General features: G+C 43.9%; 125 protein-coding genes and 4 tRNA genes (2 of these 129 cut by a window edge). 81 read left to right on the top strand and 48 right to left on the bottom strand.

Annotated features, from left to right (window positions below; all coding sequences use genetic code 11):
• Positions 1-596, bottom strand: the start of a protein-coding gene (locus QUE65_RS02430; RefSeq protein ID WP_286281658.1) for an Rne/Rng family ribonuclease. 1,969 nt of this gene lie to the left of the window's left edge; the window shows 596 of its 2,565 coding nt (coding positions 1-596); it begins with the start codon at positions 594-596; its stop codon lies off the left edge, out of view.
• 386 nt (positions 597-982) lie between these two features.
• Between QUE65_RS02430 and QUE65_RS02435 the strand changes: the two genes are divergently transcribed.
• From QUE65_RS02435 to QUE65_RS02445, 3 genes are read left to right on the top strand one after another with little or no spacing between them, the layout of a single operon-like run.
• Positions 983-2,038 (top strand): RluA family pseudouridine synthase, encoded by a 1,056-nt coding sequence (locus QUE65_RS02435; protein WP_286281660.1) that lies wholly within the window; start codon positions 983-985, stop codon positions 2,036-2,038.
• Entirely contained in the window at positions 2,035-2,742 is a 708-nt protein-coding gene (locus QUE65_RS02440) for an HAD-IA family hydrolase (RefSeq protein WP_286281662.1), read from the top strand. The genes QUE65_RS02435 and QUE65_RS02440 overlap by 4 nt, the downstream gene beginning before the upstream one ends.
• 4 nt (positions 2,743-2,746) lie before the next feature.
• Positions 2,747-3,706, top strand: coding sequence for a S49 family peptidase (locus QUE65_RS02445; protein WP_286281664.1), 960 nt, complete (start codon positions 2,747-2,749; stop codon positions 3,704-3,706).
• Here QUE65_RS02445 and QUE65_RS02450 read toward each other — a convergent pair.
• On the bottom strand, positions 3,703-4,467 hold the full coding sequence (locus tag QUE65_RS02450) for an SAM-dependent methyltransferase (protein WP_286281666.1): 765 nt from the start codon (positions 4,465-4,467) through the stop codon (positions 3,703-3,705). The genes QUE65_RS02445 and QUE65_RS02450 overlap by 4 nt on opposite strands.
• A 4-nt stretch (positions 4,468-4,471) precedes the next feature.
• Positions 4,472-5,068 carry a Maf family nucleotide pyrophosphatase gene (locus QUE65_RS02455; RefSeq protein WP_286281668.1) on the bottom strand — a complete coding sequence of 199 codons (597 nt, stop codon included), beginning with the start codon at positions 5,066-5,068 and terminating at the stop codon, positions 4,472-4,474.
• Positions 5,069-5,198: 130 nt separating this feature from the next.
• Between QUE65_RS02455 and QUE65_RS02460 the strand changes: the two genes are divergently transcribed.
• The 17 genes from QUE65_RS02460 (at position 5,199) to nagZ (ending at position 20,376) form a co-directional block, all read left to right on the top strand.
• Positions 5,199-5,663 carry a YceD family protein gene (locus QUE65_RS02460; RefSeq protein WP_286281669.1) on the top strand — a complete coding sequence of 155 codons (465 nt, stop codon included), beginning with the start codon at positions 5,199-5,201 and terminating at the stop codon, positions 5,661-5,663.
• Positions 5,664-5,736: 73 nt separating this feature from the next.
• Complete coding sequence (gene rpmF, locus QUE65_RS02465; protein ID WP_108507995.1) at positions 5,737-5,916, top strand: 50S ribosomal protein L32; 180 nt, start codon at positions 5,737-5,739, stop codon at positions 5,914-5,916.
• Between the two features lie 72 nt (positions 5,917-5,988).
• On the top strand, positions 5,989-6,999 hold the full coding sequence (gene plsX, locus QUE65_RS02470) for a phosphate acyltransferase PlsX (RefSeq protein WP_286281671.1): 1,011 nt from the start codon (positions 5,989-5,991) through the stop codon (positions 6,997-6,999).
• Positions 7,000-7,001: 2 nt separating this feature from the next.
• The gene (locus QUE65_RS02475) at positions 7,002-7,988 is read left to right on the top strand and encodes a beta-ketoacyl-ACP synthase III (protein ID WP_286282400.1); all 987 of its coding nucleotides are present in this window, start codon (positions 7,002-7,004) and stop codon (positions 7,986-7,988) included.
• Between the two features lie 15 nt (positions 7,989-8,003).
• Complete coding sequence (gene fabD / locus QUE65_RS02480) at positions 8,004-8,942, top strand: ACP S-malonyltransferase (RefSeq protein WP_286281673.1); 939 nt, start codon at positions 8,004-8,006, stop codon at positions 8,940-8,942.
• An 18-nt stretch (positions 8,943-8,960) separates the two neighbouring features.
• Entirely contained in the window at positions 8,961-9,704 is a 744-nt protein-coding gene (fabG, locus tag QUE65_RS02485) for a 3-oxoacyl-ACP reductase FabG (RefSeq protein WP_286281675.1), read from the top strand.
• Between the two features lie 79 nt (positions 9,705-9,783).
• The gene (gene acpP, locus QUE65_RS02490; RefSeq protein ID WP_108508000.1) at positions 9,784-10,026 is read left to right on the top strand and encodes an acyl carrier protein; all 243 of its coding nucleotides are present in this window, start codon (positions 9,784-9,786) and stop codon (positions 10,024-10,026) included.
• A 19-nt stretch (positions 10,027-10,045) separates the two neighbouring features.
• Complete coding sequence (gene fabF / locus QUE65_RS02495) at positions 10,046-11,293, top strand: beta-ketoacyl-ACP synthase II (RefSeq protein ID WP_286281676.1); 1,248 nt, start codon at positions 10,046-10,048, stop codon at positions 11,291-11,293.
• A 47-nt stretch (positions 11,294-11,340) separates the two neighbouring features.
• Complete coding sequence (locus QUE65_RS02500) at positions 11,341-12,810, top strand: DegQ family serine endoprotease (protein ID WP_286281677.1); 1,470 nt, start codon at positions 11,341-11,343, stop codon at positions 12,808-12,810.
• Between the two features lie 197 nt (positions 12,811-13,007).
• Positions 13,008-14,816 (top strand): translation elongation factor 4, encoded by a 1,809-nt coding sequence (gene lepA / locus QUE65_RS02505; protein ID WP_215372506.1) that lies wholly within the window; start codon positions 13,008-13,010, stop codon positions 14,814-14,816.
• Positions 14,813-15,616 (top strand): signal peptidase I, encoded by an 804-nt coding sequence (lepB, locus tag QUE65_RS02510; protein WP_286281678.1) that lies wholly within the window; start codon positions 14,813-14,815, stop codon positions 15,614-15,616. Before lepA ends, lepB begins: the two co-directional genes overlap by 4 nt.
• The gene (rnc, locus tag QUE65_RS02515) at positions 15,616-16,407 is read left to right on the top strand and encodes a ribonuclease III (protein WP_215371693.1); all 792 of its coding nucleotides are present in this window, start codon (positions 15,616-15,618) and stop codon (positions 16,405-16,407) included. Before lepB ends, rnc begins: the two co-directional genes overlap by 1 nt.
• Before the next feature lie 43 nt (positions 16,408-16,450).
• On the top strand, positions 16,451-17,371 hold the full coding sequence (gene era, locus QUE65_RS02520; protein WP_458574776.1) for a GTPase Era: 921 nt from the start codon (positions 16,451-16,453) through the stop codon (positions 17,369-17,371).
• Positions 17,372-18,106 (top strand): DNA repair protein RecO, encoded by a 735-nt coding sequence (gene recO / locus QUE65_RS02525; RefSeq protein ID WP_286281681.1) that lies wholly within the window; start codon positions 17,372-17,374, stop codon positions 18,104-18,106.
• 26 nt (positions 18,107-18,132) lie between these two features.
• Positions 18,133-18,864 (top strand): pyridoxine 5'-phosphate synthase, encoded by a 732-nt coding sequence (gene pdxJ / locus QUE65_RS02530; protein WP_286281682.1) that lies wholly within the window; start codon positions 18,133-18,135, stop codon positions 18,862-18,864.
• On the top strand, positions 18,861-19,295 hold the full coding sequence (gene acpS / locus QUE65_RS02535; protein WP_286281683.1) for a holo-ACP synthase: 435 nt from the start codon (positions 18,861-18,863) through the stop codon (positions 19,293-19,295). Before pdxJ ends, acpS begins: the two co-directional genes overlap by 4 nt.
• Before the next feature lie 4 nt (positions 19,296-19,299).
• Positions 19,300-20,376: a beta-N-acetylhexosaminidase gene (gene nagZ / locus QUE65_RS02540; protein WP_286281684.1), complete on the top strand. Its 1,077-nt coding sequence runs from the start codon at positions 19,300-19,302 to the stop codon at positions 20,374-20,376.
• On the opposite strand, the gene efp is transcribed toward nagZ, so the two are convergent.
• Entirely contained in the window at positions 20,373-20,933 is a 561-nt protein-coding gene (efp, locus tag QUE65_RS02545; RefSeq protein WP_286281685.1) for an elongation factor P, read from the bottom strand. The two genes, nagZ and efp, sit on opposite strands and share 4 nt — an antisense overlap.
• A gap of 79 nt (positions 20,934-21,012) precedes the next feature.
• Complete coding sequence (gene earP / locus QUE65_RS02550; protein WP_286281686.1) at positions 21,013-22,056, bottom strand: elongation factor P maturation arginine rhamnosyltransferase EarP; 1,044 nt, start codon at positions 22,054-22,056, stop codon at positions 21,013-21,015.
• On the opposite strand from earP, the gene uvrC reads away from it, so the two are divergent.
• The 5 genes from uvrC to QUE65_RS02575 all read left to right on the top strand — a co-directional run bounded on the left by uvrC (position 22,055) and on the right by QUE65_RS02575 (position 25,362).
• Complete coding sequence (gene uvrC, locus QUE65_RS02555) at positions 22,055-23,935, top strand: excinuclease ABC subunit UvrC (protein WP_286281688.1); 1,881 nt, start codon at positions 22,055-22,057, stop codon at positions 23,933-23,935. The genes earP and uvrC overlap by 2 nt on opposite strands.
• Positions 23,936-23,965: 30 nt before the next feature.
• Positions 23,966-24,535, top strand: coding sequence for a CDP-diacylglycerol--glycerol-3-phosphate 3-phosphatidyltransferase (pgsA, locus tag QUE65_RS02560; RefSeq protein ID WP_215371710.1), 570 nt, complete (start codon positions 23,966-23,968; stop codon positions 24,533-24,535).
• A gap of 65 nt (positions 24,536-24,600) precedes the next feature.
• Positions 24,601-24,676, top strand: a tRNA-Gly gene (locus QUE65_RS02565).
• Between the two features lie 72 nt (positions 24,677-24,748).
• Positions 24,749-24,822 (top strand) — tRNA-Cys (locus QUE65_RS02570).
• An 81-nt stretch (positions 24,823-24,903) separates the two neighbouring features.
• On the top strand, positions 24,904-25,362 hold the full coding sequence (locus tag QUE65_RS02575) for a hypothetical protein (protein ID WP_215371712.1): 459 nt from the start codon (positions 24,904-24,906) through the stop codon (positions 25,360-25,362).
• Here QUE65_RS02575 and lexA read toward each other — a convergent pair.
• Entirely contained in the window at positions 25,359-26,063 is a 705-nt protein-coding gene (gene lexA / locus QUE65_RS02580; RefSeq protein WP_215371714.1) for a transcriptional repressor LexA, read from the bottom strand. The two genes, QUE65_RS02575 and lexA, sit on opposite strands and share 4 nt — an antisense overlap.
• A 64-nt stretch (positions 26,064-26,127) precedes the next feature.
• Between lexA and QUE65_RS02585 the strand changes: the two genes are divergently transcribed.
• From QUE65_RS02585 to dnaB, 6 genes are all read left to right on the top strand, one after another.
• Positions 26,128-27,117, top strand: a complete 990-nt coding sequence (locus QUE65_RS02585) for an asparaginase (RefSeq protein WP_286281692.1) — start codon at positions 26,128-26,130, stop codon at positions 27,115-27,117.
• 102 nt (positions 27,118-27,219) lie between these two features.
• Entirely contained in the window at positions 27,220-27,591 is a 372-nt protein-coding gene (gene rpsF, locus QUE65_RS02590) for a 30S ribosomal protein S6 (protein WP_215371718.1), read from the top strand.
• 45 nt (positions 27,592-27,636) lie between these two features.
• Positions 27,637-27,939 carry a primosomal replication protein N gene (gene priB / locus QUE65_RS02595; protein ID WP_286281693.1) on the top strand — a complete coding sequence of 101 codons (303 nt, stop codon included), beginning with the start codon at positions 27,637-27,639 and terminating at the stop codon, positions 27,937-27,939.
• A 12-nt stretch (positions 27,940-27,951) separates the two neighbouring features.
• On the top strand, positions 27,952-28,233 hold the full coding sequence (rpsR, locus tag QUE65_RS02600) for a 30S ribosomal protein S18 (RefSeq protein ID WP_215371720.1): 282 nt from the start codon (positions 27,952-27,954) through the stop codon (positions 28,231-28,233).
• 13 nt (positions 28,234-28,246) lie between these two features.
• Positions 28,247-28,699, top strand: coding sequence for a 50S ribosomal protein L9 (gene rplI / locus QUE65_RS02605; protein ID WP_286281694.1), 453 nt, complete (start codon positions 28,247-28,249; stop codon positions 28,697-28,699).
• 64 nt (positions 28,700-28,763) lie between these two features.
• Positions 28,764-30,167: a replicative DNA helicase gene (dnaB, locus tag QUE65_RS02610; protein ID WP_286282401.1), complete on the top strand. Its 1,404-nt coding sequence runs from the start codon at positions 28,764-28,766 to the stop codon at positions 30,165-30,167.
• On the opposite strand, the gene QUE65_RS02615 is transcribed toward dnaB, so the two are convergent.
• The 10 genes from QUE65_RS02615 to QUE65_RS02660 form a co-directional block, all read right to left on the bottom strand.
• A complete protein-coding gene (locus QUE65_RS02615) occupies positions 30,164-30,697 on the bottom strand; it encodes a C40 family peptidase (protein WP_286281695.1) in 534 nt (177 codons plus the stop codon). The two genes, dnaB and QUE65_RS02615, sit on opposite strands and share 4 nt — an antisense overlap.
• Positions 30,678-32,342: a PhoH family protein gene (locus QUE65_RS02620; protein WP_286281697.1), complete on the bottom strand. Its 1,665-nt coding sequence runs from the start codon at positions 32,340-32,342 to the stop codon at positions 30,678-30,680. The genes QUE65_RS02615 and QUE65_RS02620 overlap by 20 nt, the downstream gene beginning before the upstream one ends.
• A 220-nt stretch (positions 32,343-32,562) precedes the next feature.
• On the bottom strand, positions 32,563-33,030 hold the full coding sequence (locus QUE65_RS02625) for a peroxiredoxin (RefSeq protein WP_286281698.1): 468 nt from the start codon (positions 33,028-33,030) through the stop codon (positions 32,563-32,565).
• 21 nt (positions 33,031-33,051) lie between these two features.
• Complete coding sequence (locus tag QUE65_RS02630) at positions 33,052-33,987, bottom strand: polysaccharide deacetylase family protein (RefSeq protein WP_286281699.1); 936 nt, start codon at positions 33,985-33,987, stop codon at positions 33,052-33,054.
• A gap of 11 nt (positions 33,988-33,998) precedes the next feature.
• The gene (locus QUE65_RS02635) at positions 33,999-35,039 is read right to left on the bottom strand and encodes a bifunctional UDP-4-keto-pentose/UDP-xylose synthase (protein ID WP_286281700.1); all 1,041 of its coding nucleotides are present in this window, start codon (positions 35,037-35,039) and stop codon (positions 33,999-34,001) included.
• Between the two features lie 37 nt (positions 35,040-35,076).
• The gene (locus QUE65_RS02640) at positions 35,077-35,979 is read right to left on the bottom strand and encodes a formyltransferase (RefSeq protein WP_286281702.1); all 903 of its coding nucleotides are present in this window, start codon (positions 35,977-35,979) and stop codon (positions 35,077-35,079) included.
• 3 nt (positions 35,980-35,982) lie between these two features.
• On the bottom strand, positions 35,983-36,945 hold the full coding sequence (locus QUE65_RS02645) for a glycosyltransferase (RefSeq protein ID WP_286281703.1): 963 nt from the start codon (positions 36,943-36,945) through the stop codon (positions 35,983-35,985).
• A gap of 28 nt (positions 36,946-36,973) precedes the next feature.
• Entirely contained in the window at positions 36,974-38,122 is a 1,149-nt protein-coding gene (locus QUE65_RS02650) for a DegT/DnrJ/EryC1/StrS family aminotransferase (protein ID WP_286281704.1), read from the bottom strand.
• A 4-nt stretch (positions 38,123-38,126) separates the two neighbouring features.
• The gene (locus QUE65_RS02655) at positions 38,127-39,821 is read right to left on the bottom strand and encodes a glycosyltransferase family 39 protein (RefSeq protein ID WP_286281706.1); all 1,695 of its coding nucleotides are present in this window, start codon (positions 39,819-39,821) and stop codon (positions 38,127-38,129) included.
• Positions 39,822-39,825: 4 nt separating this feature from the next.
• On the bottom strand, positions 39,826-40,203 hold the full coding sequence (locus QUE65_RS02660; RefSeq protein ID WP_286281707.1) for an Mth938-like domain-containing protein: 378 nt from the start codon (positions 40,201-40,203) through the stop codon (positions 39,826-39,828).
• Positions 40,204-40,287: 84 nt separating this feature from the next.
• Here QUE65_RS02660 and QUE65_RS02665 point away from each other — a divergent pair, with 84 nt between their 5' ends.
• The 6 genes from QUE65_RS02665 to moaE are packed head-to-tail and all read left to right on the top strand — an operon-like array spanning position 40,288 to position 46,301.
• Positions 40,288-41,544 (top strand): pyridoxal phosphate-dependent aminotransferase, encoded by a 1,257-nt coding sequence (locus QUE65_RS02665; RefSeq protein ID WP_286281709.1) that lies wholly within the window; start codon positions 40,288-40,290, stop codon positions 41,542-41,544.
• Positions 41,544-42,854 (top strand): homoserine dehydrogenase, encoded by a 1,311-nt coding sequence (locus QUE65_RS02670; RefSeq protein WP_286282402.1) that lies wholly within the window; start codon positions 41,544-41,546, stop codon positions 42,852-42,854. The genes QUE65_RS02665 and QUE65_RS02670 overlap by 1 nt, the downstream gene beginning before the upstream one ends.
• A 15-nt stretch (positions 42,855-42,869) precedes the next feature.
• Complete coding sequence (thrC, locus tag QUE65_RS02675) at positions 42,870-44,312, top strand: threonine synthase (protein ID WP_286281711.1); 1,443 nt, start codon at positions 42,870-42,872, stop codon at positions 44,310-44,312.
• Positions 44,313-44,314: 2 nt separating this feature from the next.
• On the top strand, positions 44,315-45,577 hold the full coding sequence (locus QUE65_RS02680; protein WP_286281714.1) for a molybdopterin molybdotransferase MoeA: 1,263 nt from the start codon (positions 44,315-44,317) through the stop codon (positions 45,575-45,577).
• A 9-nt stretch (positions 45,578-45,586) separates the two neighbouring features.
• Complete coding sequence (gene moaD, locus QUE65_RS02685) at positions 45,587-45,844, top strand: molybdopterin converting factor subunit 1 (protein ID WP_215371747.1); 258 nt, start codon at positions 45,587-45,589, stop codon at positions 45,842-45,844.
• 1 nt (position 45,845) lies between these two features.
• Positions 45,846-46,301, top strand: a complete 456-nt coding sequence (gene moaE, locus QUE65_RS02690) for a molybdopterin synthase catalytic subunit MoaE (protein WP_286281718.1) — start codon at positions 45,846-45,848, stop codon at positions 46,299-46,301.
• Positions 46,302-46,305: 4 nt separating this feature from the next.
• Here the strand turns inward: moaE and QUE65_RS02695 are convergent, their stop codons facing one another.
• The gene (locus QUE65_RS02695; protein WP_286281719.1) at positions 46,306-46,545 is read right to left on the bottom strand and encodes a GIY-YIG nuclease family protein; all 240 of its coding nucleotides are present in this window, start codon (positions 46,543-46,545) and stop codon (positions 46,306-46,308) included.
• Positions 46,546-46,639: 94 nt separating this feature from the next.
• Between QUE65_RS02695 and clpB the strand changes: the two genes are divergently transcribed.
• The 4 genes from clpB to QUE65_RS02715 all read left to right on the top strand — a co-directional run bounded on the left by clpB (position 46,640) and on the right by QUE65_RS02715 (position 52,631).
• Positions 46,640-49,243 (top strand): ATP-dependent chaperone ClpB, encoded by a 2,604-nt coding sequence (gene clpB / locus QUE65_RS02700; RefSeq protein ID WP_286281722.1) that lies wholly within the window; start codon positions 46,640-46,642, stop codon positions 49,241-49,243.
• A 40-nt stretch (positions 49,244-49,283) separates the two neighbouring features.
• Positions 49,284-50,531: an MFS transporter gene (locus QUE65_RS02705; protein WP_286281723.1), complete on the top strand. Its 1,248-nt coding sequence runs from the start codon at positions 49,284-49,286 to the stop codon at positions 50,529-50,531.
• Between the two features lie 273 nt (positions 50,532-50,804).
• Positions 50,805-52,103, top strand: a complete 1,299-nt coding sequence (gene aceA, locus QUE65_RS02710; protein ID WP_251371910.1) for an isocitrate lyase — start codon at positions 50,805-50,807, stop codon at positions 52,101-52,103.
• 99 nt (positions 52,104-52,202) lie between these two features.
• Positions 52,203-52,631: an HIT family protein gene (locus tag QUE65_RS02715; protein WP_215371758.1), complete on the top strand. Its 429-nt coding sequence runs from the start codon at positions 52,203-52,205 to the stop codon at positions 52,629-52,631.
• Positions 52,632-52,641: 10 nt separating this feature from the next.
• On the opposite strand, the gene QUE65_RS02720 is transcribed toward QUE65_RS02715, so the two are convergent.
• The 5 genes from QUE65_RS02720 to QUE65_RS02740 are packed head-to-tail and all read right to left on the bottom strand — an operon-like array spanning position 52,642 to position 56,918.
• The gene (locus QUE65_RS02720) at positions 52,642-53,064 is read right to left on the bottom strand and encodes a DUF1841 family protein (RefSeq protein WP_286282403.1); all 423 of its coding nucleotides are present in this window, start codon (positions 53,062-53,064) and stop codon (positions 52,642-52,644) included.
• Complete coding sequence (nth, locus tag QUE65_RS02725) at positions 53,057-53,713, bottom strand: endonuclease III (RefSeq protein WP_215371759.1); 657 nt, start codon at positions 53,711-53,713, stop codon at positions 53,057-53,059. Before nth ends, QUE65_RS02720 begins: the two co-directional genes overlap by 8 nt.
• Positions 53,714-53,718: 5 nt before the next feature.
• Positions 53,719-54,390 carry an electron transport complex subunit RsxB gene (gene rsxB, locus QUE65_RS02730; protein WP_286281727.1) on the bottom strand — a complete coding sequence of 224 codons (672 nt, stop codon included), beginning with the start codon at positions 54,388-54,390 and terminating at the stop codon, positions 53,719-53,721.
• Positions 54,391-54,411: 21 nt separating this feature from the next.
• Positions 54,412-55,683, bottom strand: a complete 1,272-nt coding sequence (locus tag QUE65_RS02735) for a polyhydroxyalkanoate depolymerase (RefSeq protein WP_286281728.1) — start codon at positions 55,681-55,683, stop codon at positions 54,412-54,414.
• Positions 55,684-55,712: 29 nt separating this feature from the next.
• Positions 55,713-56,918 carry an amino acid aminotransferase gene (locus QUE65_RS02740; protein WP_286281730.1) on the bottom strand — a complete coding sequence of 402 codons (1,206 nt, stop codon included), beginning with the start codon at positions 56,916-56,918 and terminating at the stop codon, positions 55,713-55,715.
• Between the two features lie 232 nt (positions 56,919-57,150).
• Between QUE65_RS02740 and uvrB the strand changes: the two genes are divergently transcribed.
• The 9 genes from uvrB to QUE65_RS02785 all read left to right on the top strand — a co-directional run bounded on the left by uvrB (position 57,151) and on the right by QUE65_RS02785 (position 65,037).
• Positions 57,151-59,214: an excinuclease ABC subunit UvrB gene (gene uvrB, locus QUE65_RS02745; protein ID WP_286282404.1), complete on the top strand. Its 2,064-nt coding sequence runs from the start codon at positions 57,151-57,153 to the stop codon at positions 59,212-59,214.
• Between the two features lie 149 nt (positions 59,215-59,363).
• On the top strand, positions 59,364-59,933 hold the full coding sequence (locus tag QUE65_RS02750) for a Fe-S cluster assembly transcription factor (protein ID WP_286281732.1): 570 nt from the start codon (positions 59,364-59,366) through the stop codon (positions 59,931-59,933).
• A gap of 2 nt (positions 59,934-59,935) precedes the next feature.
• Entirely contained in the window at positions 59,936-61,195 is a 1,260-nt protein-coding gene (locus QUE65_RS02755) for an IscS subfamily cysteine desulfurase (protein ID WP_286281734.1), read from the top strand.
• 33 nt (positions 61,196-61,228) lie between these two features.
• Positions 61,229-61,615 (top strand): Fe-S cluster assembly scaffold IscU, encoded by a 387-nt coding sequence (gene iscU, locus QUE65_RS02760; protein WP_215371770.1) that lies wholly within the window; start codon positions 61,229-61,231, stop codon positions 61,613-61,615.
• A gap of 7 nt (positions 61,616-61,622) precedes the next feature.
• Entirely contained in the window at positions 61,623-61,946 is a 324-nt protein-coding gene (iscA, locus tag QUE65_RS02765; RefSeq protein WP_108508050.1) for an iron-sulfur cluster assembly protein IscA, read from the top strand.
• Positions 61,947-61,983: 37 nt separating this feature from the next.
• Positions 61,984-62,448 (top strand): Fe-S protein assembly co-chaperone HscB, encoded by a 465-nt coding sequence (gene hscB, locus QUE65_RS02770; RefSeq protein ID WP_286281735.1) that lies wholly within the window; start codon positions 61,984-61,986, stop codon positions 62,446-62,448.
• 11 nt (positions 62,449-62,459) lie between these two features.
• Positions 62,460-64,322 carry a Fe-S protein assembly chaperone HscA gene (hscA, locus tag QUE65_RS02775; RefSeq protein ID WP_286281736.1) on the top strand — a complete coding sequence of 621 codons (1,863 nt, stop codon included), beginning with the start codon at positions 62,460-62,462 and terminating at the stop codon, positions 64,320-64,322.
• 17 nt (positions 64,323-64,339) lie between these two features.
• Positions 64,340-64,678, top strand: a complete 339-nt coding sequence (gene fdx / locus QUE65_RS02780) for an ISC system 2Fe-2S type ferredoxin (RefSeq protein WP_215371775.1) — start codon at positions 64,340-64,342, stop codon at positions 64,676-64,678.
• Positions 64,679-64,689: 11 nt separating this feature from the next.
• Positions 64,690-65,037, top strand: a complete 348-nt coding sequence (locus QUE65_RS02785; protein WP_215371776.1) for an HNH endonuclease — start codon at positions 64,690-64,692, stop codon at positions 65,035-65,037.
• Between the two features lie 2 nt (positions 65,038-65,039).
• Here the strand turns inward: QUE65_RS02785 and lysS are convergent, their stop codons facing one another.
• From lysS to QUE65_RS02805, 4 genes are all read right to left on the bottom strand, one after another.
• Positions 65,040-66,584, bottom strand: coding sequence for a lysine--tRNA ligase (lysS, locus tag QUE65_RS02790; protein WP_286281738.1), 1,545 nt, complete (start codon positions 66,582-66,584; stop codon positions 65,040-65,042).
• Positions 66,585-66,593: 9 nt separating this feature from the next.
• Positions 66,594-67,698, bottom strand: a protein-coding gene (gene prfB, locus QUE65_RS02795) for a peptide chain release factor 2 (RefSeq protein ID WP_286281739.1) whose coding sequence is annotated in 2 segments (ribosomal slippage) — positions 66,594-67,625 and positions 67,627-67,698 — 1,104 coding nt in all. Because the reading frame shifts where the segments join, the coding sequence is not laid out codon by codon here.
• A 23-nt stretch (positions 67,699-67,721) separates the two neighbouring features.
• The gene (recJ, locus tag QUE65_RS02800) at positions 67,722-69,464 is read right to left on the bottom strand and encodes a single-stranded-DNA-specific exonuclease RecJ (RefSeq protein ID WP_286281742.1); all 1,743 of its coding nucleotides are present in this window, start codon (positions 69,462-69,464) and stop codon (positions 67,722-67,724) included.
• The gene (locus QUE65_RS02805) at positions 69,461-70,363 is read right to left on the bottom strand and encodes a hypothetical protein (RefSeq protein WP_286281744.1); all 903 of its coding nucleotides are present in this window, start codon (positions 70,361-70,363) and stop codon (positions 69,461-69,463) included. The genes recJ and QUE65_RS02805 overlap by 4 nt, the downstream gene beginning before the upstream one ends.
• A 68-nt stretch (positions 70,364-70,431) precedes the next feature.
• Between QUE65_RS02805 and QUE65_RS02810 the strand changes: the two genes are divergently transcribed.
• From QUE65_RS02810 to QUE65_RS02820, 3 genes are read left to right on the top strand one after another with little or no spacing between them, the layout of a single operon-like run.
• Positions 70,432-71,694 (top strand): lipoprotein-releasing ABC transporter permease subunit, encoded by a 1,263-nt coding sequence (locus tag QUE65_RS02810; protein WP_286282406.1) that lies wholly within the window; start codon positions 70,432-70,434, stop codon positions 71,692-71,694.
• Entirely contained in the window at positions 71,687-72,373 is a 687-nt protein-coding gene (locus QUE65_RS02815) for an ABC transporter ATP-binding protein (protein WP_286281746.1), read from the top strand. Before QUE65_RS02810 ends, QUE65_RS02815 begins: the two co-directional genes overlap by 8 nt.
• Before the next feature lie 6 nt (positions 72,374-72,379).
• Positions 72,380-73,195, top strand: coding sequence for a TatD family hydrolase (locus QUE65_RS02820; RefSeq protein WP_286282408.1), 816 nt, complete (start codon positions 72,380-72,382; stop codon positions 73,193-73,195).
• A gap of 30 nt (positions 73,196-73,225) precedes the next feature.
• On the opposite strand, the gene QUE65_RS02825 is transcribed toward QUE65_RS02820, so the two are convergent.
• Complete coding sequence (locus QUE65_RS02825; protein ID WP_286281748.1) at positions 73,226-73,840, bottom strand: nitroreductase family protein; 615 nt, start codon at positions 73,838-73,840, stop codon at positions 73,226-73,228.
• Positions 73,841-73,986: 146 nt separating this feature from the next.
• Here QUE65_RS02825 and QUE65_RS02830 point away from each other — a divergent pair, with 146 nt between their 5' ends.
• Genes QUE65_RS02830 through QUE65_RS02840 form a run of 3 tightly spaced genes read left to right on the top strand, consistent with a single transcriptional unit; the run spans position 73,987 to position 76,690 of the window.
• Positions 73,987-74,673, top strand: a complete 687-nt coding sequence (locus QUE65_RS02830) for a phosphoribosyltransferase (protein ID WP_286281749.1) — start codon at positions 73,987-73,989, stop codon at positions 74,671-74,673.
• A complete protein-coding gene (locus tag QUE65_RS02835) occupies positions 74,670-75,368 on the top strand; it encodes a dienelactone hydrolase family protein (protein WP_286281750.1) in 699 nt (232 codons plus the stop codon). The genes QUE65_RS02830 and QUE65_RS02835 overlap by 4 nt, the downstream gene beginning before the upstream one ends.
• Positions 75,365-76,690 (top strand): erythromycin esterase family protein, encoded by a 1,326-nt coding sequence (locus tag QUE65_RS02840; RefSeq protein WP_286281751.1) that lies wholly within the window; start codon positions 75,365-75,367, stop codon positions 76,688-76,690. Before QUE65_RS02835 ends, QUE65_RS02840 begins: the two co-directional genes overlap by 4 nt.
• Positions 76,691-76,701: 11 nt before the next feature.
• Here the strand turns inward: QUE65_RS02840 and QUE65_RS02845 are convergent, their stop codons facing one another.
• The 3 genes from QUE65_RS02845 to QUE65_RS02855 all read right to left on the bottom strand — a co-directional run bounded on the left by QUE65_RS02845 (position 76,702) and on the right by QUE65_RS02855 (position 77,577).
• Positions 76,702-77,115: a c-type cytochrome gene (locus tag QUE65_RS02845; RefSeq protein WP_286281753.1), complete on the bottom strand. Its 414-nt coding sequence runs from the start codon at positions 77,113-77,115 to the stop codon at positions 76,702-76,704.
• A gap of 72 nt (positions 77,116-77,187) precedes the next feature.
• Positions 77,188-77,508: a hypothetical protein gene (locus QUE65_RS02850; RefSeq protein WP_286281754.1), complete on the bottom strand. Its 321-nt coding sequence runs from the start codon at positions 77,506-77,508 to the stop codon at positions 77,188-77,190.
• Positions 77,504-77,577 (bottom strand) — tRNA-OTHER (locus QUE65_RS02855). The genes QUE65_RS02850 and QUE65_RS02855 overlap by 5 nt, the downstream gene beginning before the upstream one ends.
• A 234-nt stretch (positions 77,578-77,811) precedes the next feature.
• On the opposite strand from QUE65_RS02855, the gene QUE65_RS02860 reads away from it, so the two are divergent.
• The gene (locus QUE65_RS02860) at positions 77,812-78,234 is read left to right on the top strand and encodes a c-type cytochrome (protein WP_286281755.1); all 423 of its coding nucleotides are present in this window, start codon (positions 77,812-77,814) and stop codon (positions 78,232-78,234) included.
• A 285-nt stretch (positions 78,235-78,519) separates the two neighbouring features.
• Here the strand turns inward: QUE65_RS02860 and QUE65_RS02865 are convergent, their stop codons facing one another.
• Positions 78,520-79,740, bottom strand: a complete 1,221-nt coding sequence (locus QUE65_RS02865) for a pilus assembly protein TadG-related protein (protein ID WP_286281757.1) — start codon at positions 79,738-79,740, stop codon at positions 78,520-78,522.
• Positions 79,741-79,964: 224 nt separating this feature from the next.
• Here QUE65_RS02865 and QUE65_RS02870 point away from each other — a divergent pair, with 224 nt between their 5' ends.
• From QUE65_RS02870 to QUE65_RS02925, 12 genes are all read left to right on the top strand, one after another.
• Complete coding sequence (locus QUE65_RS02870; RefSeq protein WP_286281758.1) at positions 79,965-80,423, top strand: hypothetical protein; 459 nt, start codon at positions 79,965-79,967, stop codon at positions 80,421-80,423.
• Entirely contained in the window at positions 80,416-81,714 is a 1,299-nt protein-coding gene (locus tag QUE65_RS02875; protein WP_286281760.1) for a hypothetical protein, read from the top strand. The genes QUE65_RS02870 and QUE65_RS02875 overlap by 8 nt, the downstream gene beginning before the upstream one ends.
• A gap of 66 nt (positions 81,715-81,780) precedes the next feature.
• Positions 81,781-81,990 carry a Flp family type IVb pilin gene (locus QUE65_RS02880; RefSeq protein WP_353506670.1) on the top strand — a complete coding sequence of 70 codons (210 nt, stop codon included), beginning with the start codon at positions 81,781-81,783 and terminating at the stop codon, positions 81,988-81,990.
• A gap of 9 nt (positions 81,991-81,999) precedes the next feature.
• Positions 82,000-82,176, top strand: coding sequence for a Flp family type IVb pilin (locus QUE65_RS02885; RefSeq protein ID WP_458574765.1), 177 nt, complete (start codon positions 82,000-82,002; stop codon positions 82,174-82,176).
• A 12-nt stretch (positions 82,177-82,188) separates the two neighbouring features.
• Complete coding sequence (locus QUE65_RS02890) at positions 82,189-82,665, top strand: A24 family peptidase (protein ID WP_286281762.1); 477 nt, start codon at positions 82,189-82,191, stop codon at positions 82,663-82,665.
• Positions 82,662-83,447 carry a Flp pilus assembly protein CpaB gene (cpaB, locus tag QUE65_RS02895; protein ID WP_286281766.1) on the top strand — a complete coding sequence of 262 codons (786 nt, stop codon included), beginning with the start codon at positions 82,662-82,664 and terminating at the stop codon, positions 83,445-83,447. Before QUE65_RS02890 ends, cpaB begins: the two co-directional genes overlap by 4 nt.
• Positions 83,448-83,461: 14 nt before the next feature.
• Positions 83,462-84,898 (top strand): type II and III secretion system protein family protein, encoded by a 1,437-nt coding sequence (locus tag QUE65_RS02900; protein WP_286281767.1) that lies wholly within the window; start codon positions 83,462-83,464, stop codon positions 84,896-84,898.
• Positions 84,891-85,238 carry a hypothetical protein gene (locus QUE65_RS02905; RefSeq protein WP_286281768.1) on the top strand — a complete coding sequence of 116 codons (348 nt, stop codon included), beginning with the start codon at positions 84,891-84,893 and terminating at the stop codon, positions 85,236-85,238. Before QUE65_RS02900 ends, QUE65_RS02905 begins: the two co-directional genes overlap by 8 nt.
• Before the next feature lie 6 nt (positions 85,239-85,244).
• A complete protein-coding gene (locus QUE65_RS02910) occupies positions 85,245-86,450 on the top strand; it encodes an AAA family ATPase (protein ID WP_286281770.1) in 1,206 nt (401 codons plus the stop codon).
• 2 nt (positions 86,451-86,452) lie between these two features.
• The gene (locus QUE65_RS02915) at positions 86,453-87,799 is read left to right on the top strand and encodes a CpaF family protein (protein WP_286281771.1); all 1,347 of its coding nucleotides are present in this window, start codon (positions 86,453-86,455) and stop codon (positions 87,797-87,799) included.
• A 1-nt stretch (position 87,800) separates the two neighbouring features.
• A complete protein-coding gene (locus QUE65_RS02920; protein ID WP_286281772.1) occupies positions 87,801-88,778 on the top strand; it encodes a type II secretion system F family protein in 978 nt (325 codons plus the stop codon).
• A gap of 13 nt (positions 88,779-88,791) precedes the next feature.
• A complete protein-coding gene (locus tag QUE65_RS02925; RefSeq protein WP_286281773.1) occupies positions 88,792-89,703 on the top strand; it encodes a type II secretion system F family protein in 912 nt (303 codons plus the stop codon).
• Positions 89,704-89,727: 24 nt separating this feature from the next.
• Here QUE65_RS02925 and QUE65_RS02930 read toward each other — a convergent pair whose 3' ends face one another.
• Entirely contained in the window at positions 89,728-90,162 is a 435-nt protein-coding gene (locus QUE65_RS02930) for a TadE/TadG family type IV pilus assembly protein (RefSeq protein ID WP_286281774.1), read from the bottom strand.
• A gap of 159 nt (positions 90,163-90,321) precedes the next feature.
• On the opposite strand from QUE65_RS02930, the gene QUE65_RS02935 reads away from it, so the two are divergent.
• Positions 90,322-90,759: a hypothetical protein gene (locus QUE65_RS02935; RefSeq protein ID WP_286281776.1), complete on the top strand. Its 438-nt coding sequence runs from the start codon at positions 90,322-90,324 to the stop codon at positions 90,757-90,759.
• A 140-nt stretch (positions 90,760-90,899) separates the two neighbouring features.
• On the opposite strand, the gene QUE65_RS02940 is transcribed toward QUE65_RS02935, so the two are convergent.
• Together QUE65_RS02940 and QUE65_RS02945 are read right to left on the bottom strand one after the other, a co-directional pair.
• Positions 90,900-91,745, bottom strand: a complete 846-nt coding sequence (locus QUE65_RS02940) for a Crp/Fnr family transcriptional regulator (RefSeq protein WP_286281777.1) — start codon at positions 91,743-91,745, stop codon at positions 90,900-90,902.
• Positions 91,746-91,791: 46 nt separating this feature from the next.
• Positions 91,792-92,028 carry a hypothetical protein gene (locus QUE65_RS02945; RefSeq protein ID WP_286281779.1) on the bottom strand — a complete coding sequence of 79 codons (237 nt, stop codon included), beginning with the start codon at positions 92,026-92,028 and terminating at the stop codon, positions 91,792-91,794.
• A gap of 567 nt (positions 92,029-92,595) precedes the next feature.
• On the opposite strand from QUE65_RS02945, the gene QUE65_RS02950 reads away from it, so the two are divergent.
• On the top strand, positions 92,596-93,153 hold the full coding sequence (locus QUE65_RS02950) for a hypothetical protein (protein ID WP_286281781.1): 558 nt from the start codon (positions 92,596-92,598) through the stop codon (positions 93,151-93,153).
• 68 nt (positions 93,154-93,221) lie between these two features.
• Here QUE65_RS02950 and QUE65_RS02955 read toward each other — a convergent pair whose 3' ends face one another.
• Entirely contained in the window at positions 93,222-93,872 is a 651-nt protein-coding gene (locus QUE65_RS02955; RefSeq protein ID WP_286281782.1) for a BON domain-containing protein, read from the bottom strand.
• Between the two features lie 30 nt (positions 93,873-93,902).
• Positions 93,903-94,070: a hypothetical protein gene (locus tag QUE65_RS02960; protein ID WP_286281786.1), complete on the bottom strand. Its 168-nt coding sequence runs from the start codon at positions 94,068-94,070 to the stop codon at positions 93,903-93,905.
• A gap of 156 nt (positions 94,071-94,226) precedes the next feature.
• Here QUE65_RS02960 and QUE65_RS02965 point away from each other — a divergent pair, with 156 nt between their 5' ends.
• Entirely contained in the window at positions 94,227-94,796 is a 570-nt protein-coding gene (locus QUE65_RS02965; RefSeq protein WP_286281787.1) for a nitroreductase family protein, read from the top strand.
• Positions 94,797-94,807: 11 nt separating this feature from the next.
• Here QUE65_RS02965 and QUE65_RS02970 read toward each other — a convergent pair whose 3' ends face one another.
• Positions 94,808-95,248: a universal stress protein gene (locus QUE65_RS02970; protein ID WP_286281789.1), complete on the bottom strand. Its 441-nt coding sequence runs from the start codon at positions 95,246-95,248 to the stop codon at positions 94,808-94,810.
• A 127-nt stretch (positions 95,249-95,375) separates the two neighbouring features.
• Between QUE65_RS02970 and QUE65_RS02975 the strand changes: the two genes are divergently transcribed.
• Positions 95,376-95,642, top strand: a complete 267-nt coding sequence (locus QUE65_RS02975; RefSeq protein WP_286281791.1) for a hypothetical protein — start codon at positions 95,376-95,378, stop codon at positions 95,640-95,642.
• Between the two features lie 234 nt (positions 95,643-95,876).
• On the opposite strand, the gene QUE65_RS02980 is transcribed toward QUE65_RS02975, so the two are convergent.
• Positions 95,877-96,356 (bottom strand): Hsp20/alpha crystallin family protein, encoded by a 480-nt coding sequence (locus QUE65_RS02980; protein WP_286281793.1) that lies wholly within the window; start codon positions 96,354-96,356, stop codon positions 95,877-95,879.
• Between the two features lie 145 nt (positions 96,357-96,501).
• Between QUE65_RS02980 and QUE65_RS02985 the strand changes: the two genes are divergently transcribed.
• Together QUE65_RS02985 and QUE65_RS02990 are read left to right on the top strand one after the other, a co-directional pair.
• Positions 96,502-97,809 carry a glycosyltransferase family 2 protein gene (locus QUE65_RS02985; protein ID WP_286281795.1) on the top strand — a complete coding sequence of 436 codons (1,308 nt, stop codon included), beginning with the start codon at positions 96,502-96,504 and terminating at the stop codon, positions 97,807-97,809.
• Positions 97,806-98,768, top strand: a complete 963-nt coding sequence (locus QUE65_RS02990; RefSeq protein WP_286281797.1) for a hypothetical protein — start codon at positions 97,806-97,808, stop codon at positions 98,766-98,768. Before QUE65_RS02985 ends, QUE65_RS02990 begins: the two co-directional genes overlap by 4 nt.
• Here QUE65_RS02990 and QUE65_RS02995 read toward each other — a convergent pair.
• Both QUE65_RS02995 and QUE65_RS03000 read right to left on the bottom strand, forming a co-directional pair.
• Positions 98,755-99,624 carry a GGDEF domain-containing protein gene (locus tag QUE65_RS02995; RefSeq protein WP_286281800.1) on the bottom strand — a complete coding sequence of 290 codons (870 nt, stop codon included), beginning with the start codon at positions 99,622-99,624 and terminating at the stop codon, positions 98,755-98,757. The two genes, QUE65_RS02990 and QUE65_RS02995, sit on opposite strands and share 14 nt — an antisense overlap.
• The gene (locus QUE65_RS03000) at positions 99,624-100,634 is read right to left on the bottom strand and encodes an HD-GYP domain-containing protein (protein WP_286281802.1); all 1,011 of its coding nucleotides are present in this window, start codon (positions 100,632-100,634) and stop codon (positions 99,624-99,626) included. Before QUE65_RS03000 ends, QUE65_RS02995 begins: the two co-directional genes overlap by 1 nt.
• Positions 100,635-100,757: 123 nt before the next feature.
• Here QUE65_RS03000 and QUE65_RS03005 point away from each other — a divergent pair, with 123 nt between their 5' ends.
• Positions 100,758-101,201 carry a baeRF12 domain-containing protein gene (locus tag QUE65_RS03005; RefSeq protein ID WP_286281804.1) on the top strand — a complete coding sequence of 148 codons (444 nt, stop codon included), beginning with the start codon at positions 100,758-100,760 and terminating at the stop codon, positions 101,199-101,201.
• A 356-nt stretch (positions 101,202-101,557) separates the two neighbouring features.
• Here the strand turns inward: QUE65_RS03005 and QUE65_RS03010 are convergent, their stop codons facing one another.
• Positions 101,558-101,935 carry a c-type cytochrome gene (locus QUE65_RS03010; protein ID WP_286281806.1) on the bottom strand — a complete coding sequence of 126 codons (378 nt, stop codon included), beginning with the start codon at positions 101,933-101,935 and terminating at the stop codon, positions 101,558-101,560.
• Between the two features lie 326 nt (positions 101,936-102,261).
• On the opposite strand from QUE65_RS03010, the gene cfa reads away from it, so the two are divergent.
• Positions 102,262-103,485 carry a cyclopropane fatty acyl phospholipid synthase gene (gene cfa / locus QUE65_RS03015; protein WP_286281808.1) on the top strand — a complete coding sequence of 408 codons (1,224 nt, stop codon included), beginning with the start codon at positions 102,262-102,264 and terminating at the stop codon, positions 103,483-103,485.
• Positions 103,486-103,547: 62 nt separating this feature from the next.
• Here cfa and QUE65_RS03020 read toward each other — a convergent pair whose 3' ends face one another.
• From QUE65_RS03020 to QUE65_RS03030, 3 genes are all read right to left on the bottom strand, one after another.
• A complete protein-coding gene (locus QUE65_RS03020; RefSeq protein WP_286281809.1) occupies positions 103,548-103,829 on the bottom strand; it encodes a cupin domain-containing protein in 282 nt (93 codons plus the stop codon).
• 34 nt (positions 103,830-103,863) lie between these two features.
• Positions 103,864-104,289, bottom strand: a complete 426-nt coding sequence (locus QUE65_RS03025; protein ID WP_286281810.1) for an organic hydroperoxide resistance protein — start codon at positions 104,287-104,289, stop codon at positions 103,864-103,866.
• A gap of 67 nt (positions 104,290-104,356) precedes the next feature.
• On the bottom strand, positions 104,357-104,851 hold the full coding sequence (locus QUE65_RS03030; protein ID WP_286281812.1) for a hypothetical protein: 495 nt from the start codon (positions 104,849-104,851) through the stop codon (positions 104,357-104,359).
• Between the two features lie 410 nt (positions 104,852-105,261).
• Here QUE65_RS03030 and QUE65_RS03035 point away from each other — a divergent pair, with 410 nt between their 5' ends.
• On the top strand, positions 105,262-106,284 hold the full coding sequence (locus QUE65_RS03035) for an HD domain-containing phosphohydrolase (protein WP_286281814.1): 1,023 nt from the start codon (positions 105,262-105,264) through the stop codon (positions 106,282-106,284).
• Between the two features lie 159 nt (positions 106,285-106,443).
• Here QUE65_RS03035 and QUE65_RS03040 read toward each other — a convergent pair whose 3' ends face one another.
• Positions 106,444-107,316 (bottom strand): Crp/Fnr family transcriptional regulator, encoded by an 873-nt coding sequence (locus tag QUE65_RS03040; protein WP_286281815.1) that lies wholly within the window; start codon positions 107,314-107,316, stop codon positions 106,444-106,446.
• Positions 107,317-107,851: 535 nt separating this feature from the next.
• Here QUE65_RS03040 and QUE65_RS03045 point away from each other — a divergent pair.
• The gene (locus tag QUE65_RS03045; RefSeq protein WP_286281816.1) at positions 107,852-108,166 is read left to right on the top strand and encodes a DUF1840 domain-containing protein; all 315 of its coding nucleotides are present in this window, start codon (positions 107,852-107,854) and stop codon (positions 108,164-108,166) included.
• Between the two features lie 310 nt (positions 108,167-108,476).
• Here the strand turns inward: QUE65_RS03045 and QUE65_RS03050 are convergent, their stop codons facing one another.
• Positions 108,477-108,743, bottom strand: coding sequence for a hypothetical protein (locus tag QUE65_RS03050; RefSeq protein ID WP_286281817.1), 267 nt, complete (start codon positions 108,741-108,743; stop codon positions 108,477-108,479).
• Positions 108,744-108,893: 150 nt separating this feature from the next.
• Between QUE65_RS03050 and QUE65_RS03055 the strand changes: the two genes are divergently transcribed.
• The gene (locus QUE65_RS03055) at positions 108,894-109,631 is read left to right on the top strand and encodes a Crp/Fnr family transcriptional regulator (RefSeq protein WP_286281818.1); all 738 of its coding nucleotides are present in this window, start codon (positions 108,894-108,896) and stop codon (positions 109,629-109,631) included.
• A gap of 552 nt (positions 109,632-110,183) precedes the next feature.
• Here QUE65_RS03055 and QUE65_RS03060 read toward each other — a convergent pair.
• Positions 110,184-110,255, bottom strand: a tRNA-Pro gene (locus QUE65_RS03060).
• A 276-nt stretch (positions 110,256-110,531) separates the two neighbouring features.
• Positions 110,532-113,027, bottom strand: a complete 2,496-nt coding sequence (locus QUE65_RS03065) for a cation-translocating P-type ATPase (RefSeq protein WP_286281819.1) — start codon at positions 113,025-113,027, stop codon at positions 110,532-110,534.
• 291 nt (positions 113,028-113,318) lie between these two features.
• On the opposite strand from QUE65_RS03065, the gene QUE65_RS03070 reads away from it, so the two are divergent.
• Positions 113,319-113,508 carry the start of a surface-adhesin E family protein gene (locus QUE65_RS03070; protein ID WP_286281820.1) on the top strand. 257 nt of this gene lie beyond the right edge of the window, so the window shows 190 of its 447 coding nt (coding positions 1-190); it begins with the start codon at positions 113,319-113,321; its stop codon lies off the right edge, out of view.

The raw sequence follows: 113,508 nt of genomic DNA on the forward strand, positions 1-113,508 counted from the left end.
CCTTTGGCTGCCTCATCAATCGCTTTCCACAATTGCATGAGGTAATTGAGATCCCATTGCAGTTCAGTGGCATCTCGACCGATACCTGCAGTTCTGGCAATAATGCTCATTCCATCGGGTACCTCAAGTTGCGCCATGGCTTCACGTAACTCTTGGCGATCTTCGCCTTCAATGCGGCGCGATACACCACCTCCGCGCGGATTGTTTGGCATTAACACTAAATAGCGACCTGCCAGGGAAATAAAAGAGGTTAGGGCAGCGCCTTTTTGACCGCGCTCTTCCTTTTCAACCTGAACAATGATTTCTTGACCTTCGCGTAAAGCATCCTTGATGGAAGCATTACGGACATCAATACCATCCTTAAAGTAGGTTCTAGCTACTTCCTTAAAGGGTAAAAAACCATGTCGTTCTTCACCATAGTTAACGAAGCAGGCTTCTAGGGATGGCTCGATTCGGGTAATGACACCTTTATAAATATTGCCTTTACGCTGTTCACGCCCGGCAGTCTCAATATCGATATCGATTAATTTTTGACCATCAACGATGGCAACTCGCAACTCTTCTTGTTGCGTTGCATTGAATAACATGCGCTTCATAACACTCTCCTAAACAGGAGGCGGACTTGAGCGACGCGAAGTGGATGACTGGCAAGCTCTGAGGAAAAACCCAGAGTGCTGAAGTGAGACAAACAAAATTCCTAAAAAGAAAAATACCAATTAGATTGGCTTGGGTCTCACATGAACGCTCGCCACAGAGATCTCCTTTAGTTCTCAATGTAGGCGCTCGTTTAAAAAACGGTCATCTGCTTTCGGGGGTCGCGGCAAATATCACGCCAACCCTTGCGCCTCATTAAAACGGGAGAGGGGCAACCCCGGGAGTCTATTCATGGGCGACTCCAAGCTCCGGAATTCAAATTCTTAGTCATCAATGACTTAGAGCCTTGATTATAGGGCACAAAACGGTCGACAATGGGAATGATCCGATGAATAAAACCACGACTCCTCCCTCAAAGCCACGGAATACTGGCAAGGAAGCCCCTAAAACCAAGGTTTTGGCAGCTATTTTGGAAACCGTCGGCCCTGATTTTGCTGGTCAACGACTTGATAATTACTTACTCCGATGGGCTAAAGGGGTTCCAAAAAGCCATATTTACCGAATTATTCGGTCGGGCGAAGTGCGGATCAATAAAAAGAGGGCGCTGCCAAGCTCACGCTTAGTTGAGGGCGATGTCGTTCGTCTACCCCCTACCCGCTTAGCCGAACCAAAAAAATTAGACCGCGTAATTTCGGAGGCTCAGGCCAAAACCCTAGCAACGGATATCCCCATTTTGTTTGAGGATGAGTATTTACTGGTGATTGATAAGCCCTCTGGGCTGGCGGTCCATGGGGGTTCAGGTGTTCAGTTAGGTGCCATCGAGTTATTTCGTAAGGCAAGGCCAGAGAATGCATTTTTGGAACTGGTTCATCGCTTAGACCGAGATACTTCTGGAATCTTGATCATGGCAAAAAAGCGCAGCGCTTTGCTGGAAATGCATCGACAGATTCGGGAGGGGTTAACCGATAAACGCTATCGATTAATTGCTCATGGCGCAATGGACGCGATCACTGGAACGAAGCAGTTAAAGTTTCCCCTGCTGAAATATGTATTAGAGAACGGTGAGCGTCGGGTTCGCGTTGATCCAAAAGGTCAGCCAAGTCACACCAATATTCGGGTAACCGAGATTGTTCAGCATGACAGCGCCTGCTTTACCTTGGTCGAAGCCCAGCTCAAAACCGGGCGAACCCATCAAATTCGTGTGCATTTACAAAAAATTGGACATCCAATATTGGGCGACGATAAATATGGATTGGAATCGGGCGATAAGCAGTTGAAGGTTAAGCACCTTTTTCTCCATGCACATCTTGCAGTCTTTTCGCATCCCAAAACTTCAGAGAAAATACGAATTGAAACTAATCTGCCAAAACGATTTCATGATTTTCTCGCGCAATGGGACAGTCGTTTTTTGGCTAAAACCTTACAACCGAAAGAAATCGATTGAAGACAAATGAACGTCGCTATGAGTTAATCGTATGGGATTGGGATGGCACAATTATGGATTCCACGCCAACGATTGTTCAGTGCATTCAGCAAGCCTGTCGAGATCTTGATTTTCCAGTCCCCGAGGACTCAATTGCAAGTTATGTGATCGGTTTAGGAATCCATGATTCCTTACGGCGTGTGGTGCCGACGATTGACCCTAAGCATTTTCCAACGCTTGTTGATCGCTTTCGCTATCACTATTTGGCAAAAGATCATGAGTTGGATCTTTTTCAGGGTATGCGCGACCTACTTGAAAACTTAAGAAATCAAGGTTTTATGTTGGGGGTGGCAACTGGTAAGCCTCGGCGGGGACTCGATCGATCATTGATTCATCATCGGTTAGAACATGTATTTCATGGCACCCGAACTGCAGATGAATCCTTCGCTAAGCCTCACCCAGGCATGTTGTTGGACTTGTCGGATCGTCTTGGGGTCCCAGTGCGCAAAATGCTCATGATTGGGGATACTACGCACGATCTTCAAATGGCGCAGGCGGCTGGTGTTGATGCTATTGCGGTTACGTATGGTGCTCATCCAGCGGATGCATTACGGTCAGCAAATTCTTTGGCTTGCTTAGATAATGTAGAGGTTTTAGGAAATTGGTTAATGCAAAATTTGTATCAAAATTCCCAAGTTCCTGCTGAATCAAGTAAAGCGAGTTAAGTTTATGAATCAAAATCCTGAGTCGTCTAATGCAAATGCGCAATGGGAGCGAAGCGCACTCGAGCATTTGCTTCTCGAAAACTTAAAAGAAAATCGAAAGGCTCGACGTTGGCGAGCCATTCTACGCATTTTGACCTTAATTGTTTTGGTAGGCTTGATCACACAAATTTTTGATCTCGGTTTACCGGGAAGTGGAAGCGGCGGAAAACATACTGCACTTGTTAGTATTGAAGGTGAAATCTCACCTAATTCGGTTGCAAATGCATTGGATATTAATTCAGCATTAAGTGCCGCATTTGAAAGCAAAGAGGCTACCGGGGTAGTACTTCGTATCAATAGTCCAGGGGGCTCTCCCGTGCAAGCCGGCATGATTAATGATGAGATAAAACGGTTGCGTGGTTTACATCCAGAGAAGCCCTTTTATGTTGTAGTTGAGGATGTGTGTGCCTCTGGTGGGTATTACGTGGCGGTCGCTGGAGACAAGATTTTGGTCGACAAAGCTAGCATCGTTGGTTCGATTGGAGTCATCATGGGCGGCTTTGGATTTACCGGACTCATGGATAAGATGGGGATCTCGCGACGCTTGATCACAGCGGGCTCGGACAAGGGTATGTTAGATCCGTTTTCAAAAGAAAACCCGAAGCAAGTCGAGATGGTCAAAAAAATGCTCGATGAAATCCATCAGCAATTTATTACTGTTGTGAAAGAGGGTCGTGGCGAGCGCTTAAAGAATGACCCCGATATTTTTTCGGGTCGCGTTTGGAATGGTGAGCAGGCAGTGCAATTGGGGTTAGTCGACGGCTATGGAACGGTTGATTCCGTCGCACGTGATATTTTAAAAACCCCCGATGTGGTGGAGTACACCTTAAAAGAGAACTTTGCTGAGCGCGTTGCTAAGCGATTTGGAGCGGAAACGGGCGCGGCGATCAGTAAAGCCTTAACGCGAAGTGCGGAAATGCGTTAAGCAAGCATTAGATAAATAGTCGGTTTGTTCTTGACTAACTCAGAGATAGCGTCTGCTTCGCTATATCGCTTGCGCCAAGACTCGATTGATCCTGTCCACACCCATTCACTCTTTAGTGTGAGATCGATCGCTAAACAGAGTTGAGTTTGTGCCGATAGCGAATCCAAGCAGCTTTGCAGCATTGCGCTGTTTCGATAGGGGGTCTCAATCCAAATTTGGGTCTCACCATGACGTCTCGAAGTCTCCTCTAGCTCTTTTAATTTTTTTGAGCGCTGCGCTGTGTCGACAGGAAGATAGCCGTTGAATCGAAAGAATTGACCATTGAGACCGCTTGCCATGAGTCCTAGCAAGATCGAGCTGGGGCCTACTAATGGTATGACTTTGGCTCCCCACTGATGTGCGACTTGGACGATCTCTGCCCCAGGGTCAGCCACCCCTGGGACACCTGCCTCTGAGAGCAGGCCCACATCATGCCCCGCTCGAAGTGGGGCAAGCAAATCTTGTGGTTTTTGGCTCAAGGGATGTTTGCGGTCTGGGCCGCGCCACTCTTGCATGACCATGTCTTGTAAGGAATGGTGAAGTGACTCGATTTCATGAACGGCATTTAAAAATGCGCGACTCGTCTTCGCATCTTCCACAATCCAGTATTTAAGCTTGGCAATCTGGCGCAGGTTCTCAACAGGGATTACATGAGGGAGTTGTGTAACCCGATTATCACTACCCAAGGTATTGGGCACTAAGTACAAGTTACCAATTTGCATGCAATTAAGAATTTTGAGGAGCTGGCAAAGGAATGCCCGCTTGATGAAATAGGCTTGTCAGGGCAATCAAAGGTAAGCCAATCAGTGCGGTTGGGTCCTCACTTTCAATCTTTTCTAGCAGAATGATCCCCATCCCTTCCGATTTGGCGCTACCAGCGCAGTCATAAGGTTTCTCAAGTCGTAGGTATTGATCTAAAACTTGTTCGGGTAAATTGCGAAATTGAACAGTAGTTGGGACATGGATTGTTTGGCAAAAATTCTGACCGATCAGGCAAAGCGATGTATGAAAAACAACCACTTGACCCTGCATTTGTTTAAGTTGCGCTAGGGCGGCCGCATGCGTGCCTGGTTTGCCAATGATGCGGCCACTCAAATCAGCGCTTTGATCAGAGCCGATTACCCAAGCAGTTGGATGCAATACAGCGATCGCCTGTGCTTTTGCTTGCGCAAGTCGCAGCGTGAGATCTTTTGGACTCTCGCCAGGTAGTGGAGATTCGTCAAGATTAGGCGCAAGCGTTATAAATGGCAGCCCGAGTCTTTGGAGTAGCTGTTTTCGGTAAGGCGAACTTGAGGCGAGAATGAGGTTAAAAGTCGGTAACATTAATGACGAAGTGATGTTTGATAATGTCAATTATTTGAATGAATTACAAATCGCTGATCGGATGACACACAATTCGCCTTACCCCATCCAAACTCTGGAAATCAGCCCTAGTTCATTGCTTAGAGTCGATATGTTAGCGCCTGTCTCCTATGAAGGCGAGGGATTTATCCAGCTTGCTAATTTTCCGAGACTTTCAGCAGAGGCTGCCTCAGTAAATCCAGAGGATGGATTTGATTGTCAAATTCTTAGCTGGCACCAGGACGATCGGCCCTTAATGGGGGTAAAGATTCGGGGGCGAATGGCAATTGCCTGTCAACGGTGTCTAGACCCCCTCGGTTTGGAGCTGGAGATCCATAAGACCTATGTTTTTTTGAAAACGGATGGTGAGGCAGATGAATTCCCCCTCGATCGAGATGATGAGGAGGCAATGGTCGCCTCAACCCACTTTAATTTGCTTGAAGCGATTGAAGATGAGATTTTGCTAGAACTGCCTCATGCCCCAAAACACCCGGTCGGTCAGTGCCAATCGAGGCCATTAGAAGCGGACTTGGAAAAGCCAAATCCCTTTAAGGTATTGAAAAACCTCAAGAAATAATCATCGTTTTGTTGAGGAATGCGGGTTTTCACCACTTTCTATGCTAGAATTGCGCCTTGCTTAGGAGTTCATTATGGCCGTCCAACAGAATAAAAAATCCCCTTCCAAACGTGGCATGCACCGTGCGCACGACTTTTTGACTGCGCCTGCAATTGCAGTAGAGTCCACTACCGGTGAGGCTCATTTGCGTCACCACGTATCACCCAATGGCTACTACCGTGGTCGTAAAGTCGTTAAAACCAAGAACGACTAATTCCATATTGTTTGATCGAAGCGGCTCAGGCCGCTTTTTTCTTAAACACAATCGACGTTTCATACACATTCAATGAGTGTCACTCTAGCGGTTGATGCTATGGGCGGGGATTTTGGAGTGGGAATCACTATCCCCGCTTGCTGCGATTTTCTGCAAGATCACCCCGATACCAAGGTTATTGCAATTGGATCTGCCCAAGCGATTGAGCAATCGATTCGTAACTGCAATCCAAATTTACTGGACCGCTTTCAGATTATGGGCGCCTCCGAAATTGTCTTGATGGATGACCCCATTGAGATTGCCTTGCGTCGTAAAAAAGATTCTTCTATGCGTGTCGCTATTGAGCAGGTGCGTGAAGGCAAAGCCGATGCCGTAATTTCTGCCGGTAATACGGGTGCATTAATGGCAATCTCTCGGTATATCTTAAAAACCTTGGACGGTATTGATCGCCCCGCGATTGCGACTGCGATACCGAATGAGTTGGGTAAGGGTACGACCGTACTTGATCTTGGAGCAAATGCTGACTGTGAGCCAATCCACCTTGTGCAATTTGCGCAGATGGCTGATGTGATGTTACGGGTTGTCAATGGTAATCCCAAACCTTCCATTGGCCTTCTCAATATCGGCGAAGAAGTGATTAAAGGTAATGAGGTTGTGAAACAAACAGCAGAGCTATTGCGCCAAAGCCAATTGCATTTTTATGGCAATGTTGAAGGGAACGATATCTTTAAAGGAACCACAGATATCGTAGTTTGTGATGGCTTTGTAGGCAATGTTGTTTTAAAAGCCAGCGAAGGCTTGGCAAAAATGATGAGCGGGATGATCCGCGAAGAATTTAATCGATCCTTGTTAACCAAATTAATGGGCCTAGCTGCTTTGTTACCATTAAAGAGAGTACGCCAGCGAGTAGATCATCGTCGCTACAACGGCGCCGTTCTTTTAGGTCTCAAGGGGTGCGTAATTAAAAGCCACGGTTCGGCGGATCGTTTTGCCTTTAAGGTATCGCTTGAGCGTGCATATGATGCCGCCAAGAATCGGATGGTCGAGAAGATTGCTGAGTCATTCACATTGAGGTCTGCATGAGTATGGGTCGATTTGCTCGGATTGCAGGGACCGGCAGTTACTTGCCTGAATTAAGGCTAAGTAATCAAGATTTGGTTGACCGTTTGGCCAAAGAGGGCGTTGAGTCTAGTGATGATTGGATTAAAACCCGCAGCGGTATCTCGGCGAGGCATTTTGCTGCTGCTGATCAGTTGACCAGTGATTTGGCGGTCAAGGCAGCTCAACTTGCCATCATGGAAGCGCAATGGAATGCCGCTGATATTGAGTTAATTATTTTGGCAACCTCCACACCCGATCACCTCGGTGGTTTTCCAAGCACTGCATGTGTGATTCAGGACAAACTGGGTCTCACCAACGGTTGTGCTGCTTTTGATGTGCAGGCGGTGTGTGCTGGGTTCTCGTATGCCTTGAGCACCGCAGATGCCTTTATTCGTGCTGGTATGTATCAAAAGATCTTAGTTATTGGGGCCGAAGTGTTCTCTCGAATCCTTGACTTCAAAGACCGCGGTACGTGCGTCTTGTTTGGAGATGGTGCGGGCGCAGTTGCGCTTGAGGCCTCCGATCAGGCCGGAATCTTGGCGAGTGCTTTACATGCTGATGGCAGTCAACGTGACATCTTGTGCATTCCCGGGCGGGCAAGCTGCGGTGGGATTGAAGGCATTCCTTTTTTACATATGGATGGCCAAGCCGTCTTTAAATTAGCGGTTAAGGTGTTAGAACAGGTTGCCCACGAGGTTTTGCAAAAGGCCAATATGCAGCCTGAGCAAATTGACTGGCTTGTTCCGCACCAAGCTAATATTCGGATTATGGAAGGAACTGCACGCAAAATGGGAATGTCCATGGACCGAGTGATTGTTACCGTTAATGAGCATGGCAACACTTCTGCAGCCTCCATTCCCTTGGCGCTTGACCATGGTATCCGATCGGGTCAAATTAAGCGCGGTCAACACATCCTTCTTGAGGGTGTTGGCGGTGGCTTTGCTTGGGGCGCTGTGGTGTTGCGTTATTAATGAGAAAAAATTGATATGACATTTGCATTTGTATTCCCAGGACAAGGCTCACAATCAGTGGGCATGCTCAACTCGTTAGCTTCGCGAACGGAAGTTCATGCCACCTTGCAAGAGGCATCCGATGCCCTGGGTGAGAACATTAGTAAGTTAATTGCAGAGGGACCCGCTGAGGCCTTAGCTTTAACCACGAACACCCAGCCAGTGATGCTTACTGCGGGCGTTGCCTGTTATCGAGCCTGGTTGGCCTCTGGTGGACCGAAACCTAGCGTGGTTGCAGGGCATAGCCTAGGAGAGTATTCAGCCTTAGTTGCTGCAGGCGTGATTCGTTTTAAAGACGCGCTCCCTTTGGTGCGATTTCGGGCACAAGCCATGCAATCAGCAGTGCCAGTCGGCACAGGTGGCATGGCTGCAATCTTGGGACTTGATGATCAGCAGGTGATCGAAGTATGCGCTCTCGCCAGCAAGGAGAGTGGAAAGGTCGTTGAGGCTGTTAATTTCAATGCCCCAGGTCAAATTGTGATTGCCGGTGCTACTGAGGCAGTTAGTAAGGCTTGCGAGCTTCTCAAAGCCGCTGGCGCAAAGCGTGCCTTGCCGCTTCCAGTCTCCGCCCCATTTCACTCCTCGCTCCTGCAGCCTGCATCGGAAAAACTCAAGGCCTATTTAGAGAGCATTGAATTTCATCCACCTTGTATCCCGGTCATCAACAATGTGGACGTCACGGTTCTGGATAATCCAGATCTAATTAAAGATGCATTAGTTCGTCAAGCGGCTAAGCCGGTTCGCTGGCAAGAGACAATTCGTGCAATGGCCGATCGCGGAGTCACACGGGTTGTGGAGTGCGGCCCTGGCAAAGTGTTAGCAGGATTGACAAAACGGATTGATGATCGACTTCAGGGAATGGCGATTATCGATGACTCAAGCTTGATGGATGCATTGCAACAATTAAAAACCTAATCGAAATCCGAAATCCTTATGAATCTAGACTTAAATAATCAAGTGGCACTAGTAACTGGTGCGTCTCGAGGTATCGGGCAGGCGATTGCTGATGAATTGGCGTCTTGCGGCGCTACTGTAATCGGCACTGCAACCTCCGAGTCGGGTGCCAATGCAATCTCCGAGCGATTAAGGACTCACAAGGGGGTTGGCAAAGTTCTGAATGTTACTCAAGGGGCTGCTTGTGAAGCCATGATTGAAGATATCGTCAAGCAATTTGGGCGTATTGATATTTTGGTTAACAATGCAGGCATTACCAAAGATCAATTGGCGATGCGAATGAAGGACGATGAGTGGTCCGATGTCATTTCCACTAATCTGAGTTCGGTATTTAAGTTATCTCAAGCGGTATTACGACCCATGATGAAAGCGCGATCGGGCCGGATTATTAATATCACATCGATTGTCGGTCATATGGGTAATGCCGGTCAGGCAAACTATGCGGCTGCTAAAGCTGGGGTCGCTGGCATGACCCGCGCCTTAGCGCGCGAGATTGGGAGCCGTAATATCACGGTTAACTGTGTGGCCCCCGGGTTTATTGATACCGATATGACCCGCGCTTTGAGCGAGGATCAGCAAAATAGCCTTAAGGCCAACATTCCATTAGCTCGCTTAGGCACCCCTGAGGATGTCGCCCAGGCAGTTGCTTTCTTGGCCTCGCCTGCAGCAGCCTACATTACCGGAAACACCCTGCATGTCAATGGTGGCCTATATCTGGCTTGAGTCTCCTGTTAAATTATCGCTGTCACAAACAAACTGATAAAATCCTTTAATTCGTTTTAACAAGTCCCGGAGGGAATGAATGGACAATATCGAACAACGCGTTAAGAAAATCGTGGCTGAGCAGTTAGGCGTACCAGAAGCAGACATCAAAAATGAGTCCTCTTTTGTGAACGACCTTGGCGCAGACTCTCTTGACACAGTTGAATTGGTAATGGCTTTAGAAGATGAGTTTGGTATTGAAATACCAGATGAAGAAGCCGAAAAAATTACCACTGTACAGCTTGCGATTGATTTCGCAAAAACGAAAGCTGGACAGGCTTAATACTTATCTAGGCTAAGCCGTGCCCGCATCAAATCAACCACGTCGCGTGGTGGTCACCGGCTTAGGTCTGATTTCACCAGTTGGTAATTCGGTCGCAACCGCGTGGGCTAACCTGATCGCGGGTAAAACTGGCATTGCCACGGTTACTAAGTTTGATCATTCAGCGCTGAGTGTGCATTTTGCTGGTGAGGTCAAGGATTTCAATGTCGAGGAGTACATCTCTGCTAAAGAGGCTCGGCACATGGATACCTTCATTCATTATGGAATAGCTGCTGGCACTCAGGCCATTAAAGATAGCGGCCTTGAGGTAACTGATCAAAATTCCGAGCGAATTGGTGTGCTGGTTGGTTCAGGAATTGGCGGCTTACCGATGATTGAGGATACCAATTCCGAGTTGCTTTCTCGCGGACCACGCCGAATTTCCCCGTTTTTCGTCCCAGGCTCCATCATCAATATGATTTCTGGGCATTTGAGCATCCTCTTTAATCTAAAGGGCCCAAATGTTGCAGCGGTGACTGCATGCACTACGGGTTTGCATAGCATTGGTTTGGCTGCCCGCTTGATTCAATATGGCGATGCAGATGTCATGATCGCCGGCGGTGCCGAATCGACAATCTCAGCATTGGGGATCGGCGGCTTTGCTGCCGCAAGAGCATTGTCAACCCGTAACGATGATCCCGCTACCGCTTCGCGCCCTTGGGATAAAGATCGCGATGGCTTTGTTTTGGGTGAGGGCGCCGGTGTCATGGTGCTCGAGGAGTACGAGCATGCCAAAGCGCGTGGCGCCAAAATTTATGCGGAGTTATGTGGCTTTGGTATGAGTGGTGACGCTTATCACATGACTGCGCCCAATATGGATGGCCCACGCCGTTGCATGGTTAATGCAATGCGCGATGCGGGAATTACGGCAGATCAAATTCAGTATGTAAATGCTCACGGTACGTCAACACCATTAGGCGACAAAAACGAGACTGACGCCATCAAAGCAGCATTGGGTGACCACGCTAAAAAGGTAGTGGTAAATTCCACCAAATCGATGACGGGGCATTTATTGGGTGGCGCTGGCGGACTAGAATCAGTCTTTACAGTTCTTGCATTGCACCATCAAAAATCACCACCCACCATCAATATCTTTAATCAAGACCCTGAATGTGATCTTGATTATTGCGCCAATACCGCAAGGGATCTCAAAATTGATTATGCGGTTAAAAACAATTTTGGATTTGGGGGTACCAACGGTACCTTGATATTTGGGAAAAAGCCCTAATATTGTCAGTATTGCAACTAATGGGTTGAGTTAACGCTCAATTTCGTATGAAAAAAATTCTATTGCTCGTTTTCTCAGTATTTAGCTGGGGAATCCTATCGTTCTCACCGACGGTCTCTTCTCAGACAAATACTCAGCCTCCACGGGTCGCGATTCCAGATTTTGTGGACCTGGTTGAAAAAGCGAGTCCTGCGGTCGTTAATATTCGCACTACCGAGAGAACTTCAAATCAACAGGCTCAAGGTTCTACCCCGGGCATACCCGATGAGCAAGCAGAATTCTTTCGCCGCTTTTTTGGAGTGCCACTTCCAGGGGCGCCAAATACGCCAAGAGGGCAAGGTAACCGACGGGGCCAACCGGAAGAAATTGAGCGCGGTGTTGGTTCGGGTTTTATTATTGATTCAAATGGAATTGTGATGACCAATGCGCACGTGGTTGAGGGCGCAACAACGATTTATGTCACCTTAACGGATAAGCGCGAGTTCAAAGCAAAACTCTTGGGCGCAGATAAGCGAACCGATCTGGCAGTTCTTAAGATTGATGCCACGGGCTTGCCAAAATTACCTCTTGGCGATTCCTCGAAGGTGAAGGTGGGTGAGTGGGTTGTTGCGATTGGCTCTCCCTTTGGTCTAGAAAATACGGTGACCGCTGGGATTGTGTCGGCAAAAAGTCGTGATACGGGCGATTACTTGCCGTTCATTCAGACCGATGTTGCCGTTAATCCAGGAAATTCTGGTGGGCCACTATTAAATACGGCAGGTCAAGTGATTGGTATTAATTCTCAAATCTTTAGTCGCTCGGGTGGCTATATGGGGATTTCATTTGCAATTCCAATCGATGAGGCCATCCGGGTTGCCGATCAACTGAGAACTACCGGGCGTTTAGTGCGCGGACGAATTGGTGTGGCGATTGGCGAAATTAATAAAGAAGTGGCCGAAAGTCTAGGTCTTGGTAAACCGCGCGGCGCTTTTGTCCGCAATGTTGAGCCTGGAGCGCCTGCTGCTAAAGGTGGTATTGAAGCCGGTGACGTGATTTTGAGTTTTAATGGTCGCGATATCAACAAGTCCACTGATCTACCTCGCATTGTTGGTGAGACTAAACCCGGTACCTCTGCAACAGTTAGGGTTTGGCGTAAAGGAGCGAATCGTGATTTAACGGTCGTGGTTGCGGATGCGGAGCCTGATAAAGCCGTTGCCCGAAAGTCGGAGACCCCTGCCCCACAAGCGGGAACTGCAAACAAATCCTTGGGCATCAGTGTTGCTGAACTTACTGAGGCTAAAAATAAAGAGTTGGGCGGTAAAGGTGGTGTAGAAATTACCAACGTTGGGGATGGGGCTGCAGCGAGAGCCGGCTTACGGGCTGGTGATGTGATTGTTCGAATCGGGGATGCGGATATCCCCGGGATTAAGCAATTTGAGTCCGTCACCAAAGCCCTTGACCCTAGTAAGGCGGTCCCTATTTTCGTGCGTCGCGGTGATGCCACGATCGTGGTACCGATCCGACCTGCCCAGAAATAAATCCTGCTTAGTACCTAATTGATGGGGAGGGGTGACCACAAGTCACCCCTTTTTCTTTGGTTATTTCCCTTGAAGGTTAGGGAAAAGCGCTGATTTTTTCTCTCCCAGTACAATATGGAAAAGACATCTTATTGCAGCGCATCATTGTGTTGCGTTGCGACAAGGCGTTTTATCAATACCCCAATCGAATAGCGCCAATGGATCACATCCGTAATTTCTCCATCATTGCCCATATTGACCATGGTAAATCGACCCTAGCTGATCGCATTATTCAGCTCTGCGGCGGTCTCTCCGATCGTGAGATGGAGGAGCAGGTTCTTGATTCTATGGATATTGAGCGTGAGCGCGGAATCACGATTAAGGCTCAAACTGCTGCGCTCAGCTACAAGGCCAAAGATGGGAAGACCTATAACCTCAACTTGATTGATACGCCAGGGCACGTGGATTTCTCTTATGAGGTCAGCCGTTCACTCTCTGCGTGTGAAGGGGCATTATTAGTTGTCGATGCCAGTCAAGGTGTAGAGGCGCAAACGGTTGCCAACTGCTACACCGCAACCGAATTGGGTGTTGAAGTAATCCCAATCCTAAACAAAATTGATTTACCTTCTGCGGATCCAGAGTCGGCTAAGAAAGAGATTGAGGATGTGATTGGGATTGATGCGACCGATGCCACCACCTGTTCCGCTAAAACAGGATTAGGTGTTGCTGATGTCTTAGAAGAAATGATCCGGCGTGTACCGGCACCTAAAGGTGATGCCACACAAGCTTTGCAAGCGCTCATTATTGACTCATGGTTTGATAACTATGTGGGTGTGGTGATGTTGGTCCGGGTTGTAAATGGAACCTTAAAACCAAAAGACAAAATTAACTTGATGGCTACCGGCTCCACCCACCTGGTGGAGCAAGTTGGTGTTTTTACTCCTAAGTCAGTGACTCGTCCACAACTTAGTGCCGGTGAGGTCGGTTTCATTATTGCTGGCATCAAAGAACTGAAGGCAGCCAAAGTGGGTGATACCGTAACCCATGCGTCCGGTCAACAGGGTCGCACCCCTGCACCACAGCCACTTCCTGGTTTTAAAGAGGTTAAGCCACAAGTGTTTGCTGGTTTGTATCCCGTGGAAGCAAATCAATACGATGCCTTGCGTGAGTCTTTGGAAAAGCTCAAATTAAATGATGCTTCCTTGCAGTTTGATCCAGAGGTCTCTCAAGCCTTAGGGTTTGGATTTCGTTGCGGCTTCTTGGGTTTATTGCATATGGAAATTGTGCAAGAGCGTTTGGAGCGTCAGTTTGATATGAGCTTGATTACAACTGCACCGACGGTTGTTTATCAGGTTGAGCAGCGCGATGGTACGAATGTGGTGGTAGATAACCCCTCCAAAATGCCTGATCCCAGCAAGATTGAAACGATCTTAGAACCAATCGTTACGGTTAATTTATACATGCCTCAAGAGTATGTGGGCTCAGTGATTACCTTGTGTACGGGTAAACGGGGCATTCAAACCAATATGACTTATTTAGGCCGTCAAGTGCAACTCACTTATGAGTTACCGATGGCAGAAATCGTGTTGGATTTCTTTGATCGCCTGAAATCGGTATCACGGGGTTATGCCTCCATGGACTATGAGTTTAAAGAGTATCGACCAGCCGATGTGGTGAAGGTTGATATCTTGATTAATGGGGATCGGGTTGACGCCTTATCCATTATTGTGCATCGAAGTAATAGCCAATCGCGTGGCCGTGAAGTGGTTGCGAAGATGCGCGGCATTATTCCAAGACAAATGTTTGATGTGGCGATTCAAGCGGCAATTGGTAGCAATATTATTGCCAGGGAAAACGTCAAGGCTTTACGAAAGAATGTGTTGGCGAAGTGCTATGGCGGTGACATCACCCGTAAGCGCAAATTACTGGAGAAGCAAAAAGAGGGTAAGAAGCGTATGAAACAGGTCGGAAATGTAGAAATTCCGCAAGAAGCATTTTTGGCAATTCTTCAGGTAGAAGAAAAATGAACTTTGCCCTCATCTTATTCATTCTGGCGATCATTACGGGCATCGCATGGGTTGCCGATAAACTCTACTTTGCTCCGCAACGCAAAGCTGCCGGAATTGAGCGGATGCCACTTTGGCTGGAGTATTCGGCAAGTTTCTTCCCAGTTATTTTGGCCGTATTCATACTGCGCTCATTTTTGATTGAGCCCTTTAAGATTCCATCGGGATCGATGATTCCGACCTTACAGATTGGCGATTTCATCGTGGTAAACAAATACACCTACGGTATTCGGTTGCCGGTGATTAATCAGAAAATCATTGATATCGGGACCCCAAAGCGTGGTGATGTGGTTGTCTTTCGTTATCCCAAGGATCAGTCGGTTGATTACATCAAACGCGTGATTGCGATTCCTGGTGATGACATTCTTTATGAGGATAAAAAGGTCACCATTAACGGTAAGCTACTTCAATATACGGGTGGAGCCCCATACCTTGATCCTGAGAGCATGCGGTATGCCAAGCTTTTCCAAGAGAGTTTTCCAGCCGATCTTGGCGGTAACGCACACGAGATATTGAATGATCCCGACCGCAGTACGATCTATCAAGGTGAGAGTTTTCCTGGATCGGAGAACTGCCAATACCAAGGAACAGCCTTGCGCTGTAAGGTCCCAGCAGGTCATTATTTTGTCATGGGTGATAACCGTGACAACAGTTTAGATTCCCGATTTTGGGGATTTGTGCCCGATCAGAATTTAGTAGGCCGAGCCTTTTTCATTTGGCTCAATATGGGCTCCTTAGGTCGGATTGGAAGTTTTCAGTAATGAATGCTCGGGCAACGCTCGATCTTGGTCCATTGCAGGATCGTTTGGCCTATCAATTTAAAAAGCCCGAATTATTAAATCAAGCATTGACCCATCGCAGTCATAGCAAAAAGAATAATGAGCGCCTCGAGTTTTTAGGGGATTCAGTATTGAATTGTGTGGTGGCCGAGATTCTTTATGAGCGTTACGCCGACCTCGACGAGGGTGATCTATCGCGAGTACGAGCAAATCTGGTGAAACAACAGGCACTCTATGAGATTGCTCAAGCTTTAATGCTATCGGACTATCTTAAGCTTGGCGAGGGGGAATTAAAAAGTGGTGGTTTTCGCAGGCCCTCAATCCTAGCGGATACGCTCGAAGCAATTGCCGGCGCAATTTTTATTGATGGAGGTTTTGAGGCAGCTAAGGCAAGCTTGCGTAAACTGTACTCCACCATCTTGCAAAATGTGGATCCTAAAACCTTGGGTAAGGATGACAAAACCTTGCTGCAAGAGTATTTGCAAGGCTTTCAGTTGCCTCTGCCTACATATAATGTGGTGGCCACGACTGGTGCCGCTCACAATCAGCAGTTTGAGGTCGAATGCATTATTCCCAATCTAAAAGTAAGTGTTAAAGGGGAGGGCGCATCACGACGCGCTGCAGAACAGGGCGCAGCAAAAATTGCTCTGGTCGCTGTGCAAAAAGCGTTGCCTCAAGAGTCGCGTAAACCCAAGAAGACCCGCGCTGCGAAAAAGAAAGCTGCCAAAGCCGATCCGGTTAAAGGCCAACTTCCTCTTAAATTAAAGGATTGATGTGTTCAAGTGCGGCACGATCGCATTAGTGGGCAGGCCCAATATGGGTAAATCGACCTTACTAAATGCACTCGTAGGGCAGAAAATTAGTATTACCTCGCGCAAAGCGCAAACAACCCGCTACCGAATTGCTGGGGTACAAACGCGCGAGCACGCGCAATTTATCTTTATGGACACCCCGGGGTTTCAGACGCGGGTCATGAATACACTCAACCAAACCCTTAATCGAACGGTGACCAGTACTTTGCACGACGTCGATGTGATCTGTTTCATTGTAGAGGCGGGTTACTGGGGTGCTGATGATGTCAAGGTTTTACGATTATTACCAAATGACAAGCCAGTACTATTAATTGCAAATAAGTTTGATTTATTTGCGTCGCGTTTTGATGATTCACAGGATCGTGATTTAGCACTTTTTGAGTTCATGAAAAAAATGGCACAGCCATGGGGAACGATCGCTCAGCAAACGAAGGGGTGTGAGGTAGAAAACCTAGAGAGCCCCGAACAAACTTTTGCCGAAGTTGTTCCAATGAGTGGCAAGAATAAAGATGATATTGAACGCCTACTCGATGTGATTACGGAGTACCTACCTGAGGGGGAAGCGCGATACGAGTCCGATACGCTGACCGATCGAAGTGAGCGCTTCATGGCCGCTGAGATTTTACGAGAGAAGGTATTTCGCTATACCGGTGATGAGTTACCTTACTCAAGCTCTGTGGTGATTGATCAATTTAAGCTTGATGGCACCATGCGACGCATTGCTGCAACCATTTTGGTGGATCGCGACAGTCATAAAGTGATGATTATTGGTCAGAAAGGTGAGCGGTTGAAGAAGATTTCAACCGAAGCCCGTTTGGATATGGAAGCATTATTTGGCAGTAAGGTTTTCTTAGAAACCTGGGTTAAGGTTAAACGGGGATGGGCCGATGATCTTGCTGAACTGCGTGCACAGGGTTTGGAATAAATGGCAGGGACTCGCGTTCTAGATGAGCCGGGATTTGTTCTGCATAGCATCCCGTATAAAGAAACAAGCCTTATTTTGGATGTATTTACTCGTACGCACGGACGGCTCGCATTAATTGCCAAAGGCGCGAAGCGGCCTCATTCGAGTTTGCGACCAGTTCTGCAGCGCTTCCAGCCTTTACTGATTTCTTGGAGTGGCAAATCCGAACTTCGAACCCTCACCAAGTCGGAATGGGTCGGAGGTTCCCCTGCCTTAGTTGGGGATGCGCTTTTGTGTGGTTTTTATCTTAATGAGCTATTGGTCAAGTTTTTAGCTAGAGAGGATGCGTACGAGTCACTCTACGATCATTATGCAAATACAGTTTATGCACTTTCTCAAATCGAATCTTCTGGAACAACTATCGAGCAAACCTTAAGACCCTTTGAGCTGACTCTTTTGCGTGAGACTGGGTATGCGGCAGCCCTTGATCATTGTGTGGAGACCCACTCCCAACCAGTCAATGGCGAGCGATATGTGTATCAGCCTGAGAAAGGAATTCGTCCATGGCAGCCCGATGATCCCAATCATTGGCCAGTACTTGAGGGGTCGGTATTGCGAGCCATGGCGCAAGGCGACTTTTCTGGGCCTGAGACCCTTAGCCAGAGTAAGCAACTAATGCGTTTCCTATTGAGTATTCATTTGCAAGATCAAACGCTAACCACCCGTCAGATCTTGATCGACCTAAAAAAGATCTAATCAGGAGTAAGGCTTTAATATTAGTTATGGTCCCACTTGAGCTCGGAATTAATATTGATCATGTAGCAACCGTGCGTAACGCTCGAGGCACGTACTACCCTGATCCAATAGTCGCGGCACGAATTGCGGAAGAGGCAGGTGCAGATTTAATTACCTTGCATTTGCGTGAGGATCGCCGTCATATCAAAGATGCTGATTTGTTTGCACTCAGACCACTGATTCGTACCCGTATGAACTTGGAATGTGCCATTACACCGGAGATGCTGGGTATTGCGATTCAGGTTAAGCCGCAGGATGTGTGCTTGGTCCCCGAGAAGCGGACCGAGGTCACCACCGAGGGAGGTCTCGATGTTTTAACCCATCGCGATCAAGTACGCTCTGCCATCGAACAACTTCACTTTGCCGGTATTCGGGTATCGCTTTTTATTGATCCGGATACTCGCCAAATTGATGCCGCTTGGGAAATCGGAGCCTCCGTGATCGAATTGCATACTGGCGCGTATGCCGATGCCAAAGAAGATCGCCAATCGTTTGAGCTAGAGCGAATTGTAGAAGCTGCACGCCATGCAAAGAATTTGGGTTTTCGGGTCAATGCAGGGCATGGTTTAAATGAGCAAAACGTTCAACCCATTGCCAAAATCCCTGAAATCAGTGAACTCAATATTGGGCATGCCATCATTGCTGAGGCTATTTTTAAAGGTCTTCCAAATGCAATTCGCGATATGCGCAGACTCATGAATGAGGCGCGTGGACGATGATTATCGGAATTGGTACCGATCTCTTGCAGATGGGCCGTTTACAGGCGGCGTATGAACGCACTCAAGGGCGCTTGGCCAAGAGGGTTTTGGGAGACGAGGAATATCTGGTGTTTCAGCAGCGACTTGGCCGTAATTACAAACGGGGGATGGCATATTTGGCCACCCGTTTTGCTGCTAAGGAGGCCTTTTCAAAAGCAATTGGCTTAGGTATGCATATGCCAATGAGTTGGCGGTCTTTGCAAACCCTTAATGAGCCAAGTGGTAAGCCGTATACAAAATATTCAGGTGCACTATTACAGTTTATGGAAGATAAACAATGGCATGCGCATGTGACAGTAACTGACGAGCAAGAAATGGTGATGGCTTTTGTGGTCGTGAGTTATGGTACACCCATTGTCACCACCTTTGATCCACAAAATTATCTAGGCTGAGACCGTGGCAACCCAAAAAAAATCGACTCATAACCCAGGCCCCATTATTTTGGATGTTGAGGGGCTTACCTTAAATCAACACGATATCCGAAGAATTCAGCACCCTCTGACGGGAGGTGTGATCTTATTTGGACGGAACTTCCAATCTCGTAAACAATTAACTGCACTTACCAAGTCAATCAAACAAGTCCGCGCTGACATTCTGATTTGCATTGATCACGAGGGCGGTCGAGTACAACGTTGTAAGACGGATGGCTTTACGCACCTTCCAGCCATGCGCCGCCTAGGCGATCTATGGATGCGAACTGGACCCCAAGCAAGCTCCGCTATTACTGCGATGAAAGTAGCCACAGCAAGCGGCTATGTGCTTGCAACTGAGCTTAGAGCGTGTGGGGTTGATTTTAGTTTTACCCCAGTATTAGATCTGGATTATGGTCGTAGTGGCGTTATCGGAGATCGCTCATTCCATCGCAACCCAGAAATTGTGTATGTTTTAGCAAAAAGCTTAAATGAGGGGCTTCGCTTAGGCGGTATGGCTAATTGCGGTAAGCACTTTCCGGGGCATGGTTGGGCTAAGGCAGATTCCCATGTTGCCATCCCCAAAGACGAGCGCTCACTTAAAGCCATTGAGAGTGATGATATAAAACCCTACGAGTGGCTCGATATCAGCCTTGCATCGGTGATGCCTGCTCACGTCATTTATCCAAAGGTTGATACTTTGCCCGCTGGCTTTTCCAGCATTTGGTTGCAAACCATCTTACGAAAAAAACTAAAGTTTAATGGCGTAATTTTTAGTGATGATCTCTCTATGGAGGGGGCTAGTATTGCTGGTGATGTGGTGCAAGGTGCTCAATTAGCACTTAAGGCAGGATGTGACGCAGTACTAATTTGTAACCGCCCCGATCTTGCTGATCGCTTACTCAATGAACTAAGCGTTACTCCAAAAAAACACACGGAGTCTTCAATGCGGCTCAAGAAATTATTTCCGAAGAGTGAATCCCAGTCCTGGGATGAATTGCAGAAAGACGCTGAGTACCTGCATGCCAAGGATTTACTAAAAACCCTTGGCCTTATTGATTAATTTGCGCGGCTACGATATTCGCCCGTACGGGTATCAATCTCAATCTTGTCTCCAGTGCTACAGAACAAGGGAACTTGAATCTCAAAGCCAGTTGCAATTTTGGCGCTTTTAAGAACCTTACCAGAACTGGTGTCACCTTTTACAGCTGGTTCGGTATAGGTGATCTCACGTACAACTGTGGTGGGTAATTCCACGGAAATGGCGCGGCCGTCATAGAAAACAACCTCAACCGCCATACCTTCCTCAAGATAATTCAGTGAATCACCCATATTGTCTTTCTCGACCTCGTATTGGTTGTAGTCGCCATCCATAAAGGTATACATCGGGTCTGCAAAATAGGAGTAGGTGCATTCTTTCTTTTCAAGAATAACAACATCAAATTTATCGTCTGCTTTGTAAACGCCCTCATTGGGAGCAGCAGTGAGTAAGTTCTTGTACTTCATTTTGACCACAGCAGAGTTGCGACCAGAGCGGCTGTATTCGTGTTTTTGGACCACCATGGGGTCACCATTAATCATGACAACATTACCCACGCGGAGTTCTTGAGCGATTTTCATAATAATTCCTGATATTTACGGATATTGACCCCTATTGGAGCCAATTGATTCAAACCCAGCATTTTAACTGGTTAATGATTTAACTGACAAACTTCACCAATCTGCCCACCAAGCCACCATCGGATTGTCGGTCAATTAAAGCGCTTTGCCAGTGTTTTGCGTGTTCTGTCCATGCCGGTAGATTGTTCCACCAGTCTTGGCCGCTCTGCCATTCCATTGCTTCTGTAATCAGGTCCTGCAGTTGTGGCGTAACACCCTCGAGATAAAGATCTAAAAAAGCCTTGAGCTTTGTATGATGAGCCCCATCATCCTGGGGATAGATATTCCAAATGAAGGGTTTCCCGGCCAACTGTGCTCGAATAAACGAATCTTCCCCACGCACTATATTGAAGTCACAATGTGCCAAGAGCCAGTCGTAATCATCTTGAGGTATGAATGGCATCGAGATGAGATTTAAATTGAGCCATTGGTGATGTTGTAGGTTAAGTAATTGGGCATTACCAAATGCCAAAAAAATATCAAAGGATTCTTGCAATTGATTGAGGTTCGCGAGCCATTCTTTAATTGGCGCCCCTGGATAGGAAAAAATACTAATCTTTTTTGAGTGGGGGCGAGACTGTTCCCAAATTACCTTTAGACTTTTTGGGCAGTGTTCTGGATCATGCTTTGGAATCGGATCAAGCAGCAGGCCTCCAGTATTGGCTTGGAATCCTGGGAAGAAGAAGTATTTTTGTAAGCCATGCGTATTTGGGGATGCTTTGCCATGAAAATCGGCAACCCATGGCTCTGCGCTTAAATATTCAAGGTGAATAAGGATGGGCTTATGCGGTGTAACCAAGATGGTATTGAGATAGCGAGTAGGCAGTTCACATGAAAACGCCTGGATCACAACATCGGGTAGTTCCGGTGGATGGCGAGCATTTTGATAACTGGCTTCCCAAGGAAGGATCTTGATGCCTTTGAGATGGGATTGCCCCATTGTGATTAGCTGTAAGGTAGGCAAATCATCGCAAAATAGGCGTATATTTTGATCATATTGAGTTGCCAATGATCGCGCTAGACGCCAACAAATACCAGCATCACCATAGTTATCGATAATTTGGCAGAAAATATCCCAACGCATGACTAATTTACTTCCTGAATCCTTAAGTAATGATTTAAAGGGACTCCCTGGACTGCCAGGTGTGTATCGCTTTTTTGATGAATCAGGGCATATCTTATATGTTGGTAAAGCCAAGGATCTTAAACGGCGAGTCTCAAGCTATTTTCAGAAAAAAAACCATTCCCCCCGAATTGAGCGGATGGTCAAGCGCATTATCCGTTTTGAAATCACCATTACCCGTACCGAAACCGAGGCTTTGATTCTTGAAAATAATCTGATTAAAGAATACAACCCGCCGTTCAATATTCTATTTAGGGATGACAAATCCTATCCATATCTCATGCTAACAGGGCATGATTTTCCTCGTTTGGCCTCATATCGCGGCAAGGTTGATCGTCGTCATCGTTACTTTGGGCCATTCCCAAATTCATGGGCAGTTCGTAATAGTGTTCAAATTTTGCAAAAAGTCTTTCGTCTTCGAACCTGTGAGGACACAGTATTTCGTAACCGTAGTCGTCCCTGTCTCTTGCATCAAATTCATCGTTGCAGCGCACCGTGCGTTGGTAAATTGAGCAAGGAGCAATACGCTTTGGATGTTGGTCAAGCATTGCGCTTCTTAGAGGGTAACCATCAAGTTGTCCTCGCTGAATTAGAAAAAGAGATGGAAAAATACAGTACGGCCATGGAGTTTGAGATGGCTGCTGTAATTCGTGACCGAATTGCTGATCTATCCAACATTCTTCAGCAGCAGGCGATGGATACCGTGGCTGAGGGGGAGGGTGATGTAGATATTTTGGCGGCTGCCGAAATCGATGGCCAAATTTGTGTCAATTTAGCCATGGTTCGTGGTGGACGGCACTTAGGGGATCGTGCATATTTCTCCAAGAGCAATAGAGCTTTTGCAGATGAGCCAATTGATTTACAAAATATTCTTGAGACATTTATTCAGCAACACTATTTATCGACGGACTCGTCTTCTGAGCTGGCTGTGATCACACCCCCCGTGATGATTACGAACGTGCCATTAAAGGGTGAGCGTGCCGAGGTGATCTGTCAAGCACTGCTAGATCGCTCAGCTCGACCCATTTCGTTTCTATACCAACCACAGGGTCAGCGCAAGCATTGGTTAGCAATGGCTGAAGGTAACGCCAAGATCGCCCTACTGCGTCGCATTGCCGAAGCGGGGGGACAGCTTGCGCGAGTACGAGCTCTTACCGATGCGCTTGGTATTGATTTAGAGCAACTTGATCAATTACGTATTGAATGCTTTGATATTAGTCACACATCGGGAGAGGCCACCCAAGCATCGTGTGTTGTGTTTGCCAAAAATGAATTACAGGCAAGTGAGTATCGACGTTTCAATATCACTGGAATTACACCGGGAGACGATTACGCAGCAATGCAGCAAGTATTACAACGCCGCTACGCACACTTTCAGGAAATCCCGGTTGATAAAGTGCCGCAGCTTGTCTTGATTGATGGTGGCAAGGGTCAGGTTGATGTGGCCAGAAAGGTCTTTAGTGAACTTGGAATTGATATTGGGCTGATTGTGGGTGTCGCCAAAGGTGAAGATCGTAAGATTGGCTTGGAGACTCTGATCTTCGCCGATGAGCGTGAGCCGATTCGATTGGGTTTGGATAGCCAGGCACTCATGCTAATTGCTCAGATTCGAGACGAGGCGCATCGTTTTGCGATTACTGGAATGCGTGCGAAGCGTGCAAAGGCAAGAACTGTTTCTAGGCTTGAGGAGATGGAGGGGATTGGGGCGAAGCGTCGACAAAAACTGTTGGCGCGCTTTGGTGGGCTGCGTGGCGTTGCGAATGCGACGGTTGAAGAATTAGCCAGCGTTGAAGGAATTTCTCAAACCTTGGCTGAGCAAATTTACCGACAGCTCCATTGATGGATCAATTAAATCGTTTATTCTCCAAAAATGCCATTTAACTTGCCCATTGCCTTGACCTGGTTGCGGGTTGCAGCCATCCCATTATTGGTAGGCATTTTCTATTTACCCAATGATTGGTTATCGTTGACCGAGAAAAATATACTCTCTACCGGACTTTTTGTTTTTGCAGCGATTACCGATTGGTTAGATGGATTTTTGGCGCGACGCATGAACCAAGAGTCGGCTTTCGGGCAGTTTTTAGATCCCGTAGCCGACAAGTTAATTGTGGCTGCTGCCTTACTCGTATTATTGAATTTGGATCGAGTGCAGGCCTGGGTAGCGTTGGTCATCATTGGGCGTGAGATCACAATTTCTGCGTTGCGGGAGTGGATGGCTCAAGTCGGCGCCTCGCGCAGCGTTGCGGTGCACATGGTCGGTAAGTTAAAAACCACGGCCCAGTTAATCGCGATCCCATTCTTGCTATTTAATGGTCAAATTTTGGGAATGCATAGTTCCCTTTTAGGGACTTGGCTAATTTGGATTGCTGCCTTTTTAACGCTCTGGTCAATGTTTTACTACCTACAAAAGGCGTTGCCACAACTCACCAATAAGCCGTAATACCAAGAAATTTTGCTCATTGGGGCCCAATCCCTGAATCTTTGCTAAACTGTCGATCCTGTAATGCGGGAATAGCTCAGTTGGTAGAGCGCAACCTTGCCAAGGTTGAGGTCGCGAGTTCGAGCCTCGTTTCCCGCTCCATTCATTGATGGGAAGCCCCAAAAGCTTCCCATTTTGTTTGAGTTGAAGTTTGGTGTATTCCAAATCAACTAGGGCGCGTTGGCCGAGTGGTTAGGCAGGAGCCTGCAAAGCTTCGTACGGGGGTTCGATTCCCTCACGCGCCTCCACCCAATGTTCTTGACGAATCAACCCGCTGCCCTAAAATAAAGGGAGTTGGTATTTTTACCCATCAGTCTTGGAAACTAACCATGAATCGATTCATCACCAAAACACATATCGTTGCCCTTGCTGCCGCTGCGATGCTGGGCGCTTGTGCTACCGGCGATAGTCCGACGGGAACCCAAGAAGAGATTAATCAAATCCAGTCGCAATTGCTTGGTGATATGCCATTGCCAGCTGGAGCCAAAATTATGGGATCCGATTCTTTAATCATTGGTCGCGGCGATGGCTGGGTAGGCCGCGTCAACATTAGTGCACTACAAGGTGCAACCGATGTATATGCCTTTTTTCAGTCTGAGTATCCCAAGGCGGGGTGGACTACGGTTACAGCAACTAAAGCAAAAACCAGTTTCTTGGTCTTCACAAAGGGTGATCGTACTTGTGCGGTTGAGATTAATGAGGGATCATTGGCCGGTCCCAAATCAATCATCACGATCACTTCTTCGCCTAAAAATGCGAATGTGATAGCGCCGACCCGTAAACCTTAAAGACCGTTGGCTCGGATTAATCCTACTGCTTGACCCTCTAGGGCAAAGTTAGAGTCTGCACGAACGATAATGTGCTCAAAATCAGGATTTTCAGCCTGGAGTTCTAAGTAGGAACCGTTAGCCCCTTTCTTTTGCTGGAAGCGTTTTACGGTAACTTCATCATCGATGCGAGCAACCACAATATCGCCATTGCGCGCTTCCGTTGTCTTTTTAACCGCTAAATAGTCACCATCGAGAATGCCTGCATCACGCATGCTCATTCCTTTGACGCGCAGTAAGTAGTCTGCACCTTTGCTAAATAAGCTGGGGTCAACTGGAACTTGTTTTTCGATATGTTCAATGGCGGTGATGGGTGAGCCCGCAGCAACTCGACCAATTAATGGCAGGGTGAGTTGTTGCAAACTTCCCGAGGGTAAATTCAGTTGACGAAAATTTTTACCTTGCGAAACAGGCTGCGTGTTTGTGACCCGAATACCTCGTGATGTTCCAGGGCTTAATTCGATATACCCCTTTTTGGCTAATGCACGCAGATGCTCCTCTGCAGCATTGGCTGAAGCAAAACCGAGTCGGTTAGCAATTTCAGCTCGGGTGGGAGGGAGACCACTTTCTTCAATGGCTAAAGTAATGAGCCCTAATATCTCCTCCTGCCGAGCGGTCAGTTTTGGTAGGGATGGACTTTCAATCACTGTATTTATGTTCATACTGAGATTGTATACAGTAAAAAATGGCATTTCAAGAACTTTTGCTTGGTTGGATAATGCCAAAATGTCAAATTCCTCAAACTCCCCATTTATTTTGGTAATTGGTACCGGCGGCACGATTGCTGGTCTCACAACCGACTCAGGCAATGGGGGTTATCAAGCTGGTCAAGTGCCGATTGCAACCCTTTTAGCCCAAATTGAAACAAAATTTTCTATAAAAAACATACAGTTATCTAATATTGATAGCTGTGACATGAGCGAGTCTCTATTAAGCAAATTAGGACTCCAGGTTCGTGCGGGGCTTGCAGATCCCAAAGTAATGGGAATTGTTATTACCCATGGCACCGATACGATGGAAGAAACCGCTACTTTCTTGGAGCTTGTCTGCGGAGGATATTCCAACAATTTGGGCAAAAAAGTAGTTTTGACTGGATCAATGCTGCCTTCAGATCACCCAGAGGCAGATGGTCCTCGAAATTTATCCGCTGCGATTGAGTTTGCGGGGGAGGGGGGTGGTCCAGGTGGAGTTTGGGCTGTCATGGGCTCCAAGCCAGTACCAGGGCTTCGTTTAATAAAGGGGCATAGTTCGCGTGTCGACGCCTTTCTTGAAGAAACCCTACCGAACGGTTGGACTCAAGTTAGTAACGACTTACCCATACCACCAGATAATCAATGGCCATGGGTAGAAATTATTACTAGCCATTCGGGTGCTATACCGGACACCATCCGACTACTTCGAGATCGGGGGGTTCAGGGTATTGTTTTAGCGGGTACCGGGGCTGGAACCGTTCACGAGAACCTTGCGCCCGCTCTGGAGCAGTTTATGGAGGCTGGTGGAGCCGTAGTGCGTGCCTCCCGAATCGGTAGGGGCTATGTCGGTGGCACTCTCGCTAATGGTCGATTAGGAATGGCCCTCGGTGCAGGCTTTTTAACCCCTGCAAAAGCCCGTATCGCACTGCAGCTAGCCTTGTTCGCCACTGCTCAACCGGGTGCTAAGACATTGAGTTGGCAAGATTATTTTGCTAGAATAGTGGGCTTATCGGAAGTTCGGTAAGTTATTTTTACAATTTGTTCCACCCTTGCTGCACTGGTGCTTAGTTCTTGACAGCGGAATTAAGCAAGACGCCTAGGCAGTTTTATCCATAAGGAGTGATTAATGCGTCATTATGAAATCGTTTTTATCGTCCATCCGGACCAAAGCGAGCAGGTTCCAGCGATGATTGATCGCTATAAGTCGATCCTAACCACCCATGGTGGCAAAGTGCATCGCATCGAAGATTGGGGCCGTCGTCAAATGGCTTACATGATCGACAAGCTTGCTAAAGCCCACTACGTTTGCATGAATATTGAATGCGATCAAAAAACGCTTGAAGAACTCGAGCATGCATTCAAGTTCAATGATGCCGTTCTGCGTCACCTAATCGTTAAGATGAAGAAGGCTGAGACTGAGCCATCCATCATGATGAAAGAGGTGCAGCGTGAAGAAGCTCGCAAACTAGCCCAAGCTGATGCACCAGCAACAGCCTAATTATTGTTGAAAAGGAGGCTTTGATTCGTAAAAGTCGGTCTGATTGTGAAGCGTAGTTCAAATCTTCTCATCCTGACTGCTTCTCTGATCGCAAAAGACGCCATTCGATACACCCCAGCTGGTTTGCCAGTCATTCATTGTCAACTGCATCATGATGGTGAAGTTGCCGAAGCAAACCAAATGCGGCAAGTCCGGATGAATGTTGAGGCAGTAGCGATTGGCGATATCCATCACGAGTTAGTAACGATGGATTTGGGAGCAACAGCGAAGTTTGAAGGATTTTTAACGCAAAAGACCTTACGAAATGAGCGCCTCGTTTTTCATATTACGAAGATTACATTGAATTAATAGGAAACCATTATGGCTTTTGGAAAAATGAACAAAAAGACAGACTTCAAAAAGAAGCCTGCACAAAACCCACTTTTTAAGCGTAAGCGCTATTGTCGCTTTACGGTTGGTGGTGTTGAGCAAATTGACTACAAAGATGTTGAGACGCTCAAGGACTTTATTGGCGAGAACGCTAAGATTACGCCAGCTCGTCTAACAGGTACCAAAGCGCTCTATCAGCGTCAGTTAGATACTGCGATCAAACGCGCTCGCTTTTTGGCATTATTGCCATTCTCAGATCAACATAAGAAATAATTAGGAGCCCATAATGCAAGTTATTCTGCTTGAGAAGGTAACCAATTTGGGCAACCTTGGTGATGTTGTCCGGGTTAAAGATGGTTTTGCCCGTAACTTTTTAATTCCCCAGCGCAAAGCGCGTCGCGCAACCGAGGCGGCGATTGCTGACTTTGCTGCACGTCGTGCTGATCTTGAGAAGATTGCTGCAGAGAAACTCGCGGCTGCACAAGCTATTGGCGAGAAGCTTAAAGGTTTAGTTTTGGAGATTGGTCAAAAGGCGGGTGTGGATGGCCGTTTGTTTGGCTCGGTAACCAATCATGACATCGCCGAAGCTTTAGCGAAAAAGAGTTTTCAGATCGAGAAAGCAGCAGTTCGGATGCCAACCGGTCCATTGAAAGTGGTCGGCGACCACCCAGTAGCAGTGGCTGTTCATACTGACGTTGTTGTTGATATCAATATTCGTGTGATTGGTGAGCAGGCCTAGTTGACTTCGGTACACTAGCTTCATGGCTGAATCTCGCAACCGTCCCGTACCGATGAGCCCAGGCATGCCTGGGCCTGGCGATGCGGTTGTGCAGGCTCTAAAAGTCCCACCCCATTCCGTCGAGGCTGAGCAATCGGTTCTCGGCGGTTTGCTTTTGGATAACACCGCATGGGATCGTTTAGGCGGCGTTCTCTCCGAGCGCGATTTTTATCGTAGTGAGCACGCCCTAATTTATCGCGTGATCGAACGTTTAATTGGCGATAACCGACCAGCTGATGTCATCACCGTGTTCGAGGCGATTAAGAATGAGCCTGAAGCGGATTTGATCGGTATCGATTATTTAAATTCCTTAGCGCAAAACACTCCAAGTGCAGCCAATATTAAGGGCTACGCAGAAATCATTCGTGATCGTAGTATCTTGCGACGTTTAATTGAAGTCTCAGACAGTATTGTTAATACGGCATTTATGCCTGAGGGCCGATCAGTTCGCACTTTGCTGGACGAAGCAGAATCACGCATCCTACAAATTGGTGAAGAGGGGAGTCGCAAAGCGGATTACCTCGAAATCGAGCCCCTCTTAAAGGCGGTCGTTGCGCGTATTGATGAGTTATATAACCGCGATGGTGGCAGCGACATCACTGGAATCGCAACGGGCTTTATTGATCTTGATAAACAAACCAGTGGTTTACAAAAAGGGGACTTAGTCATTGTGGCCGGCAGACCCTCGATGGGTAAGACCGCGTTAGCCCTTAATTTTGCTGAGAATGTGGCATTGCATGAAGGGCTTCCAGTAGTAGTATTTTCGATGGAGATGTCAGGAGCGCAATTGGCAACTCGTTTACTCGGATCGGTTGGTCGAGTTGATCAAAGCCGGATGCGAACGGGTAAATTAAATGATGACGAATGGCCTCGGGTCACAGATGCGATTGCTCGACTAAGTAACACCCAAATCCTCATTGATGAGACTGGATCGTTGACGTGCCTTGAGTTGCGAGCGCGGGCTCGCCGCATTGCGCGTAATTATGGCGGCACTCTAGGAATGGTTGTGGTTGATTACCTGCAATTAATGAGTGGTAGCACCGGCGGTAGTGGTGAAAATAGGGCCACTGAAATTTCTGAGATTTCACGTTCCTTAAAGTCACTAGCTAAAGAGCTGCAGTGCCCAGTGGTGGCTTTATCTCAGCTAAACCGTGGTCTTGAGCAACGCCCTAACAAGCGACCTGTGATGTCCGACCTGCGCGAGTCTGGGGCGATTGAGCAAGACGCGGATTTAATTCTGTTTATTTATCGTGATGAGGTGTATCACCCCGATACTACTACCGATAAAGGCGTTGCTGAAGTCATTATTGGTAAGCAACGTAACGGTCCGATTGGAACTGTCCGCCTGAGTTGGCAAGGGCAGTTCACCAAGTTTGATAACTTGGCTCCCAATACGGCCTCGTATGGTGGCGGCTTTAGCCCCTTTTAATTACTTGTAATTCGGCGGGCTTCGGTATAACGCGCTGCCCAGTACGGCGAATCAATCCGTTCAAGGCGGACCGTTCCTCCTGCGCTGGGAGCGTGCACAAAACGACCTTGGCCGACATAAATTCCAGCATGGGAGTACCGTTCCCCAGTTGTATTAAAAAACACCAAATCCCCTGGCGCTGGAGGCTGTTGACCAATGCCGGTACCGACATTACTCATTTGCTGAATCGTTCTTGGTAGCTTGATACCCGAGCTATTCTGATAAACGTAAGCAATTAAGCCGCTGCAATCAAAACCGCCGGCTGGGGTATTGCCGCCATAGCGATAAGGCACCCCTACTAAACCCATGGCAGCGATCGAAATTCCCTCATTACCGACGCTCGTATCGTTTTTAAAGTGGGCGATACGAGGATTGCTTGGAGCTCCACTGGTTGTTCGTGTGGGAGGGGTGAAGCAAGCACTGAGTGTCAATACACTCAGTGCAACCACGACAGTAAGAAGTAAATTTTTGTTACAGGGCTTCAGCAGCATGATCGGCTAGTCGCGAACGTTCGCCACGAGCCAAGGTGATGTGACCACTGTGACGCCAACCCTTGAAGCGATCAACCACATAGGTGAGACCCGACGAACCCTCAGTGAGATAAGGAGTGTCGATTTGAGCAATATTTCCAAGGCACACAATTTTGGTTCCAGGACCAGCTCGCGTAACAAGCGTCTTCATCTGTTTGGGCGTTAAGTTCTGCGCTTCATCAATAATCAGAAATTTACTCACAAACGTACGACCCCGCATGAAGTTCATACTTTTAACCTTAATTCGAGAACGAATTAGTTCTTGAGTAGCAGCGCGACCCCACTCTCCCGCCGTGTCATCGCTGCGATGTAAAACCTCTAAGTTGTCGTCAAAAGCGCCCATCCAGGGCTGCATTTTTTCTTCCTCGGTGCCGGGTAAAAATCCAATATCCTCACCGACCGGAACAGTCGCTCGAGTAATAATGATCTCGTTATAGCGTTTGCTATCTAACACTTGCTCAAGGCCGGCAGCAAGGGCGAGCAAAGTTTTGCCGGTACCGGCTTGACCAAGAAGCGTGACAAAATCAATGTCAGGATTCATGAGCAGATTCATGGCAAAATTTTGCTCACGATTGCGCGCGGTAATGCTCCATACATTATTTTTCTGATGCGAGTAATCCTTCAGAGTTTGGAGTAGGGCAGTTTTACCGTTGATTTCACGCACGAGGGCATAAAAGGGTGTCGTGCCGTCTGGATTTTCTTGATAAACAAATTGATTGATGAGCATGCTGGGCACCAGTGGGCCAGTAACCCGATAGAACATCGTGCCGCTCTTGCCGTCGGCCCAACTTTCCATAGCTTTACCATGCTTGGGCCAAAAATCACTCGGTAGCGCCATCACACCCGAGTACATTAAATCTCGATCTTCTAAGACCTGGTCATTAAAGTAATCTTCAGCAGGAAGACCGAGAGCCCGAGCCTTGATGCGCATATTGATATCTTTGGATACCAAGACCACTTCTTGTTGCGGCTTTGCTTTTTGCAGATCACGCACCACCCCTAAAATGAGGTTATCGCCTTTACCCTCGGGCAGACCCTCGGGCAAAGGAGCATTGGAAAACTGGGTCTGAAAAAATAATCGCCCGGTTGCGTCCTGATTTCCTAATTTATTAAGCGGGATTCCTTCGTCGAGCTGACCGCTGGTACCGGCAATGAGTTGGTCGAGCGAGCGACTCACCATGCGCGCATTTCGAGCAACCTCACTCATTCCTTTTTTATGGTTATCAAGCTCTTCAAGCGTTGTCATCGGCAGGTATAAATCGTGCTCCTCAAACCGAAAGAGAGACGATGGATCATGCATTAATACATTGGTATCCAATACAAATAGACTTGGTGGACCTGTGCGCACCGTGCGCTTTGGCCGCTCTGGTTTGGAGTCCAACTGCTTTTCTAGGTGGTGGGCTGGAGCAATAGTCTTGATCTGTTCCAATGCTGCCTCGGCAGCGGACAGATCATCGTCTTCATCGATATTTGCTTCTACCTCTTGGGCCCAACTTGGCGCTAGTGCTTTTTTCATCTTTTTTGGGGGATTTTTAAGATCCGGTGTTTTCTGACGACTTAAATTGATTTGATCAGCAATTTGGGTGGGCAGTGGAGGTAATGGCATTCGAGGACTTCTCCTAAATGAAAAAACCGCCTACTAAGAGCGAAGGGCGGTTTTGAAGGATGATGCAGAGGGCGGGGTGATATGCACGATTTACAAGGGGGCCGGTGTCCCGTCGTGGCCTAGATAGACCCCGATGCGGGTTTAATGGCATCCATCGCTTACGGTGCATATAGCCATACTGTAACCCAAATTGATGTCTTTGCAAGTACCGTATAAATCCCTAGGACATTGCCTTGGCGGCAGTGAGTACCTCGGCCACATGGCCAGTCACCTTAATGCCACGCCACTCCTTTTGGAGAACGCCTTTGCTGTCAAAGAGGAAGGTGCTGCGGTCAACGCCTCGAACTTGTTTGCCGTACATATTTTTCATTTTGATGACATTAAAGATCGTGCACAGTTTTTCTTCGGTATCGGCAACCAATTCAAAAGGGAGACCTAGTTTTTGGCGAAAGTTCTCATGCGAACGCAAATTATCCCGTGACACCCCAACCACTAAGGCATTGGCTTGATTAAATGCATCAATGTGATCCCGAAACTCTCCCGCTTCAACGGTGCAGCCTGGCGTTGAATCTTTGGGATAAAAATAGAGTACTAGTTTTTTGCCTTGATACGCTTTTGGCGAGAAGGTGAGGTTTGATGTTGCCGGGATCTCACACATTGGCATCGTCTGCCCAATCTTAATTGTCATCGTAATTCCCCTCGTCAATGGTTATGTGAAATTAGTTGCATGGCGCATTTGGATCATCAGTTCACCGCTGCGATTGGCAATACTGCCATACTGAAATGGCTCAGTCGCTATTTTATCGAGTTGCCCAGTCGCCAGCCAAGAGCGGTGCAGTTGACCCATCGTAACCAGTTCGTGACCTTGCGCCAGCCACCCCTGGAGCAATGCTTTGAAGGCAGGCAACAACTTTTGCCCTTCCAGCTCAGCATGTAGGGTAAAGACTTGATCATTAGGATTGCTTTGAGTGAGCTCAAGAATTGCCTTAGCCGCCCCCAAAGCATCCCTTCCGTCCACTCCAATGAGTTCATCAAAGGTTGGCAACGTAGTGGGGTATTGCACATGCTTACTTCGCACGGAATTGAATTGAATACGGTAAGGTGCAAGATTGGGGGCGGAGCGACCATCGGAGGCATATTGCATGCCCCAATCGTCAAGTTGCTTCAGAGCTGCTTCATTCATTTGCCAGCCTGCAGCACCATGCGTTAGTGGAGGATGTTTAAAGATCTCACAAAAACGATCGTAGGCTTTTTGCATTTGGAGTCGAGCCCATGCTGCATCGCGTTGATAGACATGATCTTGCCAATAGACATGATCCCAGGTATGAATCCCCGTTTCATGACCAGCCTCATCAACGGCGCGCATTTCATGCGCAGCAGTTTTACCGATGTCAGGCGCCGGGAGAAGAACACCGTATAAAAGGGTTTTGATGCCATAGTGTTCCACCACCGAGGTGCGCGATACTTTCTTCAGAAAACCTGGACGGAAAATTCGTTTTAATGCCCAACCGGTATGGTCAGGACCCAGGCTAAATAAGAAGGTCGCCTGAATTCCGAGTTCCGCAAATAGTTTAGCTAGATTGGGCGTGCCAACTTGGGTTCCGAGTAAGGTATCAACATCAACCTTCAGAGCAATTTTTGCCATGGAATTAAGTGTTACTCAACCAGATGCCGCGCTTTATCCACATCATGGCGATAGGCTTCAAATATCTTGCTTAGCGCATCGTTCATGGCAATAGTTGGTTTCCAACCCAACTCAGTCATCGTATTTTCAATAGCAGGAACTCGGTTTTGGACATCCTGATATCCAGCGCCATAGTAGCTTTTTGAGGTTGTCTCGATTAATTGAACTTGACCAGCCGTCACTGCATACTCCGGTATTTTCTTAGCAATCGCCAGCATCATCGTCGCCAGTTCTTTGACCGAGTAGTTATTTTTTGGGTTTCCCACGTTATAGATCTTGCCATTGGCAACATCACCTTCATTGGTGATGATGCGCATTAAGGCATCAATGCCGTCATCAATATAAGTAAAGGCTCGTTTTTGGGAGCCACCGTCGACAAGATTGATTGGCTCGCCACGCACAATGTGCCCCAGGAACTGGGTGACCACCCGTGAGGAACCTTCTTTGGGGGTGTAGATACTATCCAAGCCAGGACCAATCCAATTAAATGGTCTAAACAAAGTAAAGCGTAAGCCGTCCATGCCATAGCCCCAAATCACTCGGTCCATTAATTGCTTGGCGCAAGCATAAATCCAACGCGGCTTATTGATCGGTCCATAAACCAGATTGGATGAAGCTGGATCAAATTCAGCATCGGAGCACATACCGTAGACCTCGGAGGTTGAGGGGAAGACGAGGTGCTTGCCATACTTCACTGCCGAGCGCACGATTGGAAGATTGGCCTCAAAGTCGAGTTCAAATACACGCAGTGGTTGTTGAACATAGGTTGCGGGTGTGGCGATTGCGACGAGCGGTAGGATCACATCGCACTTGCGAACGTGATACTCCACCCATTCGCGATTAATGGTGATATCACCTTCAAAGAAATGCATGCGAGGGTGGTTGAGAAGATCACCAATCCGGTCGTTTTGCATATCCATGCCATAGACCTCCCACGACGTAGTCTCCAATATGCGCTTTGAGAGGTGATGGCCAATAAAACCATTCACACCCAAAATCAGAATCTTTTTCATAACACCATTCCTTTGATGAACTTATGAAGCCAACGATTTAATGCTCTTTAGCCAAAAATACCTCAAGCGCTTTACCATCGCCGCACAGGCCGAAGTAGCGATTATCGACGAGATGCATCCCTAGCCCAGACTTTTTGAGGATTGCGGCTTGACTGGGGCTGAGAGCAACGCCAGGATCGAGTGGAAGCGAGCTTTTGGTAAGAATCACTTTTTCCCCACTTAATTCAGTAAAGGCGCCAGGATAGGGTGGGGCCACCGCCCGAATTAGGTTGTAAATTGACATGGCTGACTTTGTCCAATCGATGCGACCATCCTCGGGTTTGCGTCCCCCAAAGTAGGAACCTTCTGTCAATGGATTGGGCCGCCGAGGAAGCTTGCCCTGCATGAGTTGGGGTAGTAGCTTTTCCATCACCTGCTTTGCTGCCTGACTGACTTTATCAAATACCTCTTTAGCGGTTTCATGAATTTCAATAGATACAGCGACTTGCCCCACAATATCCCCAGCATCGGGTTTTGCTTCCATGACATGCAAGGTTGCACCTGTTTCGGTTTCGCCATTCACCACAGCCCAGTTCACCGGGGCGCGGCCGCGGTACTTAGGTAAGAGTGAGCCATGCATATTAAGAGCCGCAATGGTTGCAGTCTCAAGTAACTCAGTGGGCAGCATGAAGCGGTAATAAAAAGAAAAGAGATAATCGGGTGCAATCGCCTTAATCTCAGACACCAAATTTAATAATGCACTCTGTTGCACGATTCGGCATGGCAAACCCCGTTGCTCGCAGAGTTTTTGAACGCTGCTAAACCAAATCGTCTCATTGGGATCATCGGCATGGGTGATGACTAAATCAATTTGCATCCCGGCATCGATTAAGGCTTGTAAACAAGCAACACCAACATCGTGGTAGGCAAAAACAACTGCGTGCTTAGGAGTTTGATTCAAGATTTAGGATTTGGATTGCTCGAGAACAGCACTTACCATATAGCGGGGCCGTTGACGTACCTGTTGATAAATCCGGCCGATGTATTCCCCCAAAAGGCCTAGGCCAAAGAGCATCACGCCAATTAAAAAGAAGGTGAGCGCAAAGAGTGTGAACACACCCTCAACCTCAGCGCCTAAGACAAAACGACGAATCAAGAGAAGCAGGAATAGCGAACCGGCTGCACCGGCCAATAACATGCCTAGAATCGAGAAGAGCTGCAAAGGCATCACTGAAAAGCCGGTGACCAAATCAAAATTAAGACGAATCAATTGATACAGGCTGTATTTAGATTCTCCAGCAAACCGCTCTTCATGTTTAACGGTAATTTCAATTGGATTGTTGGCAAAGGTGTACGCTAGTGCCGGAATAAAAGTATTCGCTTCTTCACACTGCCGAACTAAATCAATGATGCGACGATGGTACCCGCGCATCATGCAGCCTTGATCAGTCATCGTGATTCGAGTGAGCTTATCGCGTAATCGATTCATTGCGCGCGAGGCTGTTTTTCGGAACCAGGAGTCTTGGCGATTTTCTCGAATCGTGCCAACGTAATCATGGCCCTCCTCAAGCTGGCGCACAATTTTCCCAATCTCTTCGGGAGGATTTTGTAGATCCGCATCCAAGGTAATGATGTATTCACCGCGTGCGTATTCAAAACCGGCCATGATCGCCATGTGTTGGCCAAAGTTATTGGCAAACAAGACCACTCGCGTTACATCGGGCCGCTTTTCGTATTGCATGGCGAGCATTGCAGCAGACCGATCTTTGCTGCCATCGTTGATGAAAACGAGCTCATAAGGAAGTGTATATTGACTCGCCAAATGATCAAGCGCGGGGTACAGGCGATCAAATAGAGCCTGTAATCCCTCCTCCTCGTTGTAAACCGGGATTACGACGCTCAAACGTGGGTGAGTAAGACTGTTCATCCCCACATTTTGCCTGATGTAGGGATGTTTACGCTAAAACCTCTTGCAGAGCCTTGACCACACGATCAATATCGGCTTCGGTCATGGTAGGGAAAAGTGGCAGAGTTAAGATCGATTGACCAATTTGATTAGCAACCGGTGTTGCTTCTGGAGAGTACCCTCGCTGACGATACAGTGCAAAGCCAGTAATGGCGGGGTAATGCACCCCGGTACCTATCCCACGTTCTTTTAACGCTAGCATGATTTGGCTCCGAGTTTGACCTAAGCGCTCTAATGGCAATAGGACTTGGAACATATGCCAGTTACTGTTCACAAAATCGGCGATTGGTAGGCCTAAACCTATTTTGCTCAAACCCGATTGTTCGAACCGATCAAAATAATGACGTGCGAGAGCGATACGTTGCTCCTGAAAACGCTCCAGTTGTTTTAATTGATGAAGACCAATAACAGCATTCACATCAGTTAAGTTGTCTTTGCCGCCCAGAACGTCAACCTCCATGCCATCTGGCCCATGACGCACTAATCCTTGCAGGCGTAGTTTTTCAGCGAGAGTCACTTGATCTCCGCCAAAGCGATCGGTATTGAAGACTAGACAACCACCTTCAATAGTCGTCAAATTTTTATTCGCCTGGAAACTAAAACTCACTAAATCATGCCGGCCTTTAGCACCAATACGCAAACCATTCCAGGAAGATCCGAGCGCTTGCGCAGCATCCTCAATCACACGTAATTGATGATTCTCTGCAATCGTATACAGGGCATCAATATCAAGTGGTAAGCCAGCCAAATACACCGGCATGATGGCTTTAGTTTTGTTATTAATCGCAGATTGGACTTGATGGAGATCGAGATTTCGGGTCTTTGGATCAATATCAACAAAAACAGGTTTTGCGCCCACGGCTAAGATCACATTGGAGGTTGCGACCCACGAAATTGGAGTTGTAATCACCTCATCGCCCGGCCCAATCCCAGCGACCTGAAGAGCAATTTTCATGGTAGCCGTGCCGTTTGCAAAGCAGCGCACAGTTGCGCCTCCTAGGTAAGCACTTAGAGCAGATTCAAACTCTAAAACCTTGGGGCCGGAAGTAATCCAACCAGAGCGCAATACATCGGCAACCGCTGTAATGGTCGCTTCATCAATCGTTGGCTTTGTAAAGGGGATAAATGGTTGACTCATTGACCTATTGTCGCAAAGCCTCACGTGGATGTCGAACTACAACACGTCGGCTATCCCGACCTAATTCCTCCATGGGAAGTCCGCGGGTTTTGAGCTCCTCATATTGGCCTGGGCTCATGAGTGCGAAGGCGTTGGGATCTTGGTTCCAGACGATCACAAACTCATTGAGCGTCGGTATCCATTTTTGGGGTTCTTGCTTGGCACCAAAGGTCAGCTCGTCGGTGAATTCGACCATGATGGTATTACGTTCTAGATAGAACGGAACAGTATGATCGAGCAAGCGAACCGAATAAATTTTGGCATCACTTGGGATTTGTGATTTAACCTTTTGCGCTAGGTCATACCCCGATACTGCACGACCTAAAGTCTCGTGCCCCGTTCCTGCGATGGTGGCGGTCAAGAAAAAGCCAAAAGCGAATAGCGCAATACTGAGAAGCGCATTGCGCTTAGCTAGGAGACTTGCCACCAGGCTAAATACCAATAAACAGGAGAGAGCCACAACTATCCAGACGGTGTATGCCTGATAGGCGTCGACCTCATCAGGCTGACCATTACGTCCAACTTCGGATAGAAAGAAAAATCCCGTGATGGCAAGCAAAGTGAAAAATAAAGTTTGGAAACGCCACCCGATTGAAAGATGCGCATGGGACTCTAAATAATCGGCGATTGACTTGGCTGCCAAAATAGCTAAGGCTGGGAATACCGGCATGATGTAGCCCGGTAATTTTGAGCGGGAAATGCTAAAGAAAATAAGGATGACTGCAAACCATGTCCAAAGCATCCATGAGGCTGAGAATGATTGCATGCGGTATTGCATGAGAGTTTGCCTTGCAGACTGAAAGAACTGGGGCATCCAGGGCAAAAAGCCAACAAGCACTAATGGCAAGAAAAAATAAAATGGGGCGGTACGTCCATGAGCAGTTGCGGTAAAGCGCTCAAAGTGTTCATAAATAAAGAAGAAGTGGGCAAACTCGGGATTCTCTATCGATACCGCAATGAACCACGGTGCAGTAACGATCAGGAAAATTACTAATCCGCTAAAAATATGTAATCGACCTAGAATTTTCCAGTCAAAGCGTGTCACGATATACGCAAATAGCACCATCCCTGGAATCACGATACCAATTAGTCCTTTTGATAGCGTGGCTAGACCCATTGCCAGCCAACAGACCCACATCCAATGGCGACCCGATTGGGGGCGCTGATGTTCATAGGCATGTTGAGCAAGTAACAGTGCGCACAGAGCTAGGTTGAGAAAAGCCGATAAGCCCATATCAAGGGCATTGAAATGCCCACCCACAACCCACATTGGGCTCGATAAGAGGATTAATGCCGCTAAATATCCCGTGACCCGGCCAAATAATTGGGCTGCAGTAAATCCAACCAATAAAATCGTGAGATAACCAGTGAGTCCGCTCCAAAAGCGTGCTTGCCATTCGCCAAGACCAAAGAGTTGAAACGTAATTGCCGAGGCCCAAATATGCAGTGGCGGTTTCTCAAAATATTTGTAGTCGTTATAACGGGGTGTGATGTAATCGCCGCTCACCATCATCTCGCGAGCCATTTGGGCGTAGCGACCTTCGTCCGTTGGAATTAGAAGTCGATAGTCAAGCGTTGCAAACCATAAAACGCTTGCGAGGACGAAGACAGCCACTAATGCAACCGAATTCAATGGGGTGAGATGACGTTCGGCAAGCATCTCGTCAATCCTTTTCTAAGAGGATGGCAGCCAATACTTTACGTCCTTCGCCCATTAGGATGTTGTATGTGCGGCAGGCTGCTTGTGAGTCCATCATCTCAAAACCAATTTTGGCTTTAATTAGAGGTTGCAGAATTTTGGGGTTCAGAAACACCTGCTTCTTACCCGTGCCCACAATAACCAACTCGGGTAGTAAGGCACTAATCATTGAGAAATGATCCTCTGAAAGATCCTGGATTTCCTCAACCGGCCATGCCAAAACTTCACCTTCAGGTTGAACGATTAAGGCATGCGAATACGGGGTTTGGTTGACCTCAAGAAAGCCAATTCCGTAGCCAGTGATCGTATTTTGGCTAGATTGTGGGTCAGAATGTAACTTCACGCAGAGGCTCTGTCATAATTGAGGAATTATAGCTAGCAAATTATCCCTAAATTTCAATGGCTTAACCTTGTAGAAGATCCGATTGTGAAACCAATACAAAAGTCCGACAAATTAAATAATGTCTGTTACGACATTCGTGGCCCCGTGCTTGAACTCGCCCAACGCATGGAAGAAGAGGGTCATAAGATTATCAAGCTCAACATTGGTAATGTCGGCGTATTCGGCTTTGACCCTCCCGAAGAAATTCAGCTCGACATGATTCGTAATCTAGGAAATGCATCCGCGTATTCGGATTCCAAGGGTATTTTTGCAGCACGTAAAGCTATCATGCAGTATTGCCAAGAAAAAGGCATTCAAGGCGTTACCTTAGATGATATCTACACGGGTAATGGTGCTTCTGAACTGATTGTTTTGGCCATGAATGCGCTTTTGAATAATGGCGATGAGGTGTTGGTTCCCGCACCCGATTACCCTTTGTGGACCGCGGCTGTCTCCTTATCAGGGGGAACCCCGCATCATTATTTGTGCGATGAGTCCAAAGGTTGGCAGCCCGATTTAAACGATATGCGTTCCAAGATTACGCCGCGCACCAAAGCGATCGTGGTAATTAATCCAAATAATCCAACCGGCGCCTTATATTCCAAAGAGGTTTTGCTGGAGATTATTGCAATTGCTCGTCAACATAATTTGATTCTGTTCGTCGACGAAATCTATGACAAGATGCTCTTTGATGGCGAAAAGCATATATCGCTCGCATCTTTATCGACCGACGTAGTCACCATTACCTTCAATGGTTTGTCAAAAAATTACCGCTCTTGCGGTTATCGGTCCGGCTGGATGGTTGTTTCTGGCGATAAGGCGATGGTTGCCGATTACATTGAAGGCTTAAATATGCTGTCCTCGATGAGGCTGTGCGCAAACGTTCCTGGGCAATACGCCATTCAAACGGCATTAGGTGGCTACCAAAGCATTAATGACCTGGTTGCTGCAGATGGACGCTTAACTCGTCAACGTGATCTAGCCTATAAGCTCATGAGCGAGATCCCTGGGGTTAGCGTTACCAAACCAAAGGCTGCTTTATATCTATTTCCAAAACTCGATCCACAAATGTATCCAATTAAAGATGATCAACAATTTATTGCTGATCTTCTAAAAGAGGAAAAGGTACTTCTTGTCCAAGGTACCGGTTTTAATTGGCCCAAGCCAGATCACTTTCGGATTACTTTTTTACCTCATGAAGATACTTTGCGCGAAGCAATTAAGCGGATCGCCCACTTTCTTGAGCGCTATCGCATGAAACACGCAACTAATTCAGTTGCAGCTACTCCAGCAAAAGTATGATGAAACCCATTCAGGTCGGACTTCTTGGTATTGGCACCGTAGGCAGTGGAGTCTTTACTGTTCTCGCCCGCAATCAAGAGGAAATTCAGCGGCGTGCAGGCCGCGGCATTCGAATTCATACAGTTGCTGATTTGAATACGCAGCGGGCCCAAGAGCTAGTTCAAGGTCAGGCTCAGGTGGTGAGTGATGCGCGCACCATCATTCAGAACCCAGAAATTGATATCGTGGTTGAGCTTATTGGGGGCTATGGCATTGCTAAGGATTTAGTTCTTGAAGCGATTGCGCATGGAAAACATGTCGTCACCGCAAACAAAGCATTGATTGCTGTTCATGGCAATGAAATTTTTAAAGCGGCGCATGACAAAGGAGTCATGGTTGCATTTGAAGCCGCGGTCGCAGGCGGAATCCCAATTATCAAAGCATTGCGTGAAGGCTTGAGTGCAAATCGCATTGAGTGGATTGCTGGAATTATTAATGGCACCACCAACTTTATCTTGTCAGAAATGCGCGATAAGGGTTTGGACTTTAATGCTGTGTTGAGTGAGGCGCAACGCTTGGGCTACGCTGAAGCAGACCCAACTTTTGATATTGAGGGAATAGATGCGGCACATAAAGCAACCATCATGAGCGCGATTGCGTTTGGGGTGCCAATGCAATTTGCCCAAGCACATGTTGAAGGCATCACTAAGCTATCAGCGATTGATATTCGATACGCTGAACAGCTTGGGTATCGCATCAAGCTTTTGGGGATTACAAAGAAGACCCTAAGCGGCATTGAGTTACGGGTCCATCCAACGCTGGTGCCTGCAAAGCGTTTACTAGCAAACGTTGAAGGCGCAATGAATGCTGTACAGGTATTCGGTGACGCTGTCGGTACGACCCTTTATTACGGTAAAGGTGCGGGTTCGGAGCCAACGGCTTCTGCGGTCATTGCCGACTTGGTCGATGTCACGCGTTTGCAAACTGCGGATTCTGAAAATCGAGTGCCTCATTTAGCGTTTCAGCCAAATGCCTTACAAAATACTCCAATTCTGCCAATTTCAGAGGTAACAACGAGTTATTACTTGCGCTTAGCGGTTGCTGATCAGGCCGGCGTTTTAGCCGATATCACACGGATTTTGGCTGCTCACGGCGTATCGATCGATGCGCTATTGCAAAAAGAAGCTGCTGAAGGGGAAAGTCAAACGGATCTTGTGATCTTGACCCATGAAACTAAAGAAAAGAATATGACAGCAGCTTTATTGGAGATGCAAAATCTGAAAACGGTGATTGGTGAGATCGTTAAGATTCGTCTTGAAAATCTTTCCTAGATTAAGTTTCTACATATGCGTTATCAATCGACTCGAGGCGCAAGCCCAGAACAAACCTTTCAAGGAATCTTATTAGGGGGCTTAGCGCCTGATGGGGGTTTGTATTTGCCAACCCACTATCCTCAAGTTACTAGTGCGCAGTTAAATTCCTGGAGGGGCTTGTCGTACCCCGATTTGGCATTTGAAATTATTCGTTTGTATTGCGACGATATTCCCGCTGATGCTTTAAAAGCGTTACTCCGCAAGACCTATACCGCGCAGGTCTATTGCAATGGTCGTCCTAGCGATTTAGCAAGCGATATTACTCCCGTGCATTGGTTGGGTAAGGAGCATGGAGCGCAACTGGGTCTCTTATGTTTATCGAATGGTCCAACCCTTGCTTTTAAAGACATGGCCATGCAGTTATTAGGTAATCTCTTTGAGTACGCATTGCGACGCGCTCAGCAAGACCTCAATATTTTGGGCGCCACTTCTGGAGATACTGGAAGTGCAGCTGAGTACGCCATGCGAGGAAAAGAGGGTATTAAGGTTTTTATGCTGTCGCCACGCGGCAAGATGAGCCCATTCCAGTCGGCGCAAATGTACTCCTTGCAAGATCCCAATATTTTTAATCTGGCTGTCGATGGGGTATTTGATGATTGCCAAGATATCGTGAAAGCAGTTAGTAACGATTTGGCTTTTAAAGCCAAATACCGGATTGGCACAGTGAACTCAATTAATTGGGGACGGGTTTTGGCTCAGGTCGTTTATTACTTTCAAGGTTACCTGTTAGCAACCGCGTCGAGTAATGAAAAAGTCTCCTTTGCGGTACCGTCTGGCAACTTTGGAAATGTTTGCGCTGGGCATATTGCCCGAATGATGGGCTTGCCCATTGCGCAACTCGTAGTGGCTACCAATGAAAATGATGTGTTGGATGAGTTTTTTAAAACTGGTATTTACCGAGCCCGTAAATCGGCAGAGACCTTACATACCTCGAGTCCTTCAATGGATATTTCTAAGGCAAGTAATTTTGAGCGCTTTATCTTTGATTTACTTGGTCGCGATGGCTTGCGCACTGCTCAATTATTTAAACAAGTTGAAACTGAGGGTGGGTTTGATTTATCGAACGATCCAGTATTTAAAACCATTTCAAAATTTGGATTTGTCTCTGGGCGCAGTACGCATCACCATCGCTTAGAGACAATTCGAGACATTGATCAGCGCTATGGAGTGATGATCGATACCCATACCGCAGATGGTATTAAAGTTGCGCGAGAATATTTACAAACAGAGATCCCAATGTTAGTTTTGGAGACCGCTTTGCCGATTAAGTTTGAGGAAACGATTCAAGAAGCATTAGGCCGTCCGGCTGAATGCCCAATTGCATTTACTGACATTAAAGATAAGCCTCAGCGTGTGACGAATATACCGGCTAGCACTTCAACAGTGAAGGCATTTATTCAAGATCACGTTCATTGATCATGGTCATCAGCCCATCTCCTGCGTCGAATACTAAACCACCATTACTCAGTGCGGCTGAAGCCCTATCGCATTTGCTAAAAAACCCTGAGCCCGTTGAGGGTCATGAGTTGGTGCCAACCCAAGATGCGCTAGGGCGTGTTCTTGCTGAGGATATTGTTAGTACGGTTGATGTGCCACCACTCGATAACACCTCCATGGACGGTTATGCGGTAGCCACTCAGGATATTCCGCAGCCTGGAGTTACCTTAAAAGTGGATCAACGTATTCCAGCGGGATCGATCGGTGAGCCGCTTAAGCCTAAGACTATTGCCAGAATCTTTACTGGTGCACCTATACCGCCAGGAGCCGATGCGGTCGTGATGCAAGAGGACTGCACAACTCAGGCTCAATCGGATTTAGTTCAAATTAATTCCATCCCCAGTATGGGGCAGTGGATTCGACGGCGCGGCGAGGACCTCAGTGTTGGAAAAGTCGCTTTATCTGCCGGCACTGTTTTAAGACCCCAGCACCTGGGCGTTGCTGCCTCTGCTGGCTATGCAGAATTGCCTGTCAAACGCAGGGTCAGAGTAGCCGCCTTTTTTACCGGCGATGAACTGTCCTTACCCGGTGAACCTTTAAAGCCGGGCGGTATTTATAACTCGAACCGTGACACCTTGTTGGGTCTCATTCGGAGTCTGGGATGCGTCGGTACGGATTACGGCATTGTTCCTGATCGATTGGAAGCAACTCGTCAGGCGCTACGAACTGCTAGCGAAGATCATGATCTAATTATTACGTCGGGCGGTGTTTCAGTCGGTGAAGAAGATCACATTAAGCCTGCTGTTCATGCTGAGGGGCGATTGGATTTATGGCAGATTGGCATTAAGCCAGGTAAACCGCTCGCATTTGGAGCGGTTCGTAAACAAAATCAGACAGACAGTGAGGCATGGTTTATTGGCCTTCCTGGTAATCCAGTATCTAGTTTTGTGACCTTCATTCTATTTGTTCGTCCATTTATCTTAAAACTTCAAGGGCGATCCGATTTCACACCGCCATCTTTTTTAGTGCGTGCTGATTTTGATTGGTCAAAGCCAGATCGTCGTAATGAGTTTTTGCGAGTCAAACTAAACGCAGTCGGCGGCCTTGATCTCTTTCCAAATCAGAGCTCGGGCGTTTTGACCAGCGCAGCCTGGGGAGATGGATTGATTGATTGCCCTGCCAGACAGGGATTTAAAAAGGGTGATATGGTTCGATATATCCCCTTTAGTGGACTACTTTATTAATTCATCACCATGAAACTGCATTTGCGTTTTTTTGCCTCGATACGCGAGGGCTTAGGTGTGGCGCAAGAGGAGCTTGTGATTCCCGATTCGGTAAAAACCATTGCGGATCTTCGTGCTTTCTTAATGATGCGTGGCTCGCCTTGGGCTGACATTTTGTCTAAAGACCGAGTATTGCGTTGTGCCCTCAATCAGCAAATGGTCAGCGCAGACACTGTTTTGTTAGAGGGTGCTGAAGTTGCTTTCTTCCCCCCAGTGACTGGAGGCTGATATGCCAGTTCGTATTCAAGAGCAGGATTTTGACCTAAGTACAGAAATTGCAAATTTACGAGCTGGTGACGGTGCAGTAGGCGCTGTTGCTATTTTTGTTGGCACAGTTCGAGACCTCAATGACGGCGCGACTGTTCAACAAATGACCTTAGAGCATTATCCGGGAATGACCGAAGCAGCCTTGCAGTTGATTATTGATCAGGCCAAAGGGCGCTGGGATCTAAACCAAGCACTGATTATTCATCGGATTGGACCCTTACAGCCGCTCGATCAAATTGTCTTGGTCGCTGTTACCAGCGCCCACCGTGGAGAAGCCTTTGCTGCATGCGAGTTCATCATGGACTACCTAAAGACACAAGCACCATTTTGGAAGAAAGAAGATACCCCAAATGGTGCTCGCTGGGTTGATGCCCGCGTTTCAGACGACAAAGCGTTGTCGCGTTGGTCTAAAACTTAGGGCCTTACATAAAAAACTGTCTTTTTTGGGAGCGCGTAAGACGCTTAACGGCACTTTCTGCTTTAGATGCACTCGAGCGGTCTGGGTAAGGCTTTACCTCTAGAAGCTTCACCGGCCCCCGTCCGCGTGTATAACGCGCACCAATCCCTTGGTTATGAGCAACGATCCGCTCTTCAAGCTTATTGGTGATGCCTGCGTAATAGCTGCCATCGGCGCATTCAAGTAAGTAAAGATACCAAGCCATCGCACATTGCATTGAAATAAAAAACTTGAATAATGAAGGTTTACCCCCATATTCTAAATAGACTCTTTAATTAGTAAATTAATTTATATAAATCATGCGAATAGATAAACTAACCACTAAATTCCAAGAAGCATTAGGGGATGCACAAAGCCTTGCCCTCAGTAACGATAACCAGTTCATTGAACCCGAGCATTTGCTTCTTGCGATGGTACGTCAGCAGGATGGAGGGGCGCGAAGCTTATTAACACGAGCTGGCGCTAATGTTGCTGGGCTGGAAAAAGCTGCTGAGGCGATGATTGCTAAATTACCCCAGGTCCAGGGTACTGGGGGCGATGTTCAGATTGGTCGAACTTTATTAAATTGGCTTAATCAAACCGAAAAGGAAGCGAGTAAGCGCGGCGATCAGTACATTGCTGGCGAGTTATTCCTATTGGTTTTGGCAGACGATAAAGGGGAGTTGGGTAAGGCGGCTCGCGAAAACGGTTTAAGTCGTAAGGCTTTAGAGGCGGCAATTGATTTGGTTCGTGGCGGTGAGTCAGTAAACTCAGCCGATGCCGAAGGCCAGCGTGAGGCCTTAAAGAAATACACCCTCGATTTGACGGAGCGCGCTCGGCTCGGAAAACTTGATCCGGTGATTGGACGAGATGATGAGATTCGGCGTGCCATTCAAATTCTTCAGCGACGCAGTAAAAATAATCCAGTCTTAATTGGCGAACCTGGAGTCGGTAAGACCGCCATCGTCGAAGGCCTGGCGCAACGCATTGTGAACGGTGAAGTGCCGGAAACATTGAAAGACAAGCGTGTTCTGGTGTTGGATATGGCCCTTTTATTAGCCGGCGCAAAGTATCGTGGTGAATTTGAAGAGCGTTTAAAAGCAGTGCTCAATGATGTGGCAAAAGATGAAGGCCGCACCATTATGTTTATTGATGAGATTCATACGATGGTTGGGGCTGGTAAAGCCGATGGCGCGATGGATGCTGGCAATATGTTAAAGCCAGCGCTAGCTCGAGGTGAGCTCCACTGCATCGGCGCCACCACGCTTGATGAGTATCGTAAATACATTGAGAAAGACGCTGCTCTAGAGCGCCGTTTTCAAAAAGTCATGGTTGACGAGCCAAGCGTTGAGGCAACGATTGCAATTTTGCGCGGCTTACAAGAGAAATATGAGCTGCATCACGGCATTGAGATTACAGACCCTGCGATTGTGGCCGCAGCCGAGCTCTCTCACCGCTATATCACTGACCGGTTTTTACCTGATAAGGCGATTGATCTAATTGATGAGGCCGGTTCTCGTATCAAGATGGAAATTGATTCAAAGCCTGAGGTCATGGATAAGTTAGATCGCCGACTGATCCAGTTAAAGATTGAGCGTGAAGCGGTTAAAAAAGAAAAGGATGATGCCTCTAAAAAACGCCTAGATCTTATCGAGGAAGAAATTACCCGATTGGGTGCAGAGTATGCCGATCTTGAAGAAATTTGGAAGGCTGAAAAGGGTGCAGCCTTGGGCGCTGCCTCCGTGAAGGAAGAGATTGATCGCGTTAAAGCTGAAATCGCAAAGTTACAGCGCGAGGGTAAGCTCGAGAAGGTCGCTGAATTGCAATACGGTAAATTGCCCGAACTCGAGCAAAAACTGAAGTCAGCTGCTGCTGCTGAAGCAAAGGCTGAACAGAAAGATTCAAGCCGTCCAAAACTACTTCGCACACAAGTTGGTGCTGAAGAAATTGCGGAAGTGGTCTCGCGTGCGACCGGTATTCCCGTTTCGAAAATGATGCAAGGCGAGCGGGACAAGTTACTCAAAATGGAAGAGCATTTGCATGAGCGTGTTGTGGGACAGGATGAGGCGATCCGTGCTGTATCGGATGCAATTCGTCGCTCTCGCGCCGGTCTCTCCGAAGAAAACAAGCCCTATGGTTCATTCATGTTCCTAGGACCTACAGGCGTTGGTAAGACCGAGTTATGTAAAGCGTTGGCTGAGTTTCTATTTGATAGCGATGACCGATTAATCCGGATTGATATGAGCGAGTTTATGGAAAAGCACAGCGTCGCTCGCTTAATTGGGGCTCCCCCTGGATACGTAGGTTACGAAGAGGGTGGTTATCTCACTGAGCAGGTTCGTCGTAAACCCTATAGTGTGATTTTGTTTGACGAGATTGAAAAAGCGCATCCTGACGTATTTAATGTGTTGTTGCAGGTATTAGACGATGGGCGACTAACCGATGGTCAGGGACGTACAGTTGATTTTAAAAATACCGTGATTGTGATGACCAGTAACATTGGTTCTCATTTGATTCAGTCAATGACAGGTAAAAATCAAGCTGAGGTGAAAGAAGCAGTTTTTGGTGAGCTCAAAAATCATTTCCGTCCTGAGTTCTTAAACCGAGTCGATGAGATTGTGGTTTTTCATGGATTGGATCAAAAGAATATTGCCTCGATCGCAAAAATTCTCTTGCAAAACCTCTCAGAGCGGTTGGACCGCCTTGATATGCAACTGGATATCAGTGATGCAGCGTTGAATAAAATAGCAGAGGTTGGTTTTGACCCTGTTTTTGGGGCTAGACCACTCAAGCGTGCCATTCAGCAGCACATTGAAAATCCGGTATCGAAGATGATCTTGGAGGGCAAATTTGGCCCACAGGATGTGATTCCAGTGGATGTGGATAAAAAGGGCGATTTCAGCTTTTCACGTCTCGTCCATTAAGCGTTTTGGAGGATCGGGCGACTGGCGCTAAACTAGTGCTATGTCGCTTGCCCAAGGCAGTTTTTACTCCAGTGATAACCGTACGATCGGCTTAATCAGCCTCGCGCACGGCACCTCACATTTTTATCATTTAGTTCTCCCCCCTCTTTTCCCCTGGTTGAAGATCGAATTTGGCTTGTCGTATGCCGAGCTTGGTTTGTTGATGACCGTGTTCTTTGTGGTTTCCTGCATCGTGCAAGCATCTTCAGGTTTTCTAGTCGATCACAAAGGCGCTCGTCCGGTCTTGTTCGCTGGGATTGGATTATTGGCTTTGTCCGCAGTGACCTACGCTGTGAGCTCAAGCTATTTGGGGTTAATGATCGGTGCGATTTTGATGGGGTGCGGTAATGGTGTTTTTCATCCGGTCGATTACACCTTAATCAATCATAAGATTTCAGCAAAACGATTACCGTACGCCTATTCCTTTCATGGCGTCACCGGTTATCTCGGTTGGGCTTTAGCCCCAGTTTTTATGGTGGCTATTGCAGAGCTTGCAAATTGGCGCACAGCGATGATGGCAGCTGCGATCTTGGCGATCTCAGTTCTTATATTGATCTGGTTTAACCGCGACTTACTGACGGATGATGCCAAGGAGCGTCAAGCCAGTAATTTGGCAAATGCACGCAAGGAAGACCCCAACCATCAACCGCTGGGAACTTTTGATTTCTTAAAGTTACCTGCTGTTTGGTTATGTTGGCTCTTTTTCTTTTTTAGTATGGTGGCAATGTCGGGCATTCAGTCATTTGCCCCAAGCGCATTGTTTAAAACTTACGAAATCTCGGTTGCCTCTGGTAACTTTTTTCTAACCCTATTGGCTCTTGGAACTGCAGGTGGTATGTTGTTTGGTGGTTATCTGGCAAGCCGCTTTGCTGCGCCAGAACGTACCGTGGTCATCTGTTTATTTGTTAGTGCACTGATGTCGGTAATTATTGGGGCGGAGTTAGTATCGGCCACCTTGATTCCTACCTTGTTTATTGTGATTGGCATTGGCTTGGGTATTGCAGCACCATCACGTGATTTAATGATTCGCTCCGCAACACCACAAGGTGCCTCTGGTCGAGTCTATGGCATTGTTTACTCAGGCATCGATCTTGGTGCTTCAGTGGGTCCGCTCGCCTTTGGTATTTTGTTAGATGCTGGCAGACCTAATTGGCTTTTCTTGGGCGTTGCCTTTATTCAATGCTTGATTATCTTTACAGCGTTTAGAGTCGCAGGTAGCATTCCCAATCGACCGGCTGCGGCCAGTTAATGCCTATTTCCATATGATGAAATATTGATTTCATCAGATAAAAAGTTGGAGAAATCAAAAGTAGTAGCCAGTTTCATTTTGCAACTCATTATTTCGTATTACAAAAATTAATTCATAAGTAATTGAATTAATTAAAGAAATTTATTTCGATTTGCTCCAACTTTTCAAGCTTTAATCATAGTTAGCTCTCTAAACTCTTATATAAGACATAAGAGTTTGGGTTTTTTAAGCCCTCGTCGACATCAATTTTTATCTTGAATGAAGGAGAGCAATATGGTGACTCGTAAAGCAGAAGCAGCAACGATTCAAAAGGATTGGGATACTAATCCACGTTGGCAAGGGGTAAAGCGCGGCTACACCGCAGAAGATGTTGTACGTCTTCGGGGTTCTGTTCGTCCAGAGTACACCTTGGCGAGACAGGGCGCAGAGAAATTATGGAATTTAGTCAATAACGAAGCCTATGTAAATTGTTTGGGCGCGTTAACTGGCGGTCAAGCCATGCAGCAAGTAAAAGCTGGCGTTAAAGCAATCTACTTATCAGGTTGGCAAGTGGCTGCTGATAACAATACCTATGCAGCGATGTATCCAGATCAATCTCTCTATCCAGTGGATTCCGTACCGAAGGTGGTTGAGCGGATCAACAATACCTTTGAGCGCGCCGATCAAATTCAGTGGTCAAAGGGAATTAATCCAGGCGATCCTGGTTACATCGATTACTTTGCTCCAATCGTTGCCGATGCCGAAGCTGGCTTTGGCGGTGTTCTTAATGCATATGAATTAAGTAAAGCATTAATTAAAAATGGCGCAGCTGGTGTGCATTTCGAAGACCAATTGTCATCCGTTAAAAAATGCGGACATTTGGGTGGTAAGGTGCTATTACCTACTCAAGAGTCTGTACAAAAATTAATTGCTGCTCGTTTGGCTGCGGATGTCATGGGTGTACCAACGATTATTTTGGCGAGAACCGATGCCGAGGCTGCTGATCTATTAACTTCGGATTACGATGAAAACGATAAACCGTTCTTAACCGGCGAGAGAACCCCTGAGGGTTTTTATAAAACCCGTAAAGGTTTAGGACAGGCGATTTCTCGTGGTTTAGCGTATGCGCAATATGCTGATATGGTCTGGTGTGAGACCGGTACTCCCGATTTGGATTTTGCCAAGAAGTTTGCTGAGGCAATTCGTGAGAAGTTTCCAGGAAAAATGTTGGCTTATAACTGCTCGCCATCCTTTAACTGGAAGAAGAACTTAGACGATGCAACGATTGCTAAGTTTCAACGTGAGTTGGGTGCCATGGGTTACAAGTACCAATTCATTACTTTGGCCGGTATCCATTCGATGTGGTACAACATGTATGATCTTTCGCAAGACTATGTCAAGCGCGGTATGACAGCCTATGTTGAGAAAGTTCAAGAGCCCGAGTTTGCAGCGCGTGATCGGGGTTATACCTTTGTTTCCCATCAACAAGAGGTTGGTACTGGATATTTTGACGATGTCACCACCGTTATTCAGGGTGGCAAATCATCAGTGACTGCGTTGACTGGGTCGACTGAAGAAGAGCAATTCCATTAATGATTCATCCGCCTAATCGGCGGATTATGCAGTTGTGAAAGGCGCTTACAGCATCTCAAAAGGGTGACTTAAGCGCCTTTCTGTTTTACAGTAGTACTCATGAGCGATTGCATACTTTGTAAAGAAGATGGCGGCCACATCATTTGGCGGGGCGACGACGCTCGCGTGGTTCTGGTCGATGCACCTGATTTACCTGGCTATTGCCGAGTGATTTGGAATCGACATATCGCTGAGATGAGTGAGTTATCGCGTATCGAACGAGAAATCTTGATGGCTTTAGTGGATGTGGTTGAGTTTGCTGTGCGGCGTGTGATGCGGCCTCAAAAAATAAACTTAGCTTCATTGGGTAATCAAGTTCCACATCTTCATTGGCATGTGATCCCCCGTTTTGCTGATGACCCCTATTTTCCTGATTCGATTTGGTCACCGCGGCATCGCGATACGACTCATGCCGTTCTCAAGTCGCGACGTGAGCTCGCTAAGGGGATTCCTGAGGCGATCCGTTTGGGGATTGCCGATTTGGCGTAACCACTAATCATTAAATCAGTCGCCGTATTGACTCAATGTATGCGTGTGCGTCTAAAGCTTGGCCATTGCGCTGAGATTCCCAAAGAGCACGCCCCAAGCATTCCATCATTTGATGATGAGCTTCATGCTCAGAATCTAATTTACGACTCAGTTGCTCGGCAACTAACTTGATTCCCGGAGGCTGATCAATTGAAATTTGCTCGCTGATGGATAAGTGCATGGATAAATGCAAGAAGGGATTAGTTTGTCCTTGTTCAGGGATAAATTCTTGGACAAGCGCTTCATTGTTCGACAAAATAGCGTGATACTCGGGGTGGAGCTTGATCCATGAGCAGGCCATCATCTCAAGGGGTGTTAATACACTTCCAGTCAATTGTTTATGCCAGGCATTGCAAAAGAATTGCCGAACCTCATCGCGACTTGGATTAAACAGCGCCACGTATTTTTCCTTGATTGGTTTTATGTCGATAAGAGCATAAAGGCTCAACGATGCATTGTGCACAATCCGGATTGCGAGCCTTACACACATAGCGGCCATGCAAAATCAGCCAATGATGAGCATCGACCTGGTAGTCCTTGGGAATTCGTTTCATGAGTTTATTTTCAACTTGCAGAACATTTTTACCAGGGGCCAGACCTGTACGATTGGATACTCGAAAAATATGGGTATCTACTGCAATCGTTGCTTCCCCAAATGCTGTATTGAGGATGACATTGGCCGTTTTACGGCCAACACCAGGCAGTGCTTCTAGTTCGGATCGGTTTCTAGGCACTTGACCGCCGTGGCGTTCAAGTAATATCCGGCAGGTCTCTTGCAAATGCTTTCCCTTCGTCCTGTAAAGACCGATATGTTGGATATAGGGACGCACTCCTTCTTCGCCAAGTGCGAGGATCGATGCGGGAGTATTCGCAACTGAAAATAAACGACGTGTCCCCTTGTTCACCGATACATCAGTAGCTTGTGCAGATAGTAAGACCGCAGTTAATAATTCAAATGGCGAGCTGTATTCCAGTTCGGTAGTTGGCTTGGGGTTATTTGCCTTCAGTTGCTCAAAAAAGGCAATGCGCTGCTCAGGGTTCATGATGCTTATGAGCCTGATTGTTTTACACGTGCAATCGCCGCAGCAATAATTGCGCGTTTACGTTCGATTTCTTCACGTTGTGCTTGGCTTGTTGCTTGACTCTGATCCAATGCGGCTAATTTAGCTTTGGCTTTAGTAGCCAATCGCTCCTCTTGGTCGCGCTCTTCGCGTTCGAATCGATTTAAATGGGATTCATAGCGAGCTCTTGCTAGATCTGCTTGAGCGGGCGACCAAGCATTCCAACCAGTTTGATCTCCTGTCACATTTAGCATGTGAATGCAATCCACTGGACAGGGGGCAACGCATAGGTCACAGCCAGTACACCACTCAGGAAGCACGGTGTGCATTTGCTTAGATGCGCCAACGATGGCATCAACGGGGCATGCCTGAATACACAGCGTGCAGCCAATGCAGGCTTTCGGATCGATCCAAGCAACTGGACGTGGCCGTTCAGCTCCGCACTCTGGATTAATGGTGCGAGTCTCATTATCTAGCGGGTAATTCAGGATTTGGCTAAGACGAATAATTCCTTCTGCACCACCCGGGGGGCAGCGATTGGGTTTTTCGCCCTCAGCAAGGGCCTCTGCATATCCGCGACAATCCGGATAACCGCATTTTGTACACTGCGTTTGTGGAAGCGTGTCTTCGAGTAGGTCGGCAAGCGTAATTGAAGGCATGGACTTTCAATCCGATGCAATTTAATTCGCGTCTTGATTGCTTGGATTGGATCGGTGGTGGGCCCGAATAAATTGCTGGATACGGGGATAAACTTTATTGCGCCAGCGACTTCCAGAGAAAATACCGTAATGTCCGGCACCACTCACTTCGTAATGTTCTTTCCTCGATTCCTCAATACCTTTACATAATTTGTGGGCTGCTCGCGTTTGACCGCTGCCGGAGATATCATCCATTTCACCCTCGATTGTCAGTAAGGCTGACTGCAAGATATCCTGTGGTTTAACGAGTTCGTTGCCAACCATCCAATTCCCATTTGGCAAGGCGTAGTCTTTGAAGACAGTGCGAATGGTATCTAGGTAATAGTGAGCATCCATATCCAGTACTGCGTTGTATTCGTCATAAAAACGGATATGGGCTTTTGCATCCTGCTCGTCACCACGAACTAAGTTTTGAAAATAATCCCAATGCGATTGAAAATGATTGCTTGGGTTCATAGCAATAAAACCCATGTGCTGTAAGAAGCCAGGGTAGACGCGTCGTCCAGCACCAGGGTGAGGCGGCGGTACGTTGTAGATCGTATTCGCCTCAAACCATTCAATTGATTTACTCATCGCCAGCGAGTTCACTGCGGTCGGTGATTTGCGAGCATCAATTGGGCCGCCCATCATGACTAAGGAGCGTGGCGTACTTTCACCACGTGAAGCCATTAATGAGATGGCGCCGAGAACCGGAACCGTTGGTTGGCATACAGAAATCACATGAAGATTTTCAGCACCAATATGGCGAACGAAATCTTCAACGTAATGGACGTAATCATCTAAACCAAATACGCCTTGGTCGTTTGGAACCATCCGCGCATCAATCCAGTCGGTGATGTAAACCTTGTGATCTTGCAACATCGTGCGAACGGTATCGCGCAATAAGGTGGAGTGATGGCCGGAGAGAGGAGCAACAATTAAAACAACCGGGTCTTGCTTCATTTTGGAGATGACTTCAACATCATCCGAAAAACGCTTAAAACGAACTAGATTACAAAATGGTTTCGCAGTGGTAGTTAACTCTTGGACGACCACCTCTTTGCCATGAGCATTGACACTACGAATTCCAAATTCAGGTTTCTTATAGTCTTTGCCAAGACGGTGGAGTAGTTCATAACTCGCTGCCAGACGCTCCGCACCTGGCACCAGGGAGAGTGGATTGGCTGGATTAACAAAAGTCTCCGCGGTTGTTTTTGCCCACTCCGTTAAGGGTTGCAATAATGCTTTTTGGAAATCGTAGATTTGATAAAGCATTGAATACTCTCCAGAACCAACAAAGAACTCTATTTTGACATGAGAACCCGGGCGATGGCCTGAGCAACCCGATCTATATTTTTACTATTCAAGGCTGCAACGCAAATACGTCCAGTGGATAAGGCGTAGATGGCATCCTGCTCTTGGAGTTTTGCGACTTGATCAGCAGTCAATCCCGAGTAAGAGAACATGCCCCGTTGTGCTTCAATAAATGAAAAATCGTGCGATATTCCAGCCGCCGCCAGTTTTTCTTTCAGGCCGTGGCGCATCGACTTAATCCGATCGCGCATCTGGGCTAATTCATCCTCCCACATTTGACGTAGCTTAGGTGAGTTGAGCACCGTTGCCACAATCGCAGCACCATGGGTTGGGGGATTTGAGTAATTGGTTCGAATGACGCGTTTGAGCTGAGAGAGGACTCGGGCAGACTCTTCTTTACTTTGAGTCACGATGGACAAAGCCCCAACGCGTTCCCCATATAACGAGAACGATTTGGAGAAAGAGCTCGATACAAAAAAGGACATTCCTGAATCCGCAAACATGCGTACAGCGGCCCCATCTTCTTCAATGCCATCAGCGAAGCCTTGGTAGGCAATATCTAAAAATGGAATTAACTGTTTTTGTTGGCAAATTGAAATAATCGTTTTCCATTGATCCTTCATGAGATCGGCACCCGTTGGATTGTGGCAACAGGCATGCAAGATGACTAACGTTTTGGCTGGAAAAGACTCCAAGGATTTCACCATGCCATCAAAGTCTACGCCGCGTGTTTTGGGGTCAAAGTAGGTGTAATCCAAAACCGTGTATCCCGCAGCCTCAAAAATGCCACGATGATTTTCCCAGCTCGGCGAGCTAATTGCTGCTGGTGAGTTCGGCTCAAGGCGTTTTACAAAATCTCCACCGACGCGCAGGGCACCAGTACCACCCAGGCACTCTGCGGTGACCACTCGGCCGGCTTGAATTAAGGCCGAATCTTTACCAAATAGTAAGTTTTGGACGGCTGAGTTATAGGGATTCGGTCCTTCAATCGGAATGTAGGCGCGTGGCGCTTCTTTGGCAACCACTTCTTTCTCGGCCTCAAGAACAGCCCGCAAGAGCGGGACTTTACCCTCGTCGGTGTAGTAAACCCCCACCCCTAAATTCACTTTGCCTGGTCTTTGGTCGGCGGTATAGGCCTCGGTTAGGCCAAAAATTGGATCTTTCGGGGCAAGCTGGACAGAAGAAAACAGGTTCATGTTAGAAATATTAATTAGTTGTTGTAAATCAGGCTCTTAGAAGCAGTTGGTGGAATTGGAATAAAAACGGCAAAATTGAAGATTATTTGTAAATCGCTAGGTGATTCATCCTTAGCCATAAATGATAGCCGAGATGCCAAAGCTCACCCCAAAATCAAGCAGCAAAAAAAAGAAGCCAGAAGCCATGGCTCTTACCGATCCAGCGGGGGTTGTAGAGGATCTTCCTCTGAAGATGGAAGCGCCAGTAACTCTCGATGAATCGAAGTTTGTCCGTTTCCCAAATTCACCCTATCAGCTCTATCAGCCGTTTCCTCCGGCGGGAGATCAACCAGCTGCGATTGATCAGTTGTGCGAAGGACTAGAAGATGGATTGCTCTTTCAAACCTTATTAGGAGTTACCGGTTCGGGCAAAACGTTCACGATGGCGAATGTGATTGCGAGGATGGGGCGCCCCGCGATTATTTTTGCTCCAAACAAAACACTCGCTGCGCAGTTGTACTCCGAGTTTAGGGAATTCTTTCCTCGCAATGCCATCGAATATTTTGTGAGTTATTACGACTACTATCAGCCCGAAGCCTACGTTCCTCAGCGCGACTTATTTATCGAAAAGGATTCGTCGATAAATGAGCATATTGAGCAGATGCGTTTATCCGCTACGAAAAGTTTATTGGAGCGCCGAGATGTGGTGATTGTGGCAACGGTGTCGGCTATTTATGGTATTGGCAACCCTGGTGATTACCACAGCATGGTATTGACCTTAAGGCCTGGCGACAAATTAAGTCAACGGGATATTGTGACGCGACTCATTTCTATGCAGTATGAGCGCAATGAAATGGACTTTCAGCGAGGTATTTTTCGGGTCCGCGGTGACACAATTGATATTTTCCCGGCCGAGCACAATGAGTTGGCAATCCGCGTTGAATTATTTGATGATCAGGTTGAATCGCTTCATTTCTTTGATCCATTAACCGGAAAGATTAAGCAGAAATTACCGCGTTTTACGGTCTACCCGAGTTCGCATTATGTGACTCCGCGAGAGACTGTTTTAAGGGCCATTGAAACCATTAAAGCGGAGTTACGAGAACGCTTAGATGAGTTTGTCAAAGGCAATAAATTGGTGGAGGCTCAGCGTTTAGAGCAGCGCACCCGATTTGATCTTGAAATGCTCTCTGAACTCGGATTTTGCAAGGGTATTGAAAACTATTCGCGGCATTTGTCGGGGGCAAAACCGGGTGAGGCTCCACCCACCTTAGTCGATTACCTTCCCGAGGACGCACTCATGTTCTTAGATGAGAGCCATGTTTTGATTGGGCAACTCAATGGGATGTACAACGGCGACCGCTCACGCAAACATACTTTGGTGGAGTATGGCTTTCGCTTACCATCGGCAATGGATAACCGGCCTTTGAAGTTTCCGGAGTTTGAAACCAAGATGCGCCAAGCCATTTTTGTCTCAGCAACTCCAGCCGATTATGAAAACCAAAAAACAGGTCAGATCGTTGAGCAGGTCGTTCGACCGACTGGATTAGTCGACCCGGCCATTGAGGTCCTTCCCGCCAGCTCTCAGGTGGATGATTTACTGGGTCAAATCCATGAGCGCGTTAAAGCGGGTGAGCGTGTACTGGTCACCGTGCTGACCAAGCGAATGGCCGAGCAACTGACCGAGTATTTGGCTGATAACGGCGTCAAAGTACGTTACGTTCACTCGGATATTGATACGGTCGAGCGCGTTGAAATTATTCGGGATCTACGTTTGGGTGTTTTTGATGTCTTGGTTGGCATCAACTTATTGCGAGAAGGTCTTGATATCCCCGAGGTATCGCTTGTCGCCATTTTGGATGCGGATAAAGAGGGATTTTTACGAGCCGAACGGAGTTTGATTCAGACCATTGGGCGGGCAGCTCGTAATGTTCATGGCAAAGCAATTTTGTATGCCGACAAAATGACCGAGTCCATGAAAAAAGCAATGGGAGAAACGGAGCGCCGCAGAAATAAGCAAATTGCGTTTAACTTGAAGCACGGCATTCAACCCAAAGGGGTTCAGAAGCGGATTAAAGACATCATTGATGGTGTCTACGATGTTCAAGAAAAGCGCGTGGAGTTGCAAATTGCGCAGCGCAAGGCGCAGTACGAGATGATGAGTGAGCGGGAGTTGGCCAATGAGATCAGTCGCCTCGAAAAGCAAATGATGGCTGAGGCCAAAAATCTTGAGTTTGAGAAAGCTGCTGCGACGCGGGATCAGATTGCTAAAATTAAAGAGTTGGCATTTGGTGCGCTTGCTAAAGATTCCATATAAATCAAGCGCTTATCCTTTTTTATCCCCCCATTACCTCTATGGCTTATTCCCGATAAAAATACTCGGGAATATGTTATACTTGACCTAAATTGTCAGGTATTACCTGCCTGGCAATCGCTGTCCATATCAACCCACAACCAAGGTGATTTATGAGACTTACTACTAAAGGTCGTTTTGCTGTAACTGCAATGATAGATTTGGCTCTGCGTGAAGCGCATGGCCCTGTAACCTTAGCTGGAATTAGCCAGCGCCAGAAGATTTCTCTTTCGTATCTAGAGCAACTCTTTGGAAAATTGCGTCGCTTTAATATTGTGGAGAGCACACGCGGACCCGGTGGCGGCTATACCTTAGCTCGCAAGCCAGAGGAAATCAGTGTGGCCGACATTATTGTGGCCGTCGATGAGCCCCTAGATGCTACTCAGTGCGGTGGCAAAGGGAACTGCCACAGCGAGGAAGATACGCATAGTCGCTGTATGACCCATGACTTATGGACTAATTTGAATGCCAAGATGGTTGAGTATTTAGACTCAGTCACCTTGCGCGATTTAGTTAAACAGCAAGAGAGTCGCGGCGTCGTGATTGCAGATATGCGCGAGAAAAAAGTGCGCGTTGAGCCTGCAAAACTGAAAAAGACAGCGGTTGCTGCGGTGACTAAAAAAGAAGAGGCTCCCAAACGGCCTCTCATCAACTCAGTATTTAATTTAGCAAGACAAGGTTAAGTATGAACGCTCCACTGAAGGCTGCATTACAGCCCGTCTCCATCTATAGCCCTAAGCATTTCCCGGTCTATATGGATTACTCGGCCACGACGCCGATTGATCAGCGCGTGGTTGACAAAATGCTGCCTTATTTACGAGAGCAATTTGGTAATGCGGCCTCTCGCAGCCATGCATTTGGGTGGGCGGCCGAAGAGGCAGTGGAGGAGGCGCGGGTTGAGGTCGCCAAATTAGTACACGCCGATCCTCGCGAAATCGTTTGGACAAGTGGTGCGACCGAGAGCATTAACTTGGCGCTTAAAGGTGCAGCCCATTTTTATAAAGAGAAGGGTAAGCACATCATTACGGTGAAGACCGAGCACAAGGCAACACTCGATACCTGCCGCGAGCTTGAGCGTGAAGGTTATGACGTTACTTATCTCGATGTGATGGAAAACGGCCTGATTGATTTTGCGCAGTTTGAAGCTGCCATTCGTCCCGATACCATTTTGGCATCGGTGATGTATGTCAATAACGAAATTGGCGTGATTCAAGATATTCCGCGACTTGGAGAATTGTGCCGCTCGCGTGGCGTCATATTTCATGTGGATGCTGCGCAAGCAACGGGCAAAGTTGAAATTGACCTGGAGAAGATCAAAGTCGATCTCATGAGTTTCTCGGCACACAAGACCTATGGTCCAAAAGGGATTGGCGCATTGTTTGTGCGACGCAAACCCCGGGTGCGGATCGAAGCCCAAATCCATGGCGGTGGTCACGAGCGCGGAATGCGTTCGGGAACCTTGCCTGTTCATCAGATTGTTGGCATGGGCGAGGCGTTTAAGATCGCTCGAATCGAGATGGCCGAAGAAGCCGCGCGGATTCGTAAATTACGTGATCGCTTGCTAGCTGGTCTGAAAGACATTGAAGAGGTTTATGTGAATGGCGACATGGGCCAACGCGTTGCCCATAACCTCAATATCAGTTTTAACTACGTTGAAGGCGAGTCCATGTTGATGGCATTAAAAGACATCGCCATCTCTTCGGGATCGGCTTGCACCTCGGCCTCCTTAGAGCCCTCGTATGTATTACGTGCTTTGGGGCGCAATGATGAGCTTGCCCATAGCTCGATTCGCTTTACGATTGGCCGCTTTACCACCGAAGAAGAGGTGGATTTCACGATCGCTTTAGTGAAAGACAAGATTGCGAAATTGCGGGAACTTTCTCCCTTATGGGAAATGTACAAAGACGGCATTGATCTCAACACGATTCAATGGGCCGCCCATTAATAGAATTTGATGTTCTAGACAAGGTAAATTGAAATGGCATATAGCGATAAAGTAATTGATCATTATGAAAACCCCCGTAACGTTGGTTCCTTCGCCAAGGGCGATGAGCAGGTGGGCACAGGAATGGTTGGTGCGCCGGCATGTGGCGACGTGATGAAATTGCAAATTCGCGTAAATGATCATGGCGTTATTGAAGATGCGAAATTCAAGACCTATGGCTGCGGTTCTGCGATTGCATCCTCCTCATTGGTTACTGAATGGGTGAAGGGGAAAACCCTTGATCAAGCTTTGGAAATTAAGAACTCGCAAATTGCGCAAGAGTTGTCGTTGCCGCCTGTAAAAATTCATTGTTCGATCTTGGCTGAAGATGCCATTAAGGCGGCAGTGAAAGATTACAAAGATAAGCATCCCGTTAAATAAAACCGCCATGTCCATCACCCTGACTGAAAAAGCCGCTAATCACGTCAACCGCAGTTTGCAAAAGCGCGGTAAGGGCTGTGGGTTGCGCCTGGGTGTTCGTACTACGGGCTGCTCAGGTCTTGCCTACCAATTGGAGTACGTTGATGAAGCGGCTCCAGAAGACCAAGTATTTGAATCTCACGGCATCAAGATTTTTGTTGACCCAAAGAGCCTGACCTATATCGATGGAACTGAGCTTGATTTTGTCCGCGAGGGCTTAAATGAAGGATTTAAGTTTCAAAATCCCAATGTGAAAGATGAGTGTGGTTGTGGCGAATCTTTCCGCGTCTGACAACTACTTCACTTTTTTTGGCCTTACCCCCCGTTTCATGCTTGATACGTCGGTATTGGATCGCGCGTATTTAGCGATTCAAAAAGAAGTTCACCCCGATCGTCATGCCTCGGGATCCGATACCGAGCAACGTTTAGCCATGCAAATGGCGACCTATGCCAATGGCGCCTATCGAACCCTAAAAGATCCGATCGCACGCGGCCTCTATTTATGCCAGCTGCATGGTGTTGAGGCCAATCTAGAAACGAATACCGCGATGCCGGTTCAGTTTTTAATGAAACAAATGGAATGGCGCGAAGCCTTAGATGATCATGCCGATGATTTGGAGGCTTTGGAGCGCCTTGCTGCCGAAGTTGAACAATCACGTCATGATTCGCTACTGGAACTCACTGATGTTTTTGAGCAGTCAGCCTATGGCCAAGCGGTGGATATTCTTCGCGGTCTACTCTTTATTAATAAATTTGCCATCGAGCTCGATGACGCAATCGCGCAACTGGTCTAAAGCAAACGAATATGGCCTTATTGCAAATCGCTGAACCTGGAATGGCACTAGCACCCCATGAGCGCAAGGTGGCGATTGGAATTGATTTGGGAACCACCAACTCCTTAGTCGCAGTGGTTCGAGATGCTCTACCTAAGGTCTTAACCAATGCTGCTGGTCAGGCTTTATTTCCTTCGGTGATTCGGTATTTACCAGACGGTAGAACTCAGGGGGGATTTGAGGCTTTAGCCCATGTGATCGAAGACCCCAAAAATACGATTGTCTCGGTAAAGCGTTTTATGGGACGTGGTTTAAATGATTTCACGCAACACGACTTTCCGTATGCATTGATTGATGAGCCTGGCATGGTCAAGTTGCGAACCGTTGCAGGGGATAAAAGCCCAGTAGAGGTGAGCGCAGAGATCTTGGCGCGATTGCGCCAGCTCGCTGAGGACTCTGTGCAAGATGAAATTGTTGGTGCGGTGATTACTGTGCCCGCCTACTTTGATGATGCCCAGCGTCAGGCTACCAAAGATGCTGCGAAGCTTGCCGGACTTCATGTTCTGCGTCTACTCAATGAACCCACTGCAGCAGCAATTGCGTATGGCTTAGATAATGCCTCGGAAGGTATTTATGCCGTCTATGATCTTGGCGGTGGCACTTTTGATATCTCGATTTTGCGAATGAGTAAGGGCGTGTTCGAAGTTTTATCCACCGGCGGGGATTCCGCCTTGGGAGGCGATGACTTTGATCGGCTTATATATACGTGGATGATTCAAGAGACTCAGCTTTCAAGTCTTGAGCCACAGGATCAACGCGCGTTACTGAGTGCAGCCAAGCGTGCCAAAGAAGAATTAAGCGAAGTGACCGAGATCTCGATTGAGCTCACGCTGATGAACGGACAACCCATCTCCATGGTGCTCACCCGGGACCAATTTGAGAGGCTGACTAAGCCTTTAGTGGATAAGACCATGGTTTCTGTTCGCAAAGCACTGCGTGATGCTCAGCTCCAAGTGGGTGATGTGAAGGGCGTGGTGATGGTTGGTGGCGCTACCCGAATGGCACATGTTCAAGCAAGCGTTGGGGCATTTTTCAAGACCCAGCCTCTAAATAACCTTGACCCCGATCAGGTGGTTGCCCTTGGTGCAGCGATGCAGGCCGATCTTCTAGCAGGCAATCAAAGCAAGAATAATGAGTGGCTATTACTTGATGTCATCCCACTGTCCCTTGGATTAGAGACCATGGGCGGCCTTGTAGAAAAAATTATTCCTCGCAATACACCCATACCGGTCGCTAGGGCACAAGATTTCACAACCTTTAAAGATGGTCAGACCGGTCTAGCGCTACATATTGTGCAGGGCGAGCGTGAGGTCGTCGATGCGTGCCGATCATTGGGGCGTTTTGAGCTCAAAGGAATTCCTCCAATGGTTGCTGGTGCCGCGCGGATTCGAGTGACATTCCAGGTCGACGCCGATGGACTTTTATCGGTGCATGCGATTGAACAAAGTTCCGGAGTCCAGGCATCGATTGAGATCAAACCCTCTTATGGACTTAGTGATGCTGAGATTGCACGCATGTTGCAAGATGGATTTCAGGCCGCAGGCGATGATATGCGCGCTCGTGCATTGCGCGAGGAGCAGGTCGAAGCAAGGCGCTTATTGGAAGCAGTGGGTGCCGCACTGCAAGAAGACGGTGATTTGTTAACGGATGTTGAGCGCGCCTTAATTCGTAAAGAGATGGCCCTGTTGCAAACCCTTTTAGAATCGGAAACGAACAGTGATGTGTTACGTAAAGCCATTGAAAAAGCTGCGAAGACCACTGATCCGTTTGCTGAAAAGCGCATGAATGCGAGTATTCAGCGCGCACTGACTGGAAAAAATGTTGCTGAAATTTAATTCATGAGATTGATGGAATGACCCAAATCGTAGTGTTACCCCATTCTGAGTACTGCCCCGATGGTGCAGTGATCGAGGTTGAGCCAGGAACCAGCATTTGCGAGACCTTACTCGCCAATGATATTGAAATTGAACATGCCTGCGATATGGTATGCGCTTGTACCACCTGTCATGTGATCGTGCGTGAAGGCTTTGGGAGTCTCAATGAGCCCGATGAAAATGAAGAAGATATGCTCGATCGCGCCTGGGGTCTGTCGCCCCAGTCCCGTCTGTCGTGCCAAGCCATCGTGGCTAAAACGGATTTGGTTATTGAAATCCCCAAGTATTCGATTAATCACGCCAAAGAAAATCATTAGTTCTCAATTCTATGTTGGGTCGAATTCGCCAAAAGCAAATTGATTCAATCGAAGCGGTATCAGTCACCCCCAATCCGATTATTTGTCCGATTTGTGAGCGTGAGATTCCTCCTGCTCAAATGGATGCGCATCATCTCATTCCGCGCTCAAAAGGTGGTAAAGAAACGCAGTATCTGCATCGCATTTGCCATCGTCAGATTCATGCTCTATTTACCGAGACAGAATTGGCTAGGCGCTTGAACTCTGCCGATGCAATTCGTGAGCATCCGCAGATGCAACGCTTTATTGAGTGGGTCAAAAATAAGCCAGACGGCTTTTATGAGCGGGTTGCTAAAAGCACCCGCCTTAAAGAGCGGTAACTTTATTCGTCTTCCCGGCGCAAATGGGGAAATAAAATCACATCACGAATATTCGGCACATCGGTGAGTAGCATCACTAATCGATCGATACCAATACCGCAACCACCAGTCGGAGGCATGCCATATTCAAGCGCCCGAATGAAGTCGTGGTCAAAATACATCGCCTCTTCGTCACCAGCATCTTTTTGCACTACTTGCTTGCGAAAACGTTCAGCCTGATCTTCGGCGTCATTGAGTTCTGAAAAGCCATTGGCAATTTCACGACCGGTAATAAAAAGCTCAAAGCGCTCAGTCACCCCTTTGCGGGAATCGGATTCGCGTGCTAATGGGCTTACTTCAATGGGGTAATCAATAATGTAGGTTGGATCCCAAAGATGCTCCTCAGCCACCAGTTCAAATAAGGCGAGCTGCAGGGCACCTAAGCCAGCATTTTTTATCGCAGGGGCATTGAGATCCTCGCCACCTTTTTTTAGTTCACCTCGAATAAATTCAGGATCCTCTAGCTGAGTCGCGGTATAGGATTTCTTTGAGAGCGGGCTGTACTTTAAGATGGCTTCAGTAATCGTCAAGCGATCAAAGGGTTTGGCCAGATCGAGAGGCCGACCTTGGTGCGTGAGGGTCGCGGTTCCTTGGGCATCGATGGCTGCGCTACGAATGAGGTTTTCTGTGAAATCCATGAGCCACCGATAATCCGTATAGGCTGCATAAAACTCCATCATCGTGAACTCAGGATTATGGCGAGGGCTCACCCCTTCATTACGGAAATTGCGATTAATCTCAAAAACGCGTTCAAAGCCGCCTACGATCAGGCGCTTTAGATATAACTCCGGAGCGATACGCAAAAACATTTGCATATCGAGTGCATTATGGTGAGTCATAAATGGTTTCGCGGCAGCACCACCAGGGATCGGGTGGAGCATCGGCGTTTCAACTTCCATAAACTGTGCTTCGGTCATGTGACGACGTAGCGATGTGATCACCTTGCTGCGTGCTAAGAAGGTATTTCGACTATCTGGATTGACAATCAAATCGACATACCGTTGCCGATACTTCAATTCTTGATCGGCAAGCCCATGGAATTTATCGGGAAGCGGGCGCAAGGACTTACTTAAGAGCCTTAATATCGAACATTCAATCGAAAGTTCACCTTTATTGGTTTTAAATACGTACCCTTCGGCTGCAATAATGTCGCCAAGATCCCAATGTTTAAATGCCCCATGAATATCACTGCCAGTGAGATCATCGTTAATATAAAACTGAATTTGACCGCTGCGATCTTGAATGGTTGCAAAGCTGGCCTTGCCCATCACGCGCTTGAGCACCATCCGACCGGCAACTTTGACATGAATACGTTTATTTGCTAATTCTTCTTTATTAAATGAGTCGTAATGCTGATGAAGATCGGCTGCTAAGTGAGTGGGTACAAAATCATTGGGGTATGCAATTCCTGCTTGGCGCAGCTTTGCTAACTTCTCACGCCGCTCGGCAATGATGTGATTTTCATCTTGTGCTGGAATCGATGGGTCTTGTTGGTCTAAGTTACTCATAGCAGAATCTTACACGCCCTGTTTTAGGCTAGCCTCAATGAAAGCGTCAAGATCACCATCTAGGACTTTCTGTGTATTGGAGATCTCAACATTGGTTCGTAAATCTTTAATGCGACTTTGGTCAAGTACGTAAGAGCGGATTTGGTGCCCCCAGCCCACATCGGTTTTGCTGGCCTCTAACTTGTCTTGCTCGGCTCGGCGTTTACGCATCTCATGTTCGTATAAGCGCGACTTGAGCATGCTCATTGCTTCAGCCCGGTTGCGATGCTGGCTTCGATCGTTTTGGCATTGCACCACAATGCCTGTTGGAATATGCGTAAGACGAACCGCAGAGTCAGTCTTATTAATATGTTGACCACCAGCACCCGATGCGCGATACGTGTCGGTGCGAATATCGGCGGGATTGACCTCAATCTCAATGGAGTCATCAATTTCGGGATAGACATAAATACTGGCAAATGAAGTATGGCGACCACCGGATGAGTCAAATGGTGATTTACGAACTAAGCGATGAACCCCGGTTTCGGAACGGAGGTGACCATAGGCATATTCCCCATCGACCTTGATCGTGGCGCTTTTAATACCGGCAACATCGCCATCCGACTCTTCCAAAATCTCCGTTTTATAGCCTTTGCGCTCGCAGTATTTGAGGTATTGGCGATACAGCATGCTGGCCCAGTCGCATGCTTCGGTGCCACCAGCCCCAGCCTGAATATCAATAAAGCAGTTGCAGGGATCCATTTCATTATGAAACATTCGCCTAAACTCGAGATCGGCAATAATCGTTTCATACGAGGCAGCATCAGCCTCAAGCGATAACAAGGTATCTAAATCATTCTCAGCCCGAGCCAGGTCCATCAGCTCCATACTGCTAATAATATTTTGTTGCAAATCAGTTAGGGTGTTAACGACGCCTTCGAGTAATTTTTTTTCTTTGCCAAAGGCTTGAGCTTGTTTAGGATCATCCCAGATTTTGGGATCTTCCAAAATACGATTGACTTCAATTAGACGGTTTGACTTCGTATCAAAGTCAAAGATACCCCCGAAGGGCATGCTCGCGAGCGAGGAGATCTTTGAAGGCGTTGGTAATTTGATTGAGTTGTTCGGCTTCCATGAGCGAATTATACGGGTAAGCGGCTATGGGAGTGAGTCGTTAGCAGCTTCAATGATCAGTTGAATACGAGCCTCTTCACGAAAACGATCACTCACTAGCCGAAATGCTAAAAACGCGTGTTGCGGTAGTGTTTGGGTGCGATTAAACCAAACTCCAGTAAGGACGGGAGCGAGGTTTTCGTTCTTCAATAGAGGGCGAAGTTGAAGGCGTAAATGCTTATCCTTCATGAGCGATTGCTGGAGTACCTCGAATTCACCATAGAAAAGCGGTTGTGGAAAACCTTGTCCCCAGATTTCCTGCATCAAGCGATCAGCGATTTCAACGGTGAACTGATCGGGGCTTAAAGAGCCATCATGGACACAGCGCCGTTGCAAAATCTCATCATCGAGTAGGCTTGTGCTGATTTCGCAAAAGTGATGCTCAAAGTCATCAAAGTCAGATTGGCGAATGGTGAGTCCTGCCGCCATGGCATGACCACCAAACTTCAATATCAAACCAGGATATTTTTTGGAGACTAAATCAAGGGCATCGCGCAAATGAAAACCCTGAATCGATCGACCGGAGCCGCGAAGCAATGGGGTACCGGATTCATCGTCGGCAGGCGCAAAAACGATGGTTGGGCGATTAAAGCGCTCTTTAAGTCGCGAAGCAACAATGCCCACCACACCTTGATGCCAATCGGGATGCCATAAGCAAAGTGCAGCTTGCTCATTCATTGATAAATGAGCTAGGCTCGCAAGCGCAGATTCTTGCATCCCAGACTCAATCACGCGCCGCTCTCGATTAATGCGGTCAAGCTCCTGCGCAAGAGACATCGCCCGAGTTTTATCGTCACACAGGAGCAGCTGAATCCCTAAGCTCATATCGGCTAAGCGTCCTGCTGCATTTAAGCGAGGCCCAATGGCAAATCCCAGATCAAAGGGGCTAGCGGTTCTTGGGTCTCTTGAGGCCACCTCAAATAAAGCCAATAATCCTGCAGGAGCTTGACCCTGACGTATTTTTCTAAGACCGTGTGACACCAGAATACGGTTATTGCGATCGAGTTGGGCAACGTCGGCCACTGTGCCAAGTGCCACCAAACTAAAGAGCTGCTCGAGTTTTGGTTGCGTTGCATTTGTGAAGACACCACGTTCGCGTAAGAGGGCTCGTAAGGCAATTAACACGTAGAACATCACCCCAACCCCAGCAAGTGCCTTGCTTGCAAATCCACACCCGGGTTGGTTGGGGTTCACAATGGCGAGTGCATTTGGAAGTTGATCGCTCGGTAGGTGGTGATCAGTGACCAGAACATCAATGCCATGCGTCTTGGCGTAGTCAATTCCTTGGTGGCTCGCAATTCCGTTATCAACCGTAATTAAGAGCGATGGTCTTGGATTGAGTTCAAGTGCCATATCAACCACTTCAGGGGTTAGGCCATAGCCCATGGTGAAACGATTGGGAACCAAGTAGCCCAATTGCTCCTCTGAAGCCCCTAGCATGCGTAATCCTCGCATACCAAGCGCGCAAGCCGTTGCACCATCACAGTCGTAATCGGCGACGATTACCAAGGGTCGTTTTGAGGCAATCGCATCCGCTAATAATCGCGCCGCCGTCTCACATTCTTTTAGCGAAGCGGGTGGCAGTAACTGCTTTGCCTCTAGATTTAACTCGGAATGGTCTTGAATCCCTCGGGCTGCATACAAGCGAGCAAAGAGCGGATCTAAACCATGCGCTTCTAAATGTTCAACAACGTCATCGGGGTAGGCGCGTTGGCTAAAAACACTCATGCCTTTAACTCTTCCCAGCTAGGTGGTTGCTTTTTATGCCAAAACTTCCATGCCGAGCTTTGATAGTCTTTGGCTCGAAGCGTTCGTTTGCGAATGCTCCCGGGAAAATCAATGACCGTAATTTCAAGGTCAGACTCCAGCATGGCTTGCATCAAGCGAGGCCATTCTTTATGCATGCCCTCTAACCACACCAAGGTATTGTTTGGCTGCTGTTCCCACTGAAGAGACTCGGAGTTCAAAAGGGGGATGCCACGCTGTGCAGCAATTGATGTCATCCAGGGATGATCACTAATAATTTGACTTGCATTGGTTAATTCAGGCGAATAAGTAATATCGGTTGCTTTACCAATTCCATAGATCCATACCGAATTAATCCGAGGTAATCCTTGGGCCTCGCGTGCCTCATTCATCGGGTGAATATGCCAGCGCATTTGGATCTCATTTTGAATCTTGCGCCACCGTTTAGCCAATCCTGGCACCACAGTATCTTTAGGGAGCCACCAATCGATGTTTCGTCCTTTGGCTTGCGCCACACTGTGGGTGTACAGCGACGCATAATCACTGGCTGCATAAACCCAAGCATGGCCATTGTTTGAAATCGGGGTCATTCCCTCTTCATTGAAGATGGTGTTTGCCTCCTCCATCAAGACGGTGACTTCATTTTGGGGTATGGCCAGCTCCGATAATGGCAGTAAGACGAGATGATCGCGGGTCGCATGCAGATGAACCGGTTCAATGCATAGCTGAACTTGATCATTGGGATTTTGATGCAAGGCGCTACCAAGAGCAAATGAATCGCCAATCAGATAGCGCTCATGCGGTAAGGCTTTGGGCGCACGCTCAAGCGCGTGGTCGAACTGATCCTCGCCGGATAGAAGAATGCTAATTTGTCGAGTCATGACCCTAATTTTAGGTGGCAATTACTCAACTTGCTCAGTACGTAGCGCCAATTGCTTAAACTGTGACAATGTGGAAGATTCCGATTGAACTGGAGATAGGACTTAAGTACACGCGCTCGCGGCGTAGGAAGGCGGTTGGTCAACGCGATGGATTTCTTTCGTTTATCTCTGGGATCTCCATGGCTGGGATCGCACTAGGGGTTGCGGCTCTCATTGTGGTGCTGTCCGTCATGAATGGGTTTCAGAAGGAGGTGCGAGACCGCATGCTTTCGGTTCTCTCGCACATTGAAATTACCTCACCCAATGGCTTATCGGACTGGGAGCCAATCGCCGAAACGCTTGCAAAGCAAGCGCATGTTCTCGGGGTTGCCCCAATGGTGAGCTCACAAGGTCTTCTCTCTCGAGCTGAATCGATGCGCGGGGTTGTTCTACGGGGGGTTGATCCAGCCTTAGAGGGTCGCGTATCGGATTTGCCCAAACAATTAATCGTGGGCTCAATCAGTGATTTGAAGCCTGGACAATTTGGGGTCGTACTTGGAACGCAGTTAGCGGGAACACTGGGTATTCGGGTTGGTGATCGTGTCAACCTATTGGTTCCAGAAGGTGACCTAACCCCTGCTGGAATGATGCCCCGAATGAGGGCTCTTCAGGTGGTTGGTATGGTCGATAGTGGCCATTATGAATACGACAGTACCTTAGCGGTCATGCACTGGAAAGATGCCGCTGCCTTATTGCGAATGACCGACCCGACCGGTTTACGCGTTAAGGTCGATGACATGCAAAAGGCCCCAGAAATTGCGGTGCGCTTAGCGCAAGTCGTACCGCAAGCGCTCTGGGTTAGCGATTGGTCACGCTCAAATCGCAATTGGTTTGCTGCAGTCCAAACCGAGAAAAAAATGATGTTCATCATCTTGACCTTGATTATTGCAGTGGCAGCATTTAACTTAGTTTCGACCTTAGTCATGACGGTGACGGACAAGCAGGCGGACATTGCGATTTTGCGAACTATGGGCGCAAGCGCTGGATTAGTACAACGCATATTTTTAGTGCAAGGTTTGGCAATCGGCCTATTGGGCTCACTGCTTGGGGTGGGGTTTGGATTACTCATTGCTCTCAATATTGATGTGATCGTCCCGTTTATCGAGACCCTCTTTCGGGTGCAGTTCTTACCGAGGGACATTTATTTCATTAGCCAGCTGCCATCGGATGTGCGTCTTGACGACGTATTGAAGGTGGGCATCATGGCATTTGTCCTTTCGATTCTTGCAACAATTTACCCAAGCCGCAGAGCGGCGCAAGTCAAACCAGCTGAGGCCTTGCGCTATGAGTAAACCCGTTCTCAAGGCCTCTCATCTGGCAAAAACCTATGGCGCAGGTGTCAATGCGGTTGAAGTCCTTAAATCGGTTGACTTGGAGTTAAGCCCAGCCGAGAAGGTGGCCATAGTCGGATCATCGGGGTCTGGTAAGAGCACCTTACTTCATCTTTTAGGGGGATTGGATACAGCCAGTGCTGGTGAGGTGGAATTGGCCGGTCAATTGCTCAATCGGATGAACGCAAAGGAGCTCGATCGGATCCGCAATCAACACTTAGGGTTTGTGTACCAGTTTCATCATCTGCTTGATGAATTAAGCGCACTAGAGAATGTCGCTTTGCCCCTTCGAATTCGAGGTTTGAGTCGGGAAGAGGCAGAAGCGCCAGCACAGATTCTGTTGGACGCAGTGGGTTTAGGAAAGCGTCTTCATCACATCCCGGGGGAGTTATCAGGCGGTGAGCGTCAACGCGTTGCCGTGGCGCGTGCTTTGGTTGGAAAACCGGATTGCGTATTGGCTGATGAGCCAACCGGTAACTTAGATACCGAAACGGCTGATCGAGTATTTGATCTAATGCTTGATATTGCTAAAGAGCAGGGCACCGGATTTTTGATCGTGACGCACGATCCAGTTCGGGCCAAACGCTGCGATCGTATTTTGCGCCTGACTCGCGGCATACTCGAGCCATTTAGGGAATAAGCATTGATGTGGCTTGATACCCATTGCCACCTCGATGCCCCTGAATTTTTGAGTGATATCGAGAGCATCGTAAAGCGGGCAAAACACGCTGGCGTAGCAGGCATCTTATTGCCCGCTGTAAGGGCTCAGGATTTTGAAGCCGTTCAAGAAATCACCCATCGGTTCAAGCATGAGATTCCCTATTTGGTCTACACCCTAGGTATTCATCCGCTGTATACCGATCGCGCCAGCGAAAGTGATTTAAAAACGTTAGAGACTGCAGTCGTTAGTGCTAAAAATGACCCTCACTTTGTCGGTATTGGTGAAATTGGTCTCGATTATTTTGTGGCTGAGTTGGATCCACATCGACAAGCATTCTTTTTTCATGCGCAACTGGATTTGGCCGAGCAACATCAATTACCAGTCATTTTGCATGTCCGTCGTTCGCAAGACATGATTTTGAAGGCGCTCCGTCAACGAACCATCAGCGGTGGTATTGCCCATGCATTTAATGGTAGTTTTCAGCAGGCTCAGCAATTTATTGATTTGGGATTCAAATTGGGTTTTGGGGGTGCGGCGACCTATGAGCGTGCTTTGCAAATTCGCCGGCTTATTCAGGAACTACCGATCGATGCCATCGTGACCGAGACCGATTCACCGGATATTCCACCAGCATGGTTACGCTCTGAGCAAGAGCGACGCAATGAGCCCGCATTTTTACCTCGGATTGCGCAGGTGTTGGCAGAAATTCGCGGTATTCAGGATAAAGATTTTGCTGCTGCTGTTTTTGACAATACCAGTAGGGTTTTGCCGCGCTGGGGCGCCCTACTTAATAAAGTGTAGTCCCTGTTCAATCAATATCCAACAATTAATTCAACTGAGCGCCAAAGCCTTCCATGAGTAAATAGTTAAGGGATTCCTTGACACGGAGGGTGGATTCCCAGTGGGTTTACCTAGGATGATAGGAGCAATTGCTTGAGCGTTTTGGGGAATGCCCAGGCGGGATTTCCATTTATTGGTGTTGAGGGCATCAACTGCAAACCCAATCACACAACTACCCAGTCCTTCGGCATGGGCTGCTAACATGAGATTTTCAGCAGCTAACCAACAATCAGCATCTGTAAATCTGCTGGAGAATTGACTACAAACCACAATAAGGGTATTGGCGTTATAAAAAGCCTCAAAATGATCTTGATTGATAATTTTTAAAGCATGAGCTCCAATGGAATTTCCATTCTTAGCCTGATTTTGGAAATGCTCTTTGATGTCTCTGGAGAGTTCTTTTAGGATGGGGGTATCTTGAATAACCACAAAGGCACACGGTTGTTCATGCATTGCACAGGGCGCCTGAATGGCTGCTTTCAGTAATTCTTCGATTAGATCGGCATCTACAACTTCACTGGTAAAGCTTCGTATGGAACGACGTGCATAGATCGCATCGATGACAGAACTTGTGGATAAGATATTTTGCCTATAAATTTGTTCCATAATTTTCACGCTCAAAGTGGTTAAGAGTTATTACATTTAGAGAAGAGAAACATTAATTCAATTGAGCTAACGAATTTTGATAATTCTCAAAAAAATAAAGTGAGGATTTCTTACGATTGACTCTCTGGTATCTAGAGAGTCTAATCATGAATCAACCATTTCGGTTTGAAAATCGCGAGGAAGCAGGGCGAATACTCGCTAAAAAACTTTTCAAGTATCACAATCGAGATGATTTAGTTATATTGGGACTACCACGTGGGGGCGTGCCAGTAGCATTTGTAATTGCCAGGCAACTTGAAAAGCCTTTAGATATATTCTTAGTAAGCAAAATTACCAGTCCTCTCCAGCAAGAGCTTGCTATTGGAGCAATAACCAGTGGTGGTGACCTAACAATCTCAAAAGAGCTTGTTGAGCGTCTAGACATCACTCCGAATGAGTTGGAAAAAATTATTCAGAGTAAAAAAGAACTACTTGAGCATCGCGCAAAGCTTCTTCGAGGAACTCAGAGATTTATAAGCTTAAAAGACAAAACTATTGTTTTGGTTGATGATGGGATGGCAACGGGCTCCACCATGGCACTTGCTGTAGCAAGCATTAAGAAGCTTGATCCTAAAAAAATAATCGTAGCGGTACCCGTTGCTTCGCATGAGGCAATTGATCATGTTAAGGAACTTGCTGATGAAGTTATTGTGCCACTCGTCCCAGACTTCTTTTATTCGGTCAGTATGTGGTTCTCCGATTTTCGTCAGACAACGGATGGTGAGGTCATTGAGCTTTTACGCCAAGCCAATAAATTAACCAAAGCAAATAATCGAAATGGCGTTGTTATATGACGCACGATTTTGGCAAGGTAGAGGTTGAAATTCCCTGTGGGGATTTAACGCTAAATGGCACATTGTCCCTACCAACTGAGCCTCATGGCATGATTTTATTTGCCCACGGAAGCGGTAGTAGTCGTTTTAGTAGTCGCAATCAATTTGTAGCCAATGTTTTAAATAAGGGAAATTTTGCAACCCTGCTTTTGGATTTATTACATCCGAACGAGGATCAAACTCCTGCCGCACGGTTTGATATTGATTTATTAACGAATCGACTATGGCATGCATTTATTTGGCTAAAAAATTATCAACCGACACGTTCGATACCGATTGGTCTTTTTGGTGCAAGCACAGGGGCAGCCGCAACCTTGCAATTGGCTGGAAATCCAGAGCTGCAGGCTAGAGACGAGATTTTTGCAATTGTATCCCGTGGGGGTCGTCCGGATTTAGCTAGAGCAGAGTATTTAAAGCAAGTCCGAGCACCATGCTTGTTTGTGGTTGGTCAGAATGATGAGGATGTTATTGCCCTTAATAAAATTGCGTATAGTCAAATGACCTGTTATCGTTCGCTTCAAATTATTCGTGGTGCATCCAATTTATTTGAGGAACCAGGCAAATTAATTCTGGTTGCTAATCTAGCGTTATCTTGGTATCAACGGTATGCCATAAGCAATCCCGAAATTTCCAGATCTTTTCAGGCTGGCTCATGATTAACGCACAGCGTATCAGAGACTACGCCATTCCTTTGAATGGATCTTCCTATCTTCTAGAGTTATTGATGGATATTGGCGAGCGTCGATTTGTTTTAATTGGCGAGGCCTCTCATGGAACGGAAGAATTTTATGCAGAACGTGCTGAAATTACAAAAGGCCTGATTGAGCATAAAGGCTTTGATGCGATTGTGATCGAGGGAGATTGGCCAGATTCGTATGAGGTGAATCAGTATGTGACTCAACAGTCCGAAGTCGATAGCGCATCATCCGCCTTAATAGGATTTGAGCGTTTTCCAACCTGGATGTGGAGAAATACGGTCGTTGATGAATTTGTTGAGTGGTTAAAAAAGCATAATCACCAACGTAACATGGACCAAAAAGTACGCTTTTACGGATTTGATTTATACAGCTTATTCAAATCGATTGATGTGATTCAGGAGTATTTAGAAAAGCGTGATCCTATTCTGTGGCAAAGCGCTAAAGAGCGTTTTAGCTGCTTTGATCATTGCAATCGCGATGCCCAAATGTATGGATACTTAACAAAATATGCCTACTCGAGTAATAGTTGTGAGGAAGAGGTAATTGCCCAACTTCAAGAGATTATTCAACATAAAGACTACTTACATTCCTTAGGTGATAAAACTTCGGATGAATTTTTTTCAATTCACCAAAATTCGCGTTTAGTCAAAAATGCCGAAAATTACTATCGGCAGATGTATTCAGGTGATGTTTCATCGTGGAATTTACGTGATATCCATATGACGCAAACAATTCGTGAAGTTGATCAATATCTCAGCCATCAATTACAAAGACCAGCGCGGATTATTGTATGGGCTCATAACTCGCACATCGGGGACGCCATGGCCACCGAGCAAAGCCAGCGCGGAGAGTTTAATGTCGGTCAACTGATGCGGGATCAGTATCCCGCCCAGGTCTATTTGTTGGGGTTTACGACTTACCGTGGTTATGTAACAGCCGCTTCGGAGTGGGGTGGTATGGCAGAGCGAAAACAGGTAAAGCCTGCACTACCCAATAGCTATGAAAGCCTTTTTCACGATACTGGCTTAGAGCAATTCATATTAATCATGCGAGGCCGTGAGGAATTGCATCGACTTATGCCTAGTAATTATCTAGAAAGAGCGATCGGCGTGATTTATTTACCGCATTCAGAACGTATTAGTCATTATTTTCACAGTAATTTAGTCCGTCAATTTGACGCGGTCATTCATATCGACGTGACTCAGGCAGTAGCACCACTTGAAAAGTTAGGGGTATTTCATCTTGATGATGCACCAGAGACCTATCCAAGCGGATTTTAATTAAACACGCATTAGCGCACTTGTATCCGACTGATATAGTCAATTAGTAACAAAATTCGACCTTGAGCATAAATGTCAGGATAGTATGGGCCGCCAAAGTAAACTTCGGGGGCTTCCCGTCGGTAGGTTTTTCCCCAAGCCGGCATATCACTGGGCCCATGAATAGGAACGCTATCCCCAGAAATACTCTGATAAAGGCGATCCGTTGGCAAGATACCCCCATTTCTTCTGGCAAGCGTGGTTAGATCAGTCGGGCGGACTAATAAGAAATCCGCTAGCCAACCGTCTCCTTTGCCAGTGCGACCATGGCAATTGGTGCAGCGCGACTCAAACTCGTGTTTTCCGAGATCAATTTCAAACGGTTTTTGAGCATTGCTAAGTGATATAAAAGCAAACGTAAGTACGAAAATCAAAATTAGGTACAAGAATATTTTTATAATCTTTTTCTGATTAGTGGATACTTTGAATGATAAGTTCATAACGAAATGACCAAAAAGTTATGGCAATTCTTTATCGATTTTTGTAAATGCATTTTGGATAATGTGAAAAATCAATCCATAAAGTGCTCCAATCGCAAATGTAATAGCAATGAGACTGGATGCATATTCCCAATTAAATGCTTGAATTTGGAATGGGGAGTTCAGCATATGCAGCTTGAAAATAAAATCCATCAATGGTTGTGCCCAAGCCAAAAATACTAAAACAATCCAAGTGAGGTGTAAGCTCGCGAGACATAATCCACCAATTAAACAGGATTGAATTAATGTATGTTTTGCGTCTTTCATTACCCACCTTTTTTCTGATAATGGTGCTAGCAAGGTGTGAGGAATCGAACCTCAATAGCAACCTATTTGTAGATCACTGTTCTACCATTGAACTACACCCGCTAGAGAGGCAGTAACTTGCGAGTATCCATCGTACGCCTAGACAATTTAATCTACGACCCCTACGCAAACTAAATTCAATATCGCAAATCACGCTTCCTTTATAAATTTTTTTCTCAATGATTTTTTGATACTTATCAAAATTTTTTACCAAAAAAAGTCTATAAACAAATGACATGGAGCCAGTCAATTAGACTTCGTATCCCTGTGACTTTTTGACTAGGAAGAGGATTTACTATGAAAATTTATCAAAGACTGGCATTGGGTACCGCGAGTTTACTGATTTTGGTTTCGGTTGCGCACGCGCAATCTGGAAAAGTTGACTTTGGTAAGCGTGAATATGTTTCAAATTGTGCCAATTGCCACGGCATGGATGGCAAGGGAAATGGACCTTATTCGGATTTACTTAAAAAATCACCCCCTAATTTAACTACCCTATCAAAAAATAACGGCGGGATTTTCCCGATGGATCGTTTGTATCAGAGCATTACCGGTGACAACATTAAGGCACATGGCTCCCGTGATATGCCGATATGGGGTATGGAATATCGCGTAGAGGCTGCAAATCGCTATATGGAATCGTCTTATGATCCCGATGCCTATGTGCGAGTGAGAGTGCTTGCTCTACTAGAATACCTTTATCGCTTGCAGATCAAATAAGTCCTAAGTATCACTCTTTGTTACTTTTCTCTTCATCGGTTAACCTATTCTTGTCATAAGGACATTGATCTTGTTTTAATTTCTCTTGGATGAGGCCGATGATGAAGAGAACTACTATAAATAGGACAAATACAGCGATCTCAAAAATAGTAATTTCTCTATTGACTGATGATTTTGGCCAATCATAAAAAAACTGAGCGTAGACCACGCCAGAAATAAAAATTAGAAAGAATGCTAAAAAATTCAATGAAATTTTCCTGGTACCTAACAGGTGGTTAATCGCTCTTATTCAAATAAGACAACGCGAGTATTTGATACAAAGTTATTGCATTCGTTGGCAGATGCACTGGGATTCATATTGCCGTTTAGTACAAGTGAATTGGCAATAATGCTTCCATTCAGAGATAAGTTACTGGAGCTGCCACTCACTCGAATATCGGTATAAGGAAGACTAACAATGCCAGTTAGATTTAAACGGTCATTCGAGCCAGCAAGATTCATCGCGAAAATACTTGAGGGTTCTTGATAAATTAAGATTGCACTTCCTGGCGTGCAATTCGCTGGTATTTTGGCTGTTAAGGTAAGGTTACCGGATAAATCGATGGGTTGATTGCTAGCCACATAAAACGTAACCCCATTCGTTTCACTTTGAACAATTGCTGAATTGGTAACTAAACCCTTATTAAACACATAAAAACCTGAGGCAAAGGTGTAACTTGCACCTTTATTCAAGGTTAATTTACTGTTATAGATTCCTGGTTGGCAATAACGGTTTGCACAGGTCGAATCGGCTACTACCGCCAAGCCTGAGGGGATCGATAAACTGGGAAGGGAGGGGAATGCGCTGGATTTGGGGGTAGGTGTTGGTGAGCACGACGGGCAGTTAATCGCACCGTTGTTGTATACATCAATCGTACCGCTACCTGTAATAGTAATTTTAGATTGATTAGTCGCTTGAAGGCTGCCACCAATGGCAGCAGAACAATTGTTAAGGCTGGCAATATTTGTGCCATTAATCTGAAATCCAGCCCGTGTTACTAAGCAATCTGGCGCACTTTTAATCCCAGCAACCGCATTGACTTGGACAGGCCAACTTGACGCCACGCCGATAACAGGTGCAAAAAAAAGAGGAATATTTTGATTAATGCGCACTCGTACATAATTTGAATTATTAAAATAACTTGGAGTTGATCCATTTGGATTTGGTCCCGGAGGGATTGAGGGTGTAACTACCGCATCAGCAGTTCCTGAAGTAAAACCATTACTCGTAGCCAGCGACCTTGCTACTAAGATTGCATTACTGGTGGAGCCACCATTAGCTAAATCAGCTGCAGCGCCAAGAGCTGCGGAATCCGCAGCACTTTGCATTTTTGTTCGAACGTAAAAAGCATAAGAGCTGTCAACCGCCAAACCTAAAAAACCAATCAAAATTGCTAGCAATAATCCAGTAATTACCATCACTGAAGCCTTTTCCTCGAATCGGATTTTTTGGATTAAACGGCGCATATGTAATTTGCAATATATTTTTATTAAATTTAATGCCTCACTATCTCAAGAACCGCAGTAAAAAATTTGCGAAAAGTCAAAACTTATTGGCAAATAAAAGTAGACTTATAAGAAGATTGAAAATTTAATTTGATTAATCTCAAATAAATTAAACGATTTCAGACGATAGTTCTGAAATGATCTTTTCTTTCCAAAATAAGCTAATAAATCTTCGAATCACTCGTATGATTTATGGAATTTTTTTGATTATTGGAGTAAGTGGATGTGACTATATCGCTTTGCCACAATACTGGGTATGTAATGGTCAAAACTTGCAGATTTTGGAAAACATACAAGGTGAGGTACTTGACCAATATGCGGGCCAACAAAAACTGATGCTAGAGCTTCACAATGGGGTGGTATCTCAATTTGCTTCACCCGCAGCGTTTGGTCGGTATGAAGTCTGTATTCAAACTCCCAAGCAAGTTTTTTTTGAGTTTCCAGCGTGCACGGAATTGACTAATGCAATTGAAAAAAGACCAGCCTATCATCGCTGGGGGGTGCTTAACGTTGGTGATGGTGTCTTGGCTTTTGGTGATGAACGGTGGATCGATGATATTCGTATTCGATCGGGAGGCAGTTTTTCTTGTCGATATCTTGGAAGTCAGTATTCCTACAGCGATATGTTTCTAATCAATGACTAGAAATTATTGGCAAGCTTTTTTTCTAATCGCAATTCTTGAGTTTTCTGTTTTCTTAGCCGGGTTTTGGATGCTCGGCGATTATGAGGCAAAACGCTTTAATGTATGGCCCATTTCTGAGTGGCTAATCAATTATCAAGGTGGCTTTGTACGGCGTGGTCTGATGGGTGAAATATTGCGCTATTTTAGCGACGCACGCGGAAGTATTGTTTTACTAAATTCGTTGGTATTAACCTTTTTTTATTTATATATCGTCATATTTTTAGCTGTCTATTATTTCGCTAACATTCGCCAGATTGGTTTATTAATCATTGCCCTGCTAATTCCTGGTGGCATTTTGCACATGTCTGTTGGGGCAATTTTTTACCCGCGCAAGGAAATACTATTTTTGATCCATTTTGGGATCCTTTGCCTAATTTACCTAATGCATGATCGATTTAGAGTAAAAAAAGGGAGACTCAGCCTAGATCTATTTGGAATCACTGCCGTTCTTGGAGGGGGCTTATTAACTTTAGTGCATGAAGCATATTTATTTATGGCTTATCCCATTACAGTATTGTTATTCGTTAATCTCCATAAAGCAAATCGAACTTATTACCCTTTAAAACTTCAGCTGTTTTTTTATGTACTTTTAATTCCTGTTCTATTTGGGTTGTGTAGCGCATATCGTGGCGACCCCCAGATTGCACAAAGAATTTGGGACTCCTACACACTTATTGATCGCCTAGTTTTGGCTCCAGCTGCACCATATACGGCTGCTTATGCAACGGCAGGGTTGGGTTGGACTCTGCAACAGCATTTGTCGACCATTTATGGGGTTTTCATGACAGGAACCTGGATCTATTGGCTATTTTTTGCTGTTGCCAATGCTTTTGTGCTTGTATATATTGCCATTCAGATTGAAAAAAAACAAGTAATCGAGCAAGGTAATTCTGAGTCTAATTACTTTAAAAATTCACCGCTACCATTGCAGACCATTGGTGCATTTATTATTTCGTCATCTATGGTGATGATTGCCTCTGACTACGGACGTTGGATTGCATGCGCCACTAATCTCACATTACTCTTTTTATTTACTGTATCGCATTCCTCTGGGCTTCTAAATTTTGATTTAGGCCGATGGAAATTAGGTAATAGATTGATACCAATTTTTAATTGGGCGAGCGGTTCAGTGGTCCTGTTAATCCTAATTTTAAGTTACGAGCTTATTTTTCAAATGCCGGAGTGTTGCATCAGTGGAGGTGATCTCTTTATGCCTTATGCTAAATTTCTTGAGTTATATCATTCAAATTAGAATTAAAAATTTGACAATAATCAAACTTTAAATTGCTTCATTCATTAAATTGAATCTGCAGTACGCATGAATCAATTTATGAAAGGAAATCAAATGAAGCAGATTTATTGGACATTTAGGAACAAACTCGAGGATTTAAAGAGTGGCGATGAGGCTGTAACAGCGGTTGAATACGGTCTGATTGCAGCAGCGACTGCAGTAGCAATTATCGTTGCGTTAGGAACCATTAAAACCCAGCTCGGAAACATTTTCACCAGTATTGCAAACGCTCTATAAGGAATTGCTATGAATATGCAATTTTTTCAAAAACGTTTGCAGTCATTTCGGCATGGAGATGATGCAGTTACAGCTGTGGAGTATGGGCTCATTGCTGCGGCTACTGCGGTTGCAATCATTGTCGCATTGGGAACTATTAAAACTCAGCTGGCCGATATCTTCACTAGCATTGCAAATGCACTGTAAAGGCTATTAGTAATGATTGTTCCTATATCAGCATACATTTTGTTTATTTTTTTAGGCATCGCTGCTATTTTCGATCTTTTTCTCAGAAGGGTGCCTAATTATTGGACTGGAATTGGTGCTGGTATTGGCATGGCTGCCCCATGGCTTACAAGCTATGGGGTAAGTATGACCAGTGCATATCTTGGTGGGGTCTTAGCATTTAGTTTTTTCTTAGTTCCTTATGTATTTGGTTGGATGGGGGCTGGTGACGTTAAGTTATTTGGTGCTTCTGGTCTATTTATTGGCATGGAACGTGTGATTGCAGCGGCTTTGTATATTGCGATTGCTGGAGGTGTATTAGCAGTGATATTTCTGTCGATTCGAATACTTCGATTTATTCAAAAGCGTAATCTAGGCGAAGCTAAACACTGGCATGACCGAGATTTGCCATATGCCGTTGCTATTTTTAGTGGAACTGTCGCACTGCTATTCAAGGAGATTAGCCAATGACAACTATTGGTCGAAACAAATTTTTAATTGCCATCTTACTCGCTGGAATAATTAGCTTAATTGTCGTTGTGATGGCAGCAATTTGGTTAAAGAAAATGGATTCGGTTGCTATGGTTCAGGTGGTTGTGGCATCCGATCAATTGCAACCTGGTACAAAATTAACGTCTCAGCAATTGGGTCTCACTAATTGGCCTAAAGACAGTATTCCGGTTGGAGCAGTTAATAGTGCAGAGCAATTAGTTCATCGCGTTCCTAAAATGGAAATTGCTAAAGGCGAAGTTATTTTAGAGCGCATGCTTGTGCCGATAAGTTCCAGCGGTAGTATGGCAGTACAAATTGCACCTGGTAAGCGGGCATTTACGATGAATGTCAATGAGGCTGCCGGGGTTGCAGGTTTTGCAATGCCAGGAAATTTTGTAGATGTCATTCTAAATAGTAAAGACCAAAGTAATCAAGAGGTTTCAAAAATTATTCTACAAAAGTTGTTGATTTTAGCGGTGGCACAAGATCGCTTAGCCAATGATAGTAAGCCCAAAGTAGTTAGCGCAATAACAATTGAAGTCACTCCTTTGGAGGCTGAAACACTAGATTTAGCGCGCTCCATTGGAAATCTTTCTCTTGTTTTACGTCATCAGAATGACGATAAAAATATTGCAAGTAATGGGGTTGGAAAAAAGGATTTAATTGTTGGTCAAGTACGTGATATCAACACTGATAAAAAAATTATCAAAACCCCATCCATTGAACTTATTCGTGGGGTATCCCGCGAGTCAATTAATTGATGCAAGGATATCCGATGCAGTATTTCATAAAAACAAGAACGCGCCCCACAATATTAATTGTGCTTTTTTTAGCATATCTATGGCTACCCAAGCAAGTCTTTGCTGTAGAGGCGTCACCCCAAATGAATATTAATTATCCGATTGCAGTAGGTAAATCAGCAGTTTATCGACTCAAAGAGACTGCCAATCGTGTTTCAGTGGCCGATCCTGCTATTGCTGATGTCCGCTTATTAAGTAATCGCGAAATTTATATTCTTGGCAAAAAAATGGGGTCTACCAATATCTCGATTTGGCAAGACGGTACAAAAATTCAGGTTCTAGATGTATCGGTTGGTTCTGATACCCAATCTCTTCAACACTTACTTGCTGATTTGTTTCCATTTGAGAAATCATTTCGTATCTCTTCTGCGGGTGAATCTTTGGTGCTTAGTGGCCGAGTGACTGATGCATTGAGCGTTCAACAAGTAATTAAGATTTCCGAAGAATTTACTGGAAAAAAAGTATTAAACATGCTATCGACTGATGATTTACCTCAAGTATTAATTGAGGTGAAGGTTGCAGAAGTCGATAAAACCGTTGCAGATAAATTAGGTGTGCAAGTTAATGGAAGCAATTTTTCTTTCAGTCCTGTGGGGATTCTTGGAGCTGCTTCGGCAACAGCAACGTCTAATTTGACAGGGACGATTGGCTCAGTCAGTGCATTTTTGCAAGCGAATATTCAAACTGGATTAGTCAAAATCTTAGCCGAGCCAAACATTATGGCAATCAGCGGTCAGGAGGGCAGATTTTTGGCAGGTGGTATTGTATTTTTACCAATTCCACAGAGTAGTAGTACGGGTGGTGGAGCAGTAATTACCTTGCAACAACAGCCGTATGGAGTAGGTGTTAAATTTACCCCAACTGTTTTACGGGGCGGTAAGATAAATTTGAAAGTTGCCCCGGAGGTGTCCGAGGTCAACCCTAATGGAATTACGGTTTCTGCAAATGGCTCAACGACCATCTTGCCATCAATTAATACCCGTCAGGCGTCCACGACAGTACAACTAAATGATGGTCAGAGTTTTGCGATTGGTGGATTAATTAAAAACAATGTCGTAGAAGTTACAAATGCATTTCCAGGCTTGGCAAATATTCCTATTATTGGCGCTTTATTTCGAAGTAGCTCTTTTCAGAACGATCGTTCTGAATTATTAATTATTATTACTCCCCGAATCGTACAAGCGCTTAATAGTAAGCCACCGTTACCAACGGATAAATTTATTCAACCTTCACAAATGGAGTTTTTCTTGCAAGGTAAGTTAGAGGGAAGTCCACCAGCATTACCTAAACCTAGTGACAAGCCAACTCCAAGACTTGGTGACGTTAGTATTAAAAAGTCAGTTGACCAAAACCCCATTACAACTGAAGCAGTTATGACAGAGCCTGTTTCGCTAGGAGAAATGAATGAGTAAAAACAAATTTAATCTTAAGCTTTTTTTGTTTTATTTAATAATGCCATTACCTTATTTTTTAATAACAGCTTGCCAATCTAGTTGGTATCCAGAAGTAGGATTTGGCTCAAGTGTTAATGAAGCAATTGCTGCCCAGACAGTGAATAAGGAAAATCCAAAAGAGGTAAAACGTGAGACACAAGGTATGGATGGACCGGCTGCTAAAGCATCAATTGATAATTATCAACGCTCGTTTGAGCAGACTGGATCATCATCCATGTATGGTAGTAGTTCGAGTGCAATTATCAGTCCATCTGGTAGTGCCTCAAGTTCTAATTTGCCCTCTATTACAGGACGATAATTAATCATGAATAAAGCTGTCAAAGAACTGAATATTGGCGTGATTGCCAGTACTAATGAGGTCATCAAGAGTCTAGAGCAAGTATTTTCAAAAAATGCCAATATCGATAATCTTGTTTATTTAAAACGCATTGATAATGAATTGCGCCTTAACCGCATTGATACTGCAAAGACCGATATATTAATTGTTGATTCTATTGCTATAGCGCAATCTGACTTGGACGATTTATCACTTCTTAATCAAGAGAAAAGTCATCCAGCCATGATTTATCTAGCATCAAATTGGACTGAGCAACATTTGATCGATCTAATGCGTTCTGGAGTTCAGGATATCGTACATTTGCCTCTCAATGGGAGTAGTCAAGACTTACTCGATGCGGTGGAGCGTATTCGACAGAAAACAGAAATTGCTAAGCGCTCCAAAGCTAAGGGAAAGATTATTTCAGTAATGCCGTGCAAGGGAGGAGCAGGCGCAACATTTATTTGCGTCAACTTAGCCTATCAATTAGCTGAAAAATATAACCAACGAGTATTATTGATTGATCTTCACACACAATACGGTGATGCTGCATATTACTTAACAGATTCACTGGCAGCTGGAAATGTAGCAGACGTTGTTACCCAGCCCTATTTAAATTCAGTGACGATTGCTTCAGCAGCTATGCAAGTCGCTGAAAATTATTATCTCTTACCAGCTGCTAATAGTATTGAAAAGTCGGCCAAAATTCAATCTCATCAAATTGATACATTATTAACAGTAGCCGCATCTGAATATGACTATGTTCTTTTAGATTTAAGTAGCTCACTAGATGTTCTTTCAACCAGAGGAATTGATCGGAGTGATTATGTCTATCTAGTTACCCAACCAACGCTTAATTTTTTAAAAGCGTTAATTAATACACTTAATTTATTTAAAGAATTGGATTATCCAAATTCTCAAATTCGCCTTGTAATGAATCAATTTGATATGGACGCTGCTTTATCAGGGGAAAAAATTACTCAATTACTAAGTCGTGATGTTGATAATCAAATTCCTTACGATGGTGCAGCCGTAGATGAATCAATCAATGCTGGTATTCCTATTGTAAAAATGAATCCGACAAATAGAGTGTCGCTAGCCATTGATGAGATGACTAATATTCTTTTAGAGCGAAAAGTGACTGCTAAAACAGAATCATTCATTACTAAAATTCTGCCATTTAAGTTAGGTTAAGCATGTCATTAAGACAGATTCTGAACCGCAAGGAAGAGTTCGCTCCATCATTGAGTATCACACATAGCATTAAGCGTGAGGTATCGGATCAATCAAAACTAAAGCAAATGCTCCATGCGCGCTTAATGGAGGAGCTTGATCTTGCGGCTATGGAAACATTCAATGAAAATCAGCAATTTGAGCACCTAAATGCTGGTGTCGAAAAAATCATCAAAAAAGATCAATTAATTATTAATTCTCTAGATTTAATTAATATTGTTAAAGACTTAAAAAACGAAATTTTTGGCTTAGGACCATTAGAACCTTTGTTGGCTGATCGAACAATTTCGGATATTTTGGTAAATACTTCATCCACAATATTTGTGGAACGTGCAGGGCGATTGGAGCTCGTTGCTAATCATTTCGATGATGATGCGCATTTATTAAAAACTATTGAAAAAATTGTTGCCCGTATTGGGCGGCGTATTGATGAGTCGAGTCCAATGGTTGATGCTCGCCTTGCTGACGGCTCACGGGTGAATGCCATTATTCCACCTCTGGCATTAGATGGACCGGCATTATCAATTCGGCGCTTTTCAGAAGTACCGTACACCATGGAAAAACTAATTAGTTTTGGTACGCTAACACGTGAGATGGCATTAATTCTTGCAGCGTTGGTGAAATCAAAGCTTAATATTTTAGTTTCTGGAGGTACTGGAAGTGGGAAAACAACTTTACTGAACATTATGTCAGGTTTTATTCCAGAAACCGAGCGAATTATTACCATTGAAGATGCAGCTGAGTTGCGATTGCAGCAGGCTCATGTGGTACGTTTGGAAACTAGACCGCCTAATTTAGAGGGTAAAGGTGAAATTAATCAACGTGCTTTGGTAAAAAATTCACTACGGATGCGCCCTGATCGAATTGTGGTCGGAGAGGTTCGAGGGGCTGAAGTTTTAGATATGTTGCAAGCTATGAATACTGGCCATGATGGCTCTCTTACAACTATTCATGCTAATTCCTCACGTGATGCACTAACTCGAATTGAAAATATGGTTGGCCTTACAGGACTGCCAGTAGTGCAAAAATCATTACGTCAGCAAATGGCATCGGCCATTGCTGCAGTGGTTCATACGGCTAGATTGAGTGATGGTCGACGAAAAGTCATGAGTATCGACGAAGTTCTTGGTATGGAAGGTGACATTATTACTATGCAGGAGATCTATAGTTATAAGCAAACAGGTGTTGAGGCAGACGGTAAGGTGTTAGGTAAATTTGTAGCATCAGGAATCCGTCCTCGATTTGCTGATACAGTAGCAGCCCGAGGTTCACCACTACCAGACTCTTTATTTTTAAATATTCATAACTGATATGAATACTTTTATTTCTATTGGGTTATTAGTTTCGGGACTTCTTACTATTAGTATTCTAGGATTTCTAGTTATTTTTTACTTGCAAACAAACATTTTTGGGGCACAAAAAAGACACATTTCCGCTCGAATAGGAGCGCTTGAAATTCAAGCTAAAGGTTTTTCTCTACCTGCATTGACTAATCGAGACTATCAACAAAAAGATTCCGTTTATCTCTTCTTAGATGAAACTCGATTTATTCGATATTTACGTCGACAAATTACTAGAGCGGGGCTAACAATTTCTGCAAGTTATTTATTAATTGTAACGATCACCGTAAGTTTTTTTATTTCATTAATTACTTATATTGCTTCTAATTCATCGCTTTATGCAATATTAATAGGGCTTAGTCTTTGTACTGCTCCATATTTTGTGTTAGAACTAATTGCACAACGACGGCAAGCTGCTTTACAAAAACAAATTCCAGAACTGATGGATTTCATGGCTCGCTCTTTACAAGTTGGCCATTCACTTAATAACACAATACAGATGGCTGCAATGGATGCACCCATGCCAATTTCTGCTGAATTCAATCGTGTCTTTGAAGAATTGAATTACGGAGCTCCAATTCATAAAGTGTTATCAGAATTATCTGAGCGTATTGATTGTGCTGAAATTCGCTACTTTGTAATTGCAGTTATTGTAAATCGTGAAATTGGTGGCGATTTAGCTGAAATTCTTAAACGAGTAAGCAAACTCATCCGAGAACGAATGGATATGCAACAGACTATACGCGTACTTACCTCAGAGGGCAGGGCTTCAGCACTAGTACTAGGGGCTCTTCCGTTTGCAATTGGAGCTTTAATATTTTTTATTCAACCGAAATCATATGAATTAATGTTGAGCGATTCATTAGGCCAGAGCTTATTAATATACGCCAGCGTTTTAATGCTAATTGGATTTGCTTGGATGAAGCATTTATGCAATCTTAAGCAATAGAAAGGTTAAGATCATGGAATCTTTCATCGGATTATTATTGATTTGGATTTGTAGTTTTAGTGTCATTTTTCTCATCTTAAGACGCTTTTGGCTAATTAATATCGATCAGCGTATTTCTCAATTAAAACAAATCCAAATGAGCTCTTTTGTTAACGGAAGCAAGGATCAATCCGATTCAATCACAAATACCTTGCAGTTTTTTAGTCGATTCTCAATGTCAAGTAATGTATTGCTTAACTCAAAATTAAAAACCAAACTTTATAACGCTGGGTTGCATGGTGAAAAGCCACTTATCATTTATTATTCTGTAAAAACGATTTTAAGTCTAATTATTCCATGTGCATCTTTCTTGTATTCCTTTTACCATGATCATTCTATTACTTATGCATTGAGTCTTGCCGTTGGCTTGTCAATTGTTGGCTACTGGATTCCCGATTTTATTTTGAAATACTTGATACGTAAGCGCCAAGAGGAGTTATTACATAGTTTTCCAGATGCTTTAGATTTAGTACGAATTTGTGTGGCATCTGGCCTTGGTCTTGATGCAGCAATTACTCGGGTTGGTAGTGAAATTCAACTAGAAAGTCCTACATTGGCCCAAGAGTTCGATCAATTGGGACTTGAGCTTCGAGCTGGTACCTCCCGAAATCAGGCATTAGCAAATTTAGCAACTCGCACAGGGCTCAAGGATATTGAGGCACTTGTTGGAATGCTTAAACAGGCTAATCAATTTGGTACAAATGTAACTGAAGCATTGCAGGTTTTTGCAGATGATCTTCGTAATAAAAGGAGAATGCACACCCAAGAATTAGCAGCTAAAATTCCGGTAAAGATTTCAATTCCCATCATTCTATGCATTTTCCCAGCATTATTTGTGGTAATTCTTGGTCCCGCAATTATTAGTTTATTTAATGCATTTCGCTAAACTAAAATAAATAACTAATAGATGTTACTCAAAATTCATGGTTGTGCTAGCCGATAGCAATTGACTCCAATTGGTAGGCTGGATTAGTTGACCCAGCAACAGACCGGTAAATGAATATGAAACTGTCACGATAATAGGATTACCCGAATTAGATCCTAAAGGTCTTGCAATGGAAACTGTTGGATTTGCTTTTGACCCAAAAGTAATTAACTTATTTTGGCAATAGTTTATTACAAAGGTTTGAATTTCTCCGTCGGTAATTGAGGTATTCACTACTGCTACTCGAGTTGCCTCACGACTAGCGTTAGTAATTACTGATTTGTCATAAAGCAGTGTACTGAGTTCAACAATCGCAAATAAAACTAATATTAAGATAGGTAAAACAAGTGCAAATTCTACGGCAGCTACAGCCTTATCACATGCAACGATTGATGGATTTGTAGTGTGATTGCTAATCATGCATTACCAAACTGAAGTAGATCTCTCAAAATAAAACCCCTATGCATTAAATATTTCCTATGTGAAATATATTTGATAGTGAAAATTATTATTTGATAAACGTCAAAAATAGTATTTCATAAATTGATATAAAGATAACAATAACAAGGGAGGTCTATCATGAAATTAAATTTAGAAAAAAAGTACATTCTATCTACAGGATTAGCAATTATTCTTTCATTTAATCATTTATCGGCTATGTCCCAGCTACCTGAAATTCAAACGGATAGTAATCTTTCTTGCATGATGGGGGGCGTAGGTTTAGATGAGTCACAGGCAATGCGAGAGGAAGCAAAAAAATGGCCTCTTGCCATTGAGTTTACAGAACGTCAAGGAAATTCATACGCTTGGATAGTCGGCGCAGAATTGCAAATTATCAATGCCAAAGGTGAAACTATTTTTTTTGAAAAATGTAATGGACCATTATTTCTTGCTAAAGTAATTTCAGGTCGATATGAGATTATTGCAACTTATGAAGATCAGGTAAAAAAGAGAATGGTTGTAATTGATAGTAAGCAATCGACTAAAGTCTCATTTACCTGGCAGCAAAAAAAGTAAAGCTCTATATGATTCGAAAGGATAAGTTTCTCATTCCATACAAAATTAAGAACCAAGTGCTTTTAATTTAACGAATATGGAGGATAAAACACCTAATATTTATAGATAAATTAGTTTGAATGAATTAACAACAATGTAAATTATTGGCTGAGAACTGAGAGGGCTGTTTGACTTACGGCCAATCGATTAGGCTTTTTGAGGTCCCAAACTTTTATACTCTTTTCTTTGTGCTCAATAAGTTGTGATAAGCGATCATAATTAATGTTACTGATATTTCGATTTTTAACCTGAAGATAATTATTTTTTTCTAAAAATGCGAATGATCGACTCAGTGTTTCACTAGTCATACCCAAATAGCTTTTAAGATCTTCACGACTCATCGGTAAGCGCATCATTCTGAGGTCAATATTAAGTTGCTTTTGGCGCTTATGAAAATCAAGTAAAAAAAATGCTAATTTTTGTTCAGCACTATGGCTGCCTAATGAAAAAAGATGCTCTTCGAATCGATTAATAGTTCGACCTAAGATCGTATCAAAAATATTTCGTATTTCAGGTTCTGAGTCTATTAATTTAGTAAGAGTATTAAATTCAATTATGCATAATTCTCCATCACTTAATGCCGTGATATCTAGCCGATGTTTTTTTTCAGCAATACCATCAATACCCAATAGATCACCCGGAAAAGCAAAATGATTTATTTGATACTGGCCATCCGATAAAGAAAATTCAAGCTTGCAGTAGCCGATACGCACGTTATAGAGATGATGAAGGGGGTCGCCATTACGAATAATAGGATCCCCCTTTTTCATCTTAACTTTAGTTACATATTTTCCGGGTAATCGACTTATAAAATCATGATCTAAATAATGATGTAAGCAATTATTTTTAGTTTTGCAATTGCTGCAAGTAATTTGACTGTGCTTTTGAGTAAAAGCTTTTGAAATATTAATCGTATTGTTGTTCTGCATTAATGAATCCAAGCGCATATTAACTTTCAAAAATTAAAAGTCATTAAGAAGAAAAAATGGAAATTTAAGAGTGATTTTTGCGATACATCATCGCTCCTACAATGCCACCAATAAGTGCAAATAGGCCTAGCCAGAAAACAGGACGACCATGTGGACGGCACTCACAGGGATTGCATTCGCAAACAGCGTCTTCTTTATTAGCATCATTTTTTTTGGTGGAATCATCAGTTACTAGTCGCTTCACATCAGAAACTAATTTTTCAATATCTTGCTTTACTTGTGCGAGCTCTTCTTGATTCATAAATACTCCAATCTGTATATACCAATGGTTCATTTTTATATCTCAATTAAAACTTCAATTTATGCAATTATTAGCTCAAGAAAATTTATAAGCATATCTTCAGCCTAATGAAATTTTCCTAATTCAGTAATGCATGTTGTGAAGTGAAATTAATTGCAATTCCCTAATTAAGTGGATAAGAACTTCTTGTTAGCTACGTTATTAGAAATTCAATTAATAAACTTCACAGCTACTTTATAAATGGAAACAAACCTATATTTTTGATAAATGTCAATTTACAAAAAATTTTGAAAATGAAGTGAATTTTGATTTTTATCAATATTATTTTGAAGTAATAATTTATAAAGTAGCTGTGATGTATGAGGTTATTCAAAATTTGTAACGTGGGGATCAAATTCTTGATAATTCATACTTGATGGATACCAAGTACATCACCTCCACACCAGTTTGTGTCTCCTCGTGTGATTTAGCCGCGCTAGTTGCGGCTTTTTTTAATACTAAGTTATTACTATAGGTAAAAATTACTAAGGGTTATCACTTAAATTTTGAAAAAGAAAGGTATAGACTATGAGCGTTAATCAATTAAGTGAAAAATTAAATCATTTTCACAATACGTCGATTAAAAATGGCCAGATGCTTGGACAATTGAATGCCAATGTAACAAAAAAATTGTCGGACCTTAATTCATCTTGGGTAAATCAAGTTGCTAAAAACATGCAAAGTTCAGCAGTAGAATTTATGAACTCCAAAAAGGTAAGTAATCCATTGAATCTTATGAAAATAAATGGTGACCAATCATTCCTTCAGGAGATAGAAAATTATCAACAGCATTTGAATGACGCAGTTAATGAGTACCTGGAAGAATTTTCTAGCGCTAATGAACAGTTGCTAGACGATTCTCGTGCTGCTTTCAATGAGTTTATGCAGTTAACTTCTCAAAATGTACCAGATGGTATGGATGGATTTATTAAACCATACCAAGTTGTGATAGGCTCTTTGTTTGAAGGAGCAGCGATTGCGAATGGCCTTTCTAAAAGTTATCTGACAAATATTAAAAAGAACTATTCCGCTAATGGTAAAAGTTCCAAAAATATTATTTTGAGCGAAGAGGTTAGTGAAAAGTAATTGATTAAAAACAGATAAGTAGCCATTCTTTTATCTGGCTACTTATCTGAAGGTTTCCACTTAGTTTTTTATGCAAAAACCATATGATCAGTTACTTTCTTTACACCAGGAACACCCCAAACAGCATCAATTGCAAGTGACTTTTCTACCCAATTGTGAACTTTTCCGCCAAGAATAACTTCATCGCCTTGAACAGAAACAGAGATATCTTGTGCATCTTCATGAGCTCGACGCTTCAGTGCACGCTCAATGTCAATCCTAACTAAATTTAAAGATACTGACGGTTTGATATAAATTAAGTTATTCACTGAGCGTACACCTGTTATATAGCGTATAGAGTTCTCTGCTGAAAGTCGTTCATGAAACCAATTAACTTCGCCCGTTAAGGTTACGATCCCATCTTCAACTTTAATCGAAACCCTATCTCCTAATTTATAAATATTCCATTTCAATGCATCATTAACAGCAAGTGCAATTTCAGTATCACTTTTTTGATTAGATCCCGGAACTATCACATCCAATTCAATGGCAATTGTTTTAACGCCGAAGACTCGTTTTGCTGCTTGTTCTGCATTCCATTTTTCTGCCAAGCTATCAACATGGCCAGAGAGGGTAACAACCCCCCGTATAACTTCTACGCCAATATTTGCTGCGTTTATTTTGGGATCCCACTTTAATTCTGCTAATACATCTTGTTGAAGTTCTCGATCAGATTTCATTATCAATTCCTTTTATTAAGTGTATAAATTTCAATGAGTACGTTGATTTAGTATATTTTTGATTACTCGAGTCTCTTTATATTGTTTAGACATCTTTTCACGAATTGCTTTATCAAATGCTTTTTGCCATACAAGTCGATCCCATAAATCTGGGTCTATCGAATGAGTTGATTTGATTTTTTTATTTTCATTAGGCATATTGAATAATTCCTCCAGATTGTTACGCTAAGAAATAATTTAAAAGATCACCGATGTAAATTTTTGATTAATCGCAATTTTCAGCTAGTAAAAGTGAATAGAGTGGATGTATAACTTGAAAGTGCTGGTATGGGAGAAAGTTTAACGAGACAATTTATGGATGGAGAAATTAACTGTGTTTTAAAAGCTATTGTTAATCGTGGCATTGAAAAAAAGTTAGCGAATTACCCTATTAGTCGCAACTTAATTGAGATTTTGCTTGATTCTGGAATGAGGATTTCTTCTTACAGTAAAACAATACCCTGGTCTTATGTTGTTATTCAGGATGAAGATTACATAACGTATTTACAAGATTATGCTAAAGCCTTCAATCACATACACAGTGATAATACCGAAGCTAATGCTAATAATAGTTTCGATTCACGTACTCATTCATCTGATGCGTTAATTGTCTTATATGCAAATGTAGAGAATTCTTTTTCATTAAATAAATGTTGGCAATCAGTTGAAAATATTTTATTAGCTGGAAGGGCTTTAGGACTTAATGTATCAATTGATTGCTCATTGTTACGTTTATTAAATTCTATTAAGTTAAAGCAAGAACTTAATGTGCCTGAAAACTTAAGTGTTTTGTATGTTCTTCACATTGCCAGTTACATCAATACTTATTTACCAGCAACTATCAACAAGCCAACGGTGTGGAGTTGGCTCGATAAATATTCATAATAATCTTACAACTAAATTACCAGAACCGGCAACTTAGAATTTACGATAACATTATGAACTTTGTCGCCGAGTAAAATACTTTTTAAACCACTATATCTGTGTGTGGCCATAGCAATTAAATCTACTTTCTTTTTCTTTGCTGCATGAATAATACCATTCGGAATATCATCATCAAACTCATGAATTAGTTCGAGATGCTTGGCTTTTGCTAACACCTTTTCATACTTTGAAAAAAGCTTTTTAGCATAAGCGCTACATGCTAATTTATGATGCTCAATACTTATTGAGTAATCGTTATACGCATATTCTGAATATGTTGCTGGCGGATTTGGTTTAGATACATTGACCAAATAAATATCGATTTTTTCGAGATCTAAATAGCTTGATAATTTTTTAATTAGTTGTTGAACAATCACAGATTCATCAATAGGAATCAAAACTGAATTAATCATTTTATGGCCTTTAAATTATGACACTTACATTCTCCCATCTACTTTCAAAATAATTTTGATATTTCTCAATTTATTATTTTGAATTTTCAAAAAAATAAAGCACATTCCATTTTATTAGGGGGTGACAATGAAAATTCGAGTCAATCAGGGCACTCTAAGTAAACGTTTTAGTAAGGCAAATTCTAAGGATGGCTTTGGATTTTTATTTCCCGGTATTTATGAGGTTGAATTTACTGAAAGCCATGAGTTGGTATTTCAGCATACCCCTCTTTATAAAGTCTATTTGCCAACATCATCCATCTTAGAAAAAGTAAAAACCGGAGTCATTACATTTATTGAGATAAATGATTTTGATAAAAATCAATCTGCAAATTTTTCTTTAGCCTATAAATGAGTTACTTCAACAGTTAGAGGTAACTATGAGACAAAATCCAAAATTTGATAACGATTTTGAGGATGTAAGCGACGATCTAGAAATGAATAGGATTGATCAAACCATACTTTTATGTGTAAGTTTATTTTCTTTGATTCTTGCAATTGTTGGATTTTCAATGTCTGATACGCTGTATCTATTCGTTAATCGATAAATCTATTAATTTAATGAATGGCTGCCATAGGCAGCCACTTTTTATTGGATTGCAATTTCAGCAATAGTGCCACCATTCACTTTGGGTAGGGTTAGAGATAAAACACCGTTTTCATAAATAGCTTTTGCTTTATCGCGATTTACATCTCCTGGTAATTGAAAACTCCGCAAAGCACTTCCAGAGCTACATTCCCAACGAATTAGTTGTTCGTTTTCACTTTTTTGCTCAGATTGTGAAGATTGTTCGGCTTTAATAGTTACGTAACTACCTTCCACTGAAACATGAATATTTTCTTTGTTAGCACCCGGGATGTCTGCACGAATGAAATATTCATTTGGCCGCTCACTCACATTAATTCTAATTTGAGGTTCAAGTGGTTCATTAAAGACTGATGGTGAATAAAAACGTGTCAATGGGAAATCATCAAAAATATCAGAAAAAAAACCTGGCATAGAGCGTCTCATACTTTGAACAAGATTCCGACTGCTACTAACAGGGTTAGTTTTAATTAAATTGCTCATATTCATTCCTTTATAAGAGTGTCAATTGATATAGGCTATACCAAAGATTATTTTCTAAAAAAAAATTTATTTCCATTTGATAAATGTCAAAAAAAATAATTCTTCTATTTATAGGATAGGTAGTGATTTATTTTTTGAGACACTTATGAATTTTTATGTATCTGTACGTAATAAATTTTTGATATCGCTCTTTTTTGCAATGTGTTGGTTTGTTGCATCTGCATGGCTTTCTTATTTTTGGTTTCTTGATCTTTCAAAAGTTATTGGTGTACCTCTTGCAATTTTTTTTATTTTTTTTCTTGCTTTACTACCGGGTTTTATAAATGCATTTATTGCCTGTGCTTTACTTTTAGATCGTAGACCACAGGTTTTCTTACCTAAGAATTTCCCTGATGTAGATGTTTTAATACCTGTTTATAACGATGGTAAAGAGGTAATTGATACTATTAAAAGTGTAATGGCCCAAGACTATCCGGGAATACTTCATGTGATAGTTATTAATGATGGATCAAATGTGCAAACTAGAACTATCTTAAATAATCTTTCAGTTTGCTATCCACAAATTCATTTGATTAATTTACCGCGTAATACTGGTAAGGCGTATGCATTGAATGAAGGCTTAAAAATTGCGAAATCTGATGTAATTATTAGTATCGATGCTGACTGTTGGGTTAAGCGTGATGCGATTAAGCTAATTGTGTCTCGGTACTTATGTGACCCGCCTAATACTAAAGCTATAGCTGGATCAATTCTTGTTCGCAATTCGCGTGAAAATTGGCTAACTAAGGCTCAGGAATGGGACTATTTTTTAGGTATTGCAGCAATTAAGCGCATCCAGTCGCTATTCCAGGGTACTTTGGTAGCGCAAGGAGCATTTTCTTTATATGACCGATCAACTCTAATCAAGCTTGGTGGTTGGCCAATTACTGTTGGCGAAGATATTGTACTTACGTGGAGATTTTTGTCTGCAGGTTACCGCATTGGGCATGCTGAAAATGCCTGTGTATTCACCAATGCTCCTAATTCTCTTAAGCAATTTATTCGTCAACGTCAGCGCTGGTCTCGTGGCTTAATTGAGGCCTTTAAAGAGGAGCCTACTTTATTACTTAAACCACGTTTAAGCATTTTATTTATTTGGTGGAATTTTTTATTTCCGTTCATTGACATTGCGTATACCCTTGGCTTTATTCCTGGATTGATTTTGGCATTATTTGGAAAATTTTGGCTAGTGGGGCCTATGACTCTAGCACTTATTCCACCTGGTTTACTTTTGAATCAAGTAATGTTTAGAAGTGAAAAACAAATTTTTGACAATAGTAATCTCGGGATTCGAAAAAATTTTTTTGGCCTCTTTTTTTACATGATTGCTTATGGCATTTTGCTTCAACCAGCTTGTGTTTGGGGTTACTTTTCTGAGCTATTTAAGTTAAAAAAAGTATGGGGTACAAAATGAATAAGATTAAAAAATATATTTTTGTTTTGGCTCTGCTATCTCAATCAGCACAGGCGCAAGAATCAACCTGGATGTTTGGAGGGCTTTCTAGTGAGCCTAGTAAGATTGCGGTTGGGGTTCCAGTATCATTCCTATCAACTGATAGTGAAGGCTTTGAGGCCTATAAAGTGGGCGCACAACTTCTCCCACTATATCAACATGGCGATAATTACTCAGGAATTTCATATCAATTTAATAAGTACACTCAAAATGGATGGGCTAAGGAGGGGAATCAGCTAGGATTAACCTCTAAGGTTATCAATCCTAGGACAGCTCTTGGTTATATTGCTAATGTCAATATGAATTCTTTAGGTGGCCACACATTACTAACTACGGATAGCTACATTGGATTTCAGCCAACTTCAAGTACGCGTACGGAATTCATATCAAGCCGTGAGTGGGTTGAAACGCAAAACGCATTAAATAATGGGATTTATTACACCTTAGGCGCTGCTAGTATTGAGCAACGACTCTTAGATCGATTAAGTGGAATCGTCATGGGTGGTAATATGTATTTTTCAGACACCAATACACGACCATTTTTCCGGTTAAATCTAATTTATGATGCTTTACCTGATTATGGGGTTAATCTACAACTTCGATATCGCCAGTACCGTGACACCAATACTAATGTAGCCAATAATTATTTTAATCCCAACCAATATCGTGAGACGATGTTGGCTGTAGGATTTCGAAAAATGATAGAAGGCTGGAGAATTTCTGGCGTAGCAGGACTGGGTAGTCAAACCATTAATTCAGATGGATCAACAGGGACGCAACTACTTGAGTTTGCAGCAACAAGTCCATCGGTAGCTTCAGTCTTCTTTCGCACAAGGATTGGATATCGTAAGGCTGCAGGATTTCAAGGCCCAGATTACACCTACAGTTATTTTATGGAGGAATTAATTATCCCCTTCTAACATGGCTTTCTGGTGAAGGCTGTAATGTATAAGCCATATGATTTGCACGTTTTTTTTGATACATTGAACGATCAGAGATGTTGATTAATTCGTCAAGCAAAAGTTTGGGATCAATCAAATTTTCATGAATACTCTGCTTTCTTGGAGAGTAGCTTGCAATACCGATACTAAGTGTAATCGGAGTTGAAATATTTATTGAAATACGCTCATTCAAAGATTGCATTTCTGTTTGAATTCGAACAGCAACATCCTGAGCAGCGTTGTAATCAGTATTTGGCAGTAGAACAATAAACTCATCGCCGCCAATGCGTCCAATCAAATCAATTTCTCTTAAAGCTAACCGACATTGACGTGTACTTTTTATTAGAATCTCATCGCCGATTGGGTGACCATATGAATCATTAATGTATTTAAATCGATCCATATCAATAAAAAGAATCGATACTGGTTGTTGAGAACGTTGAGATTTTGCAAGTTCATATTCGCAATAAAACAGAATGGTATTCCGATTAAAAACTCTTGTAAGAGTATCAATTTTTATTTCTTGGGATAAAAATAACATTTTTTTTGAACTTCGTGTTAAGAAAAAATTCAAAAGCAAAACAATTGTCCATATCATTAAGGAATTAATCAATACAAATAAGGCACTTGAAAAGCTTGTAAAAGATTGATTTAGGTCCTTTGTTAAAAGGTAGGCGTATTGAATAAAAAGAGTAGAACTTGTTAAGAATAAAAAAATTTTACTTAATCGAATGTGCTGATAACGATTAAGGATGCGGTATGCAATTAATATTGTAGAGGCTTGTAAACCAAACGAAAAAAAATAAAGAAACAGAGAAATTATCAATGAGTTCACTAATGGAGACTATGTTCAAAAGAAAATTTTTTACTTCGAAAAAGATTGGTACAAACATTTACGATGTCAGAAGGAAGTTTAGAATATTGATCAACCTCAAGTTGCTGCAAAGATCTATCTAAATTAAAGTCAGGACGATAAGGACGGCTATGTCTCATCGATTCGACTGTATCTGCCACCATCAAAATTTTAGCTTCTTGGCAAATTTCTGATTTAAAGAGTCGGTGCGGATAGCCAGAACCATCAAGTCTTTCATGGTGTTGAAGGACTACTTTAGCAATATCAAGTGGAAGTAGTAGTCTTATTAAGATGTCATAACTCGCCTGGACATGGTTTTTGATTAACAAAATTTCATCAATTCTAAGAGCCGTAGATTTATTCAAAATCTCTTTGGGTATTGATATTTTCCCAATATCATGAACCAATGAACTCATCATAATTCGATGGATAGCTAGGGTGTCTAGGTTTAGTTCTTTAGCAATTTCTACAGCAAGCTTACTTACATTTAATTGGTGCTTTGCATTCTGACTATCAATTGCAATGGCTGTATTAATTAAGAAATGAAATTTTTCATTTAATAAATTATCTTCGTTCAGATGTAATTGCTTAAGCTTATTCTGTAAAAAATTAACATAAGATTTATTTTCAAAACCTAAAAAAATTAGAGGGTCATGACACTCAAATGTATGAAGTTCGCCATAAATATTTACAACCATATCATTTTTAGCTTCTAAACTAAGAATTACATTTTTCATTGCAATTAATTTTTTTTGTAAAAATTGCTTATAGAGTTCATGAATGTTGATATGTTTTGCAAAAACGCTTAATTCCCAAAAATTTTTACCAATTATTGCGCTACGGGGAATTCCCAAGAAAAAGAAAATTGAATCATTAGCATTTTTAATTACACCTGAGGGGTATTCTAGAACAAGAATTCCATCGATCATCTGCTCTAAAAATTTTTTTGATGACACATTTGGCTTTTGTTTATTCAGATCATTTATTTGCATCTTAGGAACATTCCATCTGATAGGTCGATCAGATTAGTCTTTACTTGGTAACTAGATTTGATTTTTATCAAATCTTTTATGCATGAAGATGTTATAAAGAAGCTTTATTAATATCGAATTCTTATGAACTACCAATTAGATCATCAATTATTTCTTTTGGCTGATGGACATCATTTTTTATTAATGGCTCGTGACTTATATAAACCAATACCTCATTTAAAAATAATTAAACGAGTACAGTATCAGCCTAGTCAGTTTAGAAAATATAAAAAAGACAACCCTGGCAAAACAATGAGTAAAATACGCCAATCACATACTAGTTATGTCTACACTGATTTGAGTTCAGTGAGTGATGGACGATATCTCGCAGTTGCCTGTCAAAGTGTTGACGAAGTTTTTAAGCAGGGGGCTTACAAAGCAATAACTTTAATAGGTAATCCAAAATTTCTAAATCAAGTTAAGACTCATTTATCGAATGATATGAAACAACAAATTCAATGTGAGATTCATAAAAATTATACAAAATTACCTATTGAAAAATTAGAGCATGCACTAATGCTTATGTAGTAAGTAATGACACAATTTTTTCTTGCCTTGGTATCATTTTTAATGGGATTTTCTTTTGCTCAGATTTTCCAGTTTTATTTTATAAAAATCGAGGATATACAATCCATTTTTCTGGGATTTCTCTTAGTAACACTATTTTTTTTACTTCCACTAGAGATTTATTTAACCCTCAGAAAAAAGAATGTTAGGGAGCATTAAGCATCTGCTGATGGTGTTTATTTCTAATAATTTGAAAATTTATTTATGTCTGATTAAAGTTTGAATTGGTAATTAGTTTACCTTTAATGCAACTTTAGCTGCTTAATTTAGCTTCAAGGAAAATTTTCAAAGACTTATTTTTTGATTATATTTCTATCTTATTTTTCTTGTAATCTACTGATGTACTCTAAAAGAAGAAGTATTCGACTTTCCGCATAGATCTCAGTAAAGTAGACATCCCCAACATTCATTTCATAAGCCTCTAATTGGTATATTTGACCCCATGCGGGCATGTCACTTCGGTCATGAATAGGTATCGATCCCTCCCAGAGACTTTGATAAATACGTGATATTGGTAAGACACCGCCGTTATTTTTAGAAAGTAAAGTAAGGTCAGAGGGACCATCAATTAAGAAATCAGCTAGCCAGCCATAGCCTCGGCCATCTTTGCCATGACAGCTTGCGCAGCGTGTTTCAAATTCCTGTTTTCCGAAATCTCGTTGATGAATTTTTTGTGCATTACTTGTAGTCACCATAAGTAGACTAAGTACCAAAAAATACATAAGTAAGAGAGTTGATATGAGGTACTTTTTGTAATATGAAAATATCTTCATTAACGAATAATTATTAAATTTCGAATTATTACGCTTTAAGTTCATTTTTTTATATCCGATAACAGGTAGCGCGTAAGTTGTATTTACTATTGTGAATATAAATGATTAAGTTCATTAATCCCATTGCAAAATCAATCAATTATCAAAAATTACGCCTCTTTATATAAGTTAAGAAAGAATAAATTTTGAGATTTATCAAGATAATCTCGGTTGTAAAAATTAGAGTCTTGATATTGAGGGAGAATCTTATGGACATGTTAGTACGAAACTCTTCATTTACTGAGGAAGCGAATTTATCGCTGTTGGTATATGAACTTCTCGGTAATGCTGGAGTTTGCATTAATGGGTCAGATCCTTGGGATATGAAGGTTCATGACCCTAAAACCTATGAAAATATCATATCTAAATGGTCACTGGGCTTAGGTGAATCGTATATGGATGGTCTATGGGATTGCGATCAACTTGATGTGATGCTAACCAAACTACTAAAGTTTGACTTAAATGATCGTGTTCATGGATTAGCAAAGGCTCGCTATGCCTTAGAGATACTTAAGGCACGAATTATTAATTTGCAGTCTAAGAAGCGAGTATTTCAGGTAGCCGACAAGCACTACGATATTGGGAATGATGTTTTTGAATTAATGTTAGATCCATTCATGATGTATTCCTGCGGTTACTGGGAGAATGCTAAGACATTAGCGCAGGCTCAAGAGGATAAATTAAACCTAATTTGTAAGAAACTAAAACTGAAGTATGGTGAAAAATTACTCGATATAGGTTGTGGGTGGGGCGGATTAGCGGAATACGCTGCAAAGCATTATGGGGTAGATGTTATCGGTATTACGATTTCGAAAGAGCAACAACAACATGCAATTGATAGATGTCAAGGGTTGCCTGTAGATATTCAGTTAATTGATTATCGTGATCTTATCGGGAAGTTTGACAAAATTGTTTCTGTTGGAATGTTTGAGCACGTCGGCCAAAAAAATTATTCTACTTTCTTTCAGACCGTAAGCTGTTTATTAAAAGATGATGGAATATTTTTACTTCACACGATTGGAAGTGATGTTACAGTTTTGCGGACCGATCCATGGATTGATCGCTACATTTTCCCTAATGGAAAAATACCATCTGCATCTGAAATTACGCAAACAATTGAAAATGTATTTTTGATCGAGGATTGGCATAATTTTGGTCAGGATTATGACAAAACTTTAATGGCATGGCATCAGAAATTTATAGAGAACTGGTCAAAAATATCGGCAAAGTATGGTGAGCGATTTTATCGTATGTGGACCTATTATTTGTTAGGATGCGCTGCTTTCTTTAGATCGCGTCAAGGTCAATTATGGCAAATTATTCTTACAAAAAAATCTCATCAAGATACTTATCGTTCGATTCGTTCAAATTCTGCATCCAGTTTTGATAATTATCAGGCATTCGTTTCATTTGGGTATAAGAATACCAATTAAGCCAATAGAGTTTGCTATGAAAATTGGCATTAATTCGATCATAGTCCAAATGTCGGCTATGTTCATTTTAAAAAATTATCTTTTCGACTGGCTAAGTATTTAACTCCGATCGGACCATAACTTTCTTGATGCGGTTGCTGATGTTTGAGATGAAAAACATCGCCTACTGAGTAATCTGATTTAACACCATCAATTGTAATTGTCATGGAACCATTGATAACTAATGCTAAAGCCTCAAAATTGTGGGTATGTGTATCCAAACTGCCATTAGCAGGATATTCCACCAGAATGGGTTCCGGAAAACCTTGGTGTGCCAATAATTCATAAAACTCAGTTTGATTCATGGCGCCGCTGTATTACAAATTAAATATTGATTGATTAGGCTAATAAAAGATCAATTTGAATATTGCCACGAGTCGCATTTGAGTAGGGGCAGACTTGATGCGCCGTATCAATCAAGTCTTGAGCAACCGCTAGATCCAGTCCCGGTAATGAAATCATTAATTTCACAGCAATACCAAATCCTTGTGGGATTGGGCCAATATCAACGCTTGCATCAATTGCAACACCATCTGGAACTTCCACTTTTTTTAGTCCCGCCACGTTTCGTAAAGCGCCAATAAAGCAGGCCGAGTAGCCTGCAGCGAATAGTTGCTCTGAATTAGTTGCATTTCCTGAACCGCCCATGGCTTTTGGAAGTGCCAGATTAACATTGAGAAGCCCATCATCACTTGTCGACTTACCATCACGGCCACCCGTAGCGTGGGTGTGAGCGGTATAAAGTATTTTTTCAAGTTTATTCATATGAAGTTAATAACTTGATTACGTTATAAGAAAAAATTATTTTATTTTTACAAAAAATAAATCTTTATTAAGAGTTATTATTTTTTATGGATTTTACATAATCTGCAGCCGCTTGAGCCAACCTCAAGGCTTCGCTGGCTGCCTCCGTCGCACGTTTTGTCGCTAATGCTGCTTCTGCAGAGGCCTCTAACGATGCCGCTTCAGCTTGATCTGCCGCTGCTGTTGCTGCTGCAGCTGCGGCAGCAGAGGCCGCTGCCGCTGCCTGGATTGAAGCTTCTGCAGAAAAATGTGCCGCCTCAACGGCCGCTTCTGCAGCAGAAATTACAGACCGGGAAGCTGCCTCTTTAGCAGCTTTCGCACAGCGGTCGGTAGCCGCTTTAGCATGTTCAGCAGCAAGGCATGCTTTTTTGGCCGCCTCAGATGCGCTTGAAGTTAAGTTTTTTAAAGTTGATAGTGCTTTTATATAACGCTCATTCGTGGTCACATAGCCTTGACGAAGTTTGATAATTTCTTCTTCATGTGCCAATAATTTGGCATTAATTTTTTCTAATTCAGACGACATTATTAGACTCCATACTATATTTTTCCAAAGACATCCAAGTGTTTCGTGACGATGTTGTTGCTTTATCTGAGTGTTTGCTAGCAGGCAAATGATATTTAGTTAGCAATTTGTATCAGGATATCCTTAATTCTAAATTTTGATATATATCAATAAAAAAATAAAAAAGATGAATAAATTACTTGGTATAGAAATTTCAAAGTAATCGTGAGAATAAATTGAACTGGTTCATTACAAATGCATATAAAACTGATAAAGATGCATCACTTTCATGATACATCGTATTGGCACTGATAATCTATCAATTTTTATGAAATAGAAAAAAATAATACTGCTAAAACTAATTCTTAGTGATATTTCCTTACTGCATGATCCAATCCCATAATAAACGTCAATCCCTTTTCAATGACTTTATGGCCAATCAATTAAGTTCAGCAATAGATAAAAACTTAAGGTATACCCGGCTCTTTGAGACTGCGCGCGATGGTATTCTGATTTTGACTTATCCAGAAGGAAAAATTATCGATGCTAATCCTTTTATTCTTGATCTTTTGGGATACAGTCGCAGTGATTTACTGGGAAAGGAGCTTTGGGAAATCGGGCTTTTGGCAGATAAAAAAAAGGCTTTATTAGCCAATAAAGAAATTCTGCAGCATGGCTTTGTTCGCTATGAAGATATTGATCTAGTAAGTAAAAAAGGCAAACTGTTGCCAACTGAATTTATTTGCAACTCATATGATGAGGGCGATAATGTTGTGATTCAGTGCAATATTCGTGATATTTCTGCTCGAAAAAATACTGAAAATGTAATTGAATATGAACGTCGTAAAAATATTTCACAATTAAAAGATGCAATTAGCAGTCTTTCTAATGCCATTGAGCTTCGAGATCCATTTACAGCAGGTCACCAAAAAAGAGTTACTAACCTTGTGGAAGCAATTACGCGTGAACTTAAATTATCGGAGCATGATATTGAAGGCTTATCGCTAGCAAGTATTATCCATGATATTGGAAAAATTAATGTACCGGTAGAAATTTTAACGAAACCATATAGCTTAAGTGAGGTGGAGATTTCGTTACTGCGAGGGCATGTTCACACAGGGTTTTTAATCCTTAAGCCCTTAGTTTTTCCTTGGCCGATAGCTGAGTATGTACTCCAACATCATGAACGCTTAGATGGCAGCGGTTATCCAAATTCGCTCAAAGGAGATGCTATTTCTTTAGGAGCAAAAATAATGGGGGTTGCAGATACGGTGGAAGCCATGTCAAGTCACCGACCGTATCGACATGCGTTGGGGATCGAAACTGCGCTAGCCACCATTAACGCCAATCGGAATATCCTTTTTGATGCTGATGTTGTGGATGTTTGTACTGCATTATTTAAGAAAAAGAATTATCAATTTCCGCAATTCTCTGGTCCTACATTATTCATTTAAGACCGACGCTATAAATAAGTTTACTTTGTGACTAATTATTTACCAATATAAATTTCTCATAAGTATCATCATTGTTACCTCAACGCACCGTTTTTCATGATGCTTTTACTAATTAGTTCAGTAAAGTAGATTTTTTGTATTCACTACTTCAAACTTTAGCTAAATCAAAATTATGGGTTTTATGGGTAAGAGATTTGCATAATTAGGTACTAAAGAATTATGCTTATCATTCAAAGTTAACTTTTGTAAAGAATCATTTGTTTTTATTTTTGTAAACGAGAATTTTTCTTTTGGATTAATAATTTGTGCAAGTTTTTTAAGATTAATCTTACTTATGTTTCTGTTGTTAACCTCTATACATCCAATATTTTCTAAATTTGAAAAACAGCGACTTAAAGTTTCAGCAGTAATCCCTAGATAGCTTTTTAAATCTTCTCGACTCATTGGTAATCGAAATGCGCTAAGTTCGATTTGCAAGGAACGGTGGTGTTCATAAAAATTTAGTAAAAACAATGCAAGTCGTTGTTCGGCTGAGTGGCTTCCTAAAGAAAATATATGTTCTTGTGAATTATTTATTGACCGGCTAAGTAATTTCTCATAGATTTCGCGTATTTTGATTTGAGAATTCATCAAACAATGTAATCCTTTAAATTCAATGGCACAAAGTTCTCCATCTGTTAGGGCAGTCACATCTAATTTATAATGGCCATCTGCTAAGCCATCAGTACCTACTATTTGACCAGGTAGGGCAAAGTGATTAATTTGATATCGACCATCCTCCAATGAATATTCAACTTTACAATAACCAATACGAACGTTATATAAGAAATTGAGTGGCTCTCCATTCCTATAAATAGGGTCTCCTGCTTTTATTTTTATTTTTGTAATATAGTTTTTAGGTAGTATTTCGATCATCGAAAAACTAAGTGTGCCGTGCACACAATGCACACGCGATTTGCAGCCATGGCATTTAGAAAATTCATTTGAATCTTCAAGTGATTTAAGGCTAGATTTAGGTGCTATTAAAGACATTACATGTTTCCCCTTATTTTTTGTTAATAACGAAGTAATTACAAAATCAAGAAGCGAAACCAACTAAATCTATACTTATCACTCTAATATCGAGTCATATTTGAGTATACAGATAATTTCAGAAATTTATTGATAAATATCAATAATATGCAATATAAATTAACGTATGCTCGCTTACGTTCGGTGTAGTCTTTCAAGTAGAGGCTTTAAGGCTTTGAACTAGTTTTTTTAGTTTTCCAAAATTTATTTAGGTATCAGTTAGCTTAGGCGGATAAACCATGAGCACGATCTGTATGTTCGCCGTTCTAAAGGGTGGTATCGAGGATTTCTTAAAATTTCTGATGATTATGGTCTATTTAAAGGGTATCGAAAGGTGGTATTACTGAACATGGCCAATATAGAAGCTGAAATGCAGTTTGTGGTTCGTTATCTAAATATTGCAAGAAGGTGAGGAGTATTTTGATTATTGAAGAGAGATGGTCGTTAGGCGATCAACCCGGCAGTGAACGTATATCTGTGTTGGCAAGGTAAGCGTATGATCTATCAATTCCAAACAAAAAATGCTGCCCCAGTCATCATGCTTGATGACCTAACGCATCGTATTTTCAATGCAATTGAACGTCCATTTGAAACTAAAGGAATTTTTCTTCCAGAACAAATCCCAATATATATTGCTCGCCTTGAAGCGGTCATCGATACTGAAGGAAGTGCTGCATCTGAAATCTCTGATTTTGAAGAGGAGGCGCAGTCAGATGCTAAAGATCCTTTGAGGCAAAGGGGGTATCCGCTGTTGATGCTTTTACGTCAAGCTCTTCAGGATCAAGAACCTGTAGTTTGGGACGTGAACTGATCATCCTAAGAGCTAAACCCGAGGGATTAGGCGACATCACTGCTCGATGTTACAGGGGTTCGCGTATAGCTGTGTCATTCTAAAATTGTTTGTAATGATTGCGTAGGTTTTTCAAAACTATTTGATTTTCTTACCTGTTACCTCAATCAGCATTATGGCTTCCTCTATAAGGGCGCTAAGTATTATCAGCTTCTTTTGACCTCGGAGGGAGTCGATTAAAAAGTTTGATTAAGCTCTATTGGTCAGCAACTCGAATCAAGCAAATTTGATAGCTAATGGCTGTGTCCTAGAGGGCAATCCCTCAATCCCATTATGGTTTGCTGTCTTTCCGTTTGCTATTAGGTTTTTTATCATCGCTCAAGTTTTTGGATTGGCCTTTTTTCTTTTTGGCGTCTTTGTCCTGTCCAGGTGCATATGGTTTAGCCGTTTCTCCAGTCTGCTTTTTTTGACCAGGGGAGGATGGCTTAGCCGATTCGTTGACTCCTTTTTGTTTACCTGGAGGAGTCGGGCCATTACTTTGAGCAAAAGCGCCCGAAGATAGAACGGCGATAGCCAAAGCAAGATGAAGAGGTTTCATAAGAGAGAGTTCTATTCAGGATGAATGTTGTTTTTCTATCAAGATACCTATAAAAATTTAAAATTTATTGATTTTTATCAATTTTTAAATAGCATTCCCAATAAGATCAATACAATATTTAGGTAATTTAACAGTCGGGGGGGGGTAACCATGCCAGTCCTTAAACCGTGTGAATTACAGAGGGAACGCGATCAGGCTAGCGCTTACGTTTCATTTGATCGATGCGCTTTTAGTTCCCAATTCTTCTGCAAAGAGGGGTGTCTGAGGTTTTCTGAGACCCGGATTAAAAAAATCCAAATCAATCAAGGTGCTTACATTTTTCGCGCAGGCGATCCGTTTGCGAACTTATACATCCTTAAAAAGGGCTTTGCCAAACTGGATTTTTCTTTTGAGGATGGGAACTCCCAGATCGCACGTTTTCAAATTCCGGGCGATTATTTTGGGTTAGTTGGCGCTGCTAGTGGTGTGCATCGCTTTAGCAACATTGCGCTTACTGATGTTGAACTCTGTACGATCGATCGCCATACTTTGGGAGAGCTCATAACGACTAATCCGCAATTAAATCAAATGATTCAAGATGGGATGAGTGCACGTATGGCCTCGATGGCGGAGCACTTCTATTATTTAAGCTGCTATTCGGTTGAAAGACGGCTAGCCAAGTTTTTGGTCGATTTTCAAGATCGACTGAAAGCCGTCAATCTAGATCAGTCCTCGATTAATTTACCCATGAGTCGCGAGGACTTGAAAAGTTACTTAGGCACCACTTCGGAGAGCCTCAGCCGAGCATTTTCCTCCCTAGCGGGTTCGGGTTGCTTTAATGTCCAAAATCGCTTGATTTCTGATATCGATTTTGAACTTCTTCAAAAAGTAGCGGACAATGAAAATTAACTATACAGCCCTAGTTTGATTAAACGCTGGTCTTAACGTGTTCCCAAAGTTTTAAATTCACTTACATCATAAAAACTAACAAAATAGATTAATAGCACTTAATCGCGCTTGATGCGTGTTGTTAGAACGGTATCAGCCTGAAGGGTCTTTGGGGTAAAAGGCTTAAACACCTTAGACTCTTTATATAACAAGCTCCCCAACCCGGACTCGAACCAGAGACCTGCGAATTAACGCCATGCTTAAGACGCCAACACACTCAACTTAACAAAAAAAATTTACAGATTAAAAAAGCAAGATATTTTTTTATTTGAAATGTGGATTCCTATGGCAGGTTATACAGCGCTTTTTAAATTCTTACTTACCGATATCCATAGGAAGTGGTCTTTGGGCATTGCTGACTGTCATAAAGATTGGGCCCAATAAAAGGAGTAATGCTAAAAAAATAATTAATTTCTTTGTATTTTTTGGGGCAGATTTATACCTTGAACGCTTATAAAGTGTCATATCGGAAGATGGTCATCCATGATGAAATTAGTTATGTTGGCGGAGTTGGTCAGGTGTGAGGAATTGAACCTCAGCCGCAAGCTATTCCTAGTTACCGTTCGTCCACTGAACTACACCTGAGAGTGGGGCGTAGGTTGCGAGCCTCTACTGCGCACATAGAAAGATTTAATTTATTGCCCCATCAAAAATTAAATCGAAAATCGCAACCTACGTATACTTTATAAAGCGTACATATCAAATAAATTTTGCGATTTATCAAAATATTTTTATTTATTATTTAAGTTACTAGAGCTAAATGTTGAAGTCAAGGGACTGTAAACGAGGTTAAATTAGAAAAGGTAATTTTGTCATAGTTATCCTTAAAATTTATCCCAACTCAGAAATTTGTCAATCAATTCATCTCGTTCTTAATTGGTTTAAGAATTTTATGGTCTCATACCAAATCAATGCCAACCCAGCAGATGCAAGCAAAATCCATATCCCTTCAAAGCTTAATGACGTAAACTGAAAACGCTCTCGCAAGAAAGGCACTGATATAAAGAGTGAGAGTAATGTAGCGGTAATCCCAATAATCCAATATTGCGCAATATTGTGATTTCTTAAAATAGAAAAAAAGTATATCTGTTTAGATCGGCTCACAATCACAAGCAAAAGATTGCCAATCACAAGACCGCTAAAGGCAATCGTATTGGTTAGTTCCTTTGAAATATGGAGTTCTGGCAAACCAAGATAGAGGGCCAAAACGATCGTCATTAATCCAATGCCTTGTAAAAGGGCGATGGAGAGATTCTCTAAACTAAAGATGCGATAGTCTAATTGACGAGGTGGCCGATGCATGATATTCGGCTCCGACGGCTCGGTCTCAAATACGATCGCACACGAAGGGTCAATAATCATTTCTAAAAAGAGGATATGAATGGGCCCTAAAAGAGGAGGTGCGCCAAATAAAATGGGAATAAAAACTGCCCCAGCAATTGGAACATGAACCGCAATGACATAAATGACTGCTTTTTGTAAGTTATCAAAGATCTGGCGACCTTGCTTAATTGTGTTAACAATTGAGCTAAAGTCATCATTAAGCAATACCAAGGAAGAGGCTTCTCGCGCCACATCAGTGCCACGTTGACCCATGCTAATTCCAACATGCGCAGCTTTTAAAGCTGGAGCATCATTTATACCGTCACCTGTCATAGCGACAATTTCGTGATTTGCTTGCAATGCTTTTACAAGGCGTAATTTTTGCTCAGGTCTGATTCGGACAAAGATGCATGTATTTTTGACTGCATCTTGCAAATTCTTGTCACTTAAACGATCAATATAGCTACCGGAGAGGATAGTACTTGTCTTGATTCCCGCTTGAGAAGCAATCGTTTTTGCAGTAATGGCGTGATCCCCAGTAATCATAATTACGCGAATACCCGCAGCTTGGCATTGTTTAATTGCGTCAGGAACCTCTTTGCGCAATGGATCCTGTAGACCAGCTAGTCCAAGCCATTGAAAATGAAAAGAATCGACTGATTTTGGCCACGACCCCCCTTGTTTTTGATAAGTAGCTTTTGCAATACCAAGCACTCTTAATCCTTTAGACCCAAGCTCATGTACTTGATGCTCAATGACGAGTCGCTCCTTGGCTGATATAGAGCAGAGATTCATAATTGCTTCAGGCGATCCTTTGGTGGCAACAAGATATTGCCCAGGTTTATTCGGGTCTTCCCAAATATGAGTTATGGCGGATAGCTGAGGGCTTAAGCCGTATTCATGAACCAGTTGTAGGTTTCTTACTAGCCTTTGGCCCTGGGCAACGCATTTATTCAATTTTTCATGAAACGCCTTCTCCATGGGGTCAAAGGGCTCGATTTCACTAGCAAGCACCGCATAATTCAAAAGCTCTGTTTGCCCGTAACTAAATTGGTCAGGAAAGGGAGGGTCTTGATTGCCCCTCAGTGGCACAAGTTCCTGAAGCGTCATACTATTGAGTGTGAGGGTGCCGGTCTTGTCAACACATAAGGTCGTAATACTGCCAAGGGTTTCAATGACGGACGCACGCCGGGTTAAAACATGTTGACGAGATATGCGCCAAACACCTAAAGCCATAAAAACAGTCAGGATGACGGTGAACTCTTCAGGTAATAACGCCATAACAAGACTTATACCCGTCAGTAATCCATCAAACCATCGTTGATAAATGATGCCTTCAATTAAACAAACTAGAACTGCCAGTCCGATACTTAAAAAAGCAAACCGTCTAATTAGAGCTCGTATATCGAGTTGTAGTGGGCTATCGGGCTCTTCTATAGATTGAAGACTTTTACCAATTTTTCCAATTTCAGTTTTGATGCCAATTGCCTTCACAGTGGCGGCACCACTTCCACGAACTACCATACAGCCAGAACAGACAATATCTCCAATCCCTTTTTCTACAGGTTCAGATTCCCCAGTTAGTAAAGATTCATCAGCTAGCAAATCATTTGATTTAATTAGGGTAGCATCTGCAGCAATTCGATCGCCCTCGGTAAGGATAAGGAGATCACCCATGACCACTTCTTTACCCGCGATGCGTTGCTCCTGTCCGTCGCGCAACACGAGTGCACGAGGGCTGGATAAATCTTTTAAGGCTTCGATGGCTTTTTCGCTTTTGAATTCTTGGTATGCTGTTAGTCCAATTGATAAAACAATAAAGCCTGCTAGTAAAGCAGCATCTTCAAAACTTCCGATTATTAAATAAGTAAAAGCTGCTAAGAGTAGTAAGGCAAACATTGGTTGCGTGATAACACCTGCCAATATCTTGAGAAAATTTTTGCGATCAGCCAGTGGTATTTCGTTTAAACCATGCTGCGCACGCAGATCTTTAACTTGAGCGTAATTTAAACCTTGGTTATTTACGGATAGCACTCTTAATTGTTTCTTGGTGAAAATTATATTTGGGGATAAACCTAAGTAATGCCCTTATAGATGAGACAGTCCATCAACGAAAAATCCTAAGAAAAGTAGAAATATAAAAATTGATTTTTATCAAATCACTTGACCAATTTTATGTAGAAAATTAACAATTAAAAGGATCATGAAAGAAGATGCAATTTTCTTTCAAATATTTTTGAACCATTTGAAATAAATGCACACCTCATTTGCTTATATTTTTTCATGACTATGTAACGAAGTAATTTAAATACTCTGTATGCTCAAATGAAACTAATCAGATCGATCATCGCCGGACTATTACTCTTGTTTGTTACTCAGGCATCATTTGCTCAGTGGGTTGGTATTGCCAGTTCACAGGATCGGGGTGGCTACGATGTTTATTTAGATCCAAACTCGAAGACCCAAGTCGACGAAGGCATGACGTTTTGGCTTCTTTTTGACTTTAAAACACTGC

Source organism: Polynucleobacter sp. HIN8, from assembly GCF_030297615.1.
GTDB lineage: Bacteria > Pseudomonadota > Gammaproteobacteria > Burkholderiales > Burkholderiaceae > Polynucleobacter.

Bases quoted from the DNA above. Each gene is read 5' to 3' on its own strand.
- QUE65_RS02435 (WP_286281660.1), top strand. From the start codon at position 983: ATGAATAAAACCACGACTCCTCCCTCAAAGCCACGGAATACTGGCAAG.
- QUE65_RS02445 (WP_286281664.1), top strand. From the start codon at position 2,747: ATGAATCAAAATCCTGAGTCGTCTAATGCAAATGCGCAATGGGAGCGA.
- QUE65_RS02450 (WP_286281666.1), bottom strand. From the start codon at position 4,467: ATGCAAATTGGTAACTTGTACTTAGTGCCCAATACCTTGGGTAGTGAT.
- QUE65_RS02455 (WP_286281668.1), bottom strand. From the start codon at position 5,068: ATGTTACCGACTTTTAACCTCATTCTCGCCTCAAGTTCGCCTTACCGA.
- QUE65_RS02460 (WP_286281669.1), top strand. From the start codon at position 5,199: ATGTTAGCGCCTGTCTCCTATGAAGGCGAGGGATTTATCCAGCTTGCT.
- rpmF (WP_108507995.1), top strand. From the start codon at position 5,737: ATGGCCGTCCAACAGAATAAAAAATCCCCTTCCAAACGTGGCATGCAC.
- plsX (WP_286281671.1), top strand. From the start codon at position 5,989: ATGAGTGTCACTCTAGCGGTTGATGCTATGGGCGGGGATTTTGGAGTG.
- QUE65_RS02475 (WP_286282400.1), top strand. From the start codon at position 7,002: ATGGGTCGATTTGCTCGGATTGCAGGGACCGGCAGTTACTTGCCTGAA.
- fabD (WP_286281673.1), top strand. From the start codon at position 8,004: ATGACATTTGCATTTGTATTCCCAGGACAAGGCTCACAATCAGTGGGC.
- fabG (WP_286281675.1), top strand. From the start codon at position 8,961: ATGAATCTAGACTTAAATAATCAAGTGGCACTAGTAACTGGTGCGTCT.
- acpP (WP_108508000.1), top strand. From the start codon at position 9,784: ATGGACAATATCGAACAACGCGTTAAGAAAATCGTGGCTGAGCAGTTA.
- QUE65_RS02500 (WP_286281677.1), top strand. From the start codon at position 11,341: ATGAAAAAAATTCTATTGCTCGTTTTCTCAGTATTTAGCTGGGGAATC.
- lepA (WP_215372506.1), top strand. From the start codon at position 13,008: ATGGATCACATCCGTAATTTCTCCATCATTGCCCATATTGACCATGGT.
- lepB (WP_286281678.1), top strand. From the start codon at position 14,813: ATGAACTTTGCCCTCATCTTATTCATTCTGGCGATCATTACGGGCATC.
- rnc (WP_215371693.1), top strand. From the start codon at position 15,616: ATGAATGCTCGGGCAACGCTCGATCTTGGTCCATTGCAGGATCGTTTG.
- era (WP_458574776.1), top strand. From the start codon at position 16,451: ATGGGTAAATCGACCTTACTAAATGCACTCGTAGGGCAGAAAATTAGT.
- recO (WP_286281681.1), top strand. From the start codon at position 17,372: ATGGCAGGGACTCGCGTTCTAGATGAGCCGGGATTTGTTCTGCATAGC.
- pdxJ (WP_286281682.1), top strand. From the start codon at position 18,133: ATGGTCCCACTTGAGCTCGGAATTAATATTGATCATGTAGCAACCGTG.
- acpS (WP_286281683.1), top strand. From the start codon at position 18,861: ATGATTATCGGAATTGGTACCGATCTCTTGCAGATGGGCCGTTTACAG.
- efp (WP_286281685.1), bottom strand. From the start codon at position 20,933: ATGAAAATCGCTCAAGAACTCCGCGTGGGTAATGTTGTCATGATTAAT.
- uvrC (WP_286281688.1), top strand. From the start codon at position 22,055: ATGACTAATTTACTTCCTGAATCCTTAAGTAATGATTTAAAGGGACTC.
- earP (WP_286281686.1), bottom strand. From the start codon at position 22,056: ATGCGTTGGGATATTTTCTGCCAAATTATCGATAACTATGGTGATGCT.
- pgsA (WP_215371710.1), top strand. From the start codon at position 23,966: ATGCCATTTAACTTGCCCATTGCCTTGACCTGGTTGCGGGTTGCAGCC.
- QUE65_RS02575 (WP_215371712.1), top strand. From the start codon at position 24,904: ATGAATCGATTCATCACCAAAACACATATCGTTGCCCTTGCTGCCGCT.
- lexA (WP_215371714.1), bottom strand. From the start codon at position 26,063: ATGAACATAAATACAGTGATTGAAAGTCCATCCCTACCAAAACTGACC.
- QUE65_RS02585 (WP_286281692.1), top strand. From the start codon at position 26,128: ATGTCAAATTCCTCAAACTCCCCATTTATTTTGGTAATTGGTACCGGC.
- rpsF (WP_215371718.1), top strand. From the start codon at position 27,220: ATGCGTCATTATGAAATCGTTTTTATCGTCCATCCGGACCAAAGCGAG.
- rpsR (WP_215371720.1), top strand. From the start codon at position 27,952: ATGGCTTTTGGAAAAATGAACAAAAAGACAGACTTCAAAAAGAAGCCT.
- rplI (WP_286281694.1), top strand. From the start codon at position 28,247: ATGCAAGTTATTCTGCTTGAGAAGGTAACCAATTTGGGCAACCTTGGT.
- dnaB (WP_286282401.1), top strand. From the start codon at position 28,764: ATGCCTGGGCCTGGCGATGCGGTTGTGCAGGCTCTAAAAGTCCCACCC.
- QUE65_RS02615 (WP_286281695.1), bottom strand. From the start codon at position 30,697: ATGCTGCTGAAGCCCTGTAACAAAAATTTACTTCTTACTGTCGTGGTT.
- QUE65_RS02620 (WP_286281697.1), bottom strand. From the start codon at position 32,342: ATGCCATTACCTCCACTGCCCACCCAAATTGCTGATCAAATCAATTTA.
- QUE65_RS02625 (WP_286281698.1), bottom strand. From the start codon at position 33,030: ATGACAATTAAGATTGGGCAGACGATGCCAATGTGTGAGATCCCGGCA.
- QUE65_RS02630 (WP_286281699.1), bottom strand. From the start codon at position 33,987: ATGGCAAAAATTGCTCTGAAGGTTGATGTTGATACCTTACTCGGAACC.
- QUE65_RS02635 (WP_286281700.1), bottom strand. From the start codon at position 35,039: ATGAAAAAGATTCTGATTTTGGGTGTGAATGGTTTTATTGGCCATCAC.
- QUE65_RS02645 (WP_286281703.1), bottom strand. From the start codon at position 36,945: ATGAACAGTCTTACTCACCCACGTTTGAGCGTCGTAATCCCGGTTTAC.
- QUE65_RS02650 (WP_286281704.1), bottom strand. From the start codon at position 38,122: ATGAGTCAACCATTTATCCCCTTTACAAAGCCAACGATTGATGAAGCG.
- QUE65_RS02655 (WP_286281706.1), bottom strand. From the start codon at position 39,821: ATGCTTGCCGAACGTCATCTCACCCCATTGAATTCGGTTGCATTAGTG.
- QUE65_RS02670 (WP_286282402.1), top strand. From the start codon at position 41,544: ATGAAACCCATTCAGGTCGGACTTCTTGGTATTGGCACCGTAGGCAGT.
- thrC (WP_286281711.1), top strand. From the start codon at position 42,870: ATGCGTTATCAATCGACTCGAGGCGCAAGCCCAGAACAAACCTTTCAA.
- QUE65_RS02680 (WP_286281714.1), top strand. From the start codon at position 44,315: ATGGTCATCAGCCCATCTCCTGCGTCGAATACTAAACCACCATTACTC.
- moaD (WP_215371747.1), top strand. From the start codon at position 45,587: ATGAAACTGCATTTGCGTTTTTTTGCCTCGATACGCGAGGGCTTAGGT.
- moaE (WP_286281718.1), top strand. From the start codon at position 45,846: ATGCCAGTTCGTATTCAAGAGCAGGATTTTGACCTAAGTACAGAAATT.
- QUE65_RS02695 (WP_286281719.1), bottom strand. From the start codon at position 46,545: ATGGCTTGGTATCTTTACTTACTTGAATGCGCCGATGGCAGCTATTAC.
- clpB (WP_286281722.1), top strand. From the start codon at position 46,640: ATGCGAATAGATAAACTAACCACTAAATTCCAAGAAGCATTAGGGGAT.
- QUE65_RS02705 (WP_286281723.1), top strand. From the start codon at position 49,284: ATGTCGCTTGCCCAAGGCAGTTTTTACTCCAGTGATAACCGTACGATC.
- aceA (WP_251371910.1), top strand. From the start codon at position 50,805: ATGGTGACTCGTAAAGCAGAAGCAGCAACGATTCAAAAGGATTGGGAT.
- QUE65_RS02715 (WP_215371758.1), top strand. From the start codon at position 52,203: ATGAGCGATTGCATACTTTGTAAAGAAGATGGCGGCCACATCATTTGG.
- nth (WP_215371759.1), bottom strand. From the start codon at position 53,713: ATGAACCCTGAGCAGCGCATTGCCTTTTTTGAGCAACTGAAGGCAAAT.
- rsxB (WP_286281727.1), bottom strand. From the start codon at position 54,390: ATGCCTTCAATTACGCTTGCCGACCTACTCGAAGACACGCTTCCACAA.
- QUE65_RS02735 (WP_286281728.1), bottom strand. From the start codon at position 55,683: ATGCTTTATCAAATCTACGATTTCCAAAAAGCATTATTGCAACCCTTA.
- QUE65_RS02740 (WP_286281730.1), bottom strand. From the start codon at position 56,918: ATGAACCTGTTTTCTTCTGTCCAGCTTGCCCCGAAAGATCCAATTTTT.
- uvrB (WP_286282404.1), top strand. From the start codon at position 57,151: ATGGAAGCGCCAGTAACTCTCGATGAATCGAAGTTTGTCCGTTTCCCA.
- QUE65_RS02750 (WP_286281732.1), top strand. From the start codon at position 59,364: ATGAGACTTACTACTAAAGGTCGTTTTGCTGTAACTGCAATGATAGAT.
- QUE65_RS02755 (WP_286281734.1), top strand. From the start codon at position 59,936: ATGAACGCTCCACTGAAGGCTGCATTACAGCCCGTCTCCATCTATAGC.
- iscU (WP_215371770.1), top strand. From the start codon at position 61,229: ATGGCATATAGCGATAAAGTAATTGATCATTATGAAAACCCCCGTAAC.
- iscA (WP_108508050.1), top strand. From the start codon at position 61,623: ATGTCCATCACCCTGACTGAAAAAGCCGCTAATCACGTCAACCGCAGT.
- hscB (WP_286281735.1), top strand. From the start codon at position 61,984: ATGCTTGATACGTCGGTATTGGATCGCGCGTATTTAGCGATTCAAAAA.
- hscA (WP_286281736.1), top strand. From the start codon at position 62,460: ATGGCCTTATTGCAAATCGCTGAACCTGGAATGGCACTAGCACCCCAT.
- fdx (WP_215371775.1), top strand. From the start codon at position 64,340: ATGACCCAAATCGTAGTGTTACCCCATTCTGAGTACTGCCCCGATGGT.
- QUE65_RS02785 (WP_215371776.1), top strand. From the start codon at position 64,690: ATGTTGGGTCGAATTCGCCAAAAGCAAATTGATTCAATCGAAGCGGTA.
- lysS (WP_286281738.1), bottom strand. From the start codon at position 66,584: ATGAGTAACTTAGACCAACAAGACCCATCGATTCCAGCACAAGATGAA.
- recJ (WP_286281742.1), bottom strand. From the start codon at position 69,464: ATGAGTGTTTTTAGCCAACGCGCCTACCCCGATGACGTTGTTGAACAT.
- QUE65_RS02805 (WP_286281744.1), bottom strand. From the start codon at position 70,363: ATGACTCGACAAATTAGCATTCTTCTATCCGGCGAGGATCAGTTCGAC.
- QUE65_RS02810 (WP_286282406.1), top strand. From the start codon at position 70,432: ATGTGGAAGATTCCGATTGAACTGGAGATAGGACTTAAGTACACGCGC.
- QUE65_RS02815 (WP_286281746.1), top strand. From the start codon at position 71,687: ATGAGTAAACCCGTTCTCAAGGCCTCTCATCTGGCAAAAACCTATGGC.
- QUE65_RS02820 (WP_286282408.1), top strand. From the start codon at position 72,380: ATGTGGCTTGATACCCATTGCCACCTCGATGCCCCTGAATTTTTGAGT.
- QUE65_RS02825 (WP_286281748.1), bottom strand. From the start codon at position 73,840: ATGGAACAAATTTATAGGCAAAATATCTTATCCACAAGTTCTGTCATC.
- QUE65_RS02830 (WP_286281749.1), top strand. From the start codon at position 73,987: ATGAATCAACCATTTCGGTTTGAAAATCGCGAGGAAGCAGGGCGAATA.
- QUE65_RS02835 (WP_286281750.1), top strand. From the start codon at position 74,670: ATGACGCACGATTTTGGCAAGGTAGAGGTTGAAATTCCCTGTGGGGAT.
- QUE65_RS02840 (WP_286281751.1), top strand. From the start codon at position 75,365: ATGATTAACGCACAGCGTATCAGAGACTACGCCATTCCTTTGAATGGA.
- QUE65_RS02860 (WP_286281755.1), top strand. From the start codon at position 77,812: ATGAAAATTTATCAAAGACTGGCATTGGGTACCGCGAGTTTACTGATT.
- QUE65_RS02865 (WP_286281757.1), bottom strand. From the start codon at position 79,740: ATGCGCCGTTTAATCCAAAAAATCCGATTCGAGGAAAAGGCTTCAGTG.
- QUE65_RS02870 (WP_286281758.1), top strand. From the start codon at position 79,965: ATGATTTATGGAATTTTTTTGATTATTGGAGTAAGTGGATGTGACTAT.
- QUE65_RS02875 (WP_286281760.1), top strand. From the start codon at position 80,416: ATGACTAGAAATTATTGGCAAGCTTTTTTTCTAATCGCAATTCTTGAG.
- QUE65_RS02880 (WP_353506670.1), top strand. From the start codon at position 81,781: ATGAATCAATTTATGAAAGGAAATCAAATGAAGCAGATTTATTGGACA.
- QUE65_RS02885 (WP_458574765.1), top strand. From the start codon at position 82,000: ATGAATATGCAATTTTTTCAAAAACGTTTGCAGTCATTTCGGCATGGA.
- QUE65_RS02890 (WP_286281762.1), top strand. From the start codon at position 82,189: ATGATTGTTCCTATATCAGCATACATTTTGTTTATTTTTTTAGGCATC.
- cpaB (WP_286281766.1), top strand. From the start codon at position 82,662: ATGACAACTATTGGTCGAAACAAATTTTTAATTGCCATCTTACTCGCT.
- QUE65_RS02900 (WP_286281767.1), top strand. From the start codon at position 83,462: ATGCAGTATTTCATAAAAACAAGAACGCGCCCCACAATATTAATTGTG.
- QUE65_RS02905 (WP_286281768.1), top strand. From the start codon at position 84,891: ATGAGTAAAAACAAATTTAATCTTAAGCTTTTTTTGTTTTATTTAATA.
- QUE65_RS02910 (WP_286281770.1), top strand. From the start codon at position 85,245: ATGAATAAAGCTGTCAAAGAACTGAATATTGGCGTGATTGCCAGTACT.
- QUE65_RS02915 (WP_286281771.1), top strand. From the start codon at position 86,453: ATGTCATTAAGACAGATTCTGAACCGCAAGGAAGAGTTCGCTCCATCA.
- QUE65_RS02920 (WP_286281772.1), top strand. From the start codon at position 87,801: ATGAATACTTTTATTTCTATTGGGTTATTAGTTTCGGGACTTCTTACT.
- QUE65_RS02925 (WP_286281773.1), top strand. From the start codon at position 88,792: ATGGAATCTTTCATCGGATTATTATTGATTTGGATTTGTAGTTTTAGT.
- QUE65_RS02930 (WP_286281774.1), bottom strand. From the start codon at position 90,162: ATGATTAGCAATCACACTACAAATCCATCAATCGTTGCATGTGATAAG.
- QUE65_RS02935 (WP_286281776.1), top strand. From the start codon at position 90,322: ATGAAATTAAATTTAGAAAAAAAGTACATTCTATCTACAGGATTAGCA.
- QUE65_RS02940 (WP_286281777.1), bottom strand. From the start codon at position 91,745: ATGCGCTTGGATTCATTAATGCAGAACAACAATACGATTAATATTTCA.
- QUE65_RS02945 (WP_286281779.1), bottom strand. From the start codon at position 92,028: ATGAATCAAGAAGAGCTCGCACAAGTAAAGCAAGATATTGAAAAATTA.
- QUE65_RS02950 (WP_286281781.1), top strand. From the start codon at position 92,596: ATGAGCGTTAATCAATTAAGTGAAAAATTAAATCATTTTCACAATACG.
- QUE65_RS02955 (WP_286281782.1), bottom strand. From the start codon at position 93,872: ATGAAATCTGATCGAGAACTTCAACAAGATGTATTAGCAGAATTAAAG.
- QUE65_RS02960 (WP_286281786.1), bottom strand. From the start codon at position 94,070: ATGCCTAATGAAAATAAAAAAATCAAATCAACTCATTCGATAGACCCA.
- QUE65_RS02965 (WP_286281787.1), top strand. From the start codon at position 94,227: ATGGATGGAGAAATTAACTGTGTTTTAAAAGCTATTGTTAATCGTGGC.
- QUE65_RS02970 (WP_286281789.1), bottom strand. From the start codon at position 95,248: ATGATTAATTCAGTTTTGATTCCTATTGATGAATCTGTGATTGTTCAA.
- QUE65_RS02975 (WP_286281791.1), top strand. From the start codon at position 95,376: ATGAAAATTCGAGTCAATCAGGGCACTCTAAGTAAACGTTTTAGTAAG.
- QUE65_RS02980 (WP_286281793.1), bottom strand. From the start codon at position 96,356: ATGAGCAATTTAATTAAAACTAACCCTGTTAGTAGCAGTCGGAATCTT.
- QUE65_RS02985 (WP_286281795.1), top strand. From the start codon at position 96,502: ATGAATTTTTATGTATCTGTACGTAATAAATTTTTGATATCGCTCTTT.
- QUE65_RS02990 (WP_286281797.1), top strand. From the start codon at position 97,806: ATGAATAAGATTAAAAAATATATTTTTGTTTTGGCTCTGCTATCTCAA.
- QUE65_RS03000 (WP_286281802.1), bottom strand. From the start codon at position 100,634: ATGCAAATAAATGATCTGAATAAACAAAAGCCAAATGTGTCATCAAAA.
- QUE65_RS03005 (WP_286281804.1), top strand. From the start codon at position 100,758: ATGAACTACCAATTAGATCATCAATTATTTCTTTTGGCTGATGGACAT.
- QUE65_RS03010 (WP_286281806.1), bottom strand. From the start codon at position 101,935: ATGGTGACTACAAGTAATGCACAAAAAATTCATCAACGAGATTTCGGA.
- cfa (WP_286281808.1), top strand. From the start codon at position 102,262: ATGGACATGTTAGTACGAAACTCTTCATTTACTGAGGAAGCGAATTTA.
- QUE65_RS03020 (WP_286281809.1), bottom strand. From the start codon at position 103,829: ATGAATCAAACTGAGTTTTATGAATTATTGGCACACCAAGGTTTTCCG.
- QUE65_RS03025 (WP_286281810.1), bottom strand. From the start codon at position 104,289: ATGAATAAACTTGAAAAAATACTTTATACCGCTCACACCCACGCTACG.
- QUE65_RS03030 (WP_286281812.1), bottom strand. From the start codon at position 104,851: ATGTCGTCTGAATTAGAAAAAATTAATGCCAAATTATTGGCACATGAA.
- QUE65_RS03035 (WP_286281814.1), top strand. From the start codon at position 105,262: ATGGCCAATCAATTAAGTTCAGCAATAGATAAAAACTTAAGGTATACC.
- QUE65_RS03040 (WP_286281815.1), bottom strand. From the start codon at position 107,316: ATGTCTTTAATAGCACCTAAATCTAGCCTTAAATCACTTGAAGATTCA.
- QUE65_RS03045 (WP_286281816.1), top strand. From the start codon at position 107,852: ATGATCTATCAATTCCAAACAAAAAATGCTGCCCCAGTCATCATGCTT.
- QUE65_RS03050 (WP_286281817.1), bottom strand. From the start codon at position 108,743: ATGAAACCTCTTCATCTTGCTTTGGCTATCGCCGTTCTATCTTCGGGC.
- QUE65_RS03055 (WP_286281818.1), top strand. From the start codon at position 108,894: ATGCCAGTCCTTAAACCGTGTGAATTACAGAGGGAACGCGATCAGGCT.